The sequence below is a fragment of the Streptomyces sp. NPDC005784 genome (assembly GCF_042871525.1).
Classification (GTDB): domain Bacteria; phylum Actinomycetota; class Actinomycetes; order Streptomycetales; family Streptomycetaceae; genus Streptomyces.
Map to the genome: position 1 here is coordinate 56,222 of NZ_JBIAIQ010000002.1, position 86,007 is coordinate 142,228.

Annotated in this window: 67 protein-coding genes and 1 tRNA gene (1 of these 68 running past the window's edge); 23 read left to right on the forward strand and 45 right to left on the reverse strand. The window is 70.7% G+C overall.

The window, feature by feature from the left end; translation table 11 throughout:
• On the reverse strand, window positions 1-874 hold the 5' portion of the coding sequence (locus ACFYR3_RS03195) for an NADH-quinone oxidoreductase subunit D (protein ID WP_355842667.1). The gene continues 278 nt to the left of window position 1, outside the view; 874 of the gene's 1,152 nt are visible here — the first part of the coding sequence; it begins with the start codon at window positions 872-874; the stop codon falls past the left edge of the window.
• A 31-nt stretch (window positions 875-905) separates the two neighbouring features.
• Between ACFYR3_RS03195 and ACFYR3_RS03200 the strand changes: the two genes are divergently transcribed.
• Window positions 906-1,409, forward strand: coding sequence for a PH domain-containing protein (locus tag ACFYR3_RS03200; RefSeq protein WP_389281268.1), 504 nt, complete (start codon window positions 906-908; stop codon window positions 1,407-1,409).
• Between the two features lie 38 nt (window positions 1,410-1,447).
• Complete coding sequence (locus ACFYR3_RS03205) at window positions 1,448-2,803, forward strand: PH domain-containing protein (RefSeq protein WP_355842970.1); 1,356 nt, start codon at window positions 1,448-1,450, stop codon at window positions 2,801-2,803.
• 140 nt (window positions 2,804-2,943) lie between these two features.
• Here ACFYR3_RS03205 and ACFYR3_RS03210 read toward each other — a convergent pair whose 3' ends face one another.
• Together ACFYR3_RS03210 and ACFYR3_RS03215 are read right to left on the reverse strand one after the other, a co-directional pair.
• Window positions 2,944-4,770, reverse strand: a complete 1,827-nt coding sequence (locus ACFYR3_RS03210) for a hypothetical protein (RefSeq protein ID WP_389281270.1) — start codon at window positions 4,768-4,770, stop codon at window positions 2,944-2,946.
• Window positions 4,771-5,180: 410 nt separating this feature from the next.
• Entirely contained in the window at window positions 5,181-6,311 is a 1,131-nt protein-coding gene (locus ACFYR3_RS03215) for an alpha/beta hydrolase-fold protein (protein ID WP_355842676.1), read from the reverse strand.
• A gap of 199 nt (window positions 6,312-6,510) precedes the next feature.
• Between ACFYR3_RS03215 and ACFYR3_RS03220 the strand changes: the two genes are divergently transcribed.
• The 6 genes from ACFYR3_RS03220 to ACFYR3_RS03245 all read left to right on the forward strand — a co-directional run bounded on the left by ACFYR3_RS03220 (window position 6,511) and on the right by ACFYR3_RS03245 (window position 11,807).
• Window positions 6,511-8,340, forward strand: a complete 1,830-nt coding sequence (locus tag ACFYR3_RS03220; RefSeq protein ID WP_389281272.1) for a phosphatidylglycerol lysyltransferase domain-containing protein — start codon at window positions 6,511-6,513, stop codon at window positions 8,338-8,340.
• Between the two features lie 287 nt (window positions 8,341-8,627).
• Complete coding sequence (gene folP, locus ACFYR3_RS03225; protein WP_356783994.1) at window positions 8,628-9,539, forward strand: dihydropteroate synthase; 912 nt, start codon at window positions 8,628-8,630, stop codon at window positions 9,537-9,539.
• A complete protein-coding gene (locus tag ACFYR3_RS03230) occupies window positions 9,536-10,030 on the forward strand; it encodes a nuclear transport factor 2 family protein (RefSeq protein ID WP_356783996.1) in 495 nt (164 codons plus the stop codon). The genes folP and ACFYR3_RS03230 overlap by 4 nt, the downstream gene beginning before the upstream one ends.
• A 247-nt stretch (window positions 10,031-10,277) precedes the next feature.
• On the forward strand, window positions 10,278-10,637 hold the full coding sequence (gene folB / locus ACFYR3_RS03235) for a dihydroneopterin aldolase (protein ID WP_355842688.1): 360 nt from the start codon (window positions 10,278-10,280) through the stop codon (window positions 10,635-10,637).
• On the forward strand, window positions 10,634-11,245 hold the full coding sequence (folK, locus tag ACFYR3_RS03240; RefSeq protein ID WP_355842691.1) for a 2-amino-4-hydroxy-6-hydroxymethyldihydropteridine diphosphokinase: 612 nt from the start codon (window positions 10,634-10,636) through the stop codon (window positions 11,243-11,245). The genes folB and folK overlap by 4 nt, the downstream gene beginning before the upstream one ends.
• A 73-nt stretch (window positions 11,246-11,318) precedes the next feature.
• Entirely contained in the window at window positions 11,319-11,807 is a 489-nt protein-coding gene (locus ACFYR3_RS03245; protein ID WP_261704685.1) for a DUF3180 domain-containing protein, read from the forward strand.
• A gap of 86 nt (window positions 11,808-11,893) precedes the next feature.
• Here ACFYR3_RS03245 and folE read toward each other — a convergent pair whose 3' ends face one another.
• The 6 genes from folE to dacB form a co-directional block, all read right to left on the reverse strand.
• Window positions 11,894-12,499, reverse strand: a complete 606-nt coding sequence (gene folE, locus ACFYR3_RS03250) for a GTP cyclohydrolase I FolE (RefSeq protein WP_266761221.1) — start codon at window positions 12,497-12,499, stop codon at window positions 11,894-11,896.
• A gap of 145 nt (window positions 12,500-12,644) precedes the next feature.
• Window positions 12,645-14,672: an ATP-dependent zinc metalloprotease FtsH gene (gene ftsH, locus ACFYR3_RS03255; RefSeq protein ID WP_355842973.1), complete on the reverse strand. Its 2,028-nt coding sequence runs from the start codon at window positions 14,670-14,672 to the stop codon at window positions 12,645-12,647.
• A gap of 199 nt (window positions 14,673-14,871) precedes the next feature.
• Complete coding sequence (gene hpt / locus ACFYR3_RS03260; protein WP_261704688.1) at window positions 14,872-15,432, reverse strand: hypoxanthine phosphoribosyltransferase; 561 nt, start codon at window positions 15,430-15,432, stop codon at window positions 14,872-14,874.
• Window positions 15,433-15,600: 168 nt separating this feature from the next.
• A complete protein-coding gene (tilS, locus tag ACFYR3_RS03265) occupies window positions 15,601-16,764 on the reverse strand; it encodes a tRNA lysidine(34) synthetase TilS (protein ID WP_389281277.1) in 1,164 nt (387 codons plus the stop codon).
• 192 nt (window positions 16,765-16,956) lie between these two features.
• On the reverse strand, window positions 16,957-18,105 hold the full coding sequence (locus ACFYR3_RS03270) for a zinc-dependent metalloprotease (RefSeq protein WP_355842699.1): 1,149 nt from the start codon (window positions 18,103-18,105) through the stop codon (window positions 16,957-16,959).
• A 130-nt stretch (window positions 18,106-18,235) separates the two neighbouring features.
• On the reverse strand, window positions 18,236-19,792 hold the full coding sequence (gene dacB, locus ACFYR3_RS03275) for a D-alanyl-D-alanine carboxypeptidase/D-alanyl-D-alanine-endopeptidase (RefSeq protein ID WP_389281280.1): 1,557 nt from the start codon (window positions 19,790-19,792) through the stop codon (window positions 18,236-18,238).
• 79 nt (window positions 19,793-19,871) lie between these two features.
• Between dacB and ACFYR3_RS03280 the strand changes: the two genes are divergently transcribed.
• Together ACFYR3_RS03280 and ACFYR3_RS03285 are read left to right on the forward strand one after the other, a co-directional pair.
• Window positions 19,872-20,363, forward strand: a complete 492-nt coding sequence (locus ACFYR3_RS03280; protein ID WP_355842705.1) for an inorganic diphosphatase — start codon at window positions 19,872-19,874, stop codon at window positions 20,361-20,363.
• A 156-nt stretch (window positions 20,364-20,519) separates the two neighbouring features.
• Window positions 20,520-22,178: a threonine/serine exporter family protein gene (locus ACFYR3_RS03285; RefSeq protein WP_356784000.1), complete on the forward strand. Its 1,659-nt coding sequence runs from the start codon at window positions 20,520-20,522 to the stop codon at window positions 22,176-22,178.
• A 77-nt stretch (window positions 22,179-22,255) separates the two neighbouring features.
• Here the strand turns inward: ACFYR3_RS03285 and ACFYR3_RS03290 are convergent, their stop codons facing one another.
• Window positions 22,256-23,413, reverse strand: coding sequence for a DedA family protein (locus tag ACFYR3_RS03290; RefSeq protein ID WP_389281283.1), 1,158 nt, complete (start codon window positions 23,411-23,413; stop codon window positions 22,256-22,258).
• Between the two features lie 140 nt (window positions 23,414-23,553).
• Between ACFYR3_RS03290 and ACFYR3_RS03295 the strand changes: the two genes are divergently transcribed.
• Window positions 23,554-23,919: a YbjQ family protein gene (locus tag ACFYR3_RS03295; protein ID WP_389281285.1), complete on the forward strand. Its 366-nt coding sequence runs from the start codon at window positions 23,554-23,556 to the stop codon at window positions 23,917-23,919.
• Between the two features lie 147 nt (window positions 23,920-24,066).
• Here ACFYR3_RS03295 and ACFYR3_RS03300 read toward each other — a convergent pair whose 3' ends face one another.
• Window positions 24,067-24,834 (reverse strand): MerR family transcriptional regulator, encoded by a 768-nt coding sequence (locus ACFYR3_RS03300; RefSeq protein WP_355842716.1) that lies wholly within the window; start codon window positions 24,832-24,834, stop codon window positions 24,067-24,069.
• 153 nt (window positions 24,835-24,987) lie between these two features.
• On the opposite strand from ACFYR3_RS03300, the gene ACFYR3_RS03305 reads away from it, so the two are divergent.
• Both ACFYR3_RS03305 and ACFYR3_RS03310 read left to right on the forward strand, forming a co-directional pair.
• Window positions 24,988-26,274 carry an ion channel protein gene (locus ACFYR3_RS03305; RefSeq protein ID WP_355842719.1) on the forward strand — a complete coding sequence of 429 codons (1,287 nt, stop codon included), beginning with the start codon at window positions 24,988-24,990 and terminating at the stop codon, window positions 26,272-26,274.
• Between the two features lie 118 nt (window positions 26,275-26,392).
• On the forward strand, window positions 26,393-27,799 hold the full coding sequence (locus ACFYR3_RS03310; protein WP_355842722.1) for a glutamate decarboxylase: 1,407 nt from the start codon (window positions 26,393-26,395) through the stop codon (window positions 27,797-27,799).
• Between the two features lie 215 nt (window positions 27,800-28,014).
• Here the strand turns inward: ACFYR3_RS03310 and ACFYR3_RS03315 are convergent, their stop codons facing one another.
• From ACFYR3_RS03315 to ACFYR3_RS03325, 3 genes are all read right to left on the reverse strand, one after another.
• Window positions 28,015-28,566, reverse strand: a complete 552-nt coding sequence (locus ACFYR3_RS03315) for a DinB family protein (RefSeq protein WP_356784004.1) — start codon at window positions 28,564-28,566, stop codon at window positions 28,015-28,017.
• A gap of 141 nt (window positions 28,567-28,707) precedes the next feature.
• On the reverse strand, window positions 28,708-30,168 hold the full coding sequence (locus ACFYR3_RS03320; protein ID WP_355842728.1) for an aldehyde dehydrogenase family protein: 1,461 nt from the start codon (window positions 30,166-30,168) through the stop codon (window positions 28,708-28,710).
• Window positions 30,169-30,313: 145 nt separating this feature from the next.
• A complete protein-coding gene (locus ACFYR3_RS03325) occupies window positions 30,314-31,138 on the reverse strand; it encodes a helix-turn-helix transcriptional regulator (RefSeq protein WP_355842976.1) in 825 nt (274 codons plus the stop codon).
• Between the two features lie 338 nt (window positions 31,139-31,476).
• Between ACFYR3_RS03325 and ACFYR3_RS03330 the strand changes: the two genes are divergently transcribed.
• Window positions 31,477-31,998, forward strand: coding sequence for an ATP-binding protein (locus ACFYR3_RS03330; protein WP_389281288.1), 522 nt, complete (start codon window positions 31,477-31,479; stop codon window positions 31,996-31,998).
• A gap of 170 nt (window positions 31,999-32,168) precedes the next feature.
• On the opposite strand, the gene ACFYR3_RS03335 is transcribed toward ACFYR3_RS03330, so the two are convergent.
• The 4 genes from ACFYR3_RS03335 to ACFYR3_RS03350 all read right to left on the reverse strand — a co-directional run bounded on the left by ACFYR3_RS03335 (window position 32,169) and on the right by ACFYR3_RS03350 (window position 34,275).
• Window positions 32,169-32,453 carry a DUF397 domain-containing protein gene (locus tag ACFYR3_RS03335; protein WP_355842734.1) on the reverse strand — a complete coding sequence of 95 codons (285 nt, stop codon included), beginning with the start codon at window positions 32,451-32,453 and terminating at the stop codon, window positions 32,169-32,171.
• A gap of 205 nt (window positions 32,454-32,658) precedes the next feature.
• On the reverse strand, window positions 32,659-33,162 hold the full coding sequence (locus ACFYR3_RS03340) for an SRPBCC domain-containing protein (protein ID WP_389281595.1): 504 nt from the start codon (window positions 33,160-33,162) through the stop codon (window positions 32,659-32,661).
• A 122-nt stretch (window positions 33,163-33,284) separates the two neighbouring features.
• On the reverse strand, window positions 33,285-33,716 hold the full coding sequence (locus tag ACFYR3_RS03345; protein WP_355842737.1) for a metalloregulator ArsR/SmtB family transcription factor: 432 nt from the start codon (window positions 33,714-33,716) through the stop codon (window positions 33,285-33,287).
• 166 nt (window positions 33,717-33,882) lie between these two features.
• Entirely contained in the window at window positions 33,883-34,275 is a 393-nt protein-coding gene (locus ACFYR3_RS03350) for a VOC family protein (protein ID WP_355842740.1), read from the reverse strand.
• 399 nt (window positions 34,276-34,674) lie between these two features.
• Here ACFYR3_RS03350 and ACFYR3_RS03355 point away from each other — a divergent pair, with 399 nt between their 5' ends.
• Both ACFYR3_RS03355 and ACFYR3_RS03360 read left to right on the forward strand, forming a co-directional pair.
• Window positions 34,675-35,196, forward strand: a complete 522-nt coding sequence (locus tag ACFYR3_RS03355; protein WP_355842743.1) for a hypothetical protein — start codon at window positions 34,675-34,677, stop codon at window positions 35,194-35,196.
• A gap of 252 nt (window positions 35,197-35,448) precedes the next feature.
• Entirely contained in the window at window positions 35,449-36,006 is a 558-nt protein-coding gene (locus tag ACFYR3_RS03360; protein ID WP_355842746.1) for a DUF4232 domain-containing protein, read from the forward strand.
• A gap of 122 nt (window positions 36,007-36,128) precedes the next feature.
• On the opposite strand, the gene ACFYR3_RS03365 is transcribed toward ACFYR3_RS03360, so the two are convergent.
• The gene (locus tag ACFYR3_RS03365; RefSeq protein WP_389281291.1) at window positions 36,129-37,256 is read right to left on the reverse strand and encodes a DUF2786 domain-containing protein; all 1,128 of its coding nucleotides are present in this window, start codon (window positions 37,254-37,256) and stop codon (window positions 36,129-36,131) included.
• Window positions 37,257-37,418: 162 nt separating this feature from the next.
• Between ACFYR3_RS03365 and ACFYR3_RS03370 the strand changes: the two genes are divergently transcribed.
• Both ACFYR3_RS03370 and ACFYR3_RS03375 read left to right on the forward strand, forming a co-directional pair.
• Window positions 37,419-38,210, forward strand: a complete 792-nt coding sequence (locus ACFYR3_RS03370; RefSeq protein WP_389281293.1) for a Clp protease N-terminal domain-containing protein — start codon at window positions 37,419-37,421, stop codon at window positions 38,208-38,210.
• 310 nt (window positions 38,211-38,520) lie between these two features.
• Complete coding sequence (locus ACFYR3_RS03375; RefSeq protein WP_355842755.1) at window positions 38,521-40,212, forward strand: bifunctional 3'-5' exonuclease/DNA polymerase; 1,692 nt, start codon at window positions 38,521-38,523, stop codon at window positions 40,210-40,212.
• A gap of 147 nt (window positions 40,213-40,359) precedes the next feature.
• Here the strand turns inward: ACFYR3_RS03375 and ACFYR3_RS03380 are convergent, their stop codons facing one another.
• The 4 genes from ACFYR3_RS03380 to ACFYR3_RS03395 form a co-directional block, all read right to left on the reverse strand.
• Window positions 40,360-44,304: a BTAD domain-containing putative transcriptional regulator gene (locus tag ACFYR3_RS03380; protein ID WP_389281295.1), complete on the reverse strand. Its 3,945-nt coding sequence runs from the start codon at window positions 44,302-44,304 to the stop codon at window positions 40,360-40,362.
• Between the two features lie 338 nt (window positions 44,305-44,642).
• The gene (locus ACFYR3_RS03385; RefSeq protein ID WP_355842761.1) at window positions 44,643-45,557 is read right to left on the reverse strand and encodes a glycosyltransferase; all 915 of its coding nucleotides are present in this window, start codon (window positions 45,555-45,557) and stop codon (window positions 44,643-44,645) included.
• A 113-nt stretch (window positions 45,558-45,670) separates the two neighbouring features.
• Window positions 45,671-46,096: a DUF3052 domain-containing protein gene (locus ACFYR3_RS03390; RefSeq protein WP_355842764.1), complete on the reverse strand. Its 426-nt coding sequence runs from the start codon at window positions 46,094-46,096 to the stop codon at window positions 45,671-45,673.
• A gap of 28 nt (window positions 46,097-46,124) precedes the next feature.
• Entirely contained in the window at window positions 46,125-46,349 is a 225-nt protein-coding gene (locus ACFYR3_RS03395; RefSeq protein WP_355842767.1) for a hypothetical protein, read from the reverse strand.
• Between the two features lie 435 nt (window positions 46,350-46,784).
• Between ACFYR3_RS03395 and ACFYR3_RS03400 the strand changes: the two genes are divergently transcribed.
• Entirely contained in the window at window positions 46,785-48,347 is a 1,563-nt protein-coding gene (locus ACFYR3_RS03400) for an APC family permease (RefSeq protein WP_355842770.1), read from the forward strand.
• Between the two features lie 125 nt (window positions 48,348-48,472).
• Here ACFYR3_RS03400 and ACFYR3_RS03405 read toward each other — a convergent pair whose 3' ends face one another.
• The 13 genes from ACFYR3_RS03405 to bldG form a co-directional block, all read right to left on the reverse strand.
• On the reverse strand, window positions 48,473-50,086 hold the full coding sequence (locus tag ACFYR3_RS03405; protein WP_389281298.1) for an MFS transporter: 1,614 nt from the start codon (window positions 50,084-50,086) through the stop codon (window positions 48,473-48,475).
• 247 nt (window positions 50,087-50,333) lie between these two features.
• Window positions 50,334-50,825 (reverse strand): MarR family winged helix-turn-helix transcriptional regulator, encoded by a 492-nt coding sequence (locus ACFYR3_RS03410; RefSeq protein WP_355842776.1) that lies wholly within the window; start codon window positions 50,823-50,825, stop codon window positions 50,334-50,336.
• Window positions 50,826-51,467: 642 nt separating this feature from the next.
• Window positions 51,468-51,541, reverse strand: a tRNA-Thr gene (locus ACFYR3_RS03415).
• Window positions 51,542-51,649: 108 nt separating this feature from the next.
• On the reverse strand, window positions 51,650-53,233 hold the full coding sequence (locus ACFYR3_RS03420; protein ID WP_389281300.1) for an alpha/beta hydrolase: 1,584 nt from the start codon (window positions 53,231-53,233) through the stop codon (window positions 51,650-51,652).
• Window positions 53,234-53,698: 465 nt separating this feature from the next.
• Window positions 53,699-54,904: a DNA polymerase III subunit delta' gene (locus tag ACFYR3_RS03425; RefSeq protein ID WP_355842782.1), complete on the reverse strand. Its 1,206-nt coding sequence runs from the start codon at window positions 54,902-54,904 to the stop codon at window positions 53,699-53,701.
• A gap of 406 nt (window positions 54,905-55,310) precedes the next feature.
• Window positions 55,311-58,730 carry a dTMP kinase gene (gene tmk, locus ACFYR3_RS03430; RefSeq protein WP_389281303.1) on the reverse strand — a complete coding sequence of 1,140 codons (3,420 nt, stop codon included), beginning with the start codon at window positions 58,728-58,730 and terminating at the stop codon, window positions 55,311-55,313.
• Between the two features lie 183 nt (window positions 58,731-58,913).
• The gene (gene topA / locus ACFYR3_RS03435; protein ID WP_355842788.1) at window positions 58,914-61,721 is read right to left on the reverse strand and encodes a type I DNA topoisomerase; all 2,808 of its coding nucleotides are present in this window, start codon (window positions 61,719-61,721) and stop codon (window positions 58,914-58,916) included.
• Window positions 61,722-61,969: 248 nt separating this feature from the next.
• Entirely contained in the window at window positions 61,970-62,167 is a 198-nt protein-coding gene (locus ACFYR3_RS03440; RefSeq protein WP_355842790.1) for a hypothetical protein, read from the reverse strand.
• A gap of 1,322 nt (window positions 62,168-63,489) precedes the next feature.
• Window positions 63,490-65,019 carry a class I SAM-dependent methyltransferase gene (locus ACFYR3_RS03445; RefSeq protein WP_355842792.1) on the reverse strand — a complete coding sequence of 510 codons (1,530 nt, stop codon included), beginning with the start codon at window positions 65,017-65,019 and terminating at the stop codon, window positions 63,490-63,492.
• Window positions 65,020-65,267: 248 nt separating this feature from the next.
• Entirely contained in the window at window positions 65,268-65,864 is a 597-nt protein-coding gene (locus ACFYR3_RS03450; protein WP_355842794.1) for a small secreted protein, read from the reverse strand.
• A 230-nt stretch (window positions 65,865-66,094) separates the two neighbouring features.
• Entirely contained in the window at window positions 66,095-68,503 is a 2,409-nt protein-coding gene (locus ACFYR3_RS03455) for a sodium-translocating pyrophosphatase (RefSeq protein WP_356783819.1), read from the reverse strand.
• Window positions 68,504-68,815: 312 nt separating this feature from the next.
• Window positions 68,816-69,244: an ATP-binding protein gene (locus tag ACFYR3_RS03460; protein WP_355842799.1), complete on the reverse strand. Its 429-nt coding sequence runs from the start codon at window positions 69,242-69,244 to the stop codon at window positions 68,816-68,818.
• 116 nt (window positions 69,245-69,360) lie between these two features.
• The gene (bldG, locus tag ACFYR3_RS03465) at window positions 69,361-69,714 is read right to left on the reverse strand and encodes an anti-sigma factor antagonist BldG (RefSeq protein WP_028799135.1); all 354 of its coding nucleotides are present in this window, start codon (window positions 69,712-69,714) and stop codon (window positions 69,361-69,363) included.
• Window positions 69,715-69,794: 80 nt separating this feature from the next.
• On the opposite strand from bldG, the gene ACFYR3_RS03470 reads away from it, so the two are divergent.
• Window positions 69,795-72,248 carry a DEAD/DEAH box helicase gene (locus ACFYR3_RS03470; protein WP_389281306.1) on the forward strand — a complete coding sequence of 818 codons (2,454 nt, stop codon included), beginning with the start codon at window positions 69,795-69,797 and terminating at the stop codon, window positions 72,246-72,248.
• 385 nt (window positions 72,249-72,633) lie between these two features.
• On the opposite strand, the gene ACFYR3_RS03475 is transcribed toward ACFYR3_RS03470, so the two are convergent.
• From ACFYR3_RS03475 to ssd, 7 genes are all read right to left on the reverse strand, one after another.
• A complete protein-coding gene (locus ACFYR3_RS03475) occupies window positions 72,634-73,116 on the reverse strand; it encodes an Rv3654c family TadE-like protein (RefSeq protein WP_389281308.1) in 483 nt (160 codons plus the stop codon).
• A complete protein-coding gene (locus ACFYR3_RS03480) occupies window positions 73,113-73,535 on the reverse strand; it encodes a TadE family type IV pilus minor pilin (RefSeq protein ID WP_355842806.1) in 423 nt (140 codons plus the stop codon). The genes ACFYR3_RS03475 and ACFYR3_RS03480 overlap by 4 nt, the downstream gene beginning before the upstream one ends.
• Window positions 73,522-73,761 carry a DUF4244 domain-containing protein gene (locus ACFYR3_RS03485; protein ID WP_389281310.1) on the reverse strand — a complete coding sequence of 80 codons (240 nt, stop codon included), beginning with the start codon at window positions 73,759-73,761 and terminating at the stop codon, window positions 73,522-73,524. The genes ACFYR3_RS03480 and ACFYR3_RS03485 overlap by 14 nt, the downstream gene beginning before the upstream one ends.
• Window positions 73,762-73,840: 79 nt before the next feature.
• Window positions 73,841-74,638 (reverse strand): type II secretion system F family protein, encoded by a 798-nt coding sequence (locus ACFYR3_RS03490; RefSeq protein ID WP_389281312.1) that lies wholly within the window; start codon window positions 74,636-74,638, stop codon window positions 73,841-73,843.
• The gene (locus ACFYR3_RS03495) at window positions 74,635-75,507 is read right to left on the reverse strand and encodes a type II secretion system F family protein (protein WP_355842815.1); all 873 of its coding nucleotides are present in this window, start codon (window positions 75,505-75,507) and stop codon (window positions 74,635-74,637) included. Before ACFYR3_RS03495 ends, ACFYR3_RS03490 begins: the two co-directional genes overlap by 4 nt.
• Window positions 75,494-77,053 (reverse strand): TadA family conjugal transfer-associated ATPase, encoded by a 1,560-nt coding sequence (locus ACFYR3_RS03500; RefSeq protein ID WP_356783825.1) that lies wholly within the window; start codon window positions 77,051-77,053, stop codon window positions 75,494-75,496. The genes ACFYR3_RS03495 and ACFYR3_RS03500 overlap by 14 nt, the downstream gene beginning before the upstream one ends.
• Window positions 77,050-78,144: a septum site-determining protein Ssd gene (gene ssd, locus ACFYR3_RS03505; RefSeq protein WP_355842849.1), complete on the reverse strand. Its 1,095-nt coding sequence runs from the start codon at window positions 78,142-78,144 to the stop codon at window positions 77,050-77,052. The genes ACFYR3_RS03500 and ssd overlap by 4 nt, the downstream gene beginning before the upstream one ends.
• A 571-nt stretch (window positions 78,145-78,715) precedes the next feature.
• Between ssd and ACFYR3_RS03510 the strand changes: the two genes are divergently transcribed.
• Window positions 78,716-79,549 carry an HAD-IB family hydrolase gene (locus ACFYR3_RS03510; protein WP_355842852.1) on the forward strand — a complete coding sequence of 278 codons (834 nt, stop codon included), beginning with the start codon at window positions 78,716-78,718 and terminating at the stop codon, window positions 79,547-79,549.
• A gap of 368 nt (window positions 79,550-79,917) precedes the next feature.
• Here the strand turns inward: ACFYR3_RS03510 and ACFYR3_RS03515 are convergent, their stop codons facing one another.
• The gene (locus ACFYR3_RS03515) at window positions 79,918-80,742 is read right to left on the reverse strand and encodes an oxidoreductase (RefSeq protein WP_389281315.1); all 825 of its coding nucleotides are present in this window, start codon (window positions 80,740-80,742) and stop codon (window positions 79,918-79,920) included.
• Window positions 80,743-80,843: 101 nt separating this feature from the next.
• Between ACFYR3_RS03515 and ACFYR3_RS03520 the strand changes: the two genes are divergently transcribed.
• Window positions 80,844-81,824: an ATP-binding protein gene (locus ACFYR3_RS03520; protein WP_355842858.1), complete on the forward strand. Its 981-nt coding sequence runs from the start codon at window positions 80,844-80,846 to the stop codon at window positions 81,822-81,824.
• Window positions 81,825-81,883: 59 nt separating this feature from the next.
• On the opposite strand, the gene ACFYR3_RS03525 is transcribed toward ACFYR3_RS03520, so the two are convergent.
• A complete protein-coding gene (locus ACFYR3_RS03525; RefSeq protein WP_389281317.1) occupies window positions 81,884-83,158 on the reverse strand; it encodes a hypothetical protein in 1,275 nt (424 codons plus the stop codon).
• A gap of 337 nt (window positions 83,159-83,495) precedes the next feature.
• Here ACFYR3_RS03525 and ACFYR3_RS03530 point away from each other — a divergent pair, with 337 nt between their 5' ends.
• On the forward strand, window positions 83,496-85,883 hold the full coding sequence (locus ACFYR3_RS03530) for a SulP family inorganic anion transporter (protein WP_389281319.1): 2,388 nt from the start codon (window positions 83,496-83,498) through the stop codon (window positions 85,881-85,883).
• The last annotated feature ends 124 nt before the right edge of the window (window positions 85,884-86,007 follow it).

The window sequence follows — 86,007 nt, forward strand, 5'->3', positions numbered from 1 at the left end:
GGTCGAGGCAGGCGTCCGCGAGGTCCAGGGAGACGTGCGTCTGCTCCAGGAGACACTCGAAGCGGGCCAGACAGTCGCCCTCCTGGCGCGTGACGACCTTCAGGGTGTCCTGGAGCTCGCCGTACGCCAGGTAGGGCTCGTCGCGGCGCAGGTCGAAGTCGACGCCGGAGGCGCGGGCGATGGGGCCGCTCACTCCGTACGCGTGCACGGCCCGCGGACTGAGGACGCCCACACCGCGTGTACGCCCCCGGAAGATCTCGTTGCCGAGCACCAGGTCGTCGTACACGCTCATCCGCGAGCGCAACGCGGCGACGCAGGCACGCGCGCGTGTGGCCCATCCGGCCGGGAGGTCCTCCTTGAGGCCGCCGACGCGGTTGAACATGTAGTGCATGCGCCCGCCGGAGATCTCCTCCATGACGTGCTGGAGTTCCTCGCGCTCCGTGAAGGCGTAGAAGATCGGGGTGATGCCGCCCAGTTCCAGGGGATAGGAGCCGAGGAACATCAGGTGGTTGAGGACGCGGTTGAGCTCCGCGAGGAGCGTGCGCGTCCACACCGCGCGCGCGGGGACCTCCATGCCGAGCATCCGCTCCACGGCCAGGACGACACCCAGCTCGTTCGAGAAGGCGGACAGCCAGTCGTGGCGGTTGGCGAGCATGATGATCTGGCGGTAGTCGCGCGCCTCGAAGAGCTTCTCCGCGCCGCGGTGCATATAGCCGATGACCGGCTCCGCGTGCTGGATCCGCTCGCCGTCGAGCACGAGCCGCAGGCGCAGCACGCCGTGGGTCGAGGGGTGCTGGGGGCCGATGTTGAGCACCATGTCGGTGCTCTCGGCAGCGCCGCCGATGCCGACCATGGTCTCCGTCGTAGGAGTCATGAGCACAGTCTCTCGTACGTACGCTTGCGCCATGGAGACGGGGAGCAAGCGGACCGACGAGAGCGCGATGTCGGAGCCGGTCTGGACAGGGCTGCCTCCGGGGTTGCTGCGGATGCGAAGGCTGTTGCTGGTGGTGTGGCTGGGGCTGCTGACGATCGCCGTCGGACTGCTCCTCGCCCTGTTCGCCGGTCCGGGCTGGGCGGCCTTCGCGCTGCTGCCGCTCGCCCTGGCCGCGTGGGGCTGGCGCATGCTGGGGCGCAACTGGCGCTCGTGGCGGTACGCCGAACGCGCCGACGACCTGCTGATCAGCCGGGGTGTGCTGTGGCGTGAGGAGACCGTGGTGCCGTACGGGCGCATGCAGCTGGTCGAGGTGACCTCCGGGCCCCTCGAACGCCACTTCGGGCTCGCCGGCGTGCAGCTGCACACGGCCGCCGCGGCGACCGACGCGCGCATCCCGGGTCTCGACCCGGCCGAGGCCGAGCGGCTGCGGGACCGGCTGACCGAACTGGGCGAGGCACGATCGGCGGGACTGTGAGCACGGCCTCCCCGGACTCCTCGGGACACACGTCCGCCATGCCCGGCGGTCCCTCCGGTACGACGGCCCTGCCGGGCGACGCCGACTCCGTACGGGAGGAAAAGCCGCTGTCCGAACGGCGGTTGCACCCCGTGACGCCGTTCCGGCGCGCGTGGGCGCCGGTCGCCGTGCTCGCCGGCTGGGCCGTCCACGACCCCAACCAGGCACAGGAGCAGCTGACCAGGCTCACCACGACCGCACTGCTCGTCGGACTCGCCGTGGTCGTCCCGGGCGCCGCTCTCTACGGCTTTCTGAGCTGGTGGTTCACCCACTTCGCGGTGACCGACACCGAACTGCGCATCCGTACCGGCCTATTGTTCCGCCGCACCGCGCACATCCGGCTCGAACGGCTCCAGGCCGTCGACATCACCCAGCCGCTGCTGGCCCGTGTCGCGGGCGTCGCCAAGCTCAAGCTCGATGTCGTCGGGACGGACAAGAAGGACGAACTGGCGTACCTGGGCGAGGGCGAGGCCCGGATGCTGCGCGCCGAACTCCTCGCCCGGGCCGCCGGGTTCGCGCCCGAGTCCGCCCGCGAGGTCGGCGAGGCGCCGGTCCGGCGGCTGCTGCACGTCCCGCCCGGCGTCCTCGCCGCCTCTCTGCTGCTCACCGGCGCCACCTGGGGCTCCCTGGCCGCCGCGCTCGTCGTCCCCACGCTGCTGTGGCTCGCCACGCACAGCGTGTGGACGGTCCTCGCGACCGGACTGCCGCTGCTCGGCGCGGCGGGCGCGCGCAGCGTGGGACGGTTCGTGGCCGAGTACGACTGGACGGTTGGCGAGTCGCCCGACGGACTCCGCATCGACCACGGGCTCCTGGACCGTACGCACGAGACCGTGCCGCCCGGACGCGTGCAGACCGTACGGATCGTCGAACCCCTGCTGTGGCGGGGCAGGTGGGTGCGGGTCGAGCTGGACGTGGCCGGGTCGTCGAACTCGGTGCTCGTGCCCGTCGCTCCGCGCGAGGTCGCCGAGGCGGTGATCGCCGCGGTGCTGCCCGGGGTGATCGTCCCGGCGTGCCTGGACCGGCCGCCGCGGCGGGCCGGCTGGTGCGTGCCGTTCTGGTGGCGCGGATACGGACTCACCGTCACCGACAGCGTCTTCGCGGCGCGCCACGGGCTGCTGCGGCGCAGCCTCTCCCTCGTCCCGCACGCGAAGGCGCAGAGCGTACGGCTGACGCAGGGGCCGTGGGAGCGCTTCAAGGGGCTCGCCGACCTCCACATCGACGCGGGCGCCGGCAGGACGGTGACGGCGCGGCTGCGGGATGCCCCGGAGGCGAGGGAGCTTCTCCAGGCACAGGCGGACCGGTCCCGCACGGGACGGCGGGAAGCCCGGCCGGACCGGTGGATGGCCCGAGGCTGAGGCAAGTACGGGGGCGGAGTTCGTGCGGAGGATGCCACGCCGCCCGCCGGCGCGGAGGGTCTGCGCCTTGAAACGGAGTGAGGGCAGTGGCGTGGTGCCACTGCCCTCACTCCGTTACGCCTGTTCGGCAAGCGGGCGGTTCAGGAAACCGCGCTCCGCAGCCCTGTCATGTTGATGTGCTCGGTCTCGTCGTGCGCGGTCAGATCGATGACCTGACGGTCGGCACCGCGCGAGGCCTCGCTCGCGGGCTTGAACCCGGACTCGGCCTCGGCCTTGTGCAGAGCGAGTGCCTCCTGACCTACCACATCGGCCAGGTCCTCGTTCTGCACGGCCTCCATCGCGGCGGCGTCCGACGCCTCCTTCTGCGTACCGAAGAAGTCGAACCCGCCCTCGACCGAGGGGCGTCGTACCGGCGCGGTGTGCGGGACGACGGCCACGGCCGTCGGCACGGTGAAGTGCCCGGACCGCTTGGCGGGAAGCGCCGCCCGCGCCGGCTGTGCCGCCTCGGCCTGGGGAGGCCTTGCGGAGGTCGCGGACGGGGCGGACTGCGACGGCTCGTCCTCGGCGGCCGCGCGCTGATGCTCGCCGACCGCCTCGGGCTTCCCCTGCGCCCCACCCGCCTCCGCGACGGAGTCCGAGGACGGACCCGCCTCGGTGGCCGGAGCGCCCTTCGGGGCCTCGCCGTTCGCGACCGTGTCCTTCGCCGCGACCAGTTCCTTCGTCGCGACCGCGCCCTTCGTCACGACGGCGCCCTTCTGCAGCGCCGCGCGCTTCTTCGCCGCCGCGTCCCTCTTGACCGCCGCGTCCAGCGCGGACTCGCCACGGCCGGGCCCACGGGTCAGGGACTCGGCCGTCGCCGGGTCGGCGTCGGGGTCGGCAGCCGGAACGGCGTCCTCGGGAGCGACAGCCGCATCGGGGCGCGCGTCCAGCAGCGCCAAGGCCACGGACGTCGAGACCGCCCCGGCCATGACGCCTTCGGCCTGGGCGCCCTCGGCCTGGGCGCCTTCCGCGTCTTGAGCACTGCCCGCTGTCCGGCTCAACGCCGCTCCGGCCCGCAGGAAGAGCGACGACCCGACCGGAGAGAAGACCTCGGGAGACTCGTCGGTCCCGGCCTCCGTCGGCACCTCCGCGTCCGCGTCCAGAGGAGCCGTGTCGTCGTCGGCCGCAATGAAGGCCTCGATGGCCTCCGTCCCGCTCCCGGACGCCGACACCGCGCCCTCGGACTCCTCGGACTCCCGGGACTCCTCGGGCTCCTCAGCCTCGTCCGGTTCCTCGGACGTCTCGACCGCCTCGGGCGTGTCCGGCGAGCCCACCGCGTCGGAGAGGTCCGCCGCGTCCGGGGAATCCGGCGTGTCGGGGGAATCCGGCGTCTCGGGGGAATCCGGCGTCTCGGGGGAATCCGGCGTCTCGGGGGATTCCGGCGTCTCGGGGGATTCCGGCATATCGGGGGATTCCGGAGTCTCCACCGCATCCGGAGCCGTCCGCGCGGCAGGCAGGGCGCGTGCCGGCACCGACGCCTCTATGGCGAGCTGCCGACGCCCCTCCAGAGCAGTCGCCCGCTCCGTCTCCGCCGTGGCGTACCGCCGCAGCAGCGCCGCGTGTTCATTGCGCAGGCCGGCCAGTTCGGTGCGCTTGGCGCGCAGCTTCTGCTCCAGCTTGACGCGCAGTTCGCGCGACTCGTCGAGGTCTGTCTCCAGTTCGGCGACGCGCTCCTCATGACGCCACTCGTCGCTCGCCCGCGCGCGCGTGAGGTCGGCGACGCGTTTACCCGCCGAGGTGTCCCAGCGGCGCATGACGACCGCGCCGGCGACCGCCGTCACCGCGGCACCCGCGGCCAGGACACGGAGCGCGAACGCATCCGTGAACAGCCAGGGCCCTACGGCGCAGACGAGCGACACGCCGGCGATCGCCGAAGGAGGCAGCACCCTGTGCAAGGGCGGGGAATGGCGGTGGCGTCCACGTGGCATGGCCAGAAACTTACCGCGCGTAGGCGAATCTTGGTGCCCCGCACGGTAAAAACCCAGTCACCCCGGAGCCTTTGTCCTGTACCAGGCGCCTACAGGGCACACCGCTTGTCCCACAAGGCCCGGCACGCCCGCCGGTCACGCCGCTCCTCGATCAATTCCGCCGGCTCCGGACGGTTCACCGAATCGGAATCATTGAGGCGCGACATTTCCCCGAGGGGCGACATTTCTCCGTACCGAGCACCCTAATTCGTCCCCTCGGCACGACACGGGACGACACGGCCCGACACGACCGGTCTCCGCCGCGCCTTCGGACGACACGGCGCGACACGGCCGGGCACCGCACGGCCCTTCAGCCGACACGGCCCCGGCGCGTCATGCCCTCGGACGGCACGACCCCGGCGCGGCACCCGTCAGCGGTCGCTCAGCCGCCCGCTGATCCACTGCAGTGTCCCCGGGATCTCCCGCCGCCAGGTGTTGAAGTTGTGGCCGCCGCTGTCGAGGATGATCGACGAGATCCTGGTGAGCCTCTTGGACTTCACCAGGTCTATGAAGCCCAGCGTGGCCTTGTAGTTGGATTCGCCCACCTTGCTGCTGGTGACGAGGAGCGAGGTGTCGGGCGCGGGCTTGTGCTTCAGGTACCAGCGCAGGTCGGCGGCCTGGCGCAGTGCCTTGTCGCCGCGGAAGAGGTCGCCCGTCGTGCGGTCGATCGGCGCCTTGTAGTACGGCGACAGGCCGGCGCCGGCGGCGTACACCCCGGGGTGGTGGACGGCGAGCTTCAGAGCGCAGTAGCCGCCCGTCGAGTCACCGATGACGCCCCAGCTCCCGGGCTTCCTGCCCACCCTGTAGTGGGCCGACACGGCGTCGGGGAGGTCCTTGGCGAAGAAGGACTCGGTCTGCGGACCGCCGGGGATGTCCATGCACTCCGTGTCCCGCGGGGGAGCGACGGTCGGCCGCAGCATGACCAGGATCATCGGCTGGCTCCTGGCGTTCCTGACCAAACGATTCTCCGTCTGCGGGAAGTGCAGGGCCGTGATGAGCGCCTTGGCGGTGCCGGGATAGCCGGTCAGCACGGTGACGGCCGGGAAGGTACGGGTGCGGTACTGCGGCTGGAAGTACTCCGGCGGCAGGTAGACGTACGCCGGCGTGGCGATGTGGGTCGTGGTGCCGACGATGTCGATCTTCTGGATCTGGCCACCGGTCTGCAGCCGGCCCCCGCCCGAGACGGCCACCTCCTCTGTGTCCACCACCTGGAGGGGGCCGCCGTTCGGACCGCCCGCGCCGTTGTGGTCGACGACCACACCCTCGCCCTTCTCCCGGCCCAGGAGATCCGCCCAGCTGGCGTAGAACCCGAACGCCTGGTTGGCGGACAGTCCGATCGAGGCGAACAACATCACCTGAGTGGCCAGGAGCAGCCCCACACGTCCGCTGACGGACCACCAGGTGCGCCGGGCGAGCCGCGGCCACCACCACACCGTGCCGATGAACAGCAGCACGGCGAGCAGGACCACCAATGCCAGCACCTTGTTGCTTGTGAGACCCATGGGCTGTTCCGCCTGCGCTTTCCGTCCGGGTCCGTCCCGCTCCTTGGCGAGGCCTTGCCCTGGACTTTCCTTGCCTTTTGAACCGGCTTTCCGGAAGGGAGTGAACCTGTCTCCCCAAGACACCGTCCTAGAGGGCGCAATGTCGCCGGATGCCGGAATGGCACCGGATTCAAGGTCTCTCGCCGAACCACGGGATGCGATGTCTGTCAGGGTAGATGGGGAATTGTCGGGTGGGGTTCCAGGCCGAACAGGTCGGACGCGGCGCATACTCCGCGGTCCGAGCCCGGAGGCCGTCCCCGCCCTGGTCGCCAGGGCCTGCACGCTCGTAGGCCTCCTGGACATCGCCGCGGGCGTCTTCCCGCGCTTCCGTCACAGCCGTATGCACGCCCTGGCCGAGGTGCTGCCCGGCGCGTTCGGACCCTTCGCCGCGGCGCTGTCGCTGAGCGCCGGGGTGCTCCTGCTGCTGCTCGCCCACGGGCTGCGCCGCCGCAAACGCCGGGCCTGGCGCGCCGCTGTCGTACTGCTCCCGGCGGGTGCCGTCGCGCAGTTCGCGTACCGCCACTCGGTGATCGGCGTCGTCATCTCGGCCGCGCTGCTCGCACCACTGCTGCGCAACCGCGACGAGTTCGCGGCGCTGCCCGATCCACGCAGCCGCTGGCGCGCGCTCGCCAACTTCGTTCTCATGGGCGCCGGTTCCCTCGTCCTTGGACTCGTCATCGTCAGCGTCCACGAGGACCGCATGATCGGCGACCCGAGCCTGGCCGACCGCATCAGCCACGTCCTGTACGGCCTGGTCGGCTTCGAAGGCCCCGTGGACTACGCCGGCCCCACCTCCTGGACCGTCGCCTTCTCCCTCGGCGCGCTCGGCTGGCTCACCGCCGTCACCACCATCTACCTCGCCTTCCGGCCCGAGCACCCCGCCGCGCGTCTCACGGAGGACGACGAGGTCCGGCTGCGCGTTCTCCTGGACAAGCACGGCGGCCGCGACTCCCTCGGCCACTTCGCGCTCCGCCGCGACAAGGCGGTGGTCTTCTCGCCGAGCGGCAAGGCGGCCGTCACCTACCGGGTCATCTCCGGGGTGATGCTCGCCAGCGGTGACCCCATAGGCGACGTGGAGGCCTGGCCCGGCGCGATCGAGCGCTTCATGGACGAGGCCAGGGCGCACTCCTGGACGCCCGCCGTCATGGGCTGCTCCGAGACCGGCGGCGAGGTGTGGACCCGCGAAACCGGCCTCGACGCCCTCGAACTGGGAGACGAGGCGGTGGTGGATGTCGCGGATTTCTCCCTCTCCGGGCGCGCGATGCGGAACGTGCGCCAGATGGTCAAGCGCATCGAGCGCGCTGGCTACGAGACCCGGGTACGGCGCATCCGTGACCTCGGCGAAGGCGAACTGGACCGGATACGGCGCGCCGCGGAGGACTGGCGCGGCACCGACACCGAGCGCGGTTTCTCCATGGCGCTCGGCCGTATCGGCGACCCGTCCGACGGCGACTGCCTGATCGCCACCGCGCACAAGGCCGACGACCGGCCCGGCCCGTACGGCGACCTGAAGGCCGTCCTGCACTTCGTCCCGTGGGGCGCGGACGGCGTGTCGCTCGACCTCATGCGCCGCGACCGCGCGGCCGACCCCGGTATGAACGAACTCCTCATCGTGGCTGCGCTCCAGGCGTCGCCCCGCCTCGGCATCGAGCGGATCTCGCTCAACTTCGCGATGTTCCGCTCGGCGCTCGCCCGCGGCGAGAAGATCGGCGCCGGGCCCGTGCTGCGCGCCTGGCGCGGACTGCTGGTCTTCCTGTCCCGCTGGTTCCAGATCGAGTCGCTGTACAAGTTCAACGCCAAGTTCCACCCGCGCTGGGAGCCGCGCTTCGTCGTCTACGCCGCCTCCCGCGACCTCCCCCGCATCGGCCTCGCCGCCATGCAGGCAGAGGGCTTCGTGAACCTCGCCCTGCCCCGGATACTGCGCCGCCGCACACGGGCCCCGCGTCCCTGCGCGCACACGGTGGCGGAGCGGGACATGAGAGCCGCGTAGCCGGTGTGCCGGGTGGTGCCCCGGAGCGGTGCCTCTCGGCCACTGCGCCGCACGGGGGGGCGCCGCCTGTCTCGGCCGGCCGACGGGCCGGGCGGGCGGCGGGGCAGGCGTGCGGCAGGCGGCAGGCGGCAGGCGGCAGGCGGCAGGCGGCAGGCGGGAAACGGGCCGCGAGTGGCCGAGGGTCCCGGCGCGAGGCCCCGGCGGGAGACATGCGCACCCGCGTACCGGGAACCACGGAGACCGGCAGGGGACGATGAGGCCTCCCGCAGGAGGCCTAGGCTGGACGTATGAGTAATGAGCGCGGGCGCGGCCGAGTCGCGGGACTGCCGACATGGGACCGCTGCGCGGTCATGGGGGTCGTGAACGTCACCCCCGATTCCTTCTCCGACGGCGGCCGCTGGTTCGACACGACGGCCGCGGTCAAGCACGGCCTCGGCCTGGTGGCCGAGGGCGCCGACCTCGTGGACGTGGGCGGCGAGTCCACCCGTCCCGGAGCCACCCGCGTCGACGAGGCGGAGGAGCTCAAGCGCGTCATCCCCGTCGTCCGCGGCCTCGCCTCCGAGGGCGTCACCGTCTCCGTGGACACCATGCGGGCCTCCGTCGCCGAGCAGTCCCTCGCCGCGGGCGCCGCCCTCGTCAACGACGTCAGCGGCGGCCTCGCCGACCCCGCGATGATCCCGGCCGTCGCGGCCGCGGGCGCCCCCTTCGTGGTCATGCACTGGCGCGGCTTCCTGGCGGGCGGGAACGTCCAGGGGACGTACGAGGACGTGGTCTCCGAGGTCCTCGACGAACTGCACGCGCGCGTGGAGGCCGTTCTGGCGGGCGGCATCGCCCCCGACCGCGTCGTCGTCGACCCCGGTCTCGGCTTCTCCAAGGACCCCGAGCACGACCTGGCCCTCCTCGCCCACCTCGACCGCCTCCGCGCCCTCGGCCACCCCCTGCTGGTCGCCGCCTCCCGCAAGCGTTTCCTCGGCCGCGTCCTGGCCGGCCCCGAGGGCGCCCCGCCTCCCGCGCGCGAGCGCGACGCCGCGACCGCCGCCGTCTCGGCGATCGCCGCCCAGCAGGGCGCCTGGGCGGTCCGCGTGCACGAGGTACGGGCCACCGCCGACGCCGTACGGGTCGCCCGCGCCGTCGAGGGTGCCCGGACCGGCGGGGCATCGGGTGCCGCCGGCGGTCCGGCCGCAGAGGGAGCCCGGTGAGCACACCGCGTACCGACGTCGAACAGGTCGAACTCGCCAACACGGCGTTCTACGAGGCGATGGAGCGGGGCGACTTCGAGGAACTGTCTTCCCTGTGGCTGGCCCCGCTGGACACGTCCGACGACGACTTCGAGGGCGAGGGCGCGGTCGTCTCCTGCGTCCACCCCGGCTGGCCCGTCCTCAACGGCCGCGGCGAGGTTCTCCGCTCGTACGCGCTGATCATGGCGAACACGGAGTACATCCAGTTCTTCCTCACCGACGTGCGCGTCTCCGTGTCCGGCGACACGGCCCTGGTCACCTGCACCGAGAACATCCTCAGCGGCGGCCCCGCCCCCGACGGCGGCGACGAGCTCGGCCCGCTCGTCGGCCAGCTGGTCGTCGCCACGAACGTGTTCCGCCGTACCGCCGACGGCTGGAAACTCTGGTCCCACCACGCCTCACCCGTACTGGCCGAGTCCGGCGAGGAAGAGGACGAGGACACCGCCGGTTGAGTGGGTATGCGGCCCGCAGGGACCAACAGGCGATTGGAACCGCCGACCCGGGGTAGGGACGGCTACCAACCCGTGAGCCGCGGCGTTCCCCAGGGGAAACGCCCGGTGAAGCCTCGTGGCCTTCACCGGGGCGCCACTCCCCGTGGGCGAGCGTTGTCAGTGCCCGCAGGTAGATTCGTTTGAGGCCGGTGCGCAGACCGCAGTCGGCGCATGACGGCCGTCACCGACGATTGCAGGAGTGATTCGCGTGGATCGTGTCGCGCTGCGCGGCCTCAAGGCCCGCGGGCACCACGGCGTCTTCCAGAAGGAGCGCGAGGAGGGCCAGACCTTCATCGTGGACCTGACGCTGGGCCTGGACACCCGGCCGGCCGCGGCCGACGACGACCTGTCGAAGACCGTGCACTACGGCATCGTGGCGGAAGAGGTCGTCGCCGTGGTCGAGGGCGAGCCGGTCGATCTCATCGAGACGCTCGCCGAGCGCATCGCCCAGACGTGTCTCAAGCACGACGGTGTCCAGGAGGTCGAGGTCTGCGTCCACAAACCGGACGCGCCCATCACGGTCCCCTTCGACGACGTGACCGTCACGATCATCCGGAGCCGAGTATGACCGCGTCCTTCATCGAGGGTCAGAGCGACCCGACCGTCCAGCCGGTGCCCGCCTCCGTGGTCGAGCGGGTGGACGCCGCCGACACGACCCTGTCCAACCCCCGCCGCGCGGTGATCTCCCTCGGTTCGAACCTGGGCAACCGTCTGGAGACCATCCAGGGCGCCATCGACGCCCTGGAGGACACCCCCGGCGTCCGGGTCAAGGCGGTCTCCCCCGTCTACGAGACGGAGCCGTGGGGCGTCGAACCGGGCAGCCAGCCCTCGTACTTCAACGCGGTCGTGGTGCTCAGGACCACCCTCCCGCCGTCCTCGCTCCTGGAGCGGGCCCACGCGGTCGAGGAGGCCTTCCACCGGGTACGGGACGAGCGCTGGGGCCCGCGCACGATCGACGTGGACATCGTGGCGTACGCCGATGTCGTCTCCGACGACCCGGTGCTGACCCTCCCTCACCCGCGCGCCCACGAGCGGGCCTTCGTCCTCGCCCCCTGGCACGACGTGGATCCCGAGGCACAGCTCCCCGGCCACGGCGCCGTGGCCCAGCTCCTCGCGGCGGTCACGAGCGACGGTGTCGCGGCCCGCACCGACCTGGAACTCCGGCTGCCCGAGTAGTCGTTAAGGTCAAGACGACCACAGGCCGGCCCGACACGGGAGTCGGCCGCAGGCGGGCTACCGAAGGGGCAACGTGAAAGAGCTGCGTATCAGGACACTGGCTGCCGTGTTCGTGGTGGCCGGAGTGTTGTCCTGGGCGGGCGCCCGCCTGTGGAACGCGGTGGGCACGCTGCCCCGGGTCCCGCTGGCCGCGCCCATCGTCCTCGCCCTGATCGCGATCGTCCTCCTCGCGACGGCCCTGTCGCTGCGCGCCCGTCTCAAGGCGCAGCGCGAGCGCCGCCCGGGCGCCAAGGGCGTCGATCCGCTGATGGCCGCCCGCGCGGTCGTCTTCGGTCAGGCGAGCGCCCTGGTGGCCGCCCTGGTGGCAGGGATGTACGGCGGCACCGGCGTCTTCCTCCTGGAATCGCTGGAGGTCCCCGCCCGCCGCGACCAGGCCATCTACGCCGGCCTCTCCGTCATCGCCGGAATCGGCGTGATAGCGGCCGCCTTCTTCCTGGAGCGCGTCTGCAAGCTCCCCGAGGACGACGACGAACACCACGGCGGGGCCGCTCCGGTGGCATAGCACGGCGACGGGCCTCGCGGCCCGAGGCGGGCCCCACAGCCCGAGGCCGGCCCGCGTGCGTCGGTGTCCGTTCCGCGTATCAGTTCCTAGCGGGCCATGATGAGGCTCATCGCCTCGTTGCGCGTCGCCGCGTCGCGCAGCTGTCCGCGCACCGCCGACGTGATGGTCTTCGCGCCCGGCTTGCGGATGCCGCGCATGGACATGCACATGTGCTCGCACTCGACGACCACGATCACGCCGCGCGGCTCCAGGATCTCCATCAGGGAGTCGGCGATCTGTGTCGTCAGCCGCTCCTGCACCTGGGGGCGCCGGGCATAGACGTCGACGAGGCGGGCCAGCTTGGACAGGCCGGTGATCTTGCCGCTGGTGGCCGGGATGTAGCCGACGTGCGCGACCCCCCTGAAGGGGACCAGGTGATGCTCACAGGTACTGAACACTTCGATGTCCTTCACCAGGACCATCTCGTCGTGTCCCAGGTCGAACGTCGTCGTCAGCACGTCCTCCGGCTGCTGCCACAGGCCCGCGAATATCTCCTTGTACGCCCGCGCCACCCGTCCCGGCGTCTCCCTGAGGCCCTCGCGGTCCGGGTCCTCGCCGACCGCGATCAGGAGCTCTCGTACGGCGTTCTCGGCACGCTTCTCGTCGAACTCGCCGATCACGCCCTCACCGTCCAGCGTCACGGGGTCGGTCATCTGGTCCTCGTTCCTGTGGATCCTGTGCGTGCCTCGACGCGTCCAAAAGGTGCGGGCACACGAAAATGCCGCGCCCCCCAGGCTAGAACCTGGGGGGCGCGGCATCCATTCCGGGCCTGGTGAGGCCGCCCGGAGCCGAGCGATGTCAGCTCTCGGTGCGGTCCTCCGGGGCCGCCTCCGTCGCCGGGACGGACTCCGTCGCGGTGGCGATGGCCGCCGCCGAGCCGTTCGCCCCGTTCGTCAGTGACAGCTCCTTGGGGGAGAGCACCGGCGGGCGGGTGGACGGCGCACGACGGGAGGAGCCGGTCCACGCGGGGCGGGCCGGGCGCTTGACGATGGGAGCGAAGACCTCGGCGATCTGCTCCTTGCTCAGCGTCTCCTTCTCCAACAGCTGGAGCACCAGCGCGTCGAGGACGTCGCGGTTCTCGACCAGGATTTCCCAGGCCTCGTTATGCGCGTTCTCGATGAGCTTCTTGACCTCTTCGTCGACGAGCGCGGCGACCTCTTCCGAGTAGTCGCGCGGGTGCGACATCTCCCGGCCCAGGAAGGGCTCGGTGTTGTCGCCGCCGAACTTGATCGCGCCGAGACGCTCGGTCATGCCGTACTGCGTGACCATCGCGCGAGCGGTGGCCGTGGCCTTCTCGATGTCGTTCGCGGCACCCGTGGTCGGGTCGTGGAAGACGAGCTCCTCGGCAGCGCGGCCGCCCAGCATGTACGCGAGCTGGTCCAGCATCTCGTTGCGCGTGGTGGAGTACCTGTCCTCGTCCGGCAGGACCATCGTGTAGCCGAGGGCACGACCACGCGACAAGATCGTGATCTTGTGGACCGGGTCGGAGTTCGGGGAAGCCGCCGCGACCAGGGCGTGTCCGCCCTCGTGGTACGCGGTGATCTTCTTTTCCTTGTCCGACATGATCCTGGTCCGCTTCTGCGGGCCCGCGACCACGCGGTCGATCGCCTCGTCCAGCATGTTGTTGTCGACAAGCTTCCCGTTGGCGCGCGCGGTGAGCAGCGCCGCCTCGTTCAGCACGTTCGCCAGGTCGGCGCCCGTGAAGCCGGGGGTCCGACGCGCCACCGCGGACAGGTCGACGTCCGGAGCGACCGGCTTGCCCTTCTGGTGAACCTTGAGGATCTCCAGACGGCCCTGCATGTCCGGGCGGTCGACCGCGATCTGGCGGTCGAAGCGGCCGGGGCGCAGGAGGGCCGGGTCGAGGATGTCGGGCCGGTTCGTGGCCGCGATCAGGATGACGCCGCCCTTCACGTCGAAGCCGTCCATCTCGACGAGCAGCTGGTTGAGGGTCTGCTCGCGCTCGTCGTGACCACCGCCGAGGCCGGCGCCGCGATGGCGGCCGACCGCGTCGATCTCGTCGACGAAGACGATCGCCGGAGCGTTCGCCTTGGCCTGCTCGAACAGGTCACGGACTCGGGAGGCACCGACACCGACGAACATCTCGACGAAGTCGGAACCCGAGATCGAGTAGAAGGGAACGCCGGCTTCGCCCGCGACGGCCCGCGCGAGGAGCGTCTTGCCCGTACCGGGAGGCCCGTACAGCAGGACACCCTTCGGGATCTTCGCGCCGACGGCCTGGAACTTCGCCGGCTCCTGGAGGAACTCCTTGATCTCCTGGAGCTCCTCGACGGCCTCGTCCGAGCCCGCGACGTCCGAGAACGTCGTCTTCGGGGTGTCCTTGGTGATGAGCTTCGCCTTGGACTTCCCGAAGTTCATGACCCGGGAGCCGCCACCCTGCATCTGGTTCATCAGGAACAGGAAGACGACGACGATGAGGACGAAGGGCAGCAGAGACAGCAGGATGCCCACGAAGGGGTTCTGCTTGGACGGCGAGACCGTGTAGCCGTCCGGAATCTGCTTGTTCTGGTACTTGTCCTGCAGTGTATTGGCCAGGGCCACGCCCTGGTCGCCGATGTAGCTCGCCTGGATCTTCGAGCTGCCGTCAACCTTCTCGCCGTCCTTCAGCGAGACTTTGATGACCTGCTCGTCGCCAGTGGTGATCTTGGCTGACTGGGCCTTGTTGTCGTTGATCGCCCGGACGACCTGGCCGGTGTCCACCGTCTTGTAGCCGCCGGACGAACCGACGACCTGCATCAACACGACCACGGCAAGGACGGCCAGCACGATCCACATGACCGGCCCACGGAAGTATCGCTTCACGTCCATCCATACGGAGCGGTGCCGCCCCGTCCCTCCTGCCATAGTGAGTTTGATAAAGACTGTTCTTCGGACGGTACCCCAGCATTGTCACCCGAAGCCGCAGGGGACTGCTGGCAATCCCGTCCACGCATGCTCCAACGCCGCGAAACCCGCTGGGGTTCCCGAACGTCTTGGAAGGACTGAGGCGCCCTCAGGAAGAGGGCGTTCAGCCGCCGTAGACGTGAGGCGCGAGCGTACCGACGAACGGGAGATTGCGGTACTTCTCGGCGTAGTCCAGGCCGTACCCGATGACGAACTCGTTCGGGATGTCGAAGCCCACCCACTCCACGTCGATCGCGACCTTCGCCGCGTCCGGCTTGCGCAGCAGCGTGCACACCTTGAGCGAGGCGGGCTCGCGGGAGCCGAGGTTGGAGATCAGCCAGGACAGGGTCAGCCCGGAGTCGATGATGTCCTCGACGATCAGGACGTGCTTGCCCTTGATGTCGGTGTCGAGGTCCTTGAGGATCCGCACCACGCCGGAGGACTGGGTGCCCGCGCCGTAAGACGACACGGCCATCCAGTCCATGGTGACGGGGGTGGACAGCGCACGCGCGAGGTCCGCCATGACCATCACGGCGCCCTTGAGCACTCCGACGATCAGCAGGTCCTTGCCCGCGTACTCCGCGTCGATCTTCGCGGCCAGCTCAACCAGCTTCGCGTCGATCTCTTCCTTGGTGATGAGCACCGACTTGAGGTCGGTGCCCATGTCTTTCGCGTCCACCCGCATCACTTTCGGTCGTCCGTCCCACTTTTTTGGGCTCGTTCACCTTCAGGGCGCCCGTGTCACTGGCGGCGGTCCCCTTACGGCTCACCGTCGCGGCCGCTCGGACCACCCGCGACCCGAGTGAAGGGGTCCCGGGGAGCCGCGCGAGCGGCCCCGGTGCAGGGTCCGGTTTCAGCCTTGCCGAATCACCAGTCTGCCACCCTGGCGCTGAGCGACGACTTTGCCCGGGAGATTGATGGCCCCCTGACCGCGCCATCCGGTGATCAAGCGGTCGATTTCCTCGATGTGGCGGGCGAACAGCGAACCCGCCGGAGCGCCCGCCTCGATGGCCGCACGGCGCAGGATCCGGCGGCGTACGGCGGGTGGCAGGGCGTAGAGCTTGGCGCACTCCAGGAGGCCGGCCGCGTCGCGTACGGACGCCTCCGCCTGGCTGGCCCACGCGTCGAGGGCGTCGGCATCGTCCCGGGAGAGCTGGGCCGTACGGGCGAGTGCCTCGACGACTCCTTTGCCGAGTGCCTTCTCCAGGGCGGGCAGGCCCTCGTGGCGGAGCCGGGAGCGGGTGTAGGCCGGATCGGCGTTGTGCGGGTCGTCCCAGACGGGCAGCGACTGGACCATGCACGCCTTGCGGGCGGTCTGCCGGTCCAGGTGCAGGAAGGGACGGCGGTAACGGCCGTCGGCCCCCGAGACCGCGGCCATTCCGGACAGCGAGCGGATGCCGGAGCCGCGGGCGAGGCCGAGCAGGACCGTCTCTGCCTGATCGTCGCGGGTGTGGCCGAGGAGGATCGCGGAGGCGCCGTGGCGCTCGGCGGCGGAGTCCAGGGCGGCGTACCGGGCGTCGCGGGCGGCGGCCTCGGGGCCCCCGTCGCGGCCGACGGTGACGGCGATGGACTCGGCCGGGGCGAGCCCCAGCTCGGTGAGGCGCACCACGACTTCGTCGGCGCGCAGGTCGGAGCCGGGCTGCAGACCGTGATCGACGGTGATGCCACCGGCGCGGATGCCGAGTTTCGGGGCTTCGAAGGCGAGGGCGGAGGCGAGCGCCATGGAGTCGGCGCCGCCGGAGCAGGCGACGAGCACGAGCGGCGCCGGGGCCCCGTCCTCGCCCGGCAGGCGCCGGGAGTTCGCGGCGGGCCGGTCATGCGGGGCCCGTGCGGGCGCGGTCATGCTGCGCCGTGTTCCGGGGGCGGGGACGCGCTCCGCGTCGGGCGCGCAGGGGCGCGCGGCACCGCGTGCGGGCGTACGCCGGGTGTCGGGGGCGGGCGGTTGGTCGGTGAGGATGTCGTGGAGTACGCGGCGGACCGCCAGGCGTATCGCCGCGACCGCAGGATGGGGACCCATGTCCGGTTCCCTTCATGAAGTTTTCGGGGGGTTAGCCCGGGATCGGTCACTCAGAGTGTGTCGATGGTGACAGAACCGGGGCGTTCCCCGAGCATTGCACGCCTACCCATGCTCCACGGTCCCTCGGACGGGTGACAGCAGGGGCGTTTGCCTGCCATCGGCCGGATTCGTTTCACGACCGTCCCGTAGGGTTCACGACTCCGTCTTGCGGTGCACCCGCGCGACCCAGTCCGCCGGTTTGGCGATCTCCGCCTTGGTCGGGAGAGTGTTCGGGGAGGTCCACACACGGTTGAAGCCGTCCATGCCGACCTCGCCGACGACCGCCCGTACGAACCGCTCGCCGTCCTTGTACTGCCTGAGCTTGGCGTCCAGGCCGAGCAGTTTGCGCAGGGCCAGGTCCAGGCGGGAGGCGCCCTTGGCGCGGCGCTGCTGGAATTTCTCGCGGATCTCGGCGACGGAGGGGACCACGGCGGGCCCTACGCCGTCCATCACGAAGTCGGCGTGTCCCTCCAGGAGGGACATCACGGCGGTGAGCCGGCCGAGGATCTCCCGCTGGGCGGGCGTCTGCACGATTTCCACGAGGGAACGTCCGCCGTCGTCCTCCTCGGTGTCGGGGCGGGAGCCGGAGAGCGACTGGGCGGCCTCCCTGATGCGTTCCAGGACGGTCATGGGGTCGACCTCGGTCTCCGCCAAGAACGACTGGATTTCGCCCTCGAGGTGGTCGCGCAGCCAGGGCACGGCCGTGAACTGGGTTCGGTGCGTCTCCTCGTGGAGGCACACCCACAGACGGAAGTCGTGCGGCTGGACGTCGAGTTCGCGCTCCACGTGCACGATGTTCGGGGCGACCAGCAACAGCCTGCCACCGCCGTTGCCCGAGCCGGAGGGCGCCCCGGCGGGCAGGTCCCTGGTCGCGGGCGCGAACGTCTCGTACTGCCCGAGGACCCTCGACGACAGGAACGACAGCAGCATGCCCAGCTCGACGCCGGTGACCTTGCCGCCGACGGCGCCGAGGACGGCTCCGCCCGGGGTGTTCCCGCGCCGTTCCTGCATCTTGTCCAGAAGGGGCTTGAGGATCTCCCGGAACCCGGCGACGTTCGCCCGGACCCAGCCGGGGCGGTCGACGACGAGGACGGGGGTGTCGTGGACGATGTCGTCACCCATACGAGTAAAGCCCCGGACGTGCTCCTCCGAGGCCTTCGCGTGTCGGCGCAGCTCCGCGACGATGGCCCTGGCCTCGTCGCGGCTCACCTCGGGTCCCGGCCGTACGAGCCGGGTCGCGGTCGCCACCGCGAGATTCCAGTCGACCATCCCAGTAGATGCAGCACCACCGATGCTCGTCATGCGTCAACCGTACGTGAGCGGGTCCGGCTGCGGTTAGGGGTACGGCGCCGGATGCGCCCCGGCCGAGGGGCTGGTGGTGCTTCTGGAGCCCGCGGGCCGGGCGGGGCGGGAGGTGTCCGTTCGTGTGCGGCTAGCGGCAGCCGCACGCCACCAAGGCCGTCGCCGTGTGGTCCAACGCGGCCCGCGCCTCCAGGGGGTTCGGGGGGTGGGCGGCGTCCGAGGTCAGGAAGGCGAAAGCCAGCAGACGGCCGTCCTTGTCGACGACGGTGCCGGCGAGGGTGTTGACGCCCGTCAGGGTGCCGGTCTTGGCGCGGACGACGCCGGTGGCGGTGGGCGCGTCGGTGTAACGGGTGCTGAGGGTGCCGGTGAAACCGGCGACGGGCAGGCCGGTGAGGACCGAACGGAGTTCGGGGTGGGCCGGGTCGCCCGCCTTGGCCAGCAGGGCGGTGAGCAGGTCGGCGGAGAGCTTGTCGGCGCGGTTCAGGCCGCTGCCGTCCGCGAACTGCGCCCCGGACAGCGGGAGTCCGAGCTTCTTCAGCTGGGCGCGGATCGCCTTCGCGTCCCCGTCGAAGCTGGGTTCCTCACCGGTGGCGAGGGCGACCTGGCGGGCCAGGGCCTCCGCGATGTCGTTGTCACTGTTGGTCAGCATCCGCTCTACCAGGGCGGACAGCGGCGGCGAGGAGACGGAGGCGAGGGCCTGGGAGCGGCTGGTCGCCTTCGAGGGGCCGGGCGAGGTCGTGGTGATGCCGTGATCGTGGAGCAGGTCCGCGAACTTGCGCGCGGCGTCCGCCGCCGGGTCCAGGGCGCGCCCGGCCGGTCCGCTGGTCGTGTCGTCCAGGCGGCCCTCGTCGGCCATCAGGGCGGTGACCTTCGCGATGTTCTCGTTGACTCCGATGGGGTGAAGGTCGGGGCCGGAGTACAGCGAGGTGTCGTAGGAGAGCGTCACGTGGTTCATGTGACGGGCCTTCAGGGCGGTGGCCGTGTCCTGGGCGAGGGTGCTCAGGTCCGCCCAGCCGTCCGCGGGCTTGCGGGCGGTCAGAGTCGGGTCGCCGCCGCCGACGAGCACGACCTCCTTGGTGTCGGGCTCCAGGGCCGTACGCGTCACGATGCGGTGGTCGGGGCCCGAGGCCGTGAGGGCGGCGACCGCGGTGGCGATCTTCGTGGTGGAGGCCGGTGTCTGGACCTGGTCGGCGCCCTTGCCGTAGAGCCGCTCGCCGGTCGCCACGTCGACCACGACGGCGGTGCGCACGGCGCCGAGGACGGGGTTGGCCAGCAGCGGGTCGAGGACGTTCGCGAGAGCCTTCTCGGCGGGCGCGGGCACGGCGCTCGCCGAGCCGCCGAGTCCGGTCAGTACGGAGGCGGCGCTGGGGGCGGGCCGGGGTGACGTTCGGGGCGTACCGGATTTACGTGCGTGATCTGTGCCACCCTCGGGCGCCCGCGATGCGGCCCAGTCCCGCTCGGCCGTACGCTGGCCGGTGGAGTCCCAAGGACCGGCCACGGTCGCCGCCCCGGCCGCCAGGGCCAGGCCCACGGTGGCCGCGACGGCTGTGAGCTGCGGTGTCGTCAATCGCACGGCACGTGGCCGCACGGCTCGGGTGACCCGCGCCACATGCGGTTTCACCATCCGCGCGACCCGCACCACATGCGGTCTCGCAGCCCGCCAAGCCCTCAGCTCTGGCACGACCACCAGCCCCTTTCGCGATCACCCACCTGCGTGAGGGACACTTAATCACCAGAACTATGTGCTGATCATGGAGGAGCCACCGGTGGAGTTCGACGTCACGATCGAGATTCCGAAGGGTTCACGGAACAAGTACGAGGTGGACCACGAGACCGGTCGGATCCGTCTGGACCGTCGACTCTTCACCTCGACCAGCTACCCGGCCGACTACGGCTTCGTCGAGAACACTCTCGGCGAGGACGGCGACCCGCTGGACGCCCTGGTCATCCTGGACGAGCCGACCTTCCCGGGTTGCCTCATCCAGTGCCGCACGATCGGCATGTTCCGTATGACGGACGAGGCCGGCGGCGACGACAAGCTGCTGTGCGTCCCGGCGCACGACCCGCGTGTGGAGCACCTGCGCGACATCCACCACGTGTCGGAGTTCGACCGCCTGGAGATCCAGCACTTCTTCGAGGTCTACAAGGACCTGGAGCCCGGCAAGTCCGTCGAGGGCGCCGACTGGGTCGGCCGCACCGAGGCCGAGGCCGAGGTCGAGCGTTCCTACAAGCGCTTCAAGGACTCGGGCGGTCACTGACCTCCCCGTGGGCGGTCGATGACCTCCCCCGCTTCCGAACGGGCCGCGTGATCCCCATGGGGGTCGCGCGGCCCGTTCGTGCGTCCGTACGCATACTGAGGCATACGGAAGGCAAGAAGCAGAACCACACGGACGCGAAAGGCGAGGCTGGAGTTGGTGGCGGACCCGGAAGCGGAAGACCGCAAGCCGCAGTCGGACGAGGCGAGGAGTGCTTTCAGCCCGCCCGCCGGTGTGGCGGCGCCGGGGCCAGCGGCGGCCGACGAGGAGTCGTCGACGACATCGGAGTTCGCGCTGCCCGTGGGTCTCGACGCACCCCAGCACGCCGGGCCCGAGCAGGGAGGCTCGGCGTTCAGCACGCCACGCACCTACAGCGCCAAGCAGGCGCCGCCCGCCTTCACACCGGCCACCGGCATCCCCTTGGTCAGCCTGACCAAGGACGCGCCGTGGCAGGACCGGATGCGCACGATGCTGCGCATGCCGGTGACCGAGCGGCCCGCGCCCGAACCTGTGCACAAGGAGGACGAGTCGGGGCCCGCCGTCCCGCGCGTCCTCGACCTGACCCTGCGCATCGGCGAACTGCTGCTCGCGGGCGGTGAGGGCGCCGAGGACGTGGAGACGGCGATGTTCGCGGTCTGTCGCTCCTACGGGCTGGACCGCTGCGAGCCGACCGTCACCTTCACCCTGCTGTCGATCTCGCACCAGCCGTCCCTGGTGGACGACCCGGTGACGGCGTCACGGACCGTGCGCCGCCGGGGCACCGACTACACGCGCCTGGCGGCCGTCTACCGGCTCGTCGACGACCTGAGCGACCCGGAGACCGCGATCTCCCTGGAGGAGGCCTACGGGCGGCTCGCGGAGATCCGGCGCAACCGGCACCCGTATCCCGGCTGGGTCCTGACCGCCTCCGGCGGACTGCTCGCGGGTGCGGCCTCCGTGCTCGTCGGCGGTGACGCGCTCGTGTTCGTCGCCGCGGCGCTCGGCGCGATGCTGGGCGACCGGCTCGCGTGGCTGTGCGCGGGACGCGGGCTGCCGGAGTTCTACCAGTTCACGGTGGCCGCGATGCCGCCGGCCGCGATAGGGGTCGCGCTCACGCTGGCGCACGTCGACGTGAACGCCTCCGCGGTGATCACCGGTGGGCTCTTCGCGCTGCTGCCGGGGCGGGCGCTCGTCGCGGGGGTGCAGGACGGGCTGACCGGCTTCTACATCACCGCGTCCGCGCGGCTGCTCGAAGTCATGTACCTGTTCGTGGGGATCGTCTCCGGCGTCCTGCTGGTGCTCTATTTCGGCGTGAAGCTGGGCACGCAGCTCAACCCGGACGCGGGGCTGAGCATCTCCGAGCGGCCGCTGATCCAGATCGCCGCGTCCATGCTGCTGTCGCTCACCTTCGCGATCCTGCTCCAGCAGGAACGATCCACCGTCCTCGCGGTGACCCTCAACGGAGGCGTGGCCTGGTCGGTGTACGGGGCGATGCACTACGCGGGCGGCCTCTCGCCGGTCGCCTCCACGGCCGTCGCGGCGGGCCTGGTGGGTCTCTTCGGGCAGCTGCTCTCGCGCTACCGGTTCGCGTCCGCGCTGCCGTACACGACGGCCGCGATCGGGCCCCTGCTGCCCGGTTCGGCGACCTATTTCGGGCTGCTGTCGATCGCCCAGAACGAGGTCGACAAGGGCTTGGTGTCGCTCACCAAGGCGGCGGCCCTTGCCATGGCCATCGCGATCGGCGTGAACCTGGGTTCGGAGATCTCGCGGCTGTTCCTGCGCCTGCCGGGCGGCTCCGCCGGCGGGCGACGGGCCGCCAAGCGGACACGCGGGTTCTGAGGCCCGGTCCCAGGAGGCCCGGTCCCAGGAGGCCCGGTCCCAGGAGGACTGGCCCCAGGAAGGACCGGGCGGGCGGCTCAGTTCTGCGTTGGGCCCTGGCCGTAGGGGTACTCCGAGCCGTACCGCTGCTGCGGGTGGCCCTGGGGGTGCTGCTGGGGGTGCTGCTGGGGGTGCTGCTGCGGCGGGTGGGCCTGGCCCTGGTCGTAGCCCTGCTGGTAACCCTGGTCGTACTGCTGCTGGTCGTAGCCGTAGTCCTGGTCCGAGCCGTACGGCTGCTGGTACGTCTGCTGATACTGCTGCTGGGGCGGGTAGCCGTTGCCCTGATGGCCGTAGCCCTGGCCCTGGTTCCCGTACGCGTCGTTCCCCTGGTTCCCGTACGACTGGTCCTGCCCGTGGTCGCCGTACGACTGGCCGTGGCCCTGGTCGCCGTACGACTGGCCGTGGCCCTGGTCGCCGTACGACTGGCCGTGGCGCTGGCTGCCGTACGACGGGTCCTGGACCTCGTGCATCGGCGGCACGCGCAGCGGCCTGGTCGCGTCGTCCATGACGGGCGCGGCGGAACGGGTGTGGGCGGCCGCGGGCTGCGCCGGAACGGGCTCCTGGGGCGGGTTCTTCTTGGCCTGGGAACGGGCGCGCAGGAACTCGATCATGATCGGGACCACCGAGACGAGCACGATCAGGATCAGGATCAGCTCGATGTTCTTGTTGACGAACTCGATCTTGCCGAGCCAGGAGCCGAGCAGCGTGACGCCCGCGCCCCACATCACGCCGCCGATGACATTGAAGGTGAGGAAGGGGCGGTACTTCATGCCGCTGACGCCGGCGATGATCGGCGTGAACGTGCGCACGACGGGCACGAAGCGGGCCAGCACCAGGGACTTGGGGCCGTACTTCTCGAAGAACTCGTTGGCCTTGACCACGTTCTCCTGCTTGAACAGGCGGGAGTTCGGGCGGGTGAAGAGCGAGGGCCCGACCTTCTTGCCGAAGAGATAACCGGCCTGGTCTCCGAGGACCGCCGCGAGACAGATCAGCGGGATCGCCGCCCACAACGGGAAGTCCATCGCGCCCGTGGCGATCAGCAGACCGCACGTGAACAGCAGCGAGTCGCCCGGCAGGAAGAAGCCGATGAGCAGGCCGGATTCGGCGAAGACGACCAGCAGCAGGCCCCAGATGCCGAAGTTGTCCAGGAGCGTGTTCGGATCCAGCCAGCTGGGACCGAGGGCAAGCGTCGTCACGGTTCCGGGCTCCTGAGGGGTGAAGGGAGGTGCGGCGGTCCTGTACGGCCGACCAAAGCTATCAACGCAATGTGTCCACGCCAGGTTCCACCCGTGACTCCAGGATGCACTGTGCGACGACTGGGACAAAGCTGTGGACCATGGGCATCGATGAATACGGCGGCGGCCAGGGTTCCCACGCGGACGTCCTGGTGGTGACGACGAACGACGTTCCCGGCCATCGCGTCGAGCAGGTCATCGGTGAGGTCTTCGGCCTCACCGTGCGCTCGCGTCATCTGGGCAGCCAGATCGGCGCGGGCCTGAAGTCGATGATCGGCGGTGAGCTCAAGGGGCTCACCAAGACGCTCGTGGCGACCCGCAACCAGGCCATGGAGCGGCTCGTCGACCAGGCACGCGCGCGTGGCGCCAACGGCGTGCTGATGTTCCGCTTCGACGTGTCGGAGGCGGCGGACGTGGGCACCGAGGTGTGCGCGTACGGCACGGCCGTGGTCCTGGCGAAGGAGTAACACGCATCGGTAAGGGGCGCCCGCAATGGCGGACGCCCCTTACCGATGCCGACGGCACCGCCCGCGGGTCATTGGTACCGACAGAATCGCCGACGCGAGCGGCACTCGGCCGGACCGGCGCCCGTCGACGTCACGACGCCCCCTGGATCAGGCTTCCCGGGGGTGCCGGGTGGCGTTCGCGGTGATCGCGTCCCTCAGGTGCTCGGCCAGCCCCGGTCGCATGGAGTCGTAGAACTCCTTGAACCGCTCGTCGGCGACGTACATGTCGCCGAGCCCCTGGTGGATCTCGTAGGTGCACGCGTAGAACCATTTGGTGATGTGCTGCCGGTGATCCTCGGCCATGTCCATGGCCCGCTCGCCGTCCGGTCGCTCCCCGGCCTCCATCAGGGCGTCGTACCGCTCGCCCCAGGAGGCCACCTCGGCCTGCATGCGCTTCCAGTCGTCCTTGGTGTAGCGGGCGGTGCGGCGCTGCGACTCGGCGTAGGTGTCCGTGCCGCCCCAGCGGCGCTCGGCCTCCTCCGCGTGCGCCTCCGGGTCCTTGTCCCCGAAGACCTCGAACTTCTCCTCGGGCGTGAGGTTGATGCCCATCGTGCGTGCCTCCATGGCGTGCTCCACGGCCGCGGCCATCTTCTGCAGCTTCTCGATCCGGGCGGTCAGCAGGTCGTGCTGGCGGCGCAGATGCGCGCGCGGGTCCGCTTCCGGGTCGTCGAGCAGGGCGGCGACCTCGTCGAGCGGGAAGCCGAGCTCTCGGTAGAACAGGATCTGCTGCAGCCGGTCGAGGTCGGCGTCGTTGTAGCGCCGATGACCCGCATGGCTGCGTTCGCCGGGCGCGAGCAGACCGATCTCGTCGTAGTGGTGCAGCGTGCGCACCGTGACTCCGGCGAACCCGGCGACCTGGCCGACTGAGTAGCTCACTTCCGCTCCTTCCTCGGTACGCCCTTCACGATGAGGCCTGACGTGACGTGAGGTGCAAGCCCGAAGTCCACGGGTCCGGCCGTCGACGCCCGGGATTGATCCGGCGACGACGCTCGGGATGTTATGTCCGTTTCGCGCGCTTAGGGTGAGCCCGTGACCCACGAAGCGGCTCCCCCGGGACCGACCCTCACCCGGGCGACGCCCGCGCGGACTCTGCTGCCGCTGTTCCTTCCGTCCGTGGTCATCGGCGCTGTCTCGGCCCTTCTCTACGTGGGTGTGAGCAAGCTGGCCGACCAGCTCAAGGACGTTCTCTGGACGAACCTGCCGGACGCGCTCGGCATCGGCGGCTACTCCTCGTTCTGGATGATCGTCATGCTCACCACCACGGGCATCCTGGTCGGTCTGGTGGTGTGGAAGGCGCCGGGGCACGCGGGGCCCGACCCGGCCACCGTGGGGATCCAGGGGGAGCCGATGGCCCCCTTCATCCTGCCCGGACTGCTGGTGGCGACCGCGCTGATGCTGGCGGGCGGCCCGAGCCTCGGCCCCGAGAACCCGATCATCGCCACCAACGTCGCGCTGGCGTTCTGGGCTGGCCGCAGGTTCGCGCCCGCGGCACCCGGCGCGCTGTGGGTGATGCTGGCCGAGGCGGGGACGATCGGCGCCCTGTTCGGTACGCCGGTCGCGGCGGCGCTGGTCATCTCCGAGGCGCTCGCCGGACGGCAGGTGAAGGGATTGCTGTGGGACAACCTCTTCGCGCCGCTGACGGCGGCTTCGGTGGGCTCGATCACCACGGCGCTGATCGGCCATCCGAGTTTCGCCCTGGATATGCCCCCGCTCGGTGATCCCGGCTGGGCCGATGTGCTGTCCGCGCTGGTGATCGCCTCCGCAGCGGCTGTACTCGGCATGGCCGGGGTCTACGTCTTCCCCTACGTCCACAAGGTGTTCTCGCTCCTGCGCCACCCCATGATCGCCCTGCCCGTCGGCGGGCTCGTCCTCGGCCTGCTGGGCTGTCTGGGCGGGCCGCTCACGCTGTTCAAGGGCCTGGACCAGGTCGATGAGATCGCCCGGAACCCCGACGCCTACTCGGCGGGCCGGTACGCACTGATGGCCGTGGTGAAACTGGCCGCGCTGATCGTCGCGACGTCCTGCGGGTTCCGGGGCGGACGGATCTTCCCGGCCGTCTTCGCCGGTGCCGCGTTCGGTCTGTGCGCCCACGCGCTCGTGTCCTCGGTCCCGGCGTCGCTGGGCCTGGCCGCCGGAGTACTGGGCGTGCTCCTCGCGACCACCCGGCAGGGCTGGGTGAGCCTGTTCACGGCCGCCGTCCTGGTGTCCTCGCCCACGATCATCGCCCTGCTCTGCATCGCCTCCCTGCCGGCCTGGCTGCTGGTGACCGGACGGCCGCAGCTGCAACTGCGCGACGACGGAAGTTCGGTCCGGTGAACCGCCGGGTGGCCCTCATCCGATGAACCAGATGAACCAAGAGGGGACGCGCCGTCCCGCTGAACCGTTGGGAGAACCAAAGGGACGCCCCGTCCCGCTGAACTTTTGGGAGAAGCTCATGCCGCTCCACCAGGGCCAGCAGAAGCCCGATGACCGCCCGCTCTCCGTAAACCCCTTCTACGGCGAGACCAATCCGGTCAGCGGCATGGTCGAGGCGCCGCCGAAGCACCGCCTCCCGGACGGCCCGCTGCCGCCCACGACCGCGCTCCAGCTCGTCCGCGACGAACTCATGCTGGACGGGAACTCCCGGCTGAACCTGGCCACCTTCGTCACGACCTGGATGGAACCGCAGGCCGGGGTCCTGATGGCGGAGTGCCGGGACAAGAACATGATCGACAAGGACGAGTACCCCCGCACGGCCGAACTGGAGCGGCGCTGCGTCTCGATGCTCGCCGACCTGTGGAACGCACCGGATCCGTCGGCCGCAGTGGGCTGTTCCACGACCGGGTCGAGCGAGGCGTGCATGCTCGCCGGCATGGCGCTGAAGCGGCGCTGGACGCTGCGCAACGCGGACCGCTACCCGGGCGCGCGACCCAACCTCGTCATGGGCGTGAACGTCCAGGTGTGCTGGGAGAAGTTCTGCAACTTCTGGGAGGTCGAGGCCCGCCAGATCCCCATGGAGGGCGACCGGTTCCATCTCGACCCCCAGGCCGCGGCCGAGCTGTGCGACGAGAACACCATCGGGGTCGTCGGCATCCTCGGCTCCACCTTCGACGGGTCGTACGAACCGATCGAGGAGCTGTGCGCGGCGCTTGACCGGCTCCAGGACCGCACAGGCCTCGACATCCCTGTCCACGTCGACGGCGCGTCCGGGGCGATGATCGCGCCTTTCCTCGACGAGGACCTGGTCTGGGACTTCCGGCTCCCCAGGGTGTCGTCGATCAACACCTCGGGGCACAAGTACGGCCTGGTCTACCCGGGCGTCGGCTGGGCACTGTGGCGGACGGCGGCCGAACTGCCGGAGGAACTGGTCTTCCGGGTCAACTACCTGGGCGGCGACATGCCGACCTTCGCACTCAACTTCTCCCGGCCGGGAGCGCAGGTCGTCGCGCAGTACTACACGTTCCTGAGACTCGGCCGTGAGGGCTACCGGACCGTGCAGCAGACGACCCGGGACGTGGCGCGCTCGCTCGCCGAACGCATCGACTGTCTGGGCGACTTCCGGCTCATCACCCGGGGTGACGAGCTGCCGGTGTTCGCCTTCACGACAACGCCAGAGGTGACCGCGTACGACGTCTTCGACGTGTCCCGGAGAATGCGCGAGAACGGCTGGCTGCTGCCCGCGTACACCTTCCCCGAGAACCGCGAGGACCTGTCCGTGCTGCGCGTGGTCTGCCGCAACGGCTTCTCTGCCGACCTCGCCGACCTCTTCATCGAGAACCTGACCCAGCTGCTGCCCGAACTGCGCCGCCAGCCCGGTCCGTTGCCCCGCGACAAGGAGGCGGCGACGGGTTTCCACCACTAACGAGGCCCTCGCACCTAACCGCTCGCGACCCGGCCGCTCACGGCTTTCCGGGAGGAGTCGCGAGCGGCCGGTGGCTACCGATGGCGGCTGGTGACTGCCAGGGGGGCCGACCCGGAGCACGGGGACACGGATCGCCGGCAGGCGCATGCCGACCGCGCCATGCGTCGGCGCCGCATGCCCTCTGTGCCGCGTGCCGTCCGGCTCGGGAGCGGGGCTCAGCCCCAGGAGGTGGTGCCCCGCTCCATCGCCACCAGCTCGAACGCCGTCTTGCCGTCCAGGGACTCACGGATGATGTCGGCGTGCCCGGCGTGGCGAGCCGTCTCGCGGATCAGGTGGAGGGCCAGCCAGCGCATCGAGACGCGGCCCTCGGGCGGGAACCAGGGGTCGTTCGGGAGCGCGAAGGTGTCGTCGAGGCTCGGCACCGCGCGCAGGAACGCCTCCGTCTCGGCGGCGACCTTCTCCCAGTACGCGAGCTGTGAGACGACCGTCTCGCCGTCGGCGAGGACGAAGCACTCGTGCCAGTTCGACTCGTCCCGCTTCACCGCGGGCGCCTCTCCCTTGGCGCGGGCCACCCAGCCCTGCTCGACCTCGGCGACATGCTTGAGCAGCCCGGAGAGGGAGAGTTCACTGGCGCTCGGCCGGCTCGCGGCCTGCTCCTCCGTCAGCCCGAGCAGCGACCGACGGATGCCGCCGCGCTGCTCCTCGATGAAGTCGAGCAGCGCCCCGCGCTCGTCGCCCTGCTCTTCCGCTCGCACATGCGTGACCATGACCGGCCGCCTTTCATCGGGTCCTCCTGACTGACACCGATGACGCTACGGACCCTTGCGGTCAGGTTCTGTCCGCAAGGGTCCGGGCACGCTGAACGATCACGCGAAGGCTTCTCGGAAGGGTCGGAAGCGGCGGAACGGTCAGAAGGGGAAGCGGCTCCGCCCGTGCTGCACCGAGATCCACTTCGTCGTGGTGAAGGAGTCGACCGTCGTCTCGCCGTTCAGGCGGCCGATGCCGGAGTGCTTCTCGCCGCCGAAGGGGACGAGGGGCTCGTCGTGGACGGTGCCGTCGTTGACGTGGAACATGCCGGTGTCGATCTGCTTGGCGAAGTTCACGCCGCGCTCGATGTCGGCCGTGTGGACGGCGCCGGAGAGGCCGTACGGGGTGTCGTTGGCGATCCGGACCGCCTCTTCCTCCCCGTCGAACGGGACGAGGAAGACGACCGGGCCGAATATCTCCTGCCGGAGCAGGTCCGAGTCGGCTGGGACGCCGGTCAGGACGGAGGGCTCGACCATGTTGTCCGTGGTCGTGCCGTGCAGCAGCGCGGTGGCGCCCTCCGCGATCGCCTGCTCGACGACGGTCGAGAGCGCGTCCGCCTGGGAGGAGTTGATGACCGGGCCGATGACCGTCTGCGGGTCGCTCGGGTCTCCGGTCTTCAGCGTCCTGACCTTGGCGACGAACTTCTCGGTGAACTCGGCCTCGATCGACCGGTCCACGAGGACACGGTTCGCGGCCATGCAGACCTGTCCCTGGTGGACGTAACGGCTGAAGACCGCGGCGTCGACCGCGTAGTCGATGTCCGCGTCCTCCAGGACCACCAGGGCGCTGTTGCCGCCCAGTTCGAGCACCGAGCGCTTGAAGTTCGCGGCGCAGACCGTGGCGACGTGCCGGCCGACCTTGTCGGAGCCGGTGAAGGAGATGACCTTCGGGACCGGGTGCTCGATGAAGGCGTCGCCGATCTCGGCGATGTCGGTGATGACGACGTTGAGGAGACCGCCGGGCAGGCCCGCGTCCTCGAAGATCTTGGCGACCAGGGAGCCACCGACGATCGGGGTGTTCTGGTGCGGCTTCAGGACCACGCCGTTGCCGAGCGCGAGGGCCGGCGCGACGGACTTGATCGACAGCAGGAAGGGGAAGTTGAAGGGGCTGATGACACCCACGACGCCGACCGGGACGCGGTAGAGGCGGTTCTCCTTGCCGTCGACCGGCGAGGGGATGATCTTTCCCTCGGGGCGCAGCGCCAGCTGGACCGACTCGCGCAGGAACTCCCGGACGAGGTGCAGCTCGAAGGCCGCCTTGAGGCGGGTGCCGCCGAGCTCGGCGATGATCACCTCGGTGATCTCCGCCTCGCGCTCGTCTATGACGGCGAGCGCCTTCTCGAAGACCGCGCGGCGCGCGTACGCGTTCGTCGCGCCCCACTTCTTCTGGGCGCGCTCGGCGGCGCGGTAGGCCTCATCGACCTCGTCCACCGTGGCTATCGTGATCGACGCCAGCTTCTCGCCGTCGTACGGGTTGAAGTCGATGATGTCCCAGGAGCCCGTTCCCGGACGCCACTCGCCGTCGATGTACTGCTGGGCCAGGTCGGTGAAGTAGGACGACATGTGCTCCCTCAATCCCTGTGCTGCCGAGGCAGTCCTTGGCCCGGGTCAGCAGACATCCGATCACGGTCTGATCACACGTCATCGTACTTGTGTTTCAAGGGAGTTGAAGGAGACCGGGGAAGTCCGGGGAAGTCTGTGGACACTCTCAGGACAGCTGGAGCAGCCCCCGCAGCAGATCGCGGCTCTCGGACGGCCCCGGGCTGTCCTGCTGCAACTGCTTGAGCGCGCTCTCGTACTGGGTGACGTCCTCACGCTTGTCCAGGTAGAGCGCGCTGGTGAGCTGCTCCAGATAGACCACGTCCGACAGGTCGGACTCCGGGAAGCTCAGGATGGTGAAGGAGCCGCTCTCACCGGAATGCCCGCCGAAGCTGAACGGCATGACCTGAAGCCGTACGTTGGGCTGCTCCGAGACCTCGATCAGATGCTGGAGCTGTCCGCGCATCACCTCGCGGTCGCCGTACGGGCGGCGCAGCGCGGCCTCGTCGAGGACGATGTGGAACTCGGGGGCGTTCTCGGAGACGAGGTACTTCTGCCGCTCCAGGCGCAGGGCCACGCGCCGGTCGATGTCGGCGGCGGAGGCACCCTTCATCCCGCGCCGGACGACCGCGTGGGCGTAGGCCTCGGTCTGCAACAGGCCGTGCACGAACTGCACTTCGTACACCCGGATCAGGTGGGCCGCGCCTTCGAGGCCGACGTAGGTGGGGAACCAGCTGGGCAGGACGTCGGAGTAACTGTGCCACCAGCCCGCGACGTTGGCCTCCTTGGCGAGCGAGACCAGGGAGGTGCGCTCGGCTTCGTCGTTGATGCCGTAGAGCGTCAGCAGGTCCTCGACGTCGCGCGTCTTGAAGCTCACCCTTCCCAACTCCATGCGGCTGATCTTCGATTCGGAGGCTCGGATCGAGTAACCGGCCGCTTCACGGGTGATGCCACGCGCCTCACGCAGGCGCCGCAGATGTGACCCCAGCAGCATGCGCCGCACCACCGAGCCGCTCGACTCACCAGCGCTCACGTTCGTCAGCCTCCCCAACCGTCTTCCAGACGCCGAAGTCTGCCACTAAAACACTTCAAGCAGTACTCGTTCAGTTACGGAAACGGAAAGTAGCCAAAGGCGGAGCACAGGAAAAGATCAGTGGAGTGTCAACAACTGAGAATAAGGTGATGGAAGAAATGAGCAAGAAGTAGGAGAGGGGGGTCCAATTCGGGCGCGTGCACGTGCATCTGCCCTTGCATCTGCCGTACGCATTCGGAACCATGGTCCTCGCGCCACCGCTGCATCGCAACGACCGCGAACACCCGGGAGTGCCTCGCATGGGGACGAATGGATCGACCATGCTCGAACCCTTACGGCAGGGACTTCCGCCTCTCGATCCCGCGGCCGTGTCCAGCGCCGCCTCGTGCGCCTTGCCCGCCCGCTACGAAGCGGTGCGCGAGGCACGGCAGTTCACGCGCGGAACGCTGGACCAGTGGGAGATAGGCGACCGTTTCGACGACATCTGCCTGGTGGTCTCCGAGCTCGTCACCAACGCCCTGCGGCACGCGCTGCCCTCGGACACGCCCCGCAAGGACGACCAAGGGCCGCCCGTACGACTGCACTTGATGCGGTGGACCTCACGTCTGGTGTGCGCGGTGCGCGACCCCAGCCACGACAGTCCGGTCGCCGGCGACTCGGACGACTTCGCGGCGGAGTCGGGGCGCGGCCTCTTCCTGGTCGACTCGTTCTCGGACAGCTGGGGCTGGCACCCGCTCGCGGGAACGCTCAGCGGCAAGGTCGTGTGGGCGCTGTTCCGGCTGGGTTCGCAACCGGGGACGACCGCACTCTCCCCCGAATGACGAACCGCGGCGCCTTTTGGCGCCGCGGTTCTACGCGCGTTACGGAACGCTGAGTGAAGTTCACCCTCGGTTGATGTCACCCTTCTCGCAGGCGGCCTTCCCGCAGCCGCCCTTCCCGTGACCGGCTCTCCCGCGACCGGCCCGTTGCGGACGGCTGACGATCACGGCCGTCAACCCGCGATCAGGTGATCGAACTCGCCGTCCTTGATGCCCAGGAGCATCGCCTCGATCTCGGCGCGCGTGTAGACGAGCGCGGGCCCCTCGGGGAACCGCGAGTTCCGCACGGCCACGTCACCGCCGGGCAGCCGCGCGAACTCCACACAGGAACCTTGCGAGTTGCTGTGCCTGCTCTTCTGCCAGGCGACGCCGTCCAGCTCGGTCGCAGCCATGCCGTTGTACACGAATTCAGCCATACCGTTGTACACGTCATCCACGTTGAACACGTCGTGGTCCACAGGTCGCTCCCCGGTCGTGCAGTGGCTGAGGTGGCCATAGATGCAGTAGTCAACTGACTCGGATCATAGCTCTGTTCATGTGCAGATGCATGGGCAGATGCACGTGCACGCGGGGTGGTCCTGCGGTTACAGCTTTTACCGGTCTTTGACTACCGGCTGTCGTTCGCCCGACTACGGCCTGCAGCTCACCGGAGTGCGAGACGAACTACATCCGGTCCAGCGCATTCCCCAGAGACCGCATCACATGCGATCTCCAGCCCCCGTCCATGATCTTCCGCGCCATCATCTGTGCGGGATCGTCCGGATCGAATCCCTCGTGTACTAGGAAGAGACGCGTACCGCGCCCTTCCTGTTCCAGTGTCCAGGTAATGGTCCAGTCCGCAGGACGGGCCGCGTTCGCGTCCGCCCACCGGACGCTCAGCATCCGCTGCGGCTCATAGGCGAGAACGCGCACGTCAACGGTGCCGGAGAAGTTCGTGTTGGGGCGCGGGACCGCGGTCAGCCTGTACTGGTGGCCGACCTCGAGCCGGAAGTCCTCGGACCCCGGCATCTGCCACTGCGCGAGCAGTTCGGGCTCGGTGAGCGCGCGCCAGACCTTGGCGGGCGGATGCGGCAGGAACTGGTCGACACGGATGGTCGTGAGGTCGTCCTCAGGAACGGGGGCCAGGCCTGGCGGGTCGGGGTTCACGCCCTCTGGACCGGGGTTCATGCCGTGCGGGTCGGGGTTCACGCCCGCTGGACCGGGGTTCGTGCTTTGCGGGTCGGGGTTCACGCCTTGCGGGTCGTGGTTCGTATCGTGCGGGTCGTGGCTCGCGCCTTGCGGATCGTGGTTCATGTCTCGGCATCGTCGGGCATGCGGTCCAGGAGATCGCCGAGACCCTTCAGCCTGTCGCGCCAGAACCGCTCGTACGGATGGAGCCAGTCCTGCACGTCGGCGAGCGGGGCGGCCTCCAGGCGGTAGATCCGCTGCCGGCCCGCGCGCTCCTCGGACACGAGTCCGGCCTCCCGGAGCACCTTGAGGTGTTCCGAGAGGCTGGGGCGGCGCATGGCGAAGTGGTCGGCGAGGGCCTGAACGGGCTGGGGCCCCTGCTCGCGCAGCAGCCGGAGCACCTCACGACGGGTGGCGTTGGCGAGCGCGGCGAAGAGTTGGTCCTCGCGGGTGACAGGCGTTTCGGCGGGAACCCCGGTCGAGGTTTCGGCGGGAACCCCGGTGGGAGCTCCGGCGTCGGCGAGTGCTCCGGTTTCCGGTTCGGTCCCAACCACCGGTCCGGTCCGGGCTGCCCGTCCCGCCCTGGCCACTGCCACCGGTCCGGCCCCCGCTTCCGGGCCGACCCCGGCTCCGATCTCCGGGTCGGCTTCCGACCCGGTCCCGGCTCCGGCTCCGACCCGGGTCCCGGCCCTGGTCCCCGTCATGGCGCGCTCACACCCTTCACTTCTGCTCCGAGGCCGTCCCCGGGGCCTTCTCCGTGATCAGCATCAGACCGTTGCCGTCCGGGTCGCGGAACGAGGCCATGCGGCCCCAGGGGAGGTCGTCCGGACCCTCCACCGCGACACCCGCGGCGGCGAGCCGCGCACAGTCGGCGTCGACATCGGTCGTGACCAACATGATCCCCCGGGTCTCGCCGGGCGTGAAACTCCCCATGCCCGGACCCGAGAGAGTGAAGACGGTCTGCGCCCCCTCGGGCGCCACCTGGAGCCACCGGCCGGGCGGCATGTCCAGGTCGGCAGTGACCCCGAAGCCGAGGACGTCCGTGTAAAAGCGCAGGGCCCGGTCCTGGTCGGCGACGGGAAGCGTGACGAAGGAGGCGTGGGTGATGTTCATGGAAAGCAGCATAGGTAGGCGATTCCCTACGCGTAAATCGTAGGGAATCTCCTACCTATAGAGCGCCCGCCGGTGCACAGCCTCCGCCCCCCGTCGGCGCACGGCCCATCTCAAGTCCCCGTCGACACACGATCCCGCCTCAGGTCCCCGTCGGCGCACGGACCGCCCCGAATCCCCGCCGGCACACGGCCCCGCCCCGGCCCCTCGTCGGCGCACGGACCGCCCCGGGTCCCCGCCGGTACGGACGGATGCCCCGGCCCCTCCGCGCTTTCGACCCGACCCAGTTGAATGTCCGTGAGCAAACGCACGCCCGATTCCCGACGGGGGTCCCCAGGTCCTCCTGGTAACTTGCTGCGATCGTTCGGGCGACCCGCATCCGACCCACCCTTGGGGGCTTCAGTGACTACGGCGACCTTCCCGTCCCGCCAGGCGCGTATCGCGGCCGCGACCGCGGGACTGGCGGCGGCGCTCGTGCTGACCGGTTGCAGCAGCGGCAGCGACGACTCCGGGGACGCGTCCGCGAGCCCGAGCGCGTCCGCCACGGACGGCACCGGTACGGGCGGCGCCGGTACCGGCGGCAGCTCCGGAAGCACTCCCTCGGCGGGCGGCAAACTCCAGGGCAGCTGGCTCACCACCGCGGGCGGCAAGGCCGTGGTCCTCATGATCAACGGCAAGCAGGCGGGCCTCTTCGCGACCGGCGGCACCGTGTGCAGCGGCACCACGTCCGACGAGGCGAGCATGCGGATGATCCGCCTCGCCTGTACGGACGGCAGCAAGAAGCGCGCCGTCGGCATGGTCGACTCCGTCAGCGGTACGACTCTGAAGGTCACCTGGGAGGGCGGCCTCGGCAAGGAGACGTACACCAAGAGCGAGGGCGGAAAGCTGCCAACGGGCCTGCCCACGGCGGGCCTGGGCTCCTGATTCTGAGAACCTCACGAACCTGGGCGCCCGAAGCCGGCTCATTCCGTCAGTGCATTTCGTCAGTGCGTTCCGGCGTTCCGGCGTTCCGGCAGACGGTCCATTTCGTCGGTCCGTTCCGACAGCGTGGGGAAGATCCGCGAACAATAGCGGGCGATATCGGTCCCGGGCGGGTGAACGGCCAGGGGCGCGCAACCTCGGCGGACCCGAGTGCGTGATGATCCATGCACATCGTCACGACTCCCAGGGGAACCCATGCGCGCTCTGCCCATCGCCGTCACCGTCCTCACGGCGGCCCTCGCTCTGACCTCCTGCGACGGCGGCGGCTCCGGCAGCTCCAGCAGTTCCGGGAAATCCGGTGATTCGGCCGGCTCCGCGAAGAAGGCCGCCGTCGCGGCCTGCGTGATCGGTGATGCCGGCATCCAGGTCGGTCCCGCGAACGCCGCCACGGCCGCCGGGGACACGGGCAACATCCCGGTCACCCTCACGAACAAGGGCGGCCAGTGCACGCTGAAGGGCTTCCCCGGGCTCTCCGTCCATGCGGGCGGCACCTCGGCCGACATCGTCGCGGACAAGTCCGCGGCGCCGGAGCAGCTGACCCTCGCCAAGGGCGACACCGCGTCCTTCACCATCACCTACGTACGGGGTGCGGAGGGCGACGCGAAGACCCTCGCCGTGAAGACGCTGAAGATCGGCCTGCCCGGCGCCGACACGACGCTGAGCTTCCCGTGGTCGTACGGCCCGGTCGCGGGCAAGGGTTCGGCGAGCGAGCCGAACGCCTCCGTGACGCCGTTCCAGCACGCGGGCGACTGACGAGCGAGCACCCTGCCGGGCTTGCGGGATCGGCCGGGCTCGTACGGGATCGGCCGGGCTCGTACGCGAACCGCAGGGCTCGTACGCGAACCGCCGGACTTCCGGGGGACCGGCCAAGCTCTTTACGGGAGCGGTCGTCGACCCCGGACCTGCGCCCGGTCGGCCGCCGCGGCACCCTCGTACCATCCGGCCTCGTCGGTGACCCCGCGCATCCGGGTCGTCACGGTGTCCGGGAACATCTGGTCCAGGTGATCCGCGACCGCCACGTCACGGGCCGCGAGCACCGGCAGCAACTCCCCCTCCGTGGCGGTCACCTGGTCCTCGGCGACCGACGCGAGCCGGTCGCCGATCCGGTGCGCGTACGCGGCGAGGAACGACTGCCGGAACGTCTTCGTACGCTTGCGGCCGCCCGCCCGCTGCGCCGCCTCCGCCTTCGTCATCGCCGCTGTGGCCTGCACAAGGAGCGAGGTGTAGAGGAGCTCGACGGCCTCCAGGTCCGGTTCGAAGCCGACCACGGTCGAGAAGCAGAGAGCGTCGTTCCACACGGCCCGGCAGCGGTTCGCCCCCGCCACCGCGTCCAGGAGCACCGCCTTGGCCGTCTCGTACGGCGGCTCGACGCCGATACGGCAGGCGCCGGGCGCGTCCTTCGCGCGGGTCCGGGCCGCGAGCAGCGCCTCGTCGATGCTGTGCCGCGCCATCAGCTCCTGCGCCTTGGCGCTGAGAGCCTCCGCCTCCTCCGGGAACCCGGTCGCCTCCGCCTTCGCGAGCAGCGCGCGGATACGGGTGAGCATGCGTGTCTCCCGGGGGGCGGCCGCCGTGGCCGGCGCCCTCGGCGGATCCAGCGGCTCGATGGAGGGCAGACGCAGGAGTATGCGGTAGAGCTCCAGGGCGGCGGTGGCGCGGGAGAAGCGGTCGGTGCGAATGTCGTGGGGCTCGGCCGCCAGCTCGTCGAGCTGGGCCGCCCAGCGCGCACCCCGGGGCGAGCGGTCGCCCTGGCTCTCCGCGAGGATCAAGGACGTCACCAGGCGTACGTGTACGTCGTCCAGGTCGCGCCGCACGATCCGTACGACATCGGCGGGCTGCCAGCCGCGCCGCCAGGCCGCAGCGACGAACTCCGCACCGCGCAGGGCGAGTTCGGCGTCGGAGGCCGGGTCGGTGGCGAGCAGGGAGGCGCCGGTGTCGAGGGCCGCGTCGGAGTCGGCGTAGAGGGCGGCCCCGAAGGCGCGCTCCACGGTGCTGGACGTACTCATCCCCCGATCGTGTCATGGGCCGGCCGGGGGCCGGAGTATGGCCCGGCGCCGAAGCCGTCGACTTGTCCACACCCTGTGGACAGTGAATCGATGGCCGGACTCGGGACGGCAAGTGTCAACTTCGGGTTGACACTCCCTGGACTGTCAACCTAACGTTGACACATGACGACGAATCCACCCGGCAAGGCATCCGTGCGTCTCGACGACCTCATCGAGGCCATCAAGAAGGTGCACAGCGACGCGCTCGACCAGCTCCAGGACGCGGTGATCGCGGCAGATCACCTGGGCGACGTGGCCGACCATCTGATCGGGCACTTCGTGGACCAGGCACGGCGTTCGGGGGCGTCCTGGACCGACATCGGCAGGAGCATGGGGGTCACCCGGCAGGCCGCGCAGAAGCGGTTCGTGCCGAAGGCGGAGGCGGACCTCGACCCCAGCCAGGGGTTCGGCCGCTACACCGAGCGGGCCCGCAAGGCCGTGATGGTCGCGCACAACGAGTCCAAGGCCCTGGGCGGGACCGAGGGGCTGCCCGAGCACCTCGTCCTCGGCCTGCTCAGCGAGCCCGACGCGCTCGGCGCGCGGGCGATCACGGCGCAGGGCGTCTCCCTCGACGCCGTACGCGAGGCTGCCGTCGCCGCGCTCCCGCCCGCTGCCGACGAGGTCCCCGAACTGGTCCCGTACGGCCCGGCCGCCAAGAAGGTCCTGGAGCTCACCTTCCGCGAGGCCCTCCGACTCGGCCACAACTACGTCGGCACCGAGCACATCCTGCTCGCCCTGCTGGAGTTCGAGAACGGCGAAGGCGTTCTCAGCCGCGCAGGCGTCGACAAGGCGGCGGCCGAGGCACACATCGGGCGCATGTTCGAGGAGCTCGTGAAGGAGAGGACGGAGGCGCAGGCGAAGACGGAGGGCAAGCCGGAGGGGAAGTCGGACGGGCACCCGGAGGGGAACGGATAGGGAAGTGCGGTCGCCGGCGGCGCACTTCGGGCTGCGGGCTTACGGGCCTGCGGGCCTGCGGGCCTGCGGGCCTGCGGGCCTGCGGGCCTGCGGGCCTGCGGTTCTACCGGCTGCGTGCCTACGGGCCTGCCGGCTGCGGGCTTACCGGCTGCGGGCTCCGGACTCCCGGCTTACGGGGGCCTACCGGCTGCGGACTCCGGACTCCCGGCTCCCGGCTTACAAGCTGCGCACTACGGGGGGCCACGGGCCTACTGGCTGCGGGCCGCGTCGCCGGACGGCATTGTCAGACCCTCCTGCGAGACTCGGAAGCATGACCGAGCGCTGGGCTCTCGCGCCGGCCGAGGACGGTGGTGCGGAGATCGCCGCCCTCGGCCCGGACGGGCTGCCCACGGGACCGGTCCGCCGGGAGGCGGACCTCGCGGAGGCCGTGCGGACGCGGCCGGACGTGAGCCGGTGGGTGTGGCGGTCGACGGCCGATGTCTACCCGCGACTGCTCGCCACGGGGGTGCGAGTCGAGCGGTGTTACGACATGGAGGCCGCCGAGACCCTGCTGCTCGGACATGAGGGGCGGCTCGGCGAGCCCCGGTCGGCGGCCGCCGCGCTGGCAAGACTGCGCGGCGGCGCCGTGCCGCCCGACCCGCCGCAGCGTTCCGCCGAACCCGGTTCGCAGTCCTCCCTCTTCGAACCGCGCCCGGTGCGCGTACCGCTGTCGGATCTCCTCGCGGTCTACGCCGACCAGCAGCGCCGCCATGGCACGACCGCGCACCCGGAGCGGATGCGGCTGCTGACGGCATCCGAGTCCGCGGGGATGCTGGTCGCCGCCGAGATGAACCAGGCGGGGCTGCCGTGGAGCGCGGACGTCCACCGGGACGTGCTGCACGAACTGCTCGGCGAGCGGTACACCGGAGGCGGTGAGCCCCGGCGCCTCGCCGAGCTCACCGAGGAGGTGTCCGCCGCCTTCGGGAGACGGGTCAGACCCGATCTGCCGGCCGACGTCGTCAAGGCGTTCGCCCAGGCCGGGATCAAGGTCAAGTCCACCCGGCGGTGGGAGATCGAGTCGATCGACCATCCGGCCGTGAAGCCGCTGATCGAGCACAAGAAGCTGTACCGGATCTGGGTCGCCCACGGCTGGTCCTGGCTCCAGGACTGGGTGCGCGACGGGCGGTTCCGGCCCGAGTACCTGCCGGGCGGGACGGTCACCGGACGCTGGGTGACGAACGGCGGCGGCGCCCTGCAGATCCCCAAGGTGATCCGGCGTGCCGTCGTCGCCGACCCCGGCTGGCGACTGGTCGTCGCCGACGCCGACCAGATGGAGCCCCGCGTCCTCGCGGCCATCTCGCGCGACCCCGGCCTGATGGAGGTCGCGGGCCGCGAGAGCGACCTCTACCAGTCGGTGTCGGACCGGGCCTTCTCCGGTGACCGCGCGCAGGCCAAACTCGCCGTGCTCGGCGCCGTCTACGGCCAGACGTCCGGCGACGGGCTGAAGAACCTCGCCCTGCTCCGCCGCCGTTTCCCCAAGGCCGTGGCCTACGTGGACGACGCGGCCCGCGCGGGCGAGGAGGGGCGCCTCGTGCGGACCTGGCTGGGGCGGACCTGCCCTCCGGCCGCCGGGACGGGCGACGACAGCGGGGAGGAGGCGGGCATCCCGCAGGACGAACCCGTCGACGCCACCGTCGACCAGGGCTGGGTACCGGGCTACGCCTCCTCCGACTCCCGCGCCCGCGGACGGTTCGCGCGCAACTTCGTCGTGCAGGGCAGTGCCGCCGACTGGGCCCTGCTGGTGCTGGCGGCACTGCGCCGCACCTGCTCCCAACTCGCCGCCGAACTGGTCTTCTTCCAGCACGACGAGGTGATCGTGCACTGCCCCGCCGAGGAAGCCGACACCGTGGTGGCCGCCATCCGCGACGCCGCCGAACTGGCGGGTCGCCTCACCTTCGGGGAGACGCCGGTGCGGTTTCCGTTCACGACAGCGGTCGTACAGTGTTACGCGGACGCGAAATAACTCGTCGACGCGGCCTTCCGCGCCATCGGCACCGGATCCCCTGCGGGCGGCGCGGGAGATCACCGACGGAGTCGGCGCAGGCTCAGCGCCCTTCGGCAAGACGGTCGGCTTCGCCCTCCGCCTCGGCGACCGCATCGGCGACGGGCGCTACTTCGCGAGCAGCTTTCGCAGTTCGCCTGTCACTGGGCTGTCTGTCTCCTCCAGGGCCTCCAGTGCCGACGTCCACTCCTGGTACGCCGCTTCGGCGTCGCCGCGTTCCCGTAGCAGCAGGCCCCGCTGGTGGCGGGCGAGGCCTCCGGTGTAGCGGTCGGCGCGACGGTCTGCCCGGCACCGCAGCAGATCGCACTCGCGCGCGGCGCGTTCCCAGTGGCCGACGCCGCGCAGGGCGCGTACCAGGCCGAGCCGGGTCTGTGACTCGCCGTGCCAGTCGCCGTGGCCGCCCAGGATGCGCAGGCTCTCCTCGAAGTGCGGTACGGCGGCGGCCGGTTCGCCGAGGGTGAGGTGGGCGTAGCCGATGTTGCAGTGCGCGGAGTGCCGGATGATCACGTCCTGCACGGCGTCGCCGATGGCGAGGCTGCGCTTGTGGTGATCGATGGCGGCCCGTGGATCGGTGTGCTCGTGCAGGTTGCCGAGGTGGCTGTAGGTGATGGCCTCCATGTGAAGGTCGCCCAACTCCCGCGAGAACTGCAGACTTTGGAGCAGGGCTTCACTGGACTCGGCGTAACGGCCGAGGCTTTCGAGGAGCATGCCCCGGTTGTTCAGCCCCCGCCGCAGGCAGGACCGCACTCCGAGGCGGCGCCAGATCGCGAGCGCCTCGTCGTTCAGGGTGAGGGCCTCGCCCACGCGGCCCGTCATGAAGTGCAGGCCCCCGAGGTCGCCGAGCGCGTACGCCTCGGCGGCCTCGTCGCCGAGCAGCCGCGCCGCTCCGAGCGCGGCCCGCTGAAGGACCTCCAACTCGGCCACGCGCCCACTGCGTTGGACGTACGGGTTGAGCATGCGGGCCAGTACGGGGACGTACGGCGAGGCCTGCGCGTACCGTTCCGCCAACGCGACCACGTTCGCCAGCTCCGTGTCGCCCCAGGCGAAGGCCTCCCGCCCAGAACAGAACGGGGGCGTGGCCGCGACGTCCGCCGCGTGCCCGGCCGGCTGCGAGGCGGTCGGCCTGCTGCGGTCCTCCCGGTCGAGACCGGGTTCGAGGATCGCCTCCAGGGAACGGGCGGCGACACCGGCGTACCAGCGCAGGGCGCGCTCGGCGACGACCGCGTCATGGCCGAGGGGAAGGACACCGGCGTGACCGACCGGGAGGGCCGGACCGGCACTGCCGGAGACCGCGACGACCTCGCCTCCGGAAGCGGCTCCGGGAGCCGAAGCGCCCGCGTTCGCACCCATGCCCGCTGTCGCGAGGACGCACTCCGCCGCGCCCGCGATCTCCCGGGCGAAATCCCGTACGAGGTCGTGCGGCGCGTAGCGGCCGTAGGCGGTCTCCTCCAGGAGGGCAACATCGACCAGGCGGTCGAGCGCGGCCTCGGCTCGGCGTTGGTCGGTGCCGGTGAGGCGGGCGACGAGGGCGGCTCCGTAGGCGGGCAGGTCGAGCGCGCCGATACGGCACAGGGCGAGCGCCGCGTCCCGGTCGGCCTCACGCTCGGAGGCCCGCAGCGCGTCGTGCGCGACGGCGAGCGAACGGCGCACGCTCAGGTCGTCGTACTCCAGATGATGCAACCGCCCTTCCGTGGCGGCCAGTTGACCGGCCAGAACGTCGGGGGTCAGAGCTCGGCGGGCGGCCAGGCGAGCCGCGACGACCCGGAGGGCGAGCGGCAGCCGGCCGGTGAGTTCGACGAGGGGGTGCCCGCCGTCGAGTCCGTCCCGGCGACCGGAGACCGCGCGGAGCAGGGCCGCGCTGTCCTCGTCCGTCAGCGGCGCGAGCGGGAAACGGTCGGCGCCGTCCAGGGCGGTGAGCGGCGAGCGGCTCGTCACGATCACCGCGCAGCCCGCGCCCGCCGGGAGCAGCGGCCGTACCTGCGCGGCGTGCGCCGCGTCGTCCAGCACCATGAGGGTGCGGGTGGGCGCGAGCATCGAGCGGAGCAACGCCGCTGCGGCGTCCGGGTGTTCGGGGATACGTCGGGGTTCCGCGCCCAGGTCGCGCAGGAGCGCGGCGAGCGCCTGACCGGCGGTGAGCGGGGTCATGCCGGGGGTGGCGCCGTGCAGGTTGACGTACAGCTGACCGTCGGTGAATCGGTCCCTCAGCCCGTGTGCGACGTGCAGCGCGAGCGCGCTCTTGCCTACGCCGGCCATCCCGCTGATCACCGCGACCCGGGGCATCCCGGTGGCGGGGTCGCCGCCGAAGGGCCGGCCGTGCGAACCACCCCGCGTCCCGTCGGCTGTTCCGCCGGCGGTCGTTCCGGCGGCGGTCGTTCCGGCCGCGGTCGTTCCGGCCGCGGTCGTTCCGGCGGCGGTCGGCCGGTCGGTGGTTCCGGTGGCCGTCCGGTCGGTCGTTCCGGCGATCGCCGCGTCACCGGGTGCGCCGCCTGACGCACTTCCGGACGCGCCTGCCGACGCGCCCGGGGATGCTGTCCGGTCGGGCCCGGCGTCCGGGTACGCCCGGGCCTCCGGGTGCGTCACGTGCACGGAGTGTTCCGGGTCCAGGACCTGGCTCAGCCGGGCGCGGGCGTCTTCACGGCCGGTGAAGTGCGCCGGAGGCGGCGGGAGTTGGGCAGGGCGGGGCGGCGAAGCCGGGTCCCGGTCGACCCGGGCGGAGCCGGCCGCGGATTCCGCCGCCCCGCCGTTCCCGTCCCGGCCACCACGCCGATCGCCGCCCCCGTCACCGCCACTGCTCCAGGTCCGATCCCCGCCCCCGTCCCCGTCCCGGCCACCACGTCGGTCCCCGTCCCGGTCCCCGCCCCCGTCACCGCCGCTGTTCCAGGTCCGGTCGTTGTTCCCGTTCCCGCCCCGGCCACCACGCCGGTCCCCGTCGCCGTGTCCGTCGCTGATCCAGGTCGGGGCGCTGCCCTCGTCACCGTCCCTGCTCCAGGACCGGCCGCCGCTCCCGTCACCGTCCCTGTCGTCGTCCCGGTTCCAGGGCCGGTTGCCGCTCCCGTCCATGTCGTGGTCGTGGTCGTGGTCGTGGTCGTGGCCGTTGTCGCGGTCGCGGCCACGGCCACGGCCGTCGTTCCGGAGCCAGTCGGCGTTCCTCCCCCGGTCCGTGGCTCCGCCCGGTGTTTCGTGCCTAGCCCTGCCCCCGTCGCCGGTCCGGCGCCTGCCAGGGGCTCCGGCGGCAACCCGGGGGCCGCCCCCGCCCATGACTCGATCGGCGGCGCGGACTTCACCCGGGGCCCGGTCGTTGTCCCGCAGGATCTCCAGGTGTGCCTTGCGTACGGCCGGGCCCGGCTCGATGCCGAGTTCGTCGACCAGGCGGGCCCGCAGGTCGCGGTGGACGGCGAGGGCTTCGGCCTGGCGTCCGGTGCGGTGCAGGACGAGCATCAGAAGCCGGTGGAACGACTCGCGGAGCGGATGCTCGGCCGTGCGGGCGGACAGCTCCGGTGCCAGCCGGTCGAGCCGGGAGGCCGTCGGGGCGAGGCACAGCTCCGCCTCGTACCGCCACTCCAGGACCAGCAGCCGGGCCTCCTCCAGACGCTGGAGGAAGCCGTGCCCGCCGGTCTCGGGCGGCAGGCCGCTCAGCGGGGTGCCACGCCACAGCGCGAGCGCGGCGGTGGACTCGCGCAGCGCCCGCTCCCAGTCGCGCTCGGCGTGCGCATCGCGCGCGAGGGTGGCGTGCCGCTCGAAGACGCGGACGTCCAACTCGCCCTCGCCGACCCGCAGGACGTACCCCGGCGGTACGGCGCGCAGCCGTTCCGGATCGTCGAGGAGACGGCGCAGCCGGGTCACATGGTTCTGCAGGGACGCCTGGGCGGAGGCGGGTGGCGTCCCGCCCCACAGCGCGTCCTTGAGCACGTCGACGGAGACGACCCGGCCCGGTTCGAGGAGCAGTGCGGCCAGCAGGGCGCGCATCTTGCCGCTGCCGATCGAGCCGACCCCGCCGTCGGCGTCGTACAGGACCGGCGGCCCCAGCAGCCCGAACCGCAGCCCGTTCCGCATCACGCCGCCCCACTGCCTTTCCGCCGACCGCTCGGGCCGCGCACCACGGCGGTTTCCCGCCCTCTCGGGGCGAGTTCACGCCGATCGACTGATCGTTCCCGTGGGAACCGTTGGCCTCATGTTAGCGATCCGTTGGCGCGGCCTGATCTGATCAGTCCATCGGATCTGGCCCGACGGTGCGCGCGTACTACGCGTAACTCGGGGGAGTGTCGCCGCCGCGGCCGGATCCGGGGACGTGAGAGGCCCCGGTCGCGAGGTGATCGACCGGGGCCTCCGTCCGTACAAGAACCACGGGAACGGCGAGAACCACAGAAGCCGCAAGGGCCTGTGAGCCGGGTTCAGATGACCGGCGGGCGCCCGAGACGGGTCAGCCGCCATACCGTCCGCCACCGCATCGGGCGCCGCTCTCCGCCGGACTGCCGCAGCCCCTCCGCGAATCCGCCGAACCAGGCCCTCAGCCCGCCGGCCGACCGCGTCCGCAGCAGCGTGAGCACGATCCAGATCCCCAGGTGCAGCGGGATCAGCGCCAGGGGCAGCCGACGACGGGTGAGCCAGACCCGGTTGCGGGCCGTCACGCGGTAGTAGATCGCGTGCCGGGCGGGCGAGGTCTTGGGGTGCTGGAGGAGCAGTTCGGGCTCGTACAGCACGGTCCAGCCGGCGTCTATGGCCCGCCAGGCGAGGTCGGTCTCCTCGTGCGCGAAGAAGAACTCGGCGGCCCAGTCCCCGGTCTCGGCGAGCATCGGCATGGACAGCGCGTGGCCGCCTCCGAGGAAGCCGGTGACCGGTCCGCCGCGCATCGGGTCCTTGGCCCCGACCCTCGGCACATGGCGGCGCTGCGTCTCCCCGTGCTCGTCGGCTATGCGGAAGCCGACGATGCCGAGCCGCGGCCGGGCGGCGTACAGGTCGCGCACCTTGCGCAGCACGTCGCCGTCGACGAGCAGCCCGTCGTCGTCGAGCTCGACGACGACGTCCACGTCCCCGAACTCACGGAGCCGGCTCAGGCCGACGTTCCGGCCACCGGGGCAGCCGAGGTTGTCGTCCAGTTCGACGGTGGTCACCTCGCCCGGCAGGCCGAGGCGTTCGGCGAACTCCGGCAGCGGACAGCCGTTGCCGACGATCACGATCCGGGTGGGCGCCACGTCCTGTTTGGCCACGGAGGTGAGCAGTGCGTCGACCTCGACGGGCCGGTTGCCCATGGTGACCACGGCAACGGCGATCCGTGGCCCCTCCTCCGCCTGTGACACGACACCCACCCCATCCCGGCCGACAACTGTGCCGCGATGCTAGCCGTTCACCGGAATTCCCCCTCACGTACGCTGTCCCGTCCGCCGCGTGTACGTCCTGATCTACGCCCATACGTCCATGCTCAGGGGCGCCGATTCTCCTTGCGCCGTACGAATTTCAGCCCCGACCAGTCCTCCCCCAGCGCCGCCACCTTCACGTCGACGACGCCTAGGGGCAGGAAAAGGTCCCGAAGATCGTTCTCCGTGATGTCGCTGCGGTGCCCGGCCGCGCGGCGGGGCCAGGCGATCCAGAGCATGGCTTCGTCGGACAGGTCCGTGACCAACCCGGCCGCCCGTGCCGCCAGTTCGGCGCGCTCCCGGAAGAAGGCGAGGGTGACGTCCGCCCCCTTCGGGCCGCCGTCCTCCACCTCGCAGCCCTCCGGCAGTCCGGGAATCTCCCAGTCCCGCGGCCCGTGGAACAGCCGCACCCGGTGCCCCGCCTTGATGCCGATCTTCCGGGCGAGCGGAGTACCGGAGTACCCGCCGCCCGCCGCGCTGGATCCCGTCATCCCCGCAGGATGACACCGCGCGGCCCGGTCAGCCCGCGTACGCGCCCCTGGCCTCGAGGTGTTCGACAGCGGGCGGGCCGGCCATCCAGTTCTTCAGGCCCGCCTGGAACTCACGGAACTCCACGATCGCGGGCAGCGGGTTCTCGGTCCCGTCCGCGAGTTCCAGCTGAGCGATGTAGGTGACGCCGTCGGGCAGCCGGTACGAGGCGTAGCGCACGCCCGCGGGCCGCGCCTCCTCGACGGCGGTGAACATCTTGTGCAGTGCCTCCTCCAGCTCGTCGACGAACTAGGGCTTCACCGTGGCACGCACCATCAGAACGGTCATGTTCTCGTCTCCTCCTCGGGCCGCCCCGTGCGGCGCCGTCGACTCCCTGACGCGCGGGAGCACGAGGGTGTGACCGGCACCGGAGGTGTGACGGATGGCGAAGGGGTCCCGGACGGCGAAGGGCGACCGGCGTCCCGGCGCTCCCGGCCAGGACCGGGGGGAGAGCCACAGGGGTGAGCCGGTCCGCGGAGTGGAGCCCGCGGCTCGACTACCGGTTGTCGGCGAGCGGGTTCATGCTGGTGGGAGCGGCCCGGTACCCCCGGACTTCCTCGGTGACCCCCGGGGATCCCGAGGCCTCCCGAGCCGGGGACAGCGGGCGCCCGGTCCACCGTAGGCGGGCGCCACAAGGTTCCGGAGGGCGCCATGAGCTCACCATCCGTCCCGCCGCCCGCCCCGCTCCCCCCGCTGGGACCGGGGGCCACGGACAAGGGCCTCAAGGGTGGCGCGCTGGGTCTGTTCTCGAGCACGGTGATCGGGCTGGCCTCCACCGCCCCCGCCTACAGCCTCGCGGCGACCCTCGGCGTCATCGTCGGAATCGTGGGCTTCCAGTCACCGATCGTGATCGTGCTGGCGTTCATCCCGATGTTCCTGATCGCCTACGGCTACAAGGAACTCAACCGGGCCGACCCCGACTGCGGCACCACGTTCACCTGGGCGGCCAGGGCCTTCGGCCCCCGTACCGGCTGGCTGGGCGGATGGGGCATCGTCGCGGCCGACATCATCGTGATGGCCAACCTGGCCCAGATCGCCGGCGCGTACGGCTTCCAGCTGATCGGCGCGGACGGGCTCGCGCAGAACACCTTCTGGGTCACCGTGGTCGGCGTCCTGTGGATCGCCGTGATGACCCTGATCTGCTACATCGGCATCGAGATCTCGGCCAACCTGCAGAAGCTGCTGCTCACCATCGAGATCGTGGTGCTGTGTCTGCTGGCGGTCACCGCACTGGTCAAGGTGTACGGCGGTACGGCGCCGAACGTGTCGTCGGAGATCTCGTGGTCGTGGTTCAACCCCTTCGAGATCAACTCGTTCGACGACCTGACCAAGAGCATCCTCGCCGGAGTGTTCATCTACTGGGGCTGGGACACTGCGGTGTCCGTGAACGAGGAGACCGTCGACCGCGACCGCACTCCGGGCCGCGCCGCCGTCATCTCCACCGTCATCCTGCTGCTCGTCTACCTCATGGTCACCACGTCCGCGCAGGCGTTCGCCGGAGTGGGCGAGCACGGCATCGGACTGGGCAACCCGGACAACTCCGGAGACGTCCTCTCCAGTCTCGGGTCCGAGGTCTTCGGCACCGGGGGCTGGGGCACGGTCGCCACGAAACTTCTGATCGTGATGGTCCTCACCTCGGCGGCGGCCTCCACCCAGACGACCATCCTCCCCACGGCCCGCACCACCCTGTCCATGGCCGCGTTCAAGGCCATCCCGCAGCGCTTCGCCCGCATCCACCCCCGGTTCCTCACCCCGACCTGGTCCACCGTGGGCATGGGCCTGGCCTCGATCGCCTTCTACGTCATGCTGACCCGGGTGAGCGAGAACGTCCTGGCCGACTCCATCGGCTCGGTCGGGTTGATGATCGCCTTCTACTACGGCCTCACCGGCTTCGCCTGCGTCTGGTACTACCGCAGGGTCCTGACCCGCAGCCCACGCGACCTCTGGACGCGCGGGATCATGCCGGGCCTGGGCGGCGCCATGCTCCTCTACTTCTTCATCAACGCGTGCTTCGTGTACGCCGCCGCCGACTACGGCAGCACTTCGTGGACCCTGCCGTTCCCGCCGCACTGGCAGCTCGGCGGCGTCTTCGTCACCGGCATCGGCGCCCTTCTCCTCGGTGCCGTCCTGATGTTCCTGTACAGCGCGTTCCGCCCGTCCTACTTCCGCAAGGAGACGATCGCGGTCTCGTCCCACGACCCGGGCGGCCACTGACCCCGACCTGCCGCACCGGACGGAGCCGCACAGCGGTGAGCCGCCCCGGTGGCGCGGGGGAAGAGGCCACCGGGACGGTGTTCCGGAGGGGCGGCACACCGGGACGGTGTTCCGGAGGGGCGGCGTCAGGCCGGTGCGCCCACCGCGACGTCCTGCGAGCCGTCGGGCCGTACCTCGCCGTCCTCGTCGACGTCCGGCGGAATGGTCGACAGCGCGCTGGCGTGCAGGTCCTTCGTACGCAGCATGGTGAATCCGACGAGCGCGGCGATGAACCCGAGGATCGCGCTCAGGGTCATGGCGCCGTGGAAAGCACTCATGAACGCGTCCTGCCCGGTGGCCAGCACCTTGTCGCGCAGGGGCCCCGCGGCCTTGGCGACGGCGTCCAGGGAGCCCGCGCTGATGCCGTGGGCGGCCTGCTCCGCGGCGTCGTTCCCCATCTGCTTGCCGACCGCGGAGGAGGTGAAGTCCTGGGACACGCTGTGCTGGAAGTACGCGCCGACGCCCGCGATCCCGACCGCGATACCGACCTGCTGGAAGGTCTCGTTGATGCCGGAGGCGACACCGGCCTTGGCCGGTTCCGTGACGCCGATGGCCAGCGCGGCCCTGGCCGGGTTGAAGGCGCCCATGCCGAAGCCGGCGATGACCAGCGCCGGGACGAGCACGGTCCAGGACGAGTCGGCCTTCGTGAGGTTCAGGGACAGGATGCCGACGCCCATGACCAGGGTCGAGCCGCCCAGCAGCACCCGGAAGGGGACCTTGCCGATGAGACCGCCGCCGAGGGCACCGGCCACGAACATCGCGCCCGTCAGCGGCAGGAACCGCAGACCCGTGCCCCAGGCGTCCACGTGCAGCATGTTCTCCAGATAGCTGGTCTCGAAGAACACCGACGGCAGGGCTCCGGCGTTGCCGATCATGGCGACGAGCGAGATGCCCACGAAGGTGGGGCTGCGGAAGAACGCGGGGTCGATCAGCGCGCGCTCGCCCAGCCGCCGCTCGATGACCACGAAGAGAGCCAGGAAGAGCACGCTGCCCGCGTACAGGCCGAGCGTGGTGCCGCTGGTACAGCCCTCCACGGGCCCGCGGATGGTGGCGAAGACCAGTGCTCCGAGCGCGAAGCTGAAGGTGCCGAGACCGGCCCAGTCGGTGGGGTGGGCCCGCCTGTTGAGCGACTCGCGGACGCGCAGCGCGCCGACGAGGAGGGCGATCACACCGACCGGCACGTTGATGTAGAAGATCCAGCGCCAGGACAGCGCGTTGATCAGCGAGCCGCCGATGAGCGGGCCGGTGGCGACGGCGAGACCGACGGCGGCACCGAACACGGTGAATGCGGTCGCCCGCTCCTTGCCGTGGAACTCGTGGCTGAGCATCGCCGGACCGACCGCGAACATGATCGCGGCGCCGACACCCTGGATGGCCCGGAACCAGCTCAGTTGCCCGGCTCCGTCGGCCAGACCACAGGCCAGGGAGGCGGCGGTGAAGACGGCGAAGCCGACCTGGAAGACCTTCTTGCGGCCGATCCGGTCGGCGAGCGAGCCCGCGGCCACCAGGAAGATCGCCAGCGTGAGGGCGTAGGCGTCGAACACCCACTGCAGGTCGGCGAAGCTGCTTCCCAGGGAGCGGTGGATCTGCGGGAGCGCGATCGACACCACGCTCAGATCGAGCATCAGCATGAACGAGCCCAACGCGACGATCCCGAGTGTCCACCACCTCGTGGGCGATGGTGCGCGTTCTGCGGACATGCGACAACCTTCCAATCAGTGGGATCTTTAGATGATGGAAATCTAGATGATTGGAAAGCCATACGTCAACGGTCGTGACTGTCGGTAGCGGCCGACGGGCTGATCGACCGACGCCCCACCGTCAGTCGCGGGCCGATCACCTGGAGTGATGGCCGCGGGCGCGAGGGCATGCAAAAAGCCCGCGGCGCCGTTCATGGCGGCGCCGCGGGCTTCTTCGAGGAAGTGTGCGTCAGTCGGTATGCGTGCGTCAGTCGGAGCAGACGCTCGCGGGCCAGCGGCCCGCCATCAGCACGCCGAGCATCTTGCGCAGCGACTCGCGCTCATCCTCCGCGAGTGCGCCGAAGAAGGCCGACTCGACCTCCGTGGCCACCCGGTCCGCCGTCGCGAGCGCCTCGCGTCCAGACTCGGTGAGGATCAGGTTGTAGCGCCGCCGGTCGGCCGGATTGCGCCGACGCTCGACATGCCGGTTGCGCTCCATCTCGTCGATCACGGTCACGACCGTGGTGGGATCGAGGCTGAGCAGTCGGCTCAGGTCCTGCTGGGAGAGTTCGGGCCCCCCGGCCAGGGCGGCCAGCACGAAGAAGTCGCGGATGCGCATACCGACCGCGCCCAGCGCCTTCTCCACGTCCTCCACCAGCACCAGCCCCGCCTTGTGGAGCAGGTAGCCGGGACGCTCGGCGATGAGGAAGTCCTTCCGGGGGGAAGCCCCGTGCTGCTCGGCGTTGCCGCTGCGCACCATGAGCCGACTCCTTCGATCGTGGCAGTCTCCACCATCGAAGATACAACGGTTCCCGGACGGGGAACCCCTCCCCTCAAGGGGATCACCCCGGCCGCGCCCCGCCACCCCCGAGGCCTCGGCCGCCCCGCAACAGGCTCCGGGCCAAAGGGAATTCACCGGTCCGCAGTCGACACTTGCACCCCGACCGGTTATGCCGTTGCAAAATCGACCGGACCGCAAGGGTCCGCATTCGACCAAATGGAAGCGGTCATTCTGCTCTCGCAGCACGATGGGCTCGATCGACGTGATACTCAGCGGTCGCCGCGGAAGCCTCCCGACCGGCGCCCACGCCTACCCCGTGGGTCACGCCCTCGCCACAGCAGAGCGGGTACCCCGCGACATTCTCATCTCAGCCGTGACTCACTCCCTGGTGGCTTCACCGGCGATCTGAGCAGGCCCCAGATCCAGAAGGACGAGCGCCGGAAGCCCGAGACGTAGGTCCCGGCGGCGCTCCGCTCGCGCATCGCTCACGCAAGCGAGCGACGGCGTCTCGGCCGTGTGACCCAGAGCAACAGAAAACCTCAGTCCGGCCACCGAGCCGCCGCACCCCCGGAAAAAGCAAAAGCCCCAGGTCACGGCGAGTGAGTCCTGAGGCTTCCACAGAGCCGCCTTCGGGATTCGAACCCGAGACCTACGCATTACGAGTGCGTTGCTCTGGCCATCTGAGCTAAGGCGGCGCGCTGCCCACACCTATGGTGTGATCGGCAACGTCGGTAAGTCTACACAGTTTCCGTGGGTGCTCCGCACACGCCCTGGGGCATGCGCTCCAGGGGTGCTCGGCAGGGCTATGAGCAGCGCTTTCCCTTCTCGGGAGGGGTGCCCTGGACGAGGTAGCGGTTGATCGTCGAGTCGATGCAGGTGCTGCCTCGGCCGTAGGCGGTGTGGCCGTCACCGACGTACGTGAGGAGGGTCCCGGAGGAGAGCTGGGAGGCGAGGGACTGGGCCCAGGGGTACGGCGTCGCCGGGTCGCGGGTGGTGCCGACGACGAGGATCGGCGCCGCGCCCTTCGCCTCGATGCGGTGGGGCTCGCCGGTGTTCTTCACGGGCCAGTACGCGCAGTTCAGTGAGGCCCAGGCCAGCCCCTCGCCGAAGACGGGGGACGCCTTCTCGAAGGCGGGGAGTGCCTGTTCCACCTGGTCCGGGCCGGAGAACGCGGCCGGCAGGTCGAGACAGTTCACGGCGGCGTTGGCGGACATCAGGTTCGCGTACCGGCCGTCGGCGTCCCGCTCGTAGTAGCTGTCGGAGAGGGCCAGCAGGCCCGCGCCGTCATTCTGCTTCATCGCGGACGTGAGCGCGTCGCGAAGCTGCGGCCAGGCCGTCTCGTCGTACATCGCCGCGATCACCCCGGTCGTCGCGAGCGCCTCCCCGACCTTGCGGCCGTCGGGGTCGCCCGCCGGGATGGGCTCCTTGTCCAGTTGCTGGAAGAACGCCTTCAGGTTCCTGCCCACCTGATCCGGGCTCGTGCCCGCATCGCCGAGCGGGCAGCCGCTGTGCCGCACACAGTCCTTCGCGAAGGACTGGAACGCGGTCTCGAACCCCGTCGTCTGCTCCTCGTTCAACTTGCGCGAGGTCAGGGACGGGTCCAGCGCGCCGTCCAGGACCAGCCGCCCCACCCGGTCCGGGTAGAGGCCCGCGTACGTCGCCCCCAGGAACGTCCCGTACGACGCCCCCACATAGGTCAGCTTCTGGTCGCCCAGCACGGCCCGCAGGATGTCCATGTCACGCGCCGCCTCGACCGTGGAGACGTGCCGGAGCAGCTCGGGCGAGTGCTGGCCGCAGCCTTCGGCGAACTTCTTGAACGCCTCGACGAGCTGATCCGTCTCCCGACCGTCGTCCGGCGTGGTGTCCGTCTGCGTGAACGCGTCCATCGCGCGGCCGTTGAGGCACTCGACCGGCTCGCTGCGGGCCACTCCCCGCGGATCGACCGCGACCATGTCGTAGCGCGCGCGGACCTCAGCCGGATAGCCGATCCCGGCGTACGACTGGAGATAGCCGACCGCCGAACCGCCCGGCCCTCCCGGATTGACCAGCACCGAGCCGAGGCGCTTGCCCGGTCCCGTGGCCTTCTTGCGGGAGACCGCCAGCCTGACGTCGCCCGCGCCCGGCTTCGCGTAGTCGAGCGGCGCCTTCATCGTTGCGCACTCGAAGCCGGGGACACCGCAGCTGCGCCAGTTCAGCTTCTGCTGGTAGTACGGCGACAGCGCCGACGGTGTGGCGCGCGGCAGCGCGGTGAGGGCCGCCTCGGTCGTCGCGGCCGTCGTCGTGGAACTCCCCGAGGAGCAGGCGGAGATGAGCAGCGCCACGGCGGCCAGCAGTACGCCGCTCGCACGGAGGGTTCGGGTCGGCCGAGAGGTGCGCCTCATGTGCATCTCGCGAGCGTAACCTTGCGCGATCAATTGATCACCTTCAGTCGCAGAAGCGGCTCGTACGAGTGACTCGGTCAACCGGTCGCCGGGCGCGTCGGCGCCTCTGACCGGGTCTCCCGGCCCGCATGTCCTGACGGGATGATCCGGGATGCGCGTCCTGACCGGACGGCCTGGGCCGCACACCTTCGTCGGGCCGTCCTGGACGCCGCTCCTGGCCGGGTGGCAGCCTGGAAGTCGCCTCCTGGCCGGGTGAGCCGGGTCGCAGGTTGTCCTGTCGACGCGGCGCCGGACGACGACGGAGAGCCGGACGATGACGGGGTGCCGGACCATGACGCGGGACCGGGCGACGACGGGGTCCCCGGCCGTCGTGCCGCCGCGCCGCGCGGCACTACGCGACCGGCCCCGCTGCCGCGCGCCGCATCGTGAAGGCATGAGGCGCGGATGGCACGCGGCGCGCACGCAAGGGGCTCAGCCCGCCCGGAGCGCCATCGTCATCGCCTCCACCGCGAGCAGTGGGGCGACGTTGCGGTCGAGTGCCTCCCGGCACGCGGCGATCGCGTCGATGCGGCGCAAGGTCGACTCCGGCGAACTGCCGCGGGCCAGCCGCTCCAGCGTGTCCCCCGCCTCCACGTTGGCGATGGCCAGGCGGGAGCCGAGCTGAAGGGCGAGTACGTCGCGGTAGAAGCCGGTGAGGTCGATCAGGGCCAGATCCAGGCTGTCGCGCTGTGTACGCGTTCTTCGGCGCTTCTGCCGGTCCTCCAGCTCCTTCATGACGCCCGCCGTGCCGCGCGGCATCCGACCGCCCTGAACGGCGCCGAGCGCCGTCTTCAGGTCCTCGGTCTCTTTGACGTCGACTTCCTCGGCGAGCTGTTTCGCGTCCTCCGAAGCCGTGTCGATCAGCTCCTGGGCCGCCTTGAGACAGCCGCCGATGTCGTCGATCCGCAGCGGAAGCTTGAGGACGGCGGCGCGGCGCTGACGGGCGCTCGGGTCCGTGGCGAGGCGGCGGGCCCGCCCGATGTGGCCCTGCGTCGCGCGCGCGACGGCCGCCGCGACGTCGGGCTCGATGCCGTCACGGCGTACGAGGATGTCGGCGACCGCTTCCACCGGTGGGGTGCGCAGCGTGAGCAGCCGGCAGCGGGAGCGGATGGTGGGCAGCACGTCCTCGATGGACGGCGCGCACAGGAGCCAGACCGTGCGGGGAGCGGGCTCCTCGACGGCCTTCAGCAGGACGTTGCCCGCGCCCTCCGTGAGACGGTCCGCGTCCTCCAGGACGATGACCTGCCAGCGGCCGACGGCGGGGGACAGCTGGGCGCGACGGACCAGGTCGCGAGTCTCCTTGACGCCGATGGAGAGCAGGTCGGTGCGGATGATCTGCACATCGGCGTGGGTCCCGATCAGGCTCGTATGACAGCCGTCGCAGAACCCGCAGCCGGGGATTCCGCCGAGCGCACGGTCGGGGCTCACGCACTGCAACGCGGCCGCGAACGCGCGCGCCGCCGTGGAGCGGCCCGAGCCGGGCGGCCCCGTGAACAGCCAGGCGTGCGTCATCTTGGACGCCTCGGGGAGCGGGGCCTTCGCGGCGACCGCGGTGACAAGGGCGTCGGCGTCCCGGGCAGCGGCGGCGAGCTGCTCGCTTACCTTCTCCTGGCCCACCAGGTCGTCCCACACAGGCATGGGCTCCGCCCTTCCGTCGCATTTTGTCTCGCGTCGTCCATTGTGCGGGTCGCCACTGACAATCGGGCCCCACCCGCCCGTTCACCGGCCCCAGGGAGCCGGACGCAGGGAGCCGGACGCAGGGAGCCGGACGCAGGGAGCCGGACGCGGGGAGCGGGCTGAATGCCGCCGGACCGCAGCCTGCCAGACCCGGGCGCGGGCCGCCGAACCGAACGCCGCTACCCGCCGCCGGGCCGTCGGAGCACCGGCACCTCCAGGGCTGCCAGGACACCGGGACACCGGGACACCGGGACACCGGGACACCGGGACACCGGGACACCGGGACACCGGGACACCGGGACACCGGGACACCGGGACACCGGGACAGGCGCGTGCTTCCGCACGCGCCGTGTCCGGCGGCCAGGGACTAGCGTCGTCGCCCGCCGCGTCCCTGCCCGTGCCCCTCGTCCCAGTCGTCCTCGTCCTCGCGCGGGCCCAGCAGTTCGTCCGCCAGGGTCGGGAGGTCGTCGAGCGGGGTCTCCTCGGCCCAGTCGGGGCGGGGCCTGCGGCGCGGGGCGCCCGTCTCGTCCACCTGCGGCAGTTCCCGCGTGCGGTCGACGGGACCCTCGGGCCCCGCTGCCGGCCGCTCGTCGCGGAAGAAGCCCCGGGGCATCCGGGAGCCAGGGTCACCGGACTGCACGTCGGCCCTGGCTCCCGCACCCCCGTCCCGTACCGGAGGAAGAACAGCCGTTTCGTCGGCCGCACCCGGACCCCGGGAGACGGGCGGCAGCACCGTCGTCTCGTCCGCCGCCCCGCCCGGAACCGGCGGCTTCGGCAGCGTGGCCGTGTCCTCGGCGTCGGAGCGGGACACCGGGCGCGTGCCCGCGCGGCCCCCACCCGGTCGTACCGGCGGGAGCACGGCGGTCTCGTCGGCCGCCGGGTCGGTCGTCACGACCGGCGTGGGCAGAGTCGTCTCGTTGTCAGGCACGGAAGCCGCCGCGGCCCATGAAGGCACCGAGGCAGACGGAGAAGCAGAATCGGAATCAGACGGAGAAGGTGACGGAGATGCCGAGGCTGTCGAAGCCTCACCGGCATCGCGTCCCGTCCTGGCGCCGGCATCGCGTCCCGTCCTGGCGCCGGCATCGCGTCCCGTCCCTGTGCCTGCCCCCGGACCGGTCGGGGCGCCGCTCCTCGGACCGGCCCCGGTAACCGTCCCTGCGCTCGACACCGCGGCCTCGGCCGAAGCCGCCGCGGTCGCCGAAGCGGCAGCCGCCTCCGCGGCGAGCCGTCGGGCCTCCTCGGCGCGCAGCAACGCTTCCTCGGCCTTGCGCTGCTTCTCCAGGCGACGCGCCTCGGCCTCGGCGCGCAGCCGCGCCTCCTCCTCGGCCTGCCTGCGCACCCGCTCCTGCTCCACGGCTCGGGCCTGTTCCTCGGCGAGAAGCCGGACCCGCTCCTCCTCGGCACGGCGGCGGGCCTCCTCGGCGCGCTGCCGCGCCTCCTCCGCCTGGCGCTCGGCCTCGCGCCGCTGGGCCTCTTCCAGCTCGCGCTGCTTGCGCTCCTCTTCCTCGGCGCGCAGTTTCGCGAGCTGCGCCTGGCGCTCGCGCTCCAGGCGCTCCTCCTCCGCCTTGCGGGCGGCCTCTTCCTCGGCCTTGCGCCGGGCTTCCTCCTCGGCCGCCCTGCGCGCCTCCTCCTGCGCCTTCACCTCGGCCTCGGAGAGGGGCAGCATCACGTCGAGCCGGTGTCGTACGACCGTGGTGACGGCCTCGGGCTCCTGTGCGGCGTCGACAACCAGGTAGCGGCTCGGGTCGGCGGCGGCGAGCGTCAGGAAACCGGACCGCACGCGCGTGTGGAACTCGACCGGCTCCGACTCCAGCCGGTCGGGCGCCTCGGTGAACCGCTCTCGGGCGGCTTCCGGCGACACGTCCAGCAGAACCGTCAGATGCGGTACGAGCCCGTCCGTCGCCCACCGGTTGATCCGGGCGATCTCCGTCGGGGACAGGTCGCGGCCCGCGCCCTGGTAGGCCACGGAGGAGTCGATGTAGCGGTCGGAGATGACGATGGCGCCCCGCTCCAGCGCGGGCCGCACCACCGTGTCGACGTGCTCAGCGCGGTCGGCGGCGTACAGCAGGGCCTCGGCGCGGTGCGAGAGGCCCGCGGACGACACGTCGAGGAGGATCGAGCGCAGCCGCTTGCCCACGGGTGTGGCGCCCGGCTCACGGGTCACCACGACCTCATGGCCCTTGGCCCGGATCCAGTCGGCGAGGGCCTGCGCCTGGGTGGACTTGCCGGCCCCGTCGCCGCCCTCCAGGGCGAGGAAGAAGCCGCTCGTCGCGGGGGCCTGCGCCGGGTCGTCGCCGCCGCGCAGCGCGTCCAGCAGGTCCTTGCGCAGCGGCACCCCGGAACGGTCGTCGACCTTGGCGAGCACCATGGCGGCGACGGGCAGCAGGAGCGCGCCGACCAGCATCACGGTGAAGGCGGCGCCGCCGTGCGCGAACACGAACTTGCCGTTCTCCAGGCGGTGCGGGCCGATCGCGGCGGCCACCAGCGGCGCCACGATCGCGCCGACCGCCACGAAGACCCGTACGACCGCGTGGAGGTGCTCGGTGGTGCGGGCTCGTCGGTAGTCCTCGGCCTCCTGGTCGAGGAGCGCGTGCCCGGTGTTGGCGGCGACACCCGCGCCGACACCGGCGAAGGCCACGATCAGCAGGACGGCGGTGACGTCCGGGACGAGACCGGCGACGAGCAGCGCGACCCCGGTGAAGGCGATCGCGAGGGCGAACAGCCTGCGCCGCGACAGCGACGGGAGCATTGAGGGGGCCGTGCGGATGCCGACGACCACGCCGCCGGTCAGGGCCAGCACCAGCAGGCCGTACAGCACGGGTCCGCCGCCCAGGTCGATGGCGTCCAGCACGGAGACGGCGACCGCGGCCGAGATCGCCCCGGCGACGGCCCCGCAGGCCGGCACCAGAAGCGGAATCGCGCCGGTGCGGCCCTTGTCGACGCCGGTGCCCGTCTTCGGGCGGCGCAGTCCTTCGAGCGGCGACCGCGCGCGCGGGGTGCGGGCGTCGGGCAGTTCGAGGAAGGTGATCACCGACAGGGAGGCCGCGAACAGTCCGGCCGCGACGTACGAGGCGAGCGCCGCCTGGTGCTGGTCGAACCAGTCGATCCCGGCGCCCAGCAGGTTGCTGACGAGGGAGACGACGACCAGGGTGACGGCCGCGATCGGCACCGCGACGAACGCCGTACGCAGGGACAGCCGCCGCAGCGCGTCCATGTGGTCCGGCAGCGGGCGCACCGTGGCGCCCTCCAGCGGCGGGGCGGGCAGCAGCGCGGGCGCCGCGCTCTCCCGGCACACCGTCCAGAACCGCTCGGCGACTCCGGACACGAAGACGATGACCAGGAGGACGGCGAGCGCGTTGTCCGGGGTCCAGTCGATGAACAGCGGCGCGACGATGAGGAGCGCGGCCCGCAGGCCGTCGGCTCCGAGCATGGTCCAGCGCCGGTCGAGAAGCCCGTCGGGGGAGGTCAGCGACGTCAGGGGTCCGAGGAGCACGGCTCCGAAGAGCAGCGTCGCGAGGACGCGCGCCCCGAAGACGGCAGCCACGGCGAGGGCGGCCCCGCGGGCCCCACCGCCGAAGGAACCCTCGGAGATCGCCGCCTGGAGGGTGAGGACGACCAGGACGAGAAGGGCCAGCGCGTCAGCGACACCTCCCACGAGGTGGGCGCTCCACAACCGCTTCAACTGCGGTTGACGCAGCAGGGCGCGGACGGCACGCTCGCGTGAATCCGCGACCAGTGAGTCGTCGGGGGCCCAGTTCTGGGCCGTTGGCTGCTCGGCTCGCGTCATCCTGCCAGCCTATCCGGACCCACTGACTCCCCGGAGGGGTGCCCGAACATACGGACGCCCCCACACCAAATGGTGTAGGGGCGTCCACTTCTCCGACATGGGTCCGAGTCCGGTGAAGGCCACCGAAATCGCGGAAATTTCGGAGGGCTGAGGCACAGGAGCCCGCCGGGTTCGGCCGGTGCCTCAGCCTTCGGAGGCCGCCGTCTTCTTCGCGGCGGTCTTCTTGGCAGGCGCCTTCTTGGCGGCCGTCTTCGACGCGGTCGTCTTGGCGGCGGCCGTCTTCTTGGCCGGTGCCTTCTTGGCGGGCGCCTTCTTGGCAGCCGCCTTCTTCGCGGTCTTCTTGGCCGGACCCTTGGCACGCTTCTCGGCGAGCAGCTCGTAGCCGCGCTCCGGCGTGATGTCCTCGACGCTGTCGTCGGAACGCAGGGTCGCGTTGGTCTCGCCATCGGTCACGTACGGCCCGAAGCGGCCGTCCTTGACCACGACCGGCTTTCCGCTGACCGGGTCCTCGCCCAGCTCCTTCAGCGGCGGCTTGGCGGCCGCACGGCCCCGCTGCTTGGGCTGGGAGTAGATCTCCAGCGCCTCTTCGAGCGTGATGGTGAAGAGCTGGTCCTCCGCGGTGAGCGACCGCGAGTCCGTGCCCTTCTTCAGGTACGGCCCGTAGCGCCCGTTCTGCGCGGTGATCTCGACACCCTCGGCGTCCTTGCCGACGACGCGCGGCAGGGACATCAGCTTGAGGGCGTCGTCCAGGGTCACCGTGTCGACCGCCATCGACTTGAACAGCGAGGCGGTACGCGGCTTGACGGCGTTCTTGCCCGTCTTCGGGGTGCCCTCGGGGAGCACCTCGGTGACGTACGGGCCGTAGCGGCCGTCCCTGGCGATGATCTGGTGTCCCGAGTGCGGGTCGGCGCCGAGCTCGAAGTCACCGCTCGGCTTGGCGAGCAGTTCCTCGGCGAGTTCGACCGTCAGCTCGTCCGGGGCCAGGTCCTCCTGCACGTCCGCGCGCTGGTGGTTCTCGGAGTCCTTCTCGCCGCGCTCGACGTACGGGCCGTATCGGCCGACGCGCAGCACGATGTCGTTGCCGACCGGGAAGGAGGACACCTCACGGGCGTCGATGGCGCCCAGGTCCGTGACGAGCTCCTTGAGGCCGCTCAGGTGGTCGCCGTCGCCGGCCCCGGCGGCGGCGGTCGCCTCGCCCTCACCGAAGTAGAAGCGCCGCAGCCACGGCACGGCCTGCGCCTCACCGCGCGCGATGCGGTCGAGGTCGTCCTCCATCTTGGCGGTGAAGTCGTAGTCGACGAGCCGCCCGAAGTGCTTCTCCAGGAGGTTGACCACGGCGAACGACAAGAAGGAGGGCACCAGGGCCGTCCCCTTCTTGAAGACGTAACCGCGGTCGAGGATCGTGCCGATGATCGACGCGTACGTCGACGGGCGGCCGATCTCGCGCTCTTCGAGCTCCTTGACCAGGGACGCCTCGGTGTAGCGGGCCGGCGGCTTGGTGGCGTGGCCGTCGACCGTGATCTCCTCGGCGGACAGCGGGTCGCCCTCGCTGACCTGCGGGAGACGGCGCTCGCGGTCGTCGAGCTCGGCGTTCGGGTCGTCCGCGCCCTCGACGTACGCCTTCAGGAAGCCGTGGAAGGTGATCGTCTTGCCGGACGCGCTGAACTCGGCGTCACGGCCGTCGGCGGCCCGGCCGGCGATCTTCACCGTTACGGAGTTGCCGACCGCGTCCTTCATCTGGGAGGCGACGGTCCGCATCCAGATCAGCTCGTACAACCTGAACTGGTCGCCGGTCAGTCCCGTCTCGGCGGGGGTGCGGAAACGATCACCCGAAGGGCGGATCGCCTCGTGCGCCTCCTGCGCGTTCTTGACCTTCCCGGCGTACGTACGAGGCTGCGCCGGCAGGTAGTCGGCGCCGTACAGCTGCGTGACCTGGGCACGGGCGGCGGTGATCGCCGTGTCCGACAGGGTCGTGGAGTCCGTACGCATGTAGGTGATGAAGCCGTTCTCGTACAGCTTCTGCGCCACCTGCATGGTCGCCTTCGCGCCGAAGCCGAGCTTGCGCGAGGCCTCCTGCTGGAGCGTCGTCGTACGGAACGGCGCGTACGGCGAGCGGCGGTACGGCTTGGACTCGACCGAACGGACCGCGAAGTTCGTGTCCTGAAGGGCGGCGGCGAGCGCACGGGCGTTCGTCTCGTCCAGGTGGAGCGTGTTCGCGCCCTTGATCTGGCCCAGCGAGTCGAAGTCGCGGCCCTGCGCGACGCGCTTGCCGTCGACCGAGGTGAGACGGGCGATCAGATTGGACGGGTCGCTGGCGTCACCGGTGCGGCCGGTGCCGAAGGTGCCGTTCAGGTCCCAGTACTCGGCGGAACGGAAGGCGATGCGCTCGCGCTCCCGCTCGACGACGAGCCGGGTCGCCACGGACTGGACGCGGCCCGCCGACAGGCGCGGCATGACCTTCTTCCACAGGACCGGCGAGACCTCGTAGCCGTAGAGGCGGTCGAGGATGCGGCGGGTCTCCTGGGCGTCGACCATGCGCTTGTTGAGCTCGCGCGGGTTTTCCACGGCGCTGCGGATCGCGTCCTTGGTGATCTCGTGGAAGACCATCCGGTGGACGGGAACCTTGGGCTTGAGGACCTCCAGGAGGTGCCACGCGATGGCCTCGCCCTCGCGGTCCTCATCGGTGGCGAGGAAGAGCTCGTCGGAATCCTTCAGCAGATCCTTGAGCTTCTTTACCTGGGCCTTCTTGTCGGCGTTGACCACATAGATCGGCTGGAAGTCGTTCTCGACGTCCACACCGAGGCGGCGGACCTCACCGGTGTACTTCTCCGGCACCTCCGCGGCACCGTTCGGGAGGTCGCGGATGTGCCCGACGCTCGCTTCGACGACATAGCCGGGGCCGAGATAGCCCTTGATCGTCTTCGCCTTGGCAGGCGACTCGACGATGACGAGTCGGCGGCCGCCGTGTGCGGTGTCGCTGGTCGGGGACAACTTCGCTCTTCTCTCCGGTCGACGCGGAATCTCCCCGGGGCTTGATTCCCGAGGGATCGGGTCATGCTGACGCTGCGGAGTGTGACGGTACATCCCGCCCCCGTGTCAAACGGGAAAAGCCCGCAACGGCCACTCGAACGGTAACCCGACTACCGCCATTCCTGCCGCCCGGAGTGTCGACCAGCGCTTTCGGGCCCATCCGGAGGGTAACTTCCCAGTTACCGAAGACCCGGTTCTCACGCGCGGTTTCACACGCGTGTGAAGCACCACATTCCGAGCGCCAGTGCCCCGCTTCCGGCGACGCCCGCGAGGGTCGCCGATGCGACGCGGTTCACACCGTCCGCGACCGGCTCACCCTGTCGCACCCGAATCACCGTCCAGGCCAGGATTCCACCTCCGAACAGGGCGAACACCACCCCCGCGAAGATCGCCGGTCCGCTTTCCATGGCTCTGTCCTTCCGCCCCGAGTCCTCAGGCTCGGGAGGCTGACACGCCCTGGCAGCGTACGTACGAACCCACGGTGAACACCGGGCAACCGGCATCCCATGGGCCTCCCACACCTCACCCGGCGCCGTCGTCCCCCGGCCGTCCTTTTCTCATCCGACGCGGCCCACGGCGCGCCCGACTGTGGCGAATCCGTCGCCCCGCCCCCGTCCCGGTCCCGTCGTCGCCCGGCCGGCGGCACCCCTTCGCCTCCGCTCCCGGCCGCCCGGCTCACCTCGAACCCGCAGCCGCAGCCGCAGCCGCAGCCGCGGAGCTTCCCCCGCAGCCGATCCCCTGCTTCTCGTCTTCTCGTCCATTTCTGCAGGCCATTTCTCGCAGCCCGAGTCCGTCTCCACTTCCCTGTCCGTCTCTGTCTCCATGCCCATGCCCATGCCCATGCCCATGCCCATGCCTGTGGTCCGGCGGCGAGGTCGAGGCCCAACGGTCACCCGCGGTGTCCGTGCGGCGCAGGCGCACAGGGCAACGCCGTCCGAGTGCAGGACGTGGCGCGAGGTCGGCGGCCCGGGTGGCGGGATCTCAGGGGGCGAGCCCGGGGGCGGGATGGCCGAAGGTGCCGAGGATCCCGACGGTGGCGGTGGCGGTGACGGGGCGGTGGCTACGGCGGAGGCGCCGGCTTTGACCACTGGGTAGCGGTGGTCACGGCTACGGGACTACGGCGCTACGGCGCTACGGCTACGGCTGGACGCTCTGGCTGCTGCCGTGGCCATGGCGGTTGCTACGGCGATAATGATTGGCCGAGGTTCGCGAGGCTCCGGCTGGAGCGTCACGCCGCAGTCGGCGAGGCGGGCGGCGTGCGCGACAGGGATGACTGGAAGCGTCCGCCGCCAAACGGATGTTGGCCGGATTCCCGTCCCTATGGAGGATTCCGATCAGGTGTCCGGCGGGGCACGGTCGGGGGCGGCGAACCCGACCCTGCGGAGGGCGCGGGCGCCGGGAGCCCCGGCCGGCTGATGACCTCACCCACGGACACCGAACTCGGCAGGGCGCCACCAACCAACCACGTTTGACCACTCCTGGTGGGCGGTGCCCTCCGGAGGATCCGCCGAGACCGCAGAGCCGACGCGCAGTAGGCGTCGCAAAACCGCCGGACCGTCGGCCGGAGGAGCCCCAAGACCGAAGAACCGCAAGGCCGGAGAAGCCACACGACCGGAGGACCACAAGGCAGGGGAACCGCAAGGCAGGAGGAGCCCCAGGCCTCGCCTCACCCCCGGCTCAAGCCAAGCCCGGGCCGCGGCCCCGCCCGCCCCGGCCGCGGCTCACTCGGCTACTCGACCGGCTCCAGGAATCCCTGCTCGACCAGCAGGCGAATCTGTGCAGGCGTCCGGTCGCGCAGCAACACCGGGTCCTCGCCGACCAGTTGGGCGATGGCGTCGAGAATCCGTCCCGCGCTCAGCGTGCCGTCGCACACGCCGGCGAAGCCCGCGCCGACCGTGTCCACCTTGGTGGCCCGGCGCATTCCGCGGTGCTGACGCAGCACCACATGCTCCGGGTCCTCGGCGCCGGGCAGTCCGACCTGCTCCTGCACGACCTCCGCCACAAGTCTGAAGTGACCGGCGAGCAGGCCCGCGTCGTCGTGCCGCCGCAGATAGTCGACCCGGTCGAAGTGCTCCCGCACGGCCTCGCCGAGCGGCTGCTCGACGGAGTGCGGCCACTCCTCGACCGTGATGGAGGGCTCGGCCGCCGCCGTCCTGCGCAACGTGATCCATCCGAAGCCGACGGCCTTCACCTTGCGCGCCTCGAACTCGTCGAGCCAGGCGTCGTACCGCGCCTGGTAGTCGGCCGGGTCGGCATGGTGGTCACCCGCGTCGCGGAGCCACAACTCCGCGTACTGCGTGACGTCCTGCACCTCGCGCTGCACGATCCACGCGTCACAGCCGCGCGGCACCCAGGAACGCAGCCGGTCCTGCCAGTCCTCGCCTTCCACGTGCTGCCAGTTGGCCAGAAACTGGGCGTACCCCCCTTCGTTCAGCCGGTCTCCCGACTCCTGAACGAGCGTGCGGCACAGATCGTCCCCGCCCATTCCGCCGTCGCGGTACGTCAGCCGGGCGCCCGGCGAGATCACGAAGGGCGGGTTCGAGACGATCAGGTCGTACCTCTCGTCGGCGCGGACCGGCTCGAAGAGGGAGCCCTGACGCAGGTCGGCGGCCGGAGCTCCGGAGAGCGCGAGAGTGAGCGCCGCGATGTGCAGCGCGCGGGGGTTCAGGTCGGTCGCGGTCACACGCGTGGCGTGCTGCGCGACGTGCAGGGCCTGGATTCCGGAACCGGTACCGAGATCGAGGGCTGAGTCGACGGGCGTACGCACGGTGATGCCGGCGAGCGTCGTGGAGGCGCCTCCCACGCCGAGGACGACACCTTCCTCCCGACTGCCGATACCGCCCGCGCCGCCGACGGCGCATCCGAGGTCGGACACGATGAACCAGTCCTCACCGCCGGGCCCGCCATAGGGCCGGATGTCGACACTCGCCGCCACCTCGTCCCCGCCTGTCCGGGTCAGCCAACCGCTTTCCAGGGCGTCCTCGACCGGCAGCACGTCCGCCATGCGCGCGTACGGCACGGGCTGCTGCAGCAGGAACAGCCGCACGAGCGTCTCCAGCGGTGTGTCCCCACGGGTCGCCCGGAGGGCGGGCACGGTCTCACTGCGCGCCAGCGCCGCGTACGCGGGGGCGCCGAGCAGGTCGAGGAGTCCGTCCGCGGTGAAGGAGGCGTCGAGGAGGGCGCTCCGCAGTCGAGCGGCGATGTCGGCACGATCGGACGAGGGCAACGGTGACAGGCTGGTGTGACTCACGCCTCCCATTGTGTCCGCTATCGCCCACCGGCACCCACACCTGTGGACAACGCGCCACCTGTGGACAGCGCATTGCCTGTGGACACGCGCCACCTGTGGACAGCGCCTCACCTGCGGCCGTCACCTGTGGACAGGACATGCCGAGAGCCCGGCACGCACGCATGCCGGGCTCTCATTCGGTCGAACAGGCGATCGCCGCCCTGGGCACTCGTGGTGGAGACTCGGCTCCAGGCCGCCACCGAGAGTTCCCCAGGGACTCAGCCCGTGGTCGCCGCCGCGGACCCGGACGCCGACTTGCAGCTCTCCTGCTGCGCCATCGCCTTGCCCACGTCACCCTCCTCCAGCTGCTTCAGGGCGTCGTTCCCGCTCTGGCTCAGCTTGGCGAGCTGGGTCGCGATGCCCTTGAGGCCCTCGGCGAACTTGGCCTGGTCCTTGGTATCGAGCTTGTCGACCTGCTTCTTCAGGGCGGCGTACGACGCGGAGATGCCGCGGAGCTCCTTGACCGCGTTGGTCTGCTTCGTCTGGCCACCGTCGACGTTCGGCGGTCCCGAGTTGTCGACGGCGGTGCCGATCGCCTTGTAGGCGTCCGACATGTCCTGGAAGGCCTGTGCGTCCGTATTCTGAACGGCATCCGGCGTGCTGTTGTCCGAGGTCTGCTTCTGGATCGCGGCGTTCGCGTCCTCGATCTTCTGCGCCTGCGGCTTCACCGCGTCACAGACCTGCTTGGCCCAGGAGTTCAGCTTGGCGTTGCCGTCGTTGCCGCTGCTGCCGCATCCCGACAGCGCGAGTACCAGTACCGCACCGCCGGACAGTGCGGCTGCGAGCTTCTTGTTCACCGGTTTGGCCCCTTCCATGGCTCTCGGCCCCGGAACTTACACGCCATCCGGGCGACACCCACACGCCGAATGTCCGCTAAGACACTTATCGAAGCCATTTGCACCAAGCGAGAGAAGGCTCACGACGACGGTGTGAACACACACAGGGCGGGCGCACAGCACGTCAACACGCGCCGTCCACCCGCCCGTTGGCCCCTTCCCTGACCAGGCACGGAAGTCCGTGCCACATCAGGCGCAGAACCTGTGAGCTAGGAAACCACCGCCGGATCGGCCGACTTGGCGACCCCTTCCTCGTTGTCTTCCTCGTCACCCATGACGATCCCGCGCCGCTTGGAGATGTACACGGCACTCACGATCACGACGAGCGCGAAGATGGCGATGAACACCCGTACGCCGACACTCTTGTCGTCGCCGTACGAGAATTTGACGATCGCCGGAGCGATCAGCAGCGACACCAGGTTCATGACCTTCAGCAGCGGGTTGATCGCGGGGCCCGCCGTGTCCTTGAAGGGGTCACCGATCGTGTCGCCGATCACCGTCGCGGCGTGGGCCTCGCTGCCCTTGCCGCCGTGGTGGCCGTCTTCGACCAGCTTCTTGGCGTTGTCCCACGCGCCACCGGAGTTGGCGAGGAAGACCGCCATCAGCGTGCCGGTGCCGATCGCGCCCGCGAGGAACGAACCGAGCGCCCCGACACCGAGCGTGAACCCGATCGCGATCGGCGTGAGCACCGCGAGCAGGCCAGGTGTGGCCAGTTCGCGCAGCGCGTCCTTGGTGCAGATGTCGACGACGCGCCCGTACTCGGGCTTCTCGGAGTAGTCCATGATCCCGGGGTGCTCACGGAACTGCCGCCGCACCTCGTAGACCACCGCCCCGGCGGACCGCGACACCGCGTTGATCGCCAGCCCCGAGAAGAGGAAGACGACCGCGGCGCCCGCGATGAGACCCACCAGGTTGTTGGGCTGCGAGATGTCCATCATCAGGTTCAGCGGCGCGCCGGGACCCGAGACCTTCTCGCCCACGTCGCTCGCGGCCGTGGTGATCGCGTCACGGTACGAGCCGAAGAGCGCCGAGGCCGCGAGGACGGCGGTGGCGATGGCGATGCCCTTGGTGATGGCCTTGGTGGTGTTGCCGACGGCGTCCAGGTCGGTGAGCACCTGCGCGCCCGCGCCCTCGACGTCACCGGACATCTCGGCGATGCCCTGCGCGTTGTCGGAGACGGGGCCGAAGGTGTCCATCGCGACGATGACACCGACCGTGGTGAGCAGGCCCGTTCCGGCGAGCGCCACCGCGAACAGCGCCAGCATGATCGACGTACCGCCCAGCAGGAACGCCCCGTACACGCCGAGGCCGATCAACAGGGCGGTGTAGACGGCCGATTCGAGACCGATGGAGATACCGGCGAGGACGACGGTGGCCGCGCCGGTCAGCGAACTCTTGCCGATGTCCCGGACGGGACGGCGGCTGGTCTCGGTGAAGTAGCCGGTCAACTGCTGGATGAGCGCGGCCAGCACGATGCCGATCGCGACGGCGACGACCGCGAGGACCCGCGGATCACCGCCCTTGGCCTTGATCGCCGCGTCCGTGACACCGTCCAGTTCGGCATAGGTGCCCGGAAGGTAGATGTAGACGGCGAGGGCGACCAGCACGAGCGAGATCACCGCGGAGATGAAGAACCCGCGGTTGATCGCGGACATGCCGCTGCGGTCGGAGCGCCGGGGCGCCACCGCGAAGATGCCGATCATCGCGGTGAGTACACCGATCGCGGGCACGATCAGCGGGAACGCGAGCCCGGAGTCGCCGAACGCCACCTTGCCGAGGATCAGCGCGGCGACGAGCGTGACGGCGTACGACTCGAAGAGGTCCGCGGCCATGCCGGCGCAGTCGCCCACGTTGTCGCCCACGTTGTCGGCGATGGTCGCGGCATTGCGCGGATCGTCCTCCGGAATGCCCTGCTCGACCTTGCCGACCAGGTCGGCGCCGACGTCGGCGGCCTTGGTGAAGATGCCGCCGCCGACACGCATGAACATGGCGATCAGTGCCGCGCCGAGACCGAAGCCCTCCAGGACCTTCGGCGCGTTGGCCGCGTACACGAGCACCACACAGGAGGCGCCGAGCAGACCGAGCCCCACCGTGAACATGCCGACGACGCCACCGGTGCGGAAAGCGATCTTCATGGCTTTGTGCGAGACGGCGGTGAGATCCTTTTCGGGCTCACCCGCCGCCGGGGTCGCTTCCCTTGCCGCGGCGGCCACGCGGACATTGCTCCGTACGGCGAGCCACATACCGATGTAACCGGTGGTCGCCGAGAACACCGCGCCGATCAAGAAGAAGATCGACCGTCCGGCGCGCTGATTCCAGTCGTCCGCGGGCAGCAGCATGAGCAGGAAGAACACCACGACGGCGAATACGCCGAGCGTGCGCATCTGACGTCCCAGGTAGGCATTCGCGCCCTCCTGGATCGCCGTCGCGATCTCCTTCATGCTGTCGGTGCCTTCGTCGGCCGCGAGAACCTGGCGCACCAGGATCCCGGCGACCACGAGCGCCGCCACTGCGACGACCGCGATGACCATCACGATGAGACGGTTGCCGTCCGTCAGAACCGCGGCTGCGAAGGTTGTGGGGTGGTCAAACTGATGAGGGGTAGAAAGCCCCGCCATTCGTCCTCCTTGACGCTTGGGCTGAGCTCAAGATGTGGACGGATTCTAGGTACCGGAACCTGATCAAAACAGTGCGCGGTAAGCGGAATTAGCCGAGACTTGCTCTTCAGCAAATGATCGACAGGCGTCCACGGACCCAAATGCAGTAACGCCCCAGAAGCGTTGACGCTTGATCCAATTATCGCGCGAATGATCGTGAATCAATTCACGAAACGCCGTACACGATCACCATATGGCCGAGCGCGAGATCCCGGACATGCCGAAGGGCCCCACCGAGTAGGGCCCTTCGGGGCAAAAAATGAGGGGCGGTTGTCAGGGAAGAGCCACGGCCGGCGGCGTAGTGGGCCAGCTCATCCTGATCAGTCCGCCGTGCTCTCCGGCGGTGACTTCCACGTCGTCGACGAGGCCGCTGATGACCGCGAGGCCCATCTCGTCCTCCTCGGTCTCCGCGTCCGAGGCGGCGCCGGACGCCGCCCCTCCGGGCACCGAACCCGGCGCCTCGTCACCGACCTCGATGGAGAACTGCTTCTCCTCCTCGATCAGCGTCACCTGCACCGGCGCCGAGATGCCGTTGCTCTGGTGCAGTCCGACGGCACGAGTACAGGCCTCGCCGACGGCGAGCCTGACCTCGTCGAGGACGGCCTCGTCCACTCCGGCCCTGCGCGCCACCGCTGCCGCCACCAGTCGGGCGGTCCTGACGTGCTCGGGCAGCGCGCTGAAGCGGAGTTCAACGGTGGCCATGCATCCCCCTCTGAACTACGGGCGTGCTGTACTACGGGCGTGCTGTCAGGGGACCGGGCGTGGGCCCGGACCCCTACTTCTGCGAAGCCCGGGCCCACGACCCGGGAGACCGGTGGTCAGTCGGTCGCGTTGACCGCCTCCTCCACCGAGGTGTGGATCGGGAACACCTTGGTGAGACCAGTAATACGGAAGATCTTCAGAATGCGCTCCTGGTTGCAGACCAGACGCAGCGAGCCCTCATGGGCCCGGACGCGCTTCAGGCCGCCCACCAGCACGCCGAGACCGGTGGAGTCGAGGAAGTCCACGCCCTCCATGTCGACGACGAGGTGGAAACTGCCGTCGTTCACCAGCTCGACCAGCTGTTCCCGCAGCTTGGGCGCGGTATATACATCGATTTCGCCGCCGACCTCGACGACCGTACGGTCGCCATTAGGGCCGGACACATTGCGAGTCGACAGGGACAGGTCCACGGATCCTCCAGCACCTTGCTATCGAGCGGTCGCCCCATGGGACACCTCGGCAGAGCCCCCGGGACGGTTCGCCAGCCGCGATGGCATTCAATCACTTACCGGCAGGCGTGCACGACGCCTTGGGCCCATTGTCCGTCACGCCAGTGACACACTCGATGCCGATGGCCAAGAATCACCGATCCGATCGATCCTCGGCGGACACCGCTTCCCGCCCGTCGCCGAGCACTGTCCTGGACCGGCTCGCCTCGGGGCCGAGCCGGGCTTCGCGCATCACTCATACGGAGCACTTGCCCCCGCGAGCGGGTCGCCATGCCGTTTGGCCCGACCGGATCCGTTCGGAGGTCATCGCCGCGGTGCAGGCCGCGGGCATCGAACACCCCTGGGCCCACCAGGCACGCGTCGCCGAGCACGCCCTGGACGGCGAGTCGGTGATCGTCGCCACCGGCACCGCCTCGGGTAAGTCCCTGGCGTACCTCGCCCCGGTCCTGACGGCCCTCCTGGAGGGCTCCGAGGCCCCGAACGGCCGGGGTGCCACCGCCCTCTACCTGGCCCCCACCAAGGCCCTGGCAGCCGACCAGCGCCGCTCGGTGAAGGAACTTTCACAACCGCTGGGCAATGCCGTGCGCCCGGCCGTGTACGACGGCGACACGCCCTTCGAGGAACGCGAATGGGTACGCCAGTACGCCAACTACGTCCTGACCAACCCCGACATGCTGCACCGCGGGATATTGCCCTCCCACCCCCGCTGGTCCTCCTTCCTGCGCGCCCTGCGCTACGTCGTGATCGACGAGTGCCACACCTATCGCGGCGTCTTCGGCTCCCACGTCGCCCAGGTGCTGCGCCGTCTGCGCCGCCTCTGTGCCCGCTACGGCGCCTCTCCCGTCTTCCTGCTGGCCTCCGCGACCGCCGCCGAACCCTCGCTCGCGGCACGCCGCCTGACCGGCCTCCCGGTCGTCGAGGTAACCGACGACGCCTCCCCACGAGGGGAACTCGTGTTCGCCCTGTGGGAGCCCCCGCTCACCGAACTGCACGGCGAGAAAGGTGCACCCGTCCGGCGTACCGCCACCGCCGAAACGGCCGATCTGCTGACGGACCTCACCGTCCAGGGCATGCGCTCGATCGCCTTCGTACGGTCCCGGCGCGGCGCCGAGCTGATCGCGGTGATCGCCCAGGAACGCCTCGCCGAGATCGACCGCTCACTGGCCCGGCGTGTCGCCGCCTATCGCGGTGGCTATCTCCCCGAGGAACGCCGCGCCCTGGAGAGCGCGCTGCACTCCGGGGAACTCCTCGGCCTCGCCGCCACCACCGCCCTCGAACTCGGCGTCGACATCTCCGGCCTCGACGCCGTCGTCATCTCCGGCTACCCGGGCACCCGCGCCTCCCTCTGGCAACAGGCCGGCCGCGCGGGCCGCTCCGGGGAGGGCGCGCTGGCGATCCTGGTCGCCCGCGACGACCCACTGGACACCTTTCTCGTCCATCACCCCGAGGCCCTGTTCGACCAACCGGTGGAATCCACGGTCCTCGACCCCGACAACCCGTACGTCCTGGCCCCGCACCTGTGCGCCGCCGCCTCCGAGATCCCGCTCACGGACGACGACCTGGAGCTCTTCGGCCCCGCAGCCGCCGATCTGCTGCCGCAGCTGGAGGCCGCGAAGCTGCTGCGCCGCCGGGCCACGGCCTGGCACTGGACGCGCAAGGAGCGGGCCGTCGACCTGACCGACATCCGAGGGGGCGGTGGCAGCCCGGTGCAGATCGTCGAGTCCGGGACCGGGCGCCTGCTCGGCACGGTCGACGAGGGCGCCGCGCACACGGCGGTCCACGAGGGCGCGGTCCATCTTCACCAGGGCCGTACGTACCTGGTGCGCAAGCTGGACCTGGAGGACTCCGTCGCGCTGGTCGAAGAGGCCAGTCCGCCGTATTCGACGGTCGCCCGCGACACCACGTCCATCGCCGTCCTCGAAACCGACGTCGAAGTCCCCTGGGGCGACGGCCGGTTGTGCTACGGCTCCGTCGAGGTCACCAATCAAGTCGTCTCCTTCCTGCGTCGGCGTGTCATCACCGGTGAGGTGCTCGGCGAGACGAAACTCGACCTCCCTCCCCGTACGCTCCGCACCCGTGCCGTCTGGTGGACGGTCACCGAGGACCAGTTGGACGCGGCCCGGATCAACCCGGAGATCCTCGGCGGCGCCCTGCACGCCGCCGAGCACGCGTCGATCGGCATGCTGCCGCTCTTCGCCACCTGCGACCGCTGGGACATCGGCGGCGTCTCCGTCCCCCTCCACCCGGACACGCTCCTGCCCACCGTCTTCGTGTACGACGGCCACCCGGGCGGCGCCGGATTCGCCGAGCGCGCCTTCCACACAGCCCGCTCCTGGCTCACGGCCACCCGGCAGGCCATCGCCTCCTGCGAGTGCGACGCCGGCTGTCCCTCCTGCATCCAGTCCCCCAAGTGCGGCAACGGGAACGATCCACTGCACAAGCGAGGCGCCGTACGGCTGCTCACGGAACTGCTGCGGGCGGCACCGGAGGAGTGAGGGCCTGAGGAGTCAGGTCCGGAGCAACCCGGGCGACGAGGCAGAGCCGGAGGAGTCCGGGCCTGGAGTCAGGGCCGGATGCGCGAGGGCTGAGGGCCGGACGGGTGAAAGCCGGTGGCTCTGGGGCCAGACGGGTGAAAGTCGAGGACGTGAGGGCCGAACGGGTGAACGCCGGGTGGGTGACGTCCGAGGGGTGAGGGCCGGAGAAGTCGGGGCCGGACGGTACGAGCCCGGTGGGCGGGGGCTGAGGAACCTCAGGTCCCGTCGATCCCACCAGTAGTCGGTCCTACCAGCCCCGTCGATCCCACTAGCCCTGTCGGTCTCACCGACCCCGCAGGGCTTGCAGGGCTTGCAGGGCTTGCAGGGCTTGCAGGGCTTGCAGGGTCTAGCGGCCCCGGAGGCCCTGTGGGTCCCGCAAGCCCGGAGAACCCGGAGGCCTTGTGGGTCCCGCAAGCCCCGGAGAACCCGGAGGTCCCGCCCTCGATCTGACCTCCGCGATGAGCGGTCCGGATCCGGACGCCGCCGTCACATCCGAGATCTGGCCCTCGACGGCGCACCGCACGAGCCGCGCTCTCTGCGCTCGGGCCACGCGGTCCGCGCGGGCACAGGCCGCCGTGCCACCGTCGCTCCAGTGGTCCGCCGCGGCGAGGGCCGCCAAGTCCGCCGCCCCTGCCGCCCGGTGCCGCACCACGACGGCCTGCCCCATCGCCAGCACCACTCCGAAGACGGCACACAGCACAGCGATCGCGCCCACCGTCCAGACGGTCGCCGATCCTTTGTCGGAGGACGCGCGCCACCGCGCACACCGACGACTCACAACGGATGACCCCACCCGTCGCCCGCTGCGCCGGCGACTCCGGACCCTCATCTCCCGTCCTCCCCCACAACCGTCTCCCCCACCGTCTCCTCCGCCAGCGCCACCGCCTCGTCGGTCAGTTCCAGGGACAGCGCGGCGGGACCCGGCGTCCTCGCTCCGACCGTCACCCTGACCAGGTCGGCCTCCCGGCTCACCGTGACCCGCGTGCCGGACGGGGCCGCCCGGCGGGTCGTCGCCAGGACCGCTTCCGGCGAGTCCTGGCGTGCCGCCGACCGGGCGCCCGCCCTCGCCGCGTCCACGCACTGGATCTGCGCGGACGCGGCAAGCAGGGCCCAGACCAGTGCCATACCGACGAGCACCAGCGAGGGCAGCACCACGGCGGCCTCGGCGGTGACGAATCCACCGTCCCGACGCCGGACCGGACCGGCCCTCAACAGGGCCGCCCTCGAGCCCCGTTCACATCTGGACATTGAGCGCCCGCCCCACGATGCCCTGCAGTTCCTCACCGACCTGCCCGCTCGTCACCACCTTGTAGAGCGCTGCCGCGAAGGCCACCGCCGCGATGACACCCACCGCGTACTCGGACGTGACCATTCCCGCGTCCCTCCGCGCCGCGATCGACACGAGCGTCCAGGCCCGCGTCCGCACACACCCTTGCTCGCGTCCTCGTCCGAGAACTCGCACCATCCTGCGCATTTCAACCTCCGTAGGATTCAGTCCTGTCGGTCATTTCGCCCACTCACCGCTCACCGCTCGCCCTGCCACCGCCCGCCCGTCACCGACCACCCCCTCGCAGCAACCCGCCGGCCAGCCCGATCACCACGGGCAGCACGCCGATCGCGAGGAAGGCGGGCAGAAAACACAGCCCCACGGGTGCGGTGACCATGACGGCCGCCCGGCGTGCCCGCGCCGTCGCGGTGCGCCCCCACTCGGCGCGGGCCTCCGCCGCGAGTCGGCCGACCGGCACAGCCGCCGGTACGCCCGACTCACCCGACCGCTCCAGCAGTCGCGCCAACCCCTGGGCGCCCGGTATCGACGCCAACCTCCGCCACGCGTCGACCGGTTCACTCCCGAGTCGCACCTCCGCCGCGCCCCGGGCCAGCCGCTCACCCACCGGTCCGCCCAGTGCCTCGCCGACGGCGCGGGCAGCCGCTACGGGGCTCGCTCCCGCCGAGATGCAGGCCGCCACCAAGTCGGCGGCGAGCGGCAGTTGGCGGGCTGCCTGCGTCGCGTCGTACTCCTCCGGCGGGGTGGGATTCCGCCGCTGCCGCCACCGCCGCACCCCGAACCCGGCCGCCAGCCCCACCAGAACCCCGGCGAGACCGCCGATCAGAACCCAGCCGGCGCACACGACACCCAGCAAGGGCAGCCACCGCCGGCCGTGGCTCCGTACCTCGTGACTTCGTACGTCGTGGCGCCGCGGCGACGGCGCCGTCTGCAGGAGCAGCAGCTCGGCCAGCCGCCTGCGCACTCTCCTCGCGCGCCGCAGCGCCCCGAGCCAGCGGGCCGGCGTGCCGACCAGGAGCACTCCGCACACAAGTACCCCCAGCCTGTGGACAACTTCCGCGCTCATGCCGTCTCCGCCCCTCGCACGATCCGCAGCGCCCACCACAGCCCCACACCCTCCAGCACCCCGCCGACCAGCAGACAGCCCAACCCGGGACCGGTGTGCAACAGCACGTGCAGCGGGTCCGCGCCGAGCGCGGTGCCGAGCAGGAGACCGAGGACCGGCAGACCCGCGAGCATCGAGGCCGTCGAGCGTGAACCCGCCAACTGGGCACGCATGTCCGCTCTTTGATCGCGCTCGGCTCTCAGCGCGGCCTCCAGACGGTCCAGGCCGGCCGCGAGTCCCGCACCCCGGTCCACGGCCACACGCCAGCACGCGGCGAGCCCCACGAGTCCGTCGGAGCCTGGCTGCCGTGCCGCCTCGGTGAGCGCATGCGGCACATCCCCGCCGAACCTCGCCGCGGCCAGCACCACCGGCTGCGCGTCACCGAGTCCGTCCGAGTCGCGTGCGGCCCCGAACAACGCCTCGCCGGGCTGGCGTCCAGCCCGCACCTCACCGGCGAGGGCACCGCACAGGGAGATCACCGCGTCGCCGCGTCGCTCCCGCTCACGCCGAGCTTCTCCCGCCCGCCGCACCCTCCCCAGCAAGGGCATTCCCGCGGCCCCGAGGAGAAGTGGCAGTACCGAGGCGCCCAGCACCGCGATCACCAACCCCGCCACCAGCGACCAGGCTTCGGGCCGCAGCCGACCGCGCAGCCGCCGCCAGTCGACCAACGCCCTCTCCCACCGGGGCGGCACGATCGCCACCCCGTCGCCCGCGAGCAGCACCCTCGCTCTGCGCGCCCCCGAGCCGCGCCCGCCGATCAGCCAGGCCGCAACCCCGACACACGCCACGGCGGCTCCCGCGGGCGCGCCCGTCATCTCACCGATCCCCATCCCGCTCCCCGTTCGCTTCCCGACGTCCGGCCGCTGTCGCGGCCCCGACGTCCTTTCCGTCCGAAGGGCTCCTCGCCCACCGCCTGTCCGGAGCAACTCCCGCTGTCCCGAGCCGAATCGGCCCGCCATGTCCCTGGCTCCCGTCCCGGAGCAGCTCCCGAAGCCGATCCCATCCCCGCTCGTACGCGAAGGCGTCCTCGCCCCACCGCAGCGCCGGTACGGTCACCACCAGCCCCGACTGGTCGCGTTCGAGCACATGCACCTCGGCGATCCGACGCCGTCCGGCCCGGTCCCGCACGAGATGCAGGACCACGGACAGTGCCGCCGCCAGTTGGCTGTGCAGGGCGGCCCGGTCGAGCCCGGCCGCGGTGCCCAGCGCCTCCAGCCTGGCCGGGACCTGCGCCGCAGCGTTGGCATGAACAGTTCCTGAGCCGCCCTCATGTCCTGTGTTGAGGGCGGCCAGCAGCGAGACCACCTCCGGACCGCGCACCTCGCCGACCACCAGCCGGTCCGGTCTCATCCGCAGGGCCTGCCGGACGAGATCCTGGAGCGAGACAAGGCCGACGCCCTCCTGATTGGCGGGCCGCCCTTCAAGGCGCACCACATGCGGATGGTCGGGCCGCAGCTCCGCCGAGTCCTCGGCGAGCACGATCCGCTCCCCGGGACCGACCAGCCCCAGCAGCGCGCTCAGCAGGGTCGTCTTGCCGGAGCCTGTGCCTCCGCTGATGAGGAAGGACAACCGGGCGTCCAGCAGCGCTCTGAGCACCCGGTCCCCGCCGGGCGGCACGGTCCCCGCCGCCACCAGTTCGTCGAGCGTGAACGCGCGCGGCCGTACGACGCGCAGGGAGAGGCAGGTGGAGCCGACGGCGACCGGTGGCAGCACCGCGTGCAGACGGGTCCCGTCCGGCAGTCGGGCGTCCACCCAGGGGCGGGCGTCGTCGAGCCTTCTGCCGGCCACCGCCGCGAGGCGCTGCGCGAGACGTCGTACGGCTGCCGCGTCCGGGAAGGACACGGCGGTCAACTCCAGGCCGCCGCCGCGGTCCACCCAGACCCGGTCGGGCGCCGACACCAGCACGTCGGTCACCGACGGGTCGGCAAGCAACGGTTCCAGTGGTCCGCTGCCGACCAGTTCGGAGCGCAACCGCTCGGCCGCGCCGAGGACTTCGGCGTCACCGAGCACCCGCCCCTGCTCACGCAGCGCCTGTGCCACGCGCGCGGGGGTCGGCTCGGAACCGCTCTCGGCCAGCCATTGCCGCACGCCGTCCAGCAGCCCCGCGCGTCCGTCCGAGCCGCCGCCGGACCCGTCCCACGTCGCCGTACCTCCTGAGAGGAGGCCTCCGGGTCCGCCCCGCGTTGCGGTCCGCCCGGCGATGTAGTTCCGGGGCCCGTCGCGCGCATCCGTCCGTCCGGGCAAGGAGCGCCCGGGTCCGTCCCGTGTGTCCGCCCGAGCGGGGGAGCAGCCCTCGCCCGTGTCCTTGCGCGTCGGTCCCGTTCGGCTGTCGAGTCCCGTGCCGCGGTCCATGCCTGTGGACGCGTCCCAGCTCATACGCCCCCTCCTTCGACCGGAACCCGCTCCCAGAAGGCCGCGCAGAAACGGGCCAGAGGCCCCTTCGCCGCACTCCCCGGTGGCGGCCCGCCGTCCAACGGGAAGCGTTCGGCAGGCAGTTCGCCCACCAGGGGCAGGTCGAGCAGGCGGGCGACCTCGCGATCGTCGAGACCCGGCGCGTAGGGTCCGCGGACCACGATCCGCAGATCGCGCAGGACCATGCCGACCGCGGACGCCACCCGTCCGGCCGCCGCGATGGAGCGCAGGTCCGCGGGAACCACCAGTAGCCCCATATCGAGCTGGGCAAGGATCTCGGCGACACCCCCGTCGATGCGGCGGGGCAGGTCGACGACCACCGCACCACCGCGCCGTCTGGCGGCGGCCAGGACCGCTCGTACCGCTTGAGGCGGAATGGTGACGGAGTCACTCCGGTCCCAGCTGAGAACCCGCAGCGCGTGCAGTTCGGGCAGGGACTCCTCCAGGGCGCCGCCGCCGACCCTGCCGCGGGACGCGGCGAACGCCGGCCAGCGCAGGCCCTCGGCCGCCTCTCCTCCCAGGAGTACGTCGAGTCCGCCACCGAGAGGGTCCGCGTCCACGAGCAGAGTGCGGTTCCCCTCACGCGCCGAGGTGAGGGCGAGCGCGCAGGCCAGCGTGGAGGCACCGGCCCCACCGCGGCCGCCGAGCACGCCGACGGTGAGAGCGGGCCGGCCGACTCCTTCGGCCACGTCGGCGATGCGGTCGACGAGCCATTGTTCGCCGTCCGGCAGCACCAGCACGTGGTCGGCGCCGATCTCGACGGCCCGCCGCCAGACTCCGGAATCGTCCTGGTCCCGGCCGACCAGCACCACTCCCCTTCTCCGCGCGGCCCCCCGCACCCGTGAAGCGGCGTCGTCGCCGACGAGGACGAGAGGTGCCGCCTCCCAGCTGCCCCTGCGTTCCGGAATCCCGTGATGGACCTCGGGCCGCGCGCCCGCCGCCGCGCACAGGCGCAGCAGGTCGTCGAGGAGGTCGACGTCCTCGGTGACGATCAATGGTCCGCCCTGCCGCCCCTCGGCGGTGGGCGGCCGGTCATGGGTGATGGCTCCCGCCACGATCTCCAGCCCCCTTCGCTGCTTCGTGCGCGGGGCCCTCCAGGACCCCGCGATTCCCGCTCGTGTGAAGAACCGGCAAGCGGCCTCCATATGAACGGCCGATACGAACCGGCCGAACGCGTCCGACAAACGGAACCGTCCATGAACTCGCCGCGAACGGAGCGCGTGGGAATCACGGTGCAGCGATCCCGGAAATCGTGTGGATCTTGGTCGAAAACTGTGGACAACTCAGCGGCTGTGAATATCGCCTTCACGCCTACCGGTGAAGGCTCAACGACTTCCATAGAGCATCCCAACGGCTACACACAGTGACGGCTCGCGGGCGCGCGAAGAGCGCGGAATCAACGGTGCCGAGAAGGCTCCGGGGCCGCGCAGAAGAGGGGAAAACCCATCCGGACATGCGACGACCCCCGCCGGGGGGGAGAGCGGGGGTCGTCCCCACGGCCGACTCGGGGGGGGAGGAGTCGGACCGGGTTAGCACGGTCGCGAACGATCCGTGACTTCCATGGTGTACCCGAGAGCCCTCTCAGGCAAACCCACGCGCCTCACCTTACGCCGAATGGTGGGCCCTATGCTCGACCTCGTGGAAAACCACTCCTTGCCCCGTACAGCGGCCTTCTTCGACCTGGACAAGACAGTCATTGCGAAGTCGAGCACGCTCACCTTCAGCAAGTCGTTCTACCAAGGCGGGCTGATCAACCGCAGGGCGGCCTTGCGCACCGCGTACATCCAGTTCGTGTTCCTGGCGGGCGGCGCCGACCACGACCAGATGGAGCGGATGCGCAAGTACCTGTCCTCGATGTGCCGCGGCTGGAACGTCCAGCAGGTCAAGGAAATCGTCGCCGAGACACTGCACGACCTCATCGACCCGATCATCTATGACGAGGCCGCGTCGCTCATCGAACAGCACCACAAGGCCGGCCGCGACGTCGTCATCGTGTCCACGTCCGGCGCCGAGGTCGTCGAGCCGATCGGTGAACTGCTCGGCGCGGACCGCGTGGTGGCGACCCGCATGGTCGTGGGCGAGGACGGCTGCTTCACCGGCGAGGTGGAGTACTACGCCTACGGGCCGACGAAGGCCGATGCCATCAAGGAACTGGCCGCTTCCGAGGGCTACGACCTGTCCCGCTGTTACGCCTACAGCGACTCGGCGACCGATGTGCCGATGCTGGAGTCCGTCGGACATCCGCACGCGGTGAATCCGGACCGCGCGCTGCGCCGCGAGGCGGTCGCCCGCTCGTGGCCGATTCTGAACTTCCACCGCCCGGTCCGGCTGAAGCAGCGACTGCCCGCCCTGTCCGTGCCTCCCCGGCCGGCACTCGTCGCGGCGGCAGCGATAGGCGCCGCGGCGGCCACGGCAGGGCTTGTCTGGTACGCCAGTCGGCGTCGCGCGACGGTGGCATGAACCGTCACGCGTGCGCGTGCGGCATATTGAAGTCCATTTCTCACCCTTTTGAACCTAAAAGTAAAGAAGTGCGATCAGGGGTTCCGCTTCCTCCGAACCTGGAGTACAAAGGGTTTAACGGCCCGCGAGACCAAGGACATCCGAGAGGATCACCTTCAAACGCAACCAGGCCCCACGGACCGAGCATGAACATCGAGCACCCACGCGACGTCGACCCGTCGATTACGGGCCAGCCGCACCAGGTGACGGGCAGAAGTTCCCGACCTGATGGGCAACATCTCGAGGACGCTTGGTAACCCGGTGAACATGCCAGCGGCGGTACGAGAACTCGTACCGCCGCAACCCTGTCCGGGGAAATCGGGAGCTCCTTACGCGGCGCCGCGCTGAAGCGCCTCACAGACCGCGGCGGACTCCCTGGCGCCCAGCTCGACAGCCCTCCCGCAATGCGCGATCCAGGCGGCCATGCCCTCCGGAGTGCCGGAGACGTAACCGTCCAGTGCCGCGAGATAGGCCGCACGGCCGAGTTCCGCGTGGCCGACCTCCGCCGGGCAGATGGACTTCGGGTCGAGACCGCTGCCGATCAGCACGATGCGTTCCGCCGCGCGCGCGACCAGTCCGTTGTGGGAGGCGAAGGGACGCAGGGCGATCAGCTCACCGTGGACGACGGCCGCCGTGACCAGGGCAGGGGCCGAGCCGCCCGCGATGATCAGCTGGGACAGGCCTTCGAGACGGCCGGCGACCTCGTCCGCGTCGGGCAGCGGCAGCTCCACCAGGGGCTCGTCGACCTTCTCCCCGCTCTGCCGCCGCCGGCCCACCGCGTCACCTCGGTCGGCCGCCGCCACCAGGTGCAGCCGGGCCAGCACACGCAGGGGCGACTGCCGCCAGATGGACAGGAGTTGGCCCGCCTCGGCGGTCAGCCGCAGGGCGGCGCCGACCGTACGGGCCTCGTCCTCCGCACTGAAGTCGGTACGCCGGCGCACCTCTTCGAGGGCCCAGTCGGCGCCGGACAGCGCCGCGGAACCACGGGCCCCGCGCAGCGCCGCCTCGGACGTGATCTCGTTGCTGCGACGCCGCATGATCCGGTGTCCGTAGACCCGGTCCACGGCCTTGCGGACGGACTCCACGGAATCGGCCACCCCGGGAAGCGAACCCAGGGCCGCGAGCGGATCAGCGGTCGCACCTGTCGTACTCATGAGTACGACACTACGCACCCAGGGGCGGCACCCCACGAAGGAGTGGTCTTCTTCACGCGGCGCAAGCACCGAGAGCGACAGTCGCACTACCCTTGGTGAACATGAAAATTGCTTTCGTCGGGAAGGGCGGCAGCGGCAAGACCACCTTGTCGTCGCTCTTCATCCGCCACCTCGCCGCCTCGGGGGCACCTGTCGTCGCCGTGGACGCCGACATCAACCAACACCTGGGGGCCGCGCTCGGGCTCGAAGAGACGGAGGCCGCCGCGCTCCCCGCCATGGGCGAGCGGCTGCCGCTCATCAAGGACTACCTGCGCGGCTCCAATCCGCGCATCGCGTCCGCCGAGACGATGATCAAGACGACCCCGCCCGGCGAGGGCTCACGGCTGCTGCGGCTCGCTGAGACCAATCCTGTGTACGACGCCTGCGCCCGGCCGGTGGAACTCGACGGCGGCACCATCCGTTTGATGGTCACCGGCCCGTTCACCGAGGCCGATGTGGGGGTGGCTTGCTACCACTCCAAGACCGGTGCAGTGGAGCTCTGCCTGAACCATCTCGTCGACGGCCGGAGCGAGTACGTCGTCGTCGACATGACGGCGGGCTCCGATTCCTTCGCGTCCGGCTTGTTCACCCGCTTCGACATCACGTTCCTCGTCGCCGAGCCGACCCGGAAGGGAGTCTCCGTCTATCGCCAGTACAAGGAGTACGCCCGCGATTTCGGCGTCGCCCTGAAGGTCGTCGGCAACAAGGTGCAGGGCCAGGACGACATCGACTTCCTGCGAGCGGAGGTCGGTGACGACCTCCTGGTCACGGTCGGGCACTCGGATTGGGTGCGCGCCATGGAGAAGGGCCGCCCTCCCCGGTTCGAGTTCCTGGAGGAGGCCGACCGGTGCTCGCTGCACGCCTTGCAGACCGCCGCCGACGCCACGTACGAGCTGCGCGACTGGGAGCGGTACACGCGCCAGATGGTGCAGTTCCACCTGAAGAACGCCGCCAACTGGGGCAACGCCAAGACCGGGGCGGACCTCACTGACCAGGTCGACCCCGGTTTCGTGCTCGGCGAGAGTCCGATGGTCACCGCGTGAGCGGCCCGCCGGCCCGAAGCACCGCCACGACCTGAGCGACAGGGCGGCCCGGGGCACAGCTACGGCTTGACAGCCGGCGCCCCGGGGACGCCCTTCGGGGCCGGGGCGGGACGGCCGGAGAGGAAGGACGCCCAGCCCTGCTTCGGCGCCTCGCCGACCCGAAGACCACGGAGCTTGTCGAGGGTGGCCGGGTCCTGGGCGTCGAGCCAGTCGGCGAGCTGCCGGAAGGAGACACAGCGGACGTCGGCCTTGGTGCAGACGCGCTCGACGACCTCGTCGATGGCACGCATGTAGTTGCCGCCGTTCCAGGACTCGAAGTGGTTGCCGACGATCAGCGGGGCGCGGTTGCCGTCGTAGGCGCGCTCGAAGCCCTCGATCAGGCCGTCACGCATCTGGTCGCCCCAGTACTCCTGCCTGCCGGGGTCGCCCTGAGTCTGCGTACCCGACTGGCTGACCATGAAGTTGTAGTCCATGGTGAGCTGCTCGTAGGAGTGTCCGGGGAAGGGCACGAGCTGCATCGACAGGTCCCACAGCCCCTCCTTCCTCTTCGGCCAGAGCTGGTCGTCGACGCCGCTGGTGTCATAGCGGAAGCCCAGCTCGCGAGCCGCCTTCATGAAGTTCTCCCGGCCCTCCAGACAAGGGGTGCGGGCGCCGATGAGTTCCTTGTCGTAGTCGAAGGGCAGCGACGCCGCGGTCTTCAGGCCCGAGTTGGTCCTCCAGGACTTCACGAACGACTTCGCCTGGGCGATCTCGCTCTTCCAGTCCGCGACCGACCACTGTCCGACCCCGCCCTCCGCGCCGCAGAAGTGGCCGTTGAAGTGCGTGCCGATCTCGTTTCCCTCCAGCCACGCGGCGCGCAGCTGCTTCACGGTGTCCTCGATACCCCGCTGGTCGTTGAAGCCGATCTCCGAGCTGCCGGGCGAGTGCTGCGGTGGCCGGTACAGGTCGCGCTTGTCCTCCGGCAGCATGTACACGCCGGACAGGAAGTACGTCATCGTCGCCCTGTTGGCTTTGGAGAGTTTCCGGAAGTGAGAGAAGAGCTTCTGGCTGTCCTCGCCGGCACCGTCCCAGGAGAAGACCACGAACTGCGGGGGCTTCCGACCCGGCTTCAACCGTTCGGGCCGCGGCAGATGCGGCTGCGCCCCGGTGTACGAAGTGGAACCGTCGCCGATCAGGCGGACCGCGGCCTCGGGCGCCGGGGCCCCCGCCGCCGCCTTCTTCGCGCCGTGCGCGCCTTCCTGGAAAGCGGTGGTACCGCCCGCGCAACCGGCGAGCGCCGTGGCGCCGCCCGCGGCGAGTGCTACAGCCGCGGCGATCCTCTGGGTGGCGGCCATGTCCCGCCCTCCTTTTCCTCGGTCGGGCAACGCCGATTAGGTCGCTATCGCGGCTATGTGCAGCTATGAACCGGCAGCGCCGCCAAAGTTTCACGGGGCCGAGAAGGAATAAATACGACAAGCCGATCAAAAGCCTGCTTCACTCCAAGGGATGAATTAATGCCCCATTTGCTCCCATTTTCTGCATCATCCCTTTACTCTGCATTACGATCCGTTTACCGAGCGTTGAAAGTCCCGCCACTGCACGCCGTGACCCACGGCCGCGACCCGCCCCCCGCCGCTTCGGACGGGGGACCACCTGTTCCGCGACCGCGCTGCCCCGGAGGAGACGGGAACCATGTCTGCCTGCGTCCCCACCCGCGCCGCCGACCCGACTCGGCCCGCGCACGTCCACCAGCCCCACAGTCCCCCGCCGACCCCGCCCCGACGCTTCCGTGTCGCGGGCGCCGATCTGTCGGCCTCGATCGCGGTCTTCCTGATCGCCCTTCCCCTGTCCCTCGGAATCGCCCTCGCCACCGGCGCGCCGCTCCAGGCCGGCCTTGTCGCCGCCGCCGCCGGCGGGCTCGTCGCGGGACGCCTCGGCGGCTCACCGCTCCAGGTGAGCGGGCCCGCCGCCGGGCTCACGGTCGTCACGGCCGAGCTCATCCACCACTACGGATGGCGCGCGACCTGCGCCATCACCGTGCTCGCGGGAATCGTCCAACTGGGCCTCGGCTGCCTGCGCGTGGCCCGCACGGCCCTGGCCGTCAGCCCCGCGATCGTGCACGGCATGCTCGCCGGAATCGGCGTGACCATCGCCGTCGCCCAGTTGCACATCGTGCTGGGAGGCATCCCGCATAGCTCTGTCATGGACAACCTCATCGCGCTGCCGGACCAGGTGGCGCGCATGCACCCCGCGGCGGTGTCGATGAGTGTGCTGACGCTGGCGCTGCTGCTCGCCTGGCCGCGCGTTCCCGGTCGGACCGGGCGGGTGCTGCGCAAGGTCCCCGCCGCGCTGGTCGCCGTCACCGGAGCCACCGCGACCGCCTCCCTCGCCGGACTGACGCTGCCCAGGGTGGACCTGCCGTCCTGGAGCAGTCACGCGCTGGCCGGGCTGCCCGAGGGTCCGGTGCTCGGCATCGCCGCCGCCGTCCTCACCGTGACGCTGGTGTGCAGCGTGCAGTCGCTGCTCGGCGCCGTCGCGGTGGACAAGCTGGTGAGCGGCCGCCCGGAACTCCAGGCACGCGTGGGCCGTTCCCGCCTCGACCGGGAGCTGTTCGGGCAGGGCGCCGCCAATGTTGTCTCCGGCGCGCTCGGCGGACTGCCCGTTGCCGGGGTCGCCGTGCGCAGTTCCGCGAATGTGCAAGCGGGTGCCGTCAGCCGGAACTCCACGATGCTGCACGGCGTTTTCGTAGTAATTGCCGCGCTGCTGATGGTCCCGATCCTGGAGCTGATCCCCCTCGCATCGCTCGCCGCCCTGGTGATGGCCGTCGGCATCCAGATGGTGTCCCTGCACCACATCCGCACGGTCACCCGCCACCGCGAGGTACTGGTGTACGCCGTCACCACGTTCGGCGTCGTGTTCCTCGGGGTTCTCGAGGGCGTGGCGCTGGGGGTCTCCGTGGCCGTCGGTGTCGCCCTGCACCGTCTCGGGCGCACCCGCATCACGCACGAAGAAAAGGAAGGGGTCCATTACGTACATGTACGAGGTCAGTTGACGTTCCTCGCGGTGCCCAGACTCAGCCGCGCCCTGCATCTCGTGCCCCAAGGGTCGGACACCGTCGTGGAGTTGGACGGCTCGTTCATGGACCACGCGGCGTACGAGTCGCTGCAGGACTGGCAGAGCGCGCACATCGCCCAGGGCGGCACGGTCGATCTCGCCGGGCGAAGCGGAACACGGATCGCCGAGCCCGCGAACTCCGGACACTGCCGCTGCCGGCCCTGGACACCCTGGCGGAACCACCAGTGCGAGACCTCCGCCGACCCGGGGTTCCCGTCCGCGGACGCCCCTTCGGCCGGGCAGGGCGAGGGGACCGGCGAGGCCAGACCGAGCGGGAACCAACTGGCGCGCGGCATCAGCGCGTTCCAGCGCAACACCGCACCCCTGGTGCGGGACGAGCTGGCCCGGCTCGCACGGGAAGGACAACGGCCGTCCCAGCTGTTCCTGACCTGTGCCGACTCCCGGCTCGTCACCTCGATGATCACATCCAGTGGTCCGGGCGACCTCTTCGTCGTACGCAATGTGGGCAACCTCGTGCCGTTGCCCGGGGAGGAGAGCGGGGACGACTCGGTGGCCGCAGCCATCGAGTACGCGGTGGACGTGCTGAAGGTGCGGTCCATCACGGTGTGCGGACACTCCGGGTGCGGGGCCATGCAGGCACTGTTGGCGTCGGAGCCCGGAGGGGCGCTCACGCCGCTCAAGCGGTGGCTGCGGCACGGGCAGCCGAGCCTGGACCGGACGGCCGCCGATGACAGGCCGTGGGCGCGGCTCGCCGGACGGGCGCCCGCCGACGCGGTGGAGCAGCTCTGTCTGACCAACGTGGTGCAGCAGTTGGAGCACCTGCGGGCGCACGAGGCCGTGGCGCGGGCCCTGCGGGAGGGCGTGCTCGAACTGCACGGAATGTACTTCCACGTCGGGGAGGCCCAGGCATATCTGCTGGCCGACGCCGACGGGGCCGAACTGTTCGATCACGTGGGCGCGTTCGATCATGTGGGCGCGGCGGAGGATCTGCGGCATCCGGCTTGATCGGGCGGTGGGGGGGGGGCCCCGCGGGGGGGGGCCCCCCCCCCCCCCCCCCCCCCCCCCCCCCACCCCCCCCGGGGCGCCCCCCCCCCCCCCGCGGGCGCCCCCCCGGGGGGCCCCCCCCCCC

Coding starts and splice junctions, on each gene's coding strand:
- ACFYR3_RS03200 (WP_389281268.1), top strand. CDS start 906: ATGGAGACGGGGAGCAAGCGGACCGACGAGAGCGCGATGTCGGAGCCG.
- ACFYR3_RS03205 (WP_355842970.1), top strand. CDS start 1,448: ATGCCCGGCGGTCCCTCCGGTACGACGGCCCTGCCGGGCGACGCCGAC.
- ACFYR3_RS03210 (WP_389281270.1), bottom strand. CDS start 4,770: ATGCCACGTGGACGCCACCGCCATTCCCCGCCCTTGCACAGGGTGCTG.
- ACFYR3_RS03215 (WP_355842676.1), bottom strand. CDS start 6,311: ATGGGTCTCACAAGCAACAAGGTGCTGGCATTGGTGGTCCTGCTCGCC.
- ACFYR3_RS03220 (WP_389281272.1), top strand. CDS start 6,511: ATGTCTGTCAGGGTAGATGGGGAATTGTCGGGTGGGGTTCCAGGCCGA.
- folP (WP_356783994.1), top strand. CDS start 8,628: ATGAGTAATGAGCGCGGGCGCGGCCGAGTCGCGGGACTGCCGACATGG.
- folK (WP_355842691.1), top strand. CDS start 10,634: ATGACCGCGTCCTTCATCGAGGGTCAGAGCGACCCGACCGTCCAGCCG.
- folE (WP_266761221.1), bottom strand. CDS start 12,499: ATGACCGACCCCGTGACGCTGGACGGTGAGGGCGTGATCGGCGAGTTC.
- ftsH (WP_355842973.1), bottom strand. CDS start 14,672: ATGGACGTGAAGCGATACTTCCGTGGGCCGGTCATGTGGATCGTGCTG.
- hpt (WP_261704688.1), bottom strand. CDS start 15,432: ATGCGGGTGGACGCGAAAGACATGGGCACCGACCTCAAGTCGGTGCTC.
- tilS (WP_389281277.1), bottom strand. CDS start 16,764: ATGGGTCCCCATCCTGCGGTCGCGGCGATACGCCTGGCGGTCCGCCGC.
- ACFYR3_RS03270 (WP_355842699.1), bottom strand. CDS start 18,105: ATGACGAGCATCGGTGGTGCTGCATCTACTGGGATGGTCGACTGGAAT.
- ACFYR3_RS03295 (WP_389281285.1), top strand. CDS start 23,554: ATGGGCATCGATGAATACGGCGGCGGCCAGGGTTCCCACGCGGACGTC.
- ACFYR3_RS03310 (WP_355842722.1), top strand. CDS start 26,393: ATGCCGCTCCACCAGGGCCAGCAGAAGCCCGATGACCGCCCGCTCTCC.
- ACFYR3_RS03315 (WP_356784004.1), bottom strand. CDS start 28,566: ATGGTCACGCATGTGCGAGCGGAAGAGCAGGGCGACGAGCGCGGGGCG.
- ACFYR3_RS03320 (WP_355842728.1), bottom strand. CDS start 30,168: ATGTCGTCCTACTTCACCGACCTGGCCCAGCAGTACATCGACGGCGAG.
- ACFYR3_RS03325 (WP_355842976.1), bottom strand. CDS start 31,138: ATGCTGCTGGGGTCACATCTGCGGCGCCTGCGTGAGGCGCGTGGCATC.
- ACFYR3_RS03330 (WP_389281288.1), top strand. CDS start 31,477: ATGGGGACGAATGGATCGACCATGCTCGAACCCTTACGGCAGGGACTT.
- ACFYR3_RS03340 (WP_389281595.1), bottom strand. CDS start 33,162: ATGAACCCCGGTCCAGAGGGCGTGAACCCCGACCCGCCAGGCCTGGCC.
- ACFYR3_RS03350 (WP_355842740.1), bottom strand. CDS start 34,275: ATGAACATCACCCACGCCTCCTTCGTCACGCTTCCCGTCGCCGACCAG.
- ACFYR3_RS03360 (WP_355842746.1), top strand. CDS start 35,449: ATGCGCGCTCTGCCCATCGCCGTCACCGTCCTCACGGCGGCCCTCGCT.
- ACFYR3_RS03365 (WP_389281291.1), bottom strand. CDS start 37,256: ATGAGTACGTCCAGCACCGTGGAGCGCGCCTTCGGGGCCGCCCTCTAC.
- ACFYR3_RS03370 (WP_389281293.1), top strand. CDS start 37,419: ATGACGACGAATCCACCCGGCAAGGCATCCGTGCGTCTCGACGACCTC.
- ACFYR3_RS03375 (WP_355842755.1), top strand. CDS start 38,521: ATGACCGAGCGCTGGGCTCTCGCGCCGGCCGAGGACGGTGGTGCGGAG.
- ACFYR3_RS03380 (WP_389281295.1), bottom strand. CDS start 44,304: ATGCGGAACGGGCTGCGGTTCGGGCTGCTGGGGCCGCCGGTCCTGTAC.
- ACFYR3_RS03390 (WP_355842764.1), bottom strand. CDS start 46,096: ATGACGGGATCCAGCGCGGCGGGCGGCGGGTACTCCGGTACTCCGCTC.
- ACFYR3_RS03395 (WP_355842767.1), bottom strand. CDS start 46,349: ATGTTCACCGCCGTCGAGGAGGCGCGGCCCGCGGGCGTGCGCTACGCC.
- ACFYR3_RS03400 (WP_355842770.1), top strand. CDS start 46,785: ATGAGCTCACCATCCGTCCCGCCGCCCGCCCCGCTCCCCCCGCTGGGA.
- ACFYR3_RS03405 (WP_389281298.1), bottom strand. CDS start 50,086: ATGTCCGCAGAACGCGCACCATCGCCCACGAGGTGGTGGACACTCGGG.
- ACFYR3_RS03410 (WP_355842776.1), bottom strand. CDS start 50,825: ATGGTGCGCAGCGGCAACGCCGAGCAGCACGGGGCTTCCCCCCGGAAG.
- ACFYR3_RS03420 (WP_389281300.1), bottom strand. CDS start 53,233: ATGCACATGAGGCGCACCTCTCGGCCGACCCGAACCCTCCGTGCGAGC.
- ACFYR3_RS03425 (WP_355842782.1), bottom strand. CDS start 54,904: ATGCCTGTGTGGGACGACCTGGTGGGCCAGGAGAAGGTAAGCGAGCAG.
- tmk (WP_389281303.1), bottom strand. CDS start 58,730: ATGACGCGAGCCGAGCAGCCAACGGCCCAGAACTGGGCCCCCGACGAC.
- ACFYR3_RS03440 (WP_355842790.1), bottom strand. CDS start 62,167: ATGGAAAGCGGACCGGCGATCTTCGCGGGGGTGGTGTTCGCCCTGTTC.
- ACFYR3_RS03445 (WP_355842792.1), bottom strand. CDS start 65,019: ATGGGAGGCGTGAGTCACACCAGCCTGTCACCGTTGCCCTCGTCCGAT.
- ACFYR3_RS03450 (WP_355842794.1), bottom strand. CDS start 65,864: ATGGAAGGGGCCAAACCGGTGAACAAGAAGCTCGCAGCCGCACTGTCC.
- ACFYR3_RS03455 (WP_356783819.1), bottom strand. CDS start 68,503: ATGGCGGGGCTTTCTACCCCTCATCAGTTTGACCACCCCACAACCTTC.
- ACFYR3_RS03460 (WP_355842799.1), bottom strand. CDS start 69,244: ATGGCCACCGTTGAACTCCGCTTCAGCGCGCTGCCCGAGCACGTCAGG.
- ACFYR3_RS03470 (WP_389281306.1), top strand. CDS start 69,795: ATGGCATTCAATCACTTACCGGCAGGCGTGCACGACGCCTTGGGCCCA.
- ACFYR3_RS03475 (WP_389281308.1), bottom strand. CDS start 73,116: ATGAGGGTCCGGAGTCGCCGGCGCAGCGGGCGACGGGTGGGGTCATCC.
- ACFYR3_RS03480 (WP_355842806.1), bottom strand. CDS start 73,535: ATGTCCAGATGTGAACGGGGCTCGAGGGCGGCCCTGTTGAGGGCCGGT.
- ACFYR3_RS03485 (WP_389281310.1), bottom strand. CDS start 73,761: ATGCGCAGGATGGTGCGAGTTCTCGGACGAGGACGCGAGCAAGGGTGT.
- ACFYR3_RS03490 (WP_389281312.1), bottom strand. CDS start 74,638: ATGAGCGCGGAAGTTGTCCACAGGCTGGGGGTACTTGTGTGCGGAGTG.
- ACFYR3_RS03495 (WP_355842815.1), bottom strand. CDS start 75,507: ATGGGGATCGGTGAGATGACGGGCGCGCCCGCGGGAGCCGCCGTGGCG.
- ACFYR3_RS03500 (WP_356783825.1), bottom strand. CDS start 77,053: ATGAGCTGGGACGCGTCCACAGGCATGGACCGCGGCACGGGACTCGAC.
- ACFYR3_RS03510 (WP_355842852.1), top strand. CDS start 78,716: ATGCTCGACCTCGTGGAAAACCACTCCTTGCCCCGTACAGCGGCCTTC.
- ACFYR3_RS03515 (WP_389281315.1), bottom strand. CDS start 80,742: ATGAGTACGACAGGTGCGACCGCTGATCCGCTCGCGGCCCTGGGTTCG.
- ACFYR3_RS03520 (WP_355842858.1), top strand. CDS start 80,844: ATGAAAATTGCTTTCGTCGGGAAGGGCGGCAGCGGCAAGACCACCTTG.
- ACFYR3_RS03525 (WP_389281317.1), bottom strand. CDS start 83,158: ATGGCCGCCACCCAGAGGATCGCCGCGGCTGTAGCACTCGCCGCGGGC.
- ACFYR3_RS03530 (WP_389281319.1), top strand. CDS start 83,496: ATGTCTGCCTGCGTCCCCACCCGCGCCGCCGACCCGACTCGGCCCGCG.